Genomic DNA, 115,343 nt, shown 5'->3' on the forward strand with positions numbered 1-115,343 from the left:
TGCGCTGCCTGCAGCGGGCAGCCGTTTATTCCAGCCACACGTGTTAACCGAAGTGACCGACGAAATGCGCGTTGCTGACGAAGAAACCTTCGGCCCCTTGGCCGCACTGTTTCGTTTTAGCTCTGAGCAAGAAGTGATCGAGCGAGCCAATGCGACCGATTCGGGTTTGGCCGCTTATTGTTATACCCAATCTTTGCGCCGGGCATGGCACATGAGTGAAGCACTCGAAGCGGGGATTGTCGGCATCAACAAAGGGTTGATTTCCACCACGTTAGCGCCATTTGGTGGCATCAAAGAGTCGGGCCTTGGTAGAGAAGGGGCGAAACACGGCCTTGAAGAGTACCTTGAAGTCAAATATACCCTTATGGGTGGACTAGCTTAGGTTTCGGTGTTTCGTTGGTTTGCCCGTTCAGAGGTAACCATTTCAGCGGGCCATTGGTTTCAAAATCATTGGCGCGCTGACAAGAGAGATACACTTCACCGACTAAGATCACAGCACCTTCTGAATAAGCCTGATCTTGGTAATAGCAGACCCGTTTAGCAATATCATCGCCGATCACGATCGGTAGTTTCGCTGGCGTCGGTGCCGCATGCAACGCGACACTGTAACTTAATGTCACGACTACCCCAATCAAAGTACGCATTGAAAACTCTCCATCCTCTGGTTATACCCAAACTACCTGCAGCTTCAATTAGGAAGGGTATATTCGCTAAACTGCCGCTGATAACGCGGCAACATACTTTCATTTCCCAGTAAACCGCCTTGGTGTAGATAAAGCAAGTTTCGGTCTGGGTTCTCGGCACGCCAAGCTGACAATAAACGCCACATCAGCGGGTCGTATAACAGATCAAATTCAATATGAGTTTGTGCCAGTAACGCTTGCCATATCTGATAATCCTCTTGATAAAGATGACCGAAATAGTGCTTAGTCGTAGAGGTCAGAACCGTCGGGTGAGAGGTTTCACCGAGCATTAAAAACTGCTCACGTAAGTAGGATTCGTCACCCACACAAGGGCAGGTAATGACTTCAACACCGTATGGTTGCAAATATTTGTGTAAGTAGAGCGCCGTGGTTCCGGTGCCGGAAGGCAGGGCAACCACCCAATCTGGCTGGGCTTGGTGGCGGATCCATTCCAACATTTCCAGCGCCAACTGTTTGATCCCCGGCTCAGCAAAGGGGCTGCGCGCACCTTCCTCAATCACCAAGCAATCGGTATTGGGCATGCGTTGTTGCTGAATAAATTCTCGTGGATGCTTAGCCCCTAGTGAGCGCGTTTCAATAATGGTCGCTCCCAATTCCAGCGCACCACGGTAGTTACCGATTGGATAACTTTTCAGCCACGCGGGAATATGGTCAACGTAAAACTCCAAGCGCCAACCGCGCAGTTTAGCGAGGGCTGCAAAAGAGTAGAGCGAGTTAGCTTGTGCCGAACCGTAGCTGATTAAGGTGGTGATGCCGGGAAAATCCCCTTCAAGCAACGCTATCAATTTGCGGGCTTTGTTACCACTGAAATGTGGATGAAGCTTGTCATCCCGTTTGAGGTAAAAGGTTTGCCCTGCAAAACGGTGTTCAGTGATAGGTGATTGAGTGATCAGCATAAGAAAATCGAGCTCTGAATGGGGTCGCACATTATACGCAGTTCGATCGCCACGACTAGGGTTTGGATCAAACTCTCTCCGAGTGACCACCCTTATGACTGGCGGCCTAACCACTTATCGCCGTGCTCTAAGTCCTGAATTTTTGACTGAAAAGCCACCAATGAACCGACTTGAACAAAATAAATCAGATAAAAAAACGCCCAAAACAATCTGGTTTTGGGCGTACACAAGTATAGGAGTTAATAAAAAGGAAAAAGCAGCGTAATTGGTGACAGCGGGTCGAGAACCAAATTTGACGGCCAGTAAAACTCTCAAAGCTCTGTCAATCACGTCTATTCAGACTGGGCGTTTGGCAAAGAGTTCCAAAAGTTCGCAAATTATTTTTAAATTTTTTTGTGGAAGACTTTTCATCTTGTTGCAAGCACTTAGCTGCATCTGGTCAGACCATGGCGAGAAAATGTGATGTTAATCGCTTGTTAATCAAATGTGGCGAGAGTATATTTCAAACAGTTGTTTGATACGAGTGATTGAAATGGCATTACGCAGTAGTACTAAGGAAAAAATATTGGATGTAGCAGAAGGGCTGTTTGCGGAATACGGCTTCAATGATACCTCTTTGCGCACGATCACCAGTAAAGCAGGGGTGAACCTTGCGTCGGTCAACTACCATTTTGGTGATAAAAAAACCTTAGTTCGAGCGGTACTCAATCGTTATCTCGAAGCTTTCATGCCGGAGATGAAACAGTCGCTTGAGCGGCTTAACGAGCGGGACGATTACGATATGGCTGAAGTTTTTGAAGCGCTACGTGATCCCTTGCGTTCGTTAAGCGAATTGCGCCCCAATGGCACCAGCCGTTTTATGCTGCTGATTGGCCGGGGTTATACCGATGTGCAGGGCCATCTCCGTTGGTTTATTACCAATCGCTACAATGATGTGCTAACCCTATTTACCGATTCCGTGCTTAAGGCGAACCCCAACTTGACTCGCGAAACCTTGTTTTGGCGGTTGCATTTCACCTTAGGTACCTGCGTCTTTACCATGGCGTCGAGTCAAGCGTTGGCAGAGATTGCAGAAAATGATTTTGGAAGCAAAGTTGATCCTAAGTCTGTGGTCGATCAACTGATTCCATACCTCGCGGCCGGTGTGGCGGCGAAATAACTAACCGATTCATAACAAAAATAACAGTGTAACCAGTGAACAAAAGGATCTGAATATGAGCTCTCTACGCAGAAAATGGATCAGCGACCCCGCTTTCAAAATGTTTAAGAAAGTGCTTCCTCCTCTGTCACAAACCGAGAAAGAAGCGATGGAAGCGGGCAGTGTATGGTGGGATGGTGAACTGTTCTCTGGTAAGCCTGATTTCACCAAGCTGCACCATTATCCGAAACCGACCTTGTCAGTGGAGGAGCAATCTTTCATCGACAACGAGTTGGAAACTCTGCTCGCTATGTTGGATGACTACAAAATAGTCAAACAAGATCGCGATCTCCCCAAAGAGGTGTGGGACTACCTACGTAAAGAGCGTTTCTTCTCGCTGATTATTTCCAAAGAGTATGGTGGCCGTGAGTTCTCGGCTCTGGCGAACTCGACCATAGTGTCACGCATTGCTACGCGCAGCATCAGCACCGCGGTAACAGTCATGGTACCGAACTCATTGGGCCCTGGTGAGCTGTTGTCACACTACGGTACCCAAGAGCAGAAAGATTACTGGTTGCCACGTTTGGCCGATGGCACCGATATTCCTTGCTTTGCATTGACAGGGCCGGAAGCGGGTTCGGATGCGGGCAGCATTCCTGACCAAGGCGTGGTCTGCTACGGCAAGCATGAAGGCAAAGACGTGCTGGGCATCCGTTTAAGCTGGAATAAGCGTTACATCACGCTGGCACCGGTGGCGACTGTGCTGGGCCTTGCTTTCAAACTGAGTGACCCAGAGCATCTGCTTGGCGATAAAGAAGAGATTGGTATTACTTGTGCGCTGATCCCTGCCTCCCATGAAGGCGTAGAGATTGGCGAACGCCACGACCCACTAGGTTTGGCCTTTATGAACGGCCCAACCCGCGGTCAAGATGTGTTTATCCCAATGGATTGGCTGATTGGTGGGGCAGATTACGCAGGTAAAGGCTGGCGCATGTTGGTGGAATGTCTCTCGGCAGGACGTGGGATCTCCCTACCTGCATTGGGTACCGCGATTGGCCACCTCACCGCTCGTACCACAGGCGCATATGGTTATGTGCGTAAGCAGTTTGGGATGTCGATTGGTAAATTTGAAGGTGTGGCGGAAGCCATGGGACGTATCGGCGGTTTAACCTACTTGCTGGAAGCGACCCGTACTTTGACTACTACCTCTTTGGATCTCAAAGAGAAACCGGGAATTGTTACGGCAATTGCCAAATACCACATGACGGAAATCGCGCGCACCATTTTGAATGATGCGATGGATATCCATTCTGGTCGTGCTATCCAAGATGGACCAATGAACTATCTGGCGACGCACTATCTCGGCGTACCCGTGGCAATCACGGTTGAAGGGGCGAACATTTTGACGCGTAACCTGATGATCTTCGGTCAAGGTGCGACTCGTTGCCATCCTTATGTTCTCAAAGAGATGGAAGCGGCGGCCAACCCAGATCAACAAGAAGGGGCGAAAGCGTTTGATGAACTGCTGTTCAAGCACATTGCCCACGCGACCAAAAACAGCTTTGGTGCTCTGTTTGCCGCACTGACGGGTTCACGCTTTATTAAAGCGAACATGAGTGGCCCCACACAAGACTACTATAAGCAGATGACTCGCCTGAGCCGTGCTTTAGCGGTGAGTGCGGATGTGGCAATGCTCACCTTGGGTGGCGAGCTCAAACGTAAAGAGATGATTTCAGCACGCTTAGGCGATGCACTGAGCTATCTGTACATGGGCTCGGCGGTACTGAAAAAGTATGAAGATGAAGGCCGCCATCAAGCGGATTTAGACTACGTACACTATGCGATGCAGTACTGTTTGCATCACGCAGCGAAATCGCTTAACCAAGCGTATCGTAACTACCCTGTGACTGGGGTCGGAGCCATCTTGAAAGGGCTGCTGTTCCCGCTAGGCAACCACTTTGCACCACCGAGTGATGAGTTAGCGGTCAAACTCGCAGAAAGTCTGATGACCCCAGGAGCGCATCGTGATCGTTTAACCGCGTTGTGCTACATAGGTAAAGGTGAAGATGATAGCGTAGGCTTGATGGAAAAAGCGTTTTTGGCCATGTATAGCGTTAAAGGCTTAGAACGTAAACTGCAACAAGGGGTGAAAGAGGGCAAAGTGGCGCGCAAAGGACTACTGGTTGATCGCTTGGCACAAGCAGAGCAAGCGGGTGTGCTGAGCGCAGATGAAGTGGCTTCGATTCTGGCGGCAGAAAAACTGCGTAGCCGTGCGATTCAGGTCGATCATTTCAGCCATGATTTCTCGCAAATCCATACCCATCAGACCACCAAACCTAAGTTAAACAGTGTGGCGTAACAAATAAAATAGAGTATCGAGGGCTTCTCATCAGAAGCCCTCTTTATTTTTATTGATTGAGTTTTTTGTGAGCATAACGGGAAAAATACCCCAATGAGTGCTCCAACCACTGGCCATTTTCGGCGAAATTGAGAGAAATTAGATGCGGTTTGTGTCTGAACCTTTTATCCTAGCGACGATTTTTTAAGGAAGTTGAATATGATCATCAAACCTAAAATTCGTGGATTTATCTGTACAACAACGCACCCAGTGGGTTGTGAAGCGAACGTAAAAGAACAAATTGCCTACACAAAAGCACAAGGTCCGATCAAAAACGCACCTAAGCGCGTGTTGGTTGTCGGATCGTCTAGCGGCTATGGTCTGTCATCACGCATCGCTGCGGCGTTTGGCGGTGGTGCGGCGACGATCGGCGTATTTTTCGAAAAGCCGGGCACTGACAAAAAACCAGGTACTGCGGGTTTCTACAATGCAGCAGCGTTTGACAAGCTAGCGCACGAAGCGGGCTTGTACGCAAAAAGCCTGAACGGCGATGCGTTCTCGAACGAAGCGAAGCAAAAAGCGATTGAGCTGATTAAGCAAGACCTCGGCCAGATTGATTTGGTGGTTTACTCATTGGCTTCTCCAGTGCGTAAGATGCCAGACACGGGTGAGCTAGTGCGCTCTGCACTAAAACCGATCGGTGAAACGTACACCTCTACCGCGGTAGATACCAATAAAGATGTGATCATTGAAGCCAGTGTTGAACCTGCGACCGAGCAAGAAATCGCTGACACTGTCACCGTGATGGGCGGCCAAGATTGGGAACTGTGGATCCAAGCGCTGGAAGAGGCGGGTGTTCTTGCTGAAGGTTGCAAAACCGTGGCGTACAGCTACATCGGTACTGAATTGACTTGGCCAATCTACTGGGATGGCGCTCTAGGCCGTGCCAAGATGGACCTAGATCGCGCAGCGACAGCGCTGAACGAAAAGCTGGCAGCGAAAGGCGGTACCGCGAACGTTGCTGTTTTGAAATCTGTGGTGACTCAAGCAAGCTCTGCGATTCCTGTGATGCCGCTCTACATCGCAATGGTGTTCAAGAAGATGCGTGAACAGGGCGTGCATGAAGGCTGTATGGAGCAGATTTACCGCATGTTCAGTCAACGTCTGTACAAAGAAGATGGTTCAGCGCCGGAAGTGGATGCTCACAATCGTCTGCGTTTGGATGACTGGGAACTGCGTGATGACATTCAGCAGCACTGCCGTGATCTGTGGCCACAAATCACCACAGAGAACCTGCGTGAGCTGACCGATTACGACATGTACAAAGAAGAGTTCATCAAGCTGTTTGGCTTTGGCATTGAAGGCATTGATTACGATGCTGACGTCAATCCAGAAGTCGAATTTGATGTGATTGATATCGAGTAAGAGAATTAGCTCTTATCTTAAAAAGGCGCGTTATCGCGCCTTTTTTGTGTCCGTAGTACAGCATGAATACAGCAGATCGCTACAGTGATAAAGAGCAGCGGCGCTATAGTTGAGCTTGATTCTTTGTTATACCCAAATCACTTGAAGTGGCAGCCAACACCGCGACTGCTTTAAGTAGGAAGGGTATATGGATTCTTGGTTGAACGCCGTCGATATTTTGCTAACGCATTGATTGATAAGTGCTGTAGCAAAACAAAAAGCGGAGCATAAGCTCCGCTTTTTGTTGCGTTCGGAAATCAGAGATTAACGAGCACGGAAGACGATGCGACCTTTAGACAAATCGTAAGGAGTCATCTCTACAGTGACTTTGTCACCAGTCAGAATGCGGATGTAGTTTTTGCGCATTTTTCCAGAGATGTGAGCTGTCACTACGTGACCATTTTCAAGCTCTACACGGAACATTGTGTTAGGAAGAGTATCAAGGACAGTGCCTTGCATCTCAATTACGTCTTCTTTAGCCATTTAATCCTCTTTAGAAATTTGGCGATCTTTAACGGCGCAGGATTCTGCCATTAAACGTTCAATATGGGAAGTTGCGGCGTATTCTACCCTCGCCAACGTTGATTTACTAGCCTTTGATGTGGATTGAACCGGACTTTGTAGTTCATAGCTGGGCATTCATCGATTTGATATCCCAAATAAAGCCACTGCTTTTTGGTCTGTTGGCAGTAATTGAGCTGACAAAGTACCGCTAAGGTGCCTAAAGAGATCGAAATATCTGGGTCATAAAAGGTGTAAAACGCACTCGCACTGTTTGGGAGTAAATCGGTGACGGCAATCGCGACCAACTTTTCGCCCTGATAAAGATGTAAATATTGGGTATTAAGCCATTTTGCACGGGCAAATTTGGCAAATTCCATTTTATTGGGGGGGTACATGGAGCCGTGGCGATGACGAGCGAAAATATAACGCGCGTAAAGGGTGTACCAATCTTCATCCAGTTCTGGTTTCAACTGCCAATGAAACTCTTGGCTGAGCAGCTTGAGTAAACGTTTTTGGCTTTTGCTCGGCACAAAATCGGGCGCAGGAATTCGCAGAGCTTGGCAAGACTGGCAATGATCACAATGCGGTTTGTAGATGGTATCGCCGCTGCGCCGAAAACCATTTGCCATCAGCACTTCATAGGTTTCGGGGGTTTGCATCTGCGGATCAATCGCCACGGCGACGCGCTCCATCCGATCCGCTAAGTAGCTACAAGGATGGTTATTGGTTAAGCCAATACGAATTTGCTGAATATCTGAGCTCATGCATCAATCCTCAAAGGCACATGGCGAAGTGGGGGTGGCGAGCCACTGAGTTTCAAAACAGCCACTGAGCACCAGCTTCTCCTTAAAAGATAGCAACGATTGGATAAATTGTTCACGGCTCAAGGTCGTTGCACCTAAAGATTGCAAATGCGGATTCATCACTTGGCAATCAATCAACTGCCCTTGATGGCGAGAAAAATGGTCGCAAAAATACCAAAGCGCAATTTTCGAGGCATTGGTTGCGAGGCTAAACATGGATTCGCCACAAAACAGTTGGCCAACGGAAATGCCATAAAGCCCACCCACCAGTTGTTCGCCCTGCCACACCTCAACAGAATGGCAACGACCTTGTTTCGCCAACTCGCCATACGCATGGCGCATTGAGTCATTGAGCCAACGTTGATCCGCAGGGCGAGTGAGCGCGCACTGCTCAATCACTTGCGACGTCGCGTGATTGACGCTAACCCGATACTGATGTTTACGTTGGAACTTCTTCACGCTTTTGGCAGGTTGAAACCGAGTAGGGTCAAACACGGCACGTGGGGAAGGGCTCCACCACAAAATCGGGTCTTCAGGGCCATACCAAGGGAAAATGCCTTGTTGATAAGCCGCCCAAATTCGTTCAGGACGGAGATCGCCGCCAAATGCAAGCAGGCCGTTAGGGTCATCTAACGCAGTAAAAGGAGAGGGGAATGTCAACGTTTCCGGCGATAATTCAGTCAGATAAATAGCCATCGTATTGGTTTGCCTTAGAAGTCCCTGTGAGCCATTCCGAAAGTGAATGAGCCGCGATCTTAGTGATTTTGATGAAGTTTGCCAATCTTGATGCTTGGGAAATCCCAGGCTTGGTCGAGATTGCATAAACAGAAATAAAAATTCATTGCGAGCAAGATAAAGGCTAGCGCTAGCGCATGAATTTGGTTAGTCTGCGGATACGAAGAATTTTCGCCGCGACCCATTACCACAAGGACTTTCAGCGGCGCAAGGAAACACAACATCCAATGGAAAGCTTGACTCTACAACCGATTGAACTCATCTCTGGGGAAGTGAATCTTCCCGGTTCCAAAAGCGTTTCAAACCGTGCGCTCTTGCTGGCTGCGCTAGCCTCAGGCACGACTCGTCTTACTAACTTGCTCGATAGCGACGATATTCGCCATATGCTCAATGCTTTGACCAAGCTGGGCGTGAACTATCGCCTCTCGGCCGATAAAACCACCTGTGAAGTAGAAGGTTTGGGCAAAGCCTTTCACACGACTCAGCCATTAGAGCTGTTTTTAGGTAACGCAGGCACTGCAATGCGTCCGCTGGCGGCGGCGTTGTGTCTTGGACAAGGCGACTACGTACTGACTGGTGAACCGCGTATGAAAGAGCGCCCGATTGGCCACTTAGTGGATGCTCTTCGTCAAGCCGGCGCACAGATTGAGTATCTGGAGCAGGAAAACTTTCCGCCACTGCGTATTCAAGGGACGGGCTTACAAGCAGGAACGGTGACTATCGATGGTTCTATCTCTAGTCAGTTTTTGACCGCCTTTCTTATGTCGGCACCGTTGGCGCAGGGCAAAGTGACCATCAAGATCGTCGGTGAGCTGGTTTCTAAGCCTTACATCGACATTACACTGCACATCATGGAGCAGTTTGGTGTTCAGGTGATCAACCACGATTATCAAGAATTTGTGATCCCAGCGGGGCAATCTTATGTGTCTCCGGGGCAGTTCCTCGTTGAAGGTGATGCCTCTTCTGCTTCCTATTTCCTTGCTGCGGCTGCCATTAAAGGCGGTGAGGTAAAAGTGACCGGTATTGGTAAAAACAGCATCCAAGGGGATATTCAATTTGCGGATGCATTGGAAAAGATGGGCGCGCAAATTGAGTGGGGCGATGATTATGTGATTGCTCGCCGTGGTGAACTGAATGCGGTGGATCTCGATTTTAACCATATCCCAGATGCGGCGATGACGATTGCGACGACGGCACTTTTTGCCAAAGGTACCACGGCCATTCGTAACGTTTACAACTGGCGCGTAAAAGAGACGGATCGCTTGGCAGCAATGGCCACCGAACTGCGTAAAGTGGGTGCGACAGTCGAAGAGGGGGAAGATTTCATTGTGATTACGCCTCCAACTAAGCTCACCCATGCGGCAATCGATACCTATGACGATCACCGGATGGCGATGTGTTTTTCTCTGGTTGCGTTGAGCGATACGCCAGTGACGATCAATGATCCGAAATGCACGTCAAAAACGTTCCCCGATTACTTTGATAAGTTTGCGCAATTAAGCCGCTAAAGTGTCACTCTCTGCCCAAAACCGATGGCGATAAAATCGGTTTTGGAATAGATGTAAGTGATTGAAAAAAGCCTCATTACGAGGCTTTTATTATTTTTGTAGGGTAAATTCCGGTGAGAGATGATGAGCGAGATATTTAAACATATTAAATACCGCTGTGGTTTTCTCAGTAGGAAGGCCTTGTTCAGTGAGGAAATACTCACCTTTAAACACTAGCACGCCTTCTTTCTCTTCCACTTGAGTGGCACGCATGCCTTCGATGTAACACTCATGATCTTGAATTAACTGGTTAGCAATCAGTAAAAGTTCAAATTCAGTGATCGGTTTTTTATGGCTCATGGTGATAACTCCTTACCATTGGATGCAGGCATTATAAGTAGGTAACCGGTGACAACCTTGACAGAAAGCAGGAAAAGGGCGATTTGTTCTCTAGATGAATTTGTGAGTTATTGCATATTTCGTCGTTTTGGGGTCGCGGTATACCGCGCTTCACTTTAGTATGGGCGCGTTTTTGACAGCAGAACAACATTTCGTCGATTTGTCGAGCAAATAAAAAGCTTTTAGAAAAAACAAGTTGATCTTCTTGTTATCTGGCTCGATAGTAAAAAAGAATTACATTTTAGAACGTCATGCGATTTAAATCGCGCCAAATGATGAAGGACAATTGAGTCAATATGGGTAAATCACTCGTTATCGTCGAGTCGCCAGCCAAGGCTAAAACCATCAATAAGTACCTTGGTAAAGACTTTATCGTGAAATCCAGTGTGGGACACGTGCGTGATCTGCCTACAGCAGGGCAAACGGCCACACCGACCGGTAAAGCGGCGGCAGCATCGACTAAGAAAACATCTACTACTGATAAAGAGCAGCAGAAGCGTGAAAAAGAACGCGCAGCGCTGATCAAAAAGATGGGTGTCGATCCGTATCACGGCTGGCAAGCCAATTACCAAATTCTGCCCGGTAAAGAGAAAGTGGTGGCTGAGCTGCAAAAGCTCGCGAAAGACGCTGACAGCGTTTATCTCGCAACCGACTTGGACCGCGAGGGAGAAGCCATCGCTTGGCACCTTCGTGAGATCATCGGTGGCGATGAAAAGCGATATAAACGAGTGGTATTTAACGAAATCACCAAAAACGCCATTCAGCAGGCTTTTAAGCAGCCTGGTGAACTGAATATGGATGGCGTGAACGCTCAACAAGCACGCCGTTTCATGGACCGCGTGGTGGGCTTTATGGTATCGCCATTGCTGTGGAAAAAAGTGGCGCGTGGCCTTTCTGCTGGTCGCGTACAGTCTGTCGCCGTGAAACTTCTGGTTGAGCGTGAACGCGAAATCAAAGCATTTGTTCCGGAAGAATTTTGGGACATCAATGCCGATACCTTGACCGCAGACAAGCAAGATTTTCGCCTGTTGGTGGCCCAAAAAGACGGTTTAGCTTTCAAGCCCGTGAACGAAACGGAAGCCTTGGCGGCGGTTGCTGCGCTCAATAAAGCGCAGTACGAAGTGTGCAAACGCGAAGACAAACCGACCACCAGTAAACCGAGTGCACCTTTTATTACGTCAACCCTGCAGCAAGCCGCGAGTACTCGCCTTGGTTATGGGGTGAAAAAGACCATGATGCTCGCTCAGCGTTTGTATGAAGCGGGTTACATCACCTATATGCGTACCGACTCAACCAACTTGAGTGCGGAAGCGGTTGAGAATCTGCGTGGCTACATCACCAAGCATTACGGTGAGGCGTATTTGCCGAGCCAGCCAAATGTGTATGGCAGCAAGCAAAATGCCCAAGAGGCGCACGAAGCGATTCGTCCTTCGGATGTGACGGTCACCGCCGACGATCTGGAAGGAATGGAAGCGGATGCACACAAGCTGTATGCCCTGATTTGGAATCAGTTTGTGGCTTGTCAAATGACACCTGCGCAATACGATTCCACGACAGTCAGTGTAAAAGCGGCAGAGTACACCCTGAAAGCGAAAGGTCGTATCCTCAAGTTTGATGGTTGGACTCGCGTACAGCGCCCGTTGGGTAAAAACGAAGATCAGATCCTGCCTCCGGTGAAGGTCGGTGATAGCCTAAAGCTCGTCAGCCTAGATCCGAAACAGCACTTTACCAAACCGCCAGCGCGTTACACGGAAGCGGCATTGGTGAAAGAGTTAGAAAAGCGTGGTATTGGTCGCCCATCGACGTATGCATCGATCATTTCCACCATTCAAGACCGCGGTTATGTGAAAGTCGATCAGCGCCGTTTCTTCGCGGAAAAAATGGGCGAAATTGTCACCGATCGTCTTGATGAGAATTTTGATGACTTGATGAACTACGATTTTACCGCGCGTATGGAAGAGAAACTCGACCAAATCGCCGAAGGTGAAGTGAACTGGACAGCCGTACTGGATGAGTTCTTTGCTGATTTCAGTCGCGACCTCGAAACGGCGGAGCAAGATGAAAGCTTAGGTGGCATGAAGCCTAATCACATCGTGATGACCAACATTTTGTGTCCGACCTGTTCGCGTCCGATGGGGATCCGCACGGCATCGACAGGGGTGTTTTTAGGCTGTTCTGGTTATGCATTACCGCCGAAAGAGCGCTGCAAAACCACCATCAACTTAGGTGACGAAGAAGGGGTGATCAGCGTTCTCGAAGAGGATGTCGAAACCGCAGCACTGCGTGCTAAGAAGCGTTGCCCAATTTGTGAAACGGCGATGGATGCGTATCTGATTGACGATAAGCGTAAGCTGCATGTTTGTGGTAACAATCCGAACTGTGAAGGCTTTATCGTTGAAGAAGGCGAGTTCAAAGTCAAAGGCTATGAAGGCCCAACCGTCGAGTGTGATAAATGTGGCTCAGACATGGTGCTGAAAAATGGCCGCTTTGGTAAGTACATGGGTTGTACCAACGACGCTTGTAAAAATACGCGTAAGATCCTGAAAAATGGCGAAGTTGCGCCACCGAAAGAAGAGCCAGTGCATTTCCCTGAACTGCCCTGTGAAAATTCGGATGCGTATTTTGTGCTGCGTGATGGTGCATCTGGCTTGTTCTTTGCGGCGAGCAATTTCCCTAAATCGCGTGAAACGCGCGCGCCTTTGGTGGAAGAGTTGAAACGTTTTGCTGAGCGTTTGCCAGAAAAATACCAGTATCTGACTTCTGCACCCGTACATGACCCTGATGGCTTACCTGCTGTGGTGCGCTTCTCTCGTAAAGAGAAAGAGCATTATGTGCGTACCGAGACAGAGGGTAAACCTTCCGGTTGGATGGCGGTTTACCAAGAGGGTAAATGGTTGGTCACGGATAAACGCAAAAACGCGAAATAATCCGACTCATCCTTTGTTCAATCAAAATAAGACAAGGCAGTCTCGCTGCCTTGTCTTATTTTTGTATCAGGCTTTGCGAAGCAGTTCTGAGAAATACCAGATTGGTATTGATGCTTTTCATCATCAATTTGCCAGAGTGTGACTCACGAAAGAGTCTTACACTTTGATCCTGCCTACTATGAGATTAACCACTCAATCTGAGTCCTTTTAGCGAGTTCTGGCGTTACCTTCTCGCAAACTTTGCGCCCCAGAACCCAACGCTCTTTCTCAGTCCGATATTTATCCGCTACGTATTCTTTTCTATGTATTGAGCGATTTTCTTCGCTAAATCATCATTTTCATTATTTAGGAGGTGAGCTGACATTCAGGCAGTTAATGTGCCGTGATGGCTGAATATGAGGTTTATGTCATTGAACCACCAAAAGAGTGTGAGTTGGAATAAGTCTTTTCCATCTCGTCTTGTTTCACCACTGAGATTTTAAGAAATTGATTGGTATTCGGCCAAGGATTCGATAACGTATAGCCAACCGATTGCATTGTTTATTCAGCACATTTGTGCTGGCTGTCGTACTGATGTTGCTGTCGGTTAGCATGGAGCGCCGAGCCAGGACCCCCAAAGCAAAAATTTCGTGGTTCGGCAAATATTATAAAAGAATGGAGAACAACACATGGCTGGAGTATTAGGCATGATTTTGGCGGGAGGAGAAGGGTCACGTTTGAAGCCGTTGACTGAAACCCGTACCAAGCCGGCAGTTCCTTTTGGTGGAAGCTACCGTTTAATCGACTTTGCACTCAATAATTTCGTGAATGCCGATTTAATGCGGATTTATGTTCTGACGCAGTTCAAATCGCAATCGCTATACATTCATATGAAAAAGGGCTGGAATCTTTCCGGGATCACCGACCGTTTTATCGACATTATTCCTGCACAGATGCGTGATGGAAAACGTTGGTATGAAGGCACTGCCGATGCGATTTATCAAAACCTCCGTTTTGTTGAGATTGTCGCGCCAGATCAAGTCTGTATTTTTGGCTCAGACCATATCTACAAGATGGATATTCGCCAAATGCTCGATTTTCATCGCCGTATGGAAGCGGAATTGACCGTTTCTGCACTGCGTATGCCGATCAGCCAAGCCTCTCAGTTTGGGGTGATTGAAGTGGATGAAAACGGCAAAATGGTCGGTTTTGAAGAGAAACCGAGCAATCCCAAATCGATCCCCGGTGAGCCTGAGTGGGCACTGGTCTCGATGGGTAACTACATTTTCGAAGCGGAAACGCTCAGCAAAGAACTGCGTGAAGATGCTGAAAATAACCAGTCCAGCCATGACTTTGGCAAAGACATTATCCCGAAAATGTTCCCGCGCGGTAAAGTCTATGTGTATGACTTCACGACCAACAAAATTAAGGGAGAGAAGGAATCGACCTACTGGCGTGATGTCGGAACCATCGAATCGTACTGGTCGGCACATATGGACTTGCTCGACAAAGATCCAGAATTTTCGCTATACAACCGCAGCTGGCCGCTGCACACCTACTATCCTCCTTTGCCACCTGCGACGTTTGTGGATGTCAAAGACAAGAAAGTCAAAATTACAGATAGCTTGATCTCTGGGGGAAGTTATATCCAAGGATCAACCATTTATAAATCAGTTCTGGGTTTCCGTAGCAACATTGCTGCTGGCTCTTTTATCAGTGAATCTGTTATCTTGGGCGACGTAAAAATTGGAGCTGGCTGCACGATTAAGCGCGCCATTATCGATAAAGATGTCGAGATCGCCGCCGGTACCATCATTGGTGAAGATTTGGAACTGGACAGAAAGCGTTTCCACGTTTCCGATGAAGGGATTGTGGTGATTGCGAAAGGTAGTAAGGTAGGATTCTAGAATGGAACAATTCAACGTTTGGTTTACCGTTTCAGAAGTACAGGGGCTGGTAAAAAGTGGTGGCCTAGCCGATGTGGCAAAAGCGCTGCCACAAGCGTTGAAAGCGTTGCACCAGCAGGTAGCCATTGCGCTGCCTGCTTATCGTTCAGTACCGGGAAAGGAAGACGCAGAGTTAGTACTGGAAACAGAGCTGACACACTGGCCGCACACTCAGTATCGTGTTTTAAAACGCGAGCTAGACGGTGTGCCAATCTATCTAATTGATTGCCCTGCATATTTTGACCGCCCGGCGCTGTATGCTGAGAATAATCAAGCCTATGCCGATAATGGTGAACGGTTTGGTTTTTTCTCTGCAGCGTGTTTGGACGTACTGCCGAAACTCGGTATTCAGCCTGACATCATTCATGCGAATGATTGGCACACGGGTTTGGTGCCTTTTTTGCTGAAAACCCGTTATCGCTATGACAGCTTTTTTGAGCAAGTCAAAAGTGTGCTGACGGTGCACAACGCGATTTTTAAAGGGATCTTTTCCTACCATCAATTAGAAGTTATTCCTGAGCTCAATTTATCGGGTATGGAATTTCTGCAATACGGTCACGATCATGTGAGCATGCTGCGGGCGGGGATCGCTTTTGCGGATAAAGTGAATGCGGTGAGTCCTAATTATGCGGCTGAGCTTTTAACGCCTCTTGGGGCTCACGGGCTGGTGGATGATTTTGTGCGCCGAGCGCGCGATTTACACGGCATCGTCAACGGTTGTGATTACAGCGAGTGGAATCCAAGAACCGACCATTATCTGCCGGTAACCTACAGCGATGAGCCTGAGTCTATGCGCAACGGGAAAGCGCTGTGTAAAACGGCGCTGCAGGAAGAGTTACACCTGCCGGTTACCGATGTACCTCTGTTTGGTATGGTTTGCCGTTTAACGCATCAGAAAGGCTTTCATTACCTGTTGCCGATTTTAGAGCAGTTCCTGCGCAATAACGTTCAAGTGGTCATTGTGGGTACTGGTGAGCCGGAAGTTGCTGCGCGGCTGAATAAGATCGCTCATTATCATCGGGCCAAGTTTGCGTTTGTCGAGACCTACAGTGAGCGTTTAGCGCACTGGGTTGAAGCGGGATCGGATTTCTTCTTAATGCCTTCTGAATTTGAAGCCTGTGGGCTCAATCAGATTTACAGCATGGCTTACGGCACTCTGCCTATTGTTCGTGAAGTGGGTGGCTTGAAAGATACGGTGAACGATTACGATAAATTCCCGGAGCGCGCGACAGGCTTTGGTTACCAAGAGCCCACGCCAGAAGCTCTATTGATCACGATGCAGCGGGCACTCTTGTTTTATCTGCAGCAGCCAGAAGAGATGCTGAAGGTGCAACAACGTGCCATGCAGCAAAACTTCAGTTGGGAAGAGTCTGCCCAAGAGTATATGAAGATGTATCGGCTCGCGCGATTTGGCTAACGATATCACCGTCCGATTTGAAGCGGCTGCAGTGTTGGCTGCCACTCCAAGTCGTTTGGGTCTATGAAGCATCTCTCAGGCACCGCAAGGTGCCTTTTTTCTGTTTCACTCAACAGTTTCTTACAACTGGGGGGATTCTCTTGACTAAGATTATGGTAGTCTTGGCCTGCGTAATTAAGAGGTTTCAATGTCTTCCCCTATGACTGCCATTGCCGAAAAAGTGCTGTTTCACAAAACTTATCTTCACCCGACAAGTCAGGAGTGGGTGGTGTTCGTTCATGGTGCGGGGGGCAGCTCATCCATATGGTTCAAGCAGATCAAAGCGTATCGGCAGCATTTCAATTTATTGCTGATTGATTTGCGCGGCCACGGGAAATCCAATCAGTTACTGAGAGACTGGATTGCCAATCGCTATACGTTTAAGACTGTGACGCTGGATGTGCTGAAAGTGCTTGATCACTTGAAAATCCAGTCGGCGCATTTTGTGGGCATGTCGCTGGGTACCATCATAGTCCGTAACCTTGCTGAGCTTGCCACGCATCGGGTCAATTCTATGGTGCTTGGTGGCGCGGTTACACGGCTTAATGCGCGTTCGCAAGTGTTGGTTAAGCTAGGACACTTAAGTAAGCACCTCATCCCGTACATGTGGCTGTATCGCTTATTTGCTTACATAGTGATGCCGCAGCGTAGTCAAAAAGAGTCTCGCCATCTGTTTATTCGTGAAGCGCAAAAGCTCTGTCAGAAAGAATTTAAACGTTGGTTTACGTTAACCGCTGAGGTGAATCCGCTGATGCGTTATTTCCGCGACCGTGAATTGCCGATCCCAACCTTATATTTGATGGGAGAGAAGGACTACATGTTCATCCATCCTGTGAAAGAGATGGTGGCGCTCCACGCACAAAGTGAGCTGTATGAAATCCCAAACTGCGGTCATGTATGTAATGTCGAGCAGCCTGAGCTGTTTAATCAGCGTTCTATCGAGTTTATCCAGCGCCAAATCCGTTAATCCCTCACTGAGCGGTTTGGCTAAAACCACACTGCCAGCAGGCGGAAAATTGCCCTTCATGATGCTCCCCACACTCTGGGCATTGCCAGCATTCGGCGGGTGGGGGATTGAGAAATTCTCGGATGATTTGCTGCGCTGCGGTTTGTTGCTCCGGTTTCTTTAACCAAAGTGAAGGGGCGCTGCTGGAATCCATCGGGATCTCGCCGCGCAGCGCAAACAGCATTTCTCCACGCAACTCACACGCTATCCCTTGCTGATGCAAAAGCTGCATCAGCATGTGCGCTTCAAGCGGATGAGTGGCCGTGTAGATTTTCATTGTCCTTCCTAGCTTACTTTTACCAAGAGTGACTTACTTCACTGGCGATTGAGTGGCACGCTGCTGAAATTTACCCATGATCCATTTCACCACTATCGGAAATACGCCTAACAAAACGAATGAAGCGAGCACAGGGAGCGACACAATTTCGCCTAGGCTTGAGATTTCCGCCAGTTGAGTACCCGCATTGAGATACACCGCCGTACCCGGCAGCATACCAAGTTGGCTGACCCAGTAGTAACGCCAAGTGGAGATAGGCGTTAGCCCCATCACTAAGTTAATCAGGAAAAATGGAAAAATCGGGATCAGTCGCAGAGAGAGTAAATAAAACGCGCCATCTCGTTCAATACCTTGATTGATGGTTTGCAATTTATCAGCGAATTTAGCTTGCACCCAATCTCGCAATAAGAAGCGGCTACTGAGAAAGGCGAGAGTGGCACCAATGGTACTGGCAAAAGAAGCCAGCAGTAAGCTCAACCAAAAGCCAAATAGTGCCGCTCCCAACAAAGTCACGACCGTTGCGCCGGGGATTGAAAATGCGGTTAGGAGAACATACACCACAAAATAGATCAGTGCGGCTTGCAGCAAATGGGCATCAATATAATTCGCTAATTCGGCTTGTTTGGCTTTCGCAACATCAAGAGTGAGGTATTGGCTAAACTGCGTCACCAAGAGCGCGGCAATGGCAATCAAAACAAGGGCGATGATGAGTTTTTTATACATTCGAGTACCTAGTCATTACTTTATGGTTTGTGGGGCGTGATATTGCCCGTTTTACTTGGCTCTTCAGCGGTGTGGGCTACGATTCTTCACCCAACCATAGACTATCTCTGGTTTGATGTGGGTGCACACAGTGACCGCCGACTTGTCACTCCAAGTCATTAGAGTATCGCTCATTACTCAAGTATATCGTCTGTCACTGAATTTACTGGAGATACATAGAGAGCCTAAAAGTAAAGACAGGCCAAAGGCCGTTTTTCTTTCAAAAAAATAACGCGCCACTTTGGACGCGTTATGAAATATAGGGTGTGTAAAAACACAGGATGATTACAGGCGTTGATGAACTCAAAATGAAACTCAGAGATGCCTTAATAGCTCATCACGACGATTTTGTGGGATCACCGACCAATGTTTACCTTCGATTGCGCCTTCTAGAGCCCATAGCAACTCTAAACTCACCTCTGCCGTGTGAGTTCGTTGAACCGCTTTATAAGCTTCAACAGAACCAAGAGTCTGAAGAGACTCGACGGTGTCGATACCTGCTTTTTTGAGCATTCTTTCTGTTGCTAAACGCAAGTTAGGAAGATCTTTCAAACGATCAGGTTTCGCTTGTGCTTGAGTTTCACGTTCGGCCTTAGCGACCTCCAGTGCTGCACGCGCTTCATTGAGGATAGAGTCTGGATGACTCCAACAATCTTCAGGTAGAGCGTAGTACTTAGTTACAACGGGGAAGCCACGTTTTTTGTAAACATAAGGTTCATAACCTTGCTGTTTATACTTTTCGATTGTGGCGTCATCTGCACGGATGTGCAGCGTATCGTTAACCACAAGCGCAAACATAGTTTCGTCGACGAAAATACCAAAGCCACCAAACATTGAACGAGATTTAACACGTCCTAGCTGCTCAAAGAGCCGCATTGAATCTTTTAATACTGGTTTATCCATGCTGTTAGTCTCGGAGTATTGTTACATACGCCACCAAGTCAGGTCCGAGAAAATTAGCAAAAGCATGCATTCATAGTGTCAATGATGAGTCAACAAAGTGTATGCATTTTGCCATCGGTAACCCCGCTACCTACCACGTCTTCTGGTTTAGGCCGGAGGCTTTGCGTCCCACTCTTTCGAATGGTTTGCCCTGTGCGTGACATTTTTCCTGATAAAAATTAATCATTCTTGGGTCATTCTCACATACTGATATTTCAAATGTGAGAATGAGCCCTACTAATAATACTCGCACTACATATGTTTTGTCATATTTATGTGACAAGCTTTCAAATATAGGCGTTATGAATTGTCAAGAAAGTTAGGATTTTGTCAAGTCTTTCACCGTGTCGCGCTCTACGATCTCTGGGTGCATTTCGAAAATTCGGCGCTCGTGTTCTTTGTCTTTAATGCGTTCTAGCAAAATTTCAAACGCGTTCTTACCCACACGACGCTTAGGTTGGTGCACTGTGGTCAGTGGTGGAGAGAAGTATTCTGCTAACTCGATATTATCGTAACCGATGACAGACATATCTTCTGGAATACGTATGCCTTTCTGTTGCAAACGGCTCATCAAACCTAATGCCATCGTATCGTTGAAACAGAATACCGCCGTGGGGCGCTTGTCCATCGCAATGATTTTATCCGCCGCTAAAACGGCAGTATCACACTCAAAGTTACCTTCCAAGATCCAATCTTCATTGACGGTCAACTTGGCTTCCGCCATCGCGCGACGGAAACCTTGAATGCGCTCTTGGCATGCGGCTTTGACGAAGTGACCACTCAAACATGCAATCTCAGTGTGACCGCGGTCAGTGAGGTATTTGGTCGCGAGGTAGCCGCCTTCTTCGGAGTTATCGATGATTTTATCGGCGTGCGACGTTTCTGGACCCCAATCCATAACCACTTTTGGAATATCTTTGTGCGCATCCAACATATCTTGCAGCTCTTGGGTCAGGTCTGAACACATCACCAAAATGCCATCAACCCGTTTTTCGGCCAGCATGCGGATATAATCGCGTTGCTTTTCATAGATGCCGCCTGTGTTACATAGGATCAGCGTATAGCCTTGACGGTAACAGTAGCTTTCCACACCGTCGATAACTTCCGAGAAAAACAGGTTAGTAGATTGCGTCACTAACATACCAATCGTGCGAGTGGTATTGCACTTTAAGCTGCGTGCCACGGCACTTGGCGCGTAGTTCAGCTGCTTAACGGCTTCCATCACTTTCTCTTGGGTGGTTTCTGCCACAAAGCGAGTTTTATTGATGACGTGAGAAACGGTAGTGGTTGACACGCCCGCAAGGCGTGCCACATCTTTAATCGTAGCCATAGAGTGTTCCTGTCGATGACTGCTGCCAGCGAATAACATCGGTGGATTTAATCAGCAGAAGTAAGGCGAGACTGAGCGAATCTTCACACTCTGTGCGAGCACATGTCCAACACTATGCCGTACGTAAAGCGCTTCAATCACTATGCCTAAAGTAATAAACCTAAAGTAATAAAAAACAAAAACCGCCGAGAAACAGCGGTTGAAATTTTTACTCGTTTTTATCGTTTGCGGATGGATTTTAGACTGCAAATCTCTCCGTCGCAACGAAATTCATTCACCAAACTATAAGCCATTTCACAATTAATTCGTCTATCCCCTTCCTATTTGACCCTGCCGTGGTGTTGGCTACCACACGAAGCCGTTTGGGATAGATAAAATAGGCTGGCTTTCCGCTTTGCCTGTCTGGCTAATGGGTCTCTTGGATCAGCTCATCAAGACAGTGTTTATCTTGCTGAATAAAGGCTAACGCTAAACGAGCGGCGGCTGAGTACAATCCGAAAGCATCAAATTGAGTGCAACGTTCAGCAAAGGCAGGTAGCCAAGTGAGTAAGTGTTGACTTATGAAGTCGGACTGAGCTTGGAGCGCTAAACTCAGTTGTGCTGAGTGCTCAATTTGGTTAGCACTGATTGCTAGATGCGCTAAAAAATCGAGCTGGATGGCAAGATGATCCTCGGGCTCATTGAGATTTTGTTCAACCTTAACCCCATGTGCGCTGAGTAACTCACGCATTTGCTGCGCAGGCTTGCCATTGAGTAAACCTTGATCGGCATAGACAGAAGCATAGGGCAGGGCGGAATCACGGTCTGATTTCAAAAAGAGATCACAGAAATCTGCAGCGAGCTCCAGCTGTGCATCTTGGCGATCTTGCAAGCGATTGAGCGCCTCGACCAAGTGTTTAACTTCGCGGCTCAAGCTTTGCTCATCAGCGAGCCCGCTTAAAAAAGTACGAACTTCTGCTGAGTGATAGCGAGCAATATCTTGCTCGCTCAGTTCTTTAAAAAACAGGCTCGACAGCCACCAATAGATTTCAGCACGCTTTTCATTGAGGATTTTCAGTTCTTGCATCATCTCTGCACTCCCAATCGATGTGTGCTTAGTCTAAACCATAAAAATGAACAGCTATCACGGTGATTGTGACAGTTTGTGAAAAGAAAAGAATAGGTTGTTAATCTGTTAAAAGAAGTTTGCTTTGCATCAAGAAAAAGTGAGGTTTCTCACGATTTTTCTCGAGTTATTAACAAATATGAATAGAATAACCCTGCGATACATCCAGTTATTTAAAATGGTGCATTATGAGCTATCACGTACTTGTGGTTGAAGATGACCTCGTCACGCGAAGTAAGTTAAGTGGTTACTTTCAAAATGAAGGTTACCAAGTGACGGAAGCAGAAAGTGGCGCACAGATGAGAGAAGCGTTAGAGCTCAATGACATCGATCTGGTTTTGCTGGACATTAATTTGCACGGTGAAGACGGTCTGTTATTGACGCGAGAATTACGCAGCCAGTCGGAGATTGGCATTATTTTAGTGACAGGACGCACCGACAGTATCGACAAAATCGTTGGCCTCGAAATGGGCGCGGACGATTATGTCACCAAACCTGTTGACCTACGCGAGCTTCAGGTTCGTGTAAAAAACTTATTATGGCGAATTTCCCTCGCACAGCGAGAGAGAATTACCGACAAACACGATGACAAACTGGTGCATTTTGGTGAGTGGACGTTCGATGTTCAGCGCCGTGCATTAAGCCGTAACGGTGAGCCAGTCAAGCTCACTAAAGCGGAATACGAGTTGTTGGTTGCGCTTTCTTCTTATCCTAATCAAGTGCTGAGCCGTGAGCGGATTTTGAACATGATCAGTCACCGTGTGGATGCGCCAAACGACCGTACGATTGACGTATTGATCCGCCGTATGCGCGCCAAAATGGAAATGGATCCGAAAAACCCGCAAATCTTTGTGACGGTTCACGGCGAAGGGTACATGTTTGCTGGAGATTAAACTTCGAAAGTGTCCTTATTCTTTTCTGCATTGTAAAAATTAAAAAACTGGCTAAATGCCAGTTTTTTAATGCTACTTATGATCCCTAAAGCGGATGAGACTAAGGTGCGCTTGGTGCCTCTTCAACCACCGGTGGAGTAAGCACAGGCTCACCGCTATCCCCTGCCACAGTATCTCGCAGGGTTTGCCACATCAGTCCTAAAGTTTCATGCCAATACTGCTCAGTTTGCTCAAGATAGCGCGATCTTGGAATGTATTTATCCCAAGGCTGAATAATATTGAGGTGGCCTAAGTAATTGGTCGGGGCAGGAATGGGTGTTAAGCCCGCCGATTCAAATTCACGCATCGCACGCTTCATGTGGCTGGCTGAGGTGACGAGCACCATGCGTTTTTGTTGCACGAAAGCGGCCGCTTGGCGCGCTTCTTCCCAAGTATCTTTAGCGGTTTCCAGCAAAATAATATCCGATTTAGGCACGCCTAACGCCAAAGCGACACGCGCCATCATCCGAGCATGGCTAACTTCGCTGCCGCCAGCGTAACCGGAGAGGATAAGTTTCGAACCCGGATACATACGACTAATACGAATGCCTTCTGTTAAGCGCATGAGCGCAGCACGAGTAAGCTCGGAGGTGGGGGGAATATCATCATCAATGACATGGCCATTCCCGAGCACCATCACGTAGTCAAGAGTACCTTCTACGGGTAAAAATGCCGTGTAAGTACGTTCAAGTGGCATCAACAAACGAGTCGCCACGGGTTGAAAGGAAACCAGAAATAGCCCAGTGAGGGAGAATAACACCACTAGGCAGCCAGTTTTACGTTTTGCCGTGAACATGATCAACATCAGGCCCACGAAACCAATGATCAGCAGCGCTGGCAGAGGCATCAACAGTGAAGAAAATATTTTTTTCAGCTCAAACATAGAGAAAACAGTCCGAAAAAACAGCACTTGATTATAAAAAGAGTCGAAGCCTCTTTATTCCTGCCATTCGTATGACAGAATAGCAGGCACGGTTCGTTATCATAACTCAAGCTACTGTGACAGAAGATCGCAATTTCGACGATATTGCCCACAAATTTGCAAAAAATATATACGGTTCTGACAAAGGTGAGATCCGCCAAGTCATTGTTTGGGAAGATTTGGAGCAGCTTCTCAGTCAACTGGACACGCAAAAAGTTCCCTTGCACGTGCTCGATGCGGGTGGCGGCTTGGCGCAAGTATCGCAAAAAATCGCTCGCCTTGGGCATCGAGTGACACTCTGTGATCTTTCTTCGGAAATGTTGCAATTGGCCGAACAGGATATTGCAAACAATGGCCTGCTTGAGCAGTATCGCTTCGTCCATTCACCAGTGCAGACGATTCAAGCACACCTTGATGCGCCCGTGGATTTGGTGCTGTTTCATGCGGTGATGGAATGGTTAGCGGAACCCCAACCGGCGTTGCAAAATTTGCTGGCGCAAGTCAGACCGGGCGGCATGGTGTCGGTGATGTTTTACAACTATCACGGTTTGGTTTACAAAAACGCCGTGTGTGGCAACATTCCGCACGTGCTAGAGGATATGCCGCACCGCAAACGGTTTAAATTACAACCGCAGAAAGGCTTGCTCCCCGAAGAGGTCTACCAATGGATCGAAGAATCGGGTTTTGAGATCTGCGGGAAATCCGGTATTCGTTGTTTCAGTGATTACATCGGAAACATGAAAAACATGGGCGAATACCAGTATGAGGATTTGGTGGCACTGGAGCGCAAATTCTGCCGTCAGGAGCCTTACCTCTCATTGGGTCGATACATTCACGTATGGGCTAAGAAAAAACAATAACAGGACACACAATGAGTGAGTTTACTCAGGATACTGTGCAAAAGCCTATCGACGAACTCGTCACTTGGGTAAAACAGTATGACTTCTCATTGAATCTGCCTACTGAGCGGCTGGCATTTTTGCTCGCGATTGCTGTGCTCAGTAATGAAAGATTTGATGAAGAGCTCGGAGAAGGAGAACTTCACGATGCATTCGCGATAGTCACGCGCTTGTTTGCAGAATCGGGAGAAGCCTCAGCCTTTCGGGCTAACAATGCGATTAATGATCTGGTCAAGCAGCGCTTATTAAGCCGTTTTACCAGCGAAATGACGGAAGGTGCCAGCATCTACCGTTTGACGCCGTTGGCGATCGGCATTACCGATTACTACGTTCGTCATCGCGAATTTTCCAAACTCAAACTATCCATCCAACTCTCTATGGTGGCGGATGAGATGGCGAAAGCTGTGGAATCAGCGCAGCAGGGTGGCAGTGTCGCCCATTGGCGCAAAAACGTGTTTGGTGTACTCAAATATTCGGTGAGTGAAATCTTCGATCGCATCGACCTTAACCAGCGTGTGATGGATGAGCAGCAGCAATCGGTCAAAGAGCAGATTGCGGATCTGCTGAATAAAGATTGGCGCGATGCGATCAACAACTGTGAAGCCTTGCTGTCTGAGACTTCCGCCACACTGCGTGAGCTGCAAGATACCTTGCAAGCGGCAGGCGATGAGTTGCAAACGCAAATCCTCGATATTCAGGAGTGCGTGTATGGCGATCTGGAATTGGATTTCATCGAAGAGACGCTGTTTGCGCTGCAAATGAAGCTCGACCGCATCACGAGCTGGGGGCAGCAAGCGATCGATCTTTGGATTGGTTACGATCGCCATGTCCACAAGTTTATTCGTACCGCGATTGATATGGACCAGAACCGCGCGTTCAGCCAACGTCTGCGTCAGTCAATGAACGACTATTTTGAACAACCTTGGTATCTCACTTACGCCGATGCAGAACGTCTATCCGATCTGCGAGATGAAACCTTGACCCTGCGTGACGAAGAAGTTACCGGTCATGTGCCGATGGAAGTGGAATACGAAGAGCTGCAACAAGTGAACGATGAACTTGCGCAGCGGATTGGCGACATGCTGAAAGTGCATAAAGAGCAAGGCGCAGCGATTGATTTAGCCCTTGTGCTGCGTGATTACCTAGCTAGCCATCCACGAACCCATCATTTCGATTTAGCCCGAATGGTTGTCGACCAAGCGGTAAGGCTGGGTTACTCCGAGTCCGACTACCGCGCTATCCAGCCTGACTGGACGGCGATCAACGATTTTGGCGCAAAGGTACAAGCGAATGTCATCGACCGATATTAATGAATACATGCCAGAGAATCTGGCCAAAGCGATTGCGAACCCGCTGTTCCCAGCGTTAGACAGTTTGCTGCGAGCGGGGCGTCATGTCTCCAGTGACGATTTGGACAACCACGCCTTCCTGTCGGATTTTGAGCCGGATTTGGCGCTGTTTTATCAACGCTACCACACCGAGCTAGTACGCGCGCCGGAAGGCTTCTTCTATCTGCGTCCGCGTTCCACTTCTCTTATCAACCGCAGTGTGCTCTCTGAGCTGGATATGCTGGTGGGTAAAGTGCTCTGTTTCCTCTATTTGAGCCCTGAGCGTTTAGCGCATGAAGGCATCTTCACTAACCAAGAGCTGTACGATGAGCTGTTGACCTTGGTGGAAGAGAAGAAGCTGATGAAGCTAGTGACCAACCGTGCCAGCGGCTCGGATCTGGATCGCGAGAAGCTGTTTGAAAAAGTGCGAACCTCGCTGCGTCGGTTACGTCGCCTCGGAATGGTGATCACCATTGGTGATACGGGCAAATTCCGCATCACTGAAGCGGTATTTCGTTTTGGTGCGGATGTGCGTTTGGGCGGTGATTTGCGTGAAGCGCAGCTACGCCTAATCCGTGATGGTGAAGCCGTGGTGCATACCCCAGAACCAAGCCAGCAAAGCCTGTTGGAAAACCCAACAGCTGAGTACGACGAAGAGCAAACCGAGTGGGAAGATGAAGCATGATTGAACGAGGTAAATATCAATCGCTAACCATGATCAACTGGAACGGCTTCTTTGCGCGTACCTTTGACATTGATAATTTAGTGACCACTTTATCTGGTGGTAACGGTGCGGGTAAGTCTACCACCATGGCGGCGTTTATCACCGCTTTGATCCCAGACCAAAGCCTGCTCCATTTTCGTAACACCACCGAAGCGGGGAGCTCGCAAGCGTCACGCGATAAAGGTTTGTACGGTAAGCTGCAAGCGGGGGCGTGTTACGCGGCGCTGGATGTGGTGAACTCACGTAACCAACGTTTACTGTTTGCGGTGAAGCTGCAACAAGTGGCGGGACGCGATAAGAAAGTCGACATCAAACCTTTCTTGATCCAAGGTTTGCCAAGTCATGTTAAACCGACCGATGTGTTGGTCGAAACCGTGTCCGACAAACATGCGCGTGTTCGCCAAATCAATGAAGTGAAAGATGCCGTGGGTCAAATTGAAGGCGCGCATTTCAAATCTTTCCCGTCGATTGTCGACTACCACGCGCAGATGTTTGAATTTGGCGTGATCCCGAAAAAACTGCGTAACAGCTCAGACCGTTCAAAATTCTACCGTTTGATTGAAGCTTCGCTTTATGGCGGTATTTCCAGCGCGATCACCCGTTCACTGCGTGATTATCTGCTGCCACAAAATGGCGGAGTGAAAAAAGCCTTCCAAGATATGGAATCCGCGCTGCGTGAAAACCGCATGACGCTGGAAGCGATCAAGACCACGCAAGCGGATCGCGATCTGTTCAAACACCTGATCACCGAATCGACCAATTATGTGGCTGCGGACTACATGCGCCACGCCAATGATCGTCGTAACAAAGTGGGACAAACTTTGGTTCTGCGCGGTGAGCTATTCTCTTCTCGTGAAACCCTGATTGAGCAAAACAGCTTGCTGAACCGTGTTCACGAAGAGTTAGAACTGCTGGTTGAGCAAGAGTCGGCGCTGGAGCAAGATTACCAAGGCGCGTCTGACCACTTGCAATTGGTGCAAAACGCGCTGCGTCAGCAAGAAAAAATTGAACGCTATCAAGAAGATCTCGAAGAGCTGAATTTCCGCCTCGAAGAGCAGATGATGGTGGTCGAAGAAGCCAATGAACGAGTGATGCAGGCTGAAGAGCGTGCGATCATTAGCGAAGAGGAAGTCGATAGCCTCAAATCGCAATTGGCCGATTATCAGCAAGCCCTCGATGTGCAGCAAACCCGTGCTCTGCAATACCAACAAGCCGTGCAAGCGCTCGATAAAGCGCGCCGCTTACTGGATAAGCCAGAACTCACTGCGGAAAGTGCGCAAGCGTTAGCAACTCAACTGAAAGCGGAGCAGGAAACGCGCACCAGCGAACTGTTGGCACTTAAACACAAGCTGGATATGTCTTCGGCCGCGGCGCAGCAGTTCAACCATGCGTTTGAACTGGTGAAACGCGTACTGGGTGAGGTAGCGCGCAGTGAAGCTTCGAAGCAAGCGCAGCAAGTGATCCGTCAAGCGCGTGAAGCCCAAAATGTGGTGCAAAATGAAGCGCAGTGGCAAGCACAACAACGAGACCTTGAGCGTCAACTTGAGCAGCAACGCAGCGTGCGTGAGCTGGCAACCCAATACCACAAACAACATATGGTGGCCTTGGATGATGCCGCGACCGTCGAGTTAGAGCGTGAGCGCCACTCTGCACTGCTAGAAGAGCTGGAAACCGAGCAGGAAAACTGCCGTGAACAACGTGGTCAACTGCGCCATCAAGAGCAAGAGCTGCAAACGCAAATCGCCCGTTTTGAGTCGATTGCGCCAGCATGGATCAAAGCTAACGATGCGTTAGAAACGCTACGCGAGCAAAGTGGTGCAGAACTGGCCGATAGCCAATCTGTCATGGCGCACATGCAGCAAGTATTGGAGCTGGAAAAAGCCCAATCCATGGCGAAAGATAAGCTCGCCGAGCGCCGCGCGAAACTCGATAGCGAAATTGAGCGTTTAGCGTCTCCGGGGGGCTCTAACGATCCGCGTCTGAAAGGTCTGGCGGACACGCTCGGCGGTGTGCTGCTGTCGGAAATCTATGACGACATCACCATTGATGATGCGCCGTATTTCAGCGCGATGTACGGTCCTGCGCGTCACGCGATTGTGGTATCGGATCTCTCTGGCATCAAAGAAAAACTGGTTGAACTGGATGACTGTCCGGAAGATCTCTACCTCATCGAAGGCGATGTAGATGCGTTTGATGACAGCTCATTCAATGCCGAAGAGCTGGAAGGTGCGGTGTGCGTTCAGCTTAACCAGCGCCAAATGCGCTACTCGCGCTTCCCAGCCATTCCACTGTTTGGCCGCGCGGCGCGTGAGCAGCGTTTAGAGCTGCTGCGAGAAGAGCGTGATGACGTGGTTGAGCAACACGCCAAAGCTTCGTTCGATTCGCAAAAGCTGCAACGTCTGTACACCAGCTTCAACCAGTTTGTGGCGATGCATTTGCAAGTGGCGTTTGATGCCGACCCTGAACAAGCCTTAGCGAATGCGCGCGATAAGCGTAATCAACTGCTGCGCTCCATCAGCGAATTTGAAGCGCAAGAGCAGCAACTGCGTAGCCAGTTGCAAGCGAGCAAACAAGCCTTAGCTGCGCTAGACAAACTCGCGCCGCAAATGAGTCTACTTGACGAAGAGTCGCTCGAAGCGCGTTACCACGAGCTTGAAGAGAAGTTGCAACAGCTGAGTGAGGCCAAAGCCTTTATCGCTGCGCATGGCCGTACCATCAGCGAGCTGGAAAAAGTGGCGGCGGTACTCGATGCCGACCCAGAGCAGTTTGATGCGCTGGAGCAGCAATACCAGCAAGCGGACCAAGCACTGCAGCAACTCAAAGCGCAAATTTTTGCGCTGTCGGATCTGCTTGAACGCCGTCACCACTTTGCTTATTTCGACTCGGTAGATCTGCTTAACCAAAGCAGTGAGCTGAGTGAACAGCTCAAAGCAAAATTGGTGCAGGCGGAAAGTGAACGTACCCGCAGCCGTGAAGAGCTGAAACAGGCGCAAGCTCAGCTCAGCCAATACAATCAGCTATTGGCGTCACTGAAAAGTTCGCACCAAGCTAAGCTGGAAACGGTGCAAGAGTTCAAACAAGAGCTGCAAGAGTTTGGTGTGCATGCTGACGAAGGTGCGATTGAACGTGCTCAGCGTCGCCGCGATGAGCTGCAAGAGCGTCTACACACTTCGCGCAGCCGTAAGAGTGAATACGAACGCACCATCACCTCCACTGAGCTGGAAATGAAAGCGCTGGTCAAGCGAATGAAGAAAGTCGAGAAAGATTATCAAGATCTGCGCACTTTCGTGGTGAACGCGAAAGCGGGCTGGTGCTCGGTACTGCGTCTTGCGCGCCAAAATGATGTTGAACGTCGTCTGCACAAGCGTGAGCTGGCTTACCTGTCGGCCGATGAACTGCGTTCAATGTCGGATAAATCCTTGGGTGCGCTGCGTCTAGCGGTCGCCAACAATGAAGATCTGCGCGATGCACTGCGTCAGTCGGAAGACAACTCACGCCCTGAGCGTAAAGTGCTGTTCTACATTGCGGTGTATCAGCATCTGCGTGAGCGCATTCGTCAAGACATCATTCGCACCGACGATCCGGTCGAAGCGATTGAAGAGATGGAAGTGGAGCTGGCTCGTTTGACCGAAGAGTTGACCCAGCGTGAACAGCGTTTGGCGATCAGTTCAGATTCGGTAGCCAGCATCATCCGCAAAACCATTCAGCGTGAGCAAAACCGTATTCGCATGCTCAACCAAGGTTTGTCGAACATCGCCTTTGGTCAGGTGAACGGTGTGCGCCTAAATGTGAAAGTGCGTGAGAGCCATGAAATCCTGCTGGCAGGATTGTCTGAGCAGCAAGCGCAACATAAAGATCTGTTTGAAAGTGCGCGTTACACCTTCTCAGAAGCGATGGCCAAGCTGTTCCAACGTGTGAACCCACACATCGATATGGGTCAACGTTCAGCGCAAGTGCTGGGTGAGGAGCTGCTGGATTACCGTAACTACCTAGAGCTGAGTGTGGAAGTCAACCGTGGTTCGGATGGTTGGCTGCAAGCGGAATCGGGCGCATTGTCGACCGGTGAAGCGATCGGTACCGGTCAGTCAATCCTGCTGATGGTGGTGCAGAGCTGGGAAGAAGAGTCGCGTCGTCTGCGCAGTAAAGATATTGTGCCGTGTCGCCTGTTGTTCCTCGATGAAGCCGCGCGTCTGGATGCCAAATCCATCGCCACCTTGTTTGAGCTGTGTGAGCGTCTGGATATGCAGTTACTGATTGCTGCGCCAGAGAACATCAGCCCAGAGAAGGGCACCACTTACAAACTGGTACGTAAAGTGTTTAAAGATCACGAGCACGTACATGTGGTGGGGCTACGCGGTTTTGCGCAAACCGAAAAGCCCAAAACAGCGGAGCAGAAATTCGCCGAAGAATTGGCCGGTGAGTTGACGGAATAGTCGAGACCCATCAGGGCTTGATATGAAAACGCCTTCCATTTGGAAGGCGTTTTTTTGTAAGGGCTCCACTCTAGGCAGTGGAAAATGAGCGTAGCCCTTGAACCGGTGTCAGATTAATAACAGGCTTCGAGGATGTTGAGCACTTCTTCTTTGGTTAGCGTTTTATAACCGTTACCAAAAATAATCGTCGATTGTGCAATCTCAGGCAGCATAGCTTTGGTTGCTCCCAGCTCGGCTAATGACGTGACAATGCCACATTCCTGCGTGAAGTGTTCTAGCGCATCCAGTCCGGCCTGAGCGATTTGCTCTGGGCTTTTCCCTTCTGGTGAAATGCCCCAAACCTGAGTGGCAAAACGCACGAATTTTTCCAATCCATAGGGGTAAATTAAGCGATAGTAAGGCAACGAAATCGCCGCTAATCCCATGCCGTGTGCGCAATCTGTGTAAGCTCCGAGCTGATGTTCAATCATATGGACTTGCCAGTCCTGACTCTTGGAAAGCCCTGTGACTGTGTTGAGTGCTAACGTTGCATTCCACATCAAATTACTTCTCGCTTCGTAATCTTGCGGGTTCTGTAGTGCTAACCGTAAGTTATCGATCGATGATTTTAAAAGGCTTTCAATCACATAATCAGTGGTGTTGGCGCCTTGATCGGAGAAGTATTGTTCCATCAGGTGTGACATGGTATCGAACACACCGGATACCATTTGATATTGAGGTACGGTGAAGGTGTATTCTGGATTTAGAATCGAAAACTTTGGAAACACGTTGGCAGGAAATACGCGCCCCGCTTTGTATTTCATCGCTTCATGAGTGATCACCGAGCCGCCATTCATTTCTGAACCTGTTCCGACCATCGTCAGAATTGAGGCTACAGGAACGATCTCATGATCCACATTTTGAAACTCTACCCAGTATTTTTGGAATGGATCTTGGCCTTCACAATAGGCTGATACGGAAATGCCCTTTGCACAGTCAATCACTGAGCCACCACCGACAGCTAAAATCAGGGACACCTTATGTTCACGAACTTTGGCAACACCTTCCATCATTTTGGCGTAAGTTGGGTTCGGCATTACGCCGGATAATTCCACCACGTTTTTCCCCGCAGCGCTGAGCATGGCGAGCACTTGGTCATAAAGACCATTGGTTTTTATCGCATTGCGACCATACACCAGCATGACGGTTTCGCCATAGTGAGGGAGTTCATCTTGCAGTTTTTCAAGTGCGGTGCGACCAAAATGAATTTTGGTTGGGTTGTAGTAGGAAAAATCGAGTTGCATGGTCACTTCCTTCTCTAAGGTCGATGAGTTAAGCCTGCGGCTTGCCATTTTCAAACTGAGTTCGGGCAAGCATGGCTCTATTTGTGGTTCATCTTACGCAGTTAAGGGGAGTGACTGAATATCCAATCCTCTTTGATTCTTGCCTATTTTTCCTAATCGATGATTTGGCTTTTATCGCGCCATTCATTTTTTGTTATTGGATTTAATCTAATTTACTGTTTTATATAGTTTTATAAATCCAGTTGTCATCTTGCTAGTTGGATTGATTGCTTAATCCTCCATGTGTCCTATTTCTTGTTAGCGCTGCTGGACGAATGAAATGATCATCATGCATCTTGTATCTTGTATTCGAATTTAGAGCAGGTTTGCGGTACGCAGTGTTTTGATGTCTTTGACTGGTGGGGATCCAAAAAGTCGACTGTACTCTCGGCTAAACTGTGACGGGCTTTCGTAGCCAACCTTAAAGGTGGCAGTCATGGCATCGATATTTTCAGCGAGCATTAAACGGCGAGCTTCACTGAGGCGGAGCTTCTTTTGAAATTGCAGTGGAGTCATCGCCGTCATTGCGCGAAAGTGGGTGTAAAACGCGGATTTACTCATCCCACTTGAGTTGGCAAGCTGGCTGACATTCAAAGGTTTGACGAAATTGTGCTTGAGCCAATCAATGGCTTTGGAAATTTGATGACTATGACTGCCGGGAGCAACAATCTGGCTCAGCCGAGCACCTTGTTCAGTCTGCAATAGCCGATAGAAAATCTCGCGCTTGATGAGAGGCGCAAGAATGTTGATGTTGGCGGGTTCATCAAGTAAGGCGACTAGTCGGGTAAAGGCATCTAAGATCGGAAGGGATAGCTGACCTACAGCAATACTTTGTGACGGCGAATGATTGGGCTCAAAAGTAAATTGACTGTCCACAATCAACTGGGAAATTTCCTGCATATCTAACTCAAGAATGATCCCCAAGTAGGGGATCTCTTCACTGGCTTCCATGATGTTGGCAATCACGGGCAGATCGACTGAGGAAATCAAAAAATGGTTGGCATCATATACAAAGCACTCTTCACCGAGAAAAACACGCTTTTTCCCTTGTGCGATCAGGCAAAGACTGGATTTGTGCGTGTAGCTTACCGGTTGGGTTTCACTTGTCCAACGGCTGAGCCGCAGGCCGCTGATCGCAGTTTCCATCTGGTTGTTCTGACCTGTCCATTGCTCAATCTGTGAAGCGAGGAGACGAGTGGCTGCCGAGATGTTAGGAAGAGGTTGCATATGGGCTCTGTGGTATTTAGGTGCGAAAACTAGAGTATTTATAGCATCTCTCGTATGAATGTGAAGAGGATTAGATAAGCTTAAGATGACACATAATAAGTAGGTGTTTTGTGTTTTTTGTTTACATCTTACTGTTTATTAATGGGTATTTTCGTATTTTGTGTCTTTATCTGTGAGCTGTGACAAAGGGGAAAAATTCCATTTTGGATTTTTAGGCAATCATTCGCGAGAAATAGGTTAGCGTAATGAGCGGTTGAGGGCATAGCTTATGGAGGTGTTTTGACTAAATCTTAATTTCATCTCAGAGGTATTTTCATCATGAGTCATCATCCTGCCGATCGTCGATCCCAAGTGCTGTCTTCACTACAAGAATGGTCTTCAGTGAGCTGTTTTCCATTGGGTGAGATAAACCAAGCCTACGCTAATTACTTTTCTGGTGTCAGCTATTTAGCGTTGCTTAACCAGACTGATTTGCCGGTTTTTAATGTGACCTTTGAGCCGAGATGTCGCAATTTTTGGCACATTCATCATCAAGGTGGGCAAGTGTTGCTGGTGACGGCTGGGCGAGGTTGGTACCAAGAGGAGGGCTGCCCCGCACGGGAATTGCATCCTGGCGATACTGTTTATATCGCCCCAGGCACAAAGCACTGGCATGGTGCAGCGCGAGACAGCTGGTTTTCGCACATTGCGGTGGCGATCCCTGCGCAAGGGGCGAGTAACGAATGGCTAGAGAGTGTCTCTGAGCAAGAGTATCAATTGCTTCCTTAAACAGAGACGAGAGTGGATTCGTGCGTGATCAGCACGGTTACTGCCGCTCATCTTTTGGCGAATCCATCACCACCATGGTGGTAATGGATTTGACTACCGCACATTCGCCAAGCACATCGGCATGGAAGCGTTTATAAGCCACCAGATCTTTGGTTTCCACGCGCAGTAAGTATTCGTTCATGCCGGTGATGTTGTGGCATTCCACCACTTCTTTAGCAAAGCGTACATGCTGCTCAAAACTGAGCTGTGACTGCTTGGTATGGCTGTTTAAGCCAATCGCCACATACGCGATAAAACCGACCTCAAGCTGGTTTTTATCCAATACCGCACGATAGCCTTTGATGATTTTCTTACGCTCTAAATCTTGCACGCGACGCAGGGTGGCGGAGGGCGATAACCCTACGCGTTCTGCCAACTCTACATTCGAGACTCGGCCATCGAGTTGCAGCTCGTGCAATATTCTTTCGTCAAACCTGTCCATAATTCTCTTTTGTTGTGCATTCAGTGTTTTGTTCGCTCATATAAACACAAAATTGCGTCAGGGAGCGATTAATATTTTTGTATCTGACATTAATCGAGAACATCGTTATGGATTACACCTTATTCGGGCCGCTGTTGGCGTTTGCTTTTGTTTCTACTTTTTCGCCAGGCCCTAACAACATCATGCTAATGACTTCAGGAGCCAATGTTGGTTTTTGGCGCACCATCCCGCACATGCTGGGGATTACGTTTGGTTTTAGCATAATGGTGCTTCTGGTCGGCGTAGGCTTGACAGAACTGTTTCAGCGTTATCCGATCCTTCAACAAGGGCTACAGATTCTCTGCACTTTGTATTTGGTGTATCTGGCAGCCAAAATTGCGCTGAGCCGACCATCCAAAGAGGGGCAAGAGTATCAGCCAATGTCTTTTGTGGCGGCGGCGCTGTTTCAGTGGGTGAACCCGAAAGGTTGGTCAATGGCGCTCACGGCGGTGAGTGTATTTAACCCGAATGCGAGTTGGCTACAGCTCGGTTTGATTGCGTTGGTATTTGCGTTAGTGAATTTACCTTCAGTCAGTGTGTGGACTGCCGCTGGCAAACAACTGAGTTACTGGATGAATCATCCCAATTATGTGCGTTGGTTTAATGGCGCGATGGGAGGATTGTTACTGCTTTCGGTGCTACCGATGCTTTGAAAATACCCCCTCCCGACCTCCCCCTAAAAGGGGGAGGAGAGAAGAAGGACCTCCCATAGACATGGGGGGGGAGAAGGAACTCTCCCGAGAAGCGAGTGAAGAAGGCAACTAGGGTTTAACGTGCGCGTTGTGGCTGACGTTGAGTCTTACCACGGCTGGCCGGACGACCAGAGCCTTGTGGTTTACCGCCTGTCGCTGAACCACGTTGACCTTGCTGGCCACGGTTTTGTTCACCGCGAGCAGGTTGGTTATTCGTCGTTGGTTTACCGCCTGTCGGTTTGCTGCCGGCAGGTTTGCCCTGATTCGATTTATTGCCGCTGTTCGAACGACCTTGGCCGCCAGATTTGTTACCACGCAGCGCATCAAAGCCCGGTTGGCTATGAGTATGCTTGGTCGCAAAACGATTCGCGCCATGACGACCTGATTTGCGGCTTTGTGCTGGGGTGACTAGGTCTGAATCTTTTTCAGGGATCAGACACTCAGGGCGATCACCAATCAGATGACGTTTGCCCATCGCAATCAGTGCTTCACGAATCATCGGCCAGTTGGCAGGATCATGGTAGCGCAGCAGGGCTTTATGCAAGCGACGTTGCGCTTCACCTTTCGCCACTGGCACCTTTTCCGGTTTCTTGTATTTCACGCGTTTCAGCGGGTTCACTTCTGCGTGATACATCGCGGTCGCATTACACATTGGCGATGGATAGAAGTTCTGTACTTGGTCACAACGGTAGTTGTTGGATTTCAACCACAGTGCGAGGTTGACCATGTCTTCATCTTCAGTCCCCGGGTGAGCGGCAATGAAGTAAGGGATCAGATACTGTTTTTTACCTGCTTCAGCGCTGTATTTTTCAAACAGCTCTTTAAAGCGATCATACGTCCCCATGCCCGGTTTCATCATCATGCTCAGTGGGCCTTTTTCCGTATGCTCAGGAGCAATCTTCAAATAGCCGCCAACGTGGTGAGTCACCAGCTCACGCACGTACTCAGGCGATTCAATCGCCAAGTCGTAACGTACACCAGAAGCGATCACCACTTTCTTAATGCCCTCCACATCACGCGCTGCACGATACAGATCGATGGTGTGTTTGTGGTCGGTATTCAGCTTATGACAGATTCCTGGGAACACACAGCTTGGACGACGACAGTTCGCTTCTGCTTTTGGATCTGAACAGCCGAGGCGATACATGTTCGCGGTTGGGCCACCCAAATCGGAAATTACACCGGTGAAGCCCGGTACTTTGTCACGGATTTCTTTCAGTTCATTGATGATCGACTCTTGTGAACGGTTCTGGATGATGCGTCCTTCGTGCTCGGTGATAGAGCAGAATGAACAGCCACCAAAACAGCCGCGCATGATGTTGACCGAAGTCTTGATCATGTCGTACGCCGGAATTTTCGCGTCGCCATATTTAGGGTGCGGAACACGGGCGTAGTAAAGGCCAAACACGAAATCCATCTCTTCAGTGGTGAGCGGGATCGGTGCTTGGTTAACCCACAGTTCACGGTCACCATGACGCTGCACCAGCGCACGGCCTGAATAAGGGTTGGTTTCTAAATGCAACACACGGCTGGCGTGCGCGTACAAAATACGGTCATTCACTAGCTTTTCAAATGAAGGCAGACGCACCGCGGTGGTTTTCGCATCATGGCGTGATGGGCGAATGGTGATAGGTTGAGCTTCTTCTTTCTCATCACCTTTGGTCGCGCACTGGGTTTCCACTTCATACGGATTGCTGGGCACAAACGGTTTGTTTGGCTGATCAATGCGGGTGGAATCGATAATCTTAAAATGTTCAGGGACTTGAGCCAAATTGACAGCCGTACCGCGAATATCAACCATCTTATTAATTGATTCGCCATTGGCTAAGCGGTGTGCCACTTCAACCAGCGCGCGCTCGGCGTTACCGAATAGCAAAATATCGGCTTTCGCATCCAGCAGGATAGAGCGGCGAACTTTGTCTGACCAGTAATCGTAATGCGCGACACGACGCAAGCTGGCTTCAATACCACCAAGCACAATCGGCACATCTTTGTAGGCTTCACGACAACGTTGTGAGTAAACCAATGAACAGCGATCAGGACGCATGCCACCTTTATTGTTTGGGGTGTACGCATCGTCGTGACGAATTTTTTTATCCGCCGTGTAGCGGTTGATCATTGAGTCCATGTTACCGGCGGTCACACCGAAAAACAGGTTCGGTTTGCCAAGCGTCATAAAGGCGTCTTTAGTTTGCCATTCTGGCTGAGCAATGATCCCAACTCGGAAACCTTGTGCTTCAAGCAAGCGGCCGATGATCGCCATACCAAAGCTCGGGTGATCAACATAAGCATCGCCGGTCACGATAATCACATCACAGCTATCCCAGCCTAATTGATCCATTTCTTCACGACTGGTCGGTAAGAATGGCGCTGTGCCGAAACACTCGGCCCAGTATTTTTTGTAGTGGTGGATAGGGGTAACTTCGCTGTGCATATTTTGGCCTCAAGATTAAGAGGGCGGCATTATAGCGGCTTGCAAGGCCAGTATCTACCGTAACATTGCCCCGATTTTGCTAAGGGATTATTTCACTCTTACTTGCGAAATAATCCACGAAAGGAATCAAGGCCTAAAAGAAAAGTAGGCAAGTTAATGTTTAGTTACTAATACTTTAGTTAGGGATAAGTTAACGTTATGCGTCAGAGTTCATTGTATGGGGTGACAAGCTATTCTAAGGTGGTCACAGAATCAACATCATCAGTTTAGGGATACCGGATGAGTGTGAATGTATCAACCGTACAACCACAAAGTATCGGCTTACAAACTCGTTATGCACCACTCGATTGGTGTTACCAGTTAGCCAGTCAGCATATGGATTACGATGTTGTGATGTGGCAGTCACTGGTGGGAAATTCTCGCTCGATTACCAAGCCCGACGATTTTCTTGAGTACTTGCCTTTGACTCAGCGCGAGCATGCCGCGGGCTTTTTGGTGCAAGCAGATTCAGCGCCACAGAGTCTCAATACCTTATTGGTGAGCGCCGAAAAGCTGGTGGCCTTAGTCGAGTTTTCGGTTGACGAAGTGAGTAGCCAGTTTGTTCGAGGGACGATTACACCATTACTAATTTTCCATTCTGGTATGGAATCCGCCTTTGCCTTTGATGCTTTATTTGATAATGACCATCATGGGGTTGTGATTACCGATGATCAAACGCGAATTTTGGCGTGCAATCGTTATTTTGAGCAGCAAACGGGATATCAACAAAATGAGCTACTGGGGTTAAAAACCAGTATGTTCAATTCGGGCAAACATTCGCAGCATTTCTATGTGGATATGTGGCAGCAATTGCGTGAGCAAGGTGGCTGGAGCGGCACGATTTTATCTCAGCGCGCTTCTGGTGAAGTCTGGCCACAAGACCTATCCATTAAACGTTTAAGTCCTCAGAAAGGGCAGATCTTTTATATCGGCTTTACCACGGATCTGGCACCGCATTTGGATCGCGTACTGGATAAGCAAGCGGGCGATGTCGAATTACTGACACAATTACCGACGCTGTCTAAATTCAGTGATCAGTTGAAACAGCGTTTACCTAAGCAGCAAACCACCACTGGATTTGTGTTGGCGATACAGCCTAAATTCAGCAGCGATAAATACTATGCGCAGATCCGCCGGCTGGCTGCCAGTTTGGCTCAGAACCGGCAAGTGCAACTGTGTGGTTATCACGGTGAAGGGATTTTTCTGTGTCAGTTGGATGCGGAGAAAAACCTAGAAGCTCAGCCTTTGGTAGGGTTACAGCGCACTTTACGCCAGTTTTTTATTGAGTTACGACAACGAGGTGGGCAGGAAGCTCATCAAGCCGTTGCTAAGGGGCGTTTAGGGGTTTCGGTGTTAAATGTGGATACCGATAAAATAGAGCGCCTCGTTCCCCATGCCATCCAAGCCATGTTGGAGCACCACGCGGGGGAAACTCGACATATCAACTTTTATGATCGCGCAATCCATCAGCAGATTGAGCGTCGTAAAACACTGGAAAAATGGGTGCAGAAATGGATAGCAAATGGCGATGTCGAAGTGTTTTATCAGCCGATTGTGGATAGCCAGAGTTGGTCTGTGGTGAAGTTTGAGGCGCTGTGCCGTTTTCAAGCTCCTGAGATTTTACATGCATCAACGCAAGAGTTAATTTCGATAGCCGAAGAGCTGGGGCTGATCAATCAGTTGGATGAGTTGATTGGCGGTAAAGCCTTAAAGGATCTGCCTAAAATTCACGCTTTATTTGGTCACCATGTGGGAGTCAGCATCAATCGTTCGTTAAACAGCGACTTGAGTGCTGAGCAGATTTTACAAAGCGTGGTTGACATGCTCGCTGAAACGCCGACTTTGGCGAAAAATATCACGGTGGAGCTAACGGAAACGGCTTACTTTGACTCTCAATCACAGGGAGGCGAAGTGCTGCAGCATTTACGAAATCGTGGAGTCACTGTTGCGATTGATGATTTTGGAACGGGCTTTTCTTCGTTCTCTTACCTCACGGAGTGTCAGTTTGATTATTTGAAAATCGATCGAGAGTTTGTGACCAATATCGAAGTGGGGTCACGCCGCTATGCCATCGTAAAAATGATGACCGATCTTGCCCATACTTTGGGTGTTAAGGTTGTCGCCGAAGGGGTAGAGACTGAGCATGAAGTGTATGTCCTCAAGTCGCTGGGGGTAGATCTATTACAGGGATTCTTTTTCGCCAAGCCTTTGCCACTGAGTAACATTATTCATGCCTCGGATTATCGTAAACATCTTAAGCTGACCAACCGTGAAGCCGATAAGCAATCAAGCGAAATTACAACATTGCAAAGTTTAGCGTTTTTCACTCAATATCGGCTCGACCCCGGAGATCCACTCTCGTTGGCGGTGGAATACTTTAACGCGGTGCAGTCCGATGTTTTACCGGTCGTTACGGCTGGAGAATGTGTCGGCTTGGTGGATAGAGCCGCGCTGAATTTACACCTCACGCCGACGATGGGCACTGAATTGGAAACGGCACGTGAAGCCGCTATTTGGCGCAAACCCGTCAATCAAATCATGCGCACGCCGCAAGTCAAACTGGCTCATGATACAGACCTCAAGCTATTAGCCTCGTTGCTCAAAACCAATCCACCGCCACCTTGGGTTTTAGTCGAGGGTAATAAATACAAAGGGATTGTGACTGCGCCGCGTCTGCTCGCTTATTTAGCGAGTTGATACAGTCAGCAAGGCTGAGAGGAAATATCGGTTCCCCAAAACGCCACTCATAAAAAAGCCCGCTTGGCGGGCTTGGTTTAGGTTGAATAATGAGTGTTGTACGAATTATTGATTCGATGAGTGCGCTCAGCGCTTAGCCTTTAGGATTAGCCTTAGGTGTCATGATCAGCTCTTGTGACATAGTACCTTTGCCAAATAACGTTTGAGCACGTTGGTTGATGTCATCCAGAGTGATGGATTGCGTCAGTTCCTCAACCCTGTAGATGGTCTCAACGCCATAGTGATGAATCGCATAACGCAACATGAAGTAAGCTTGCTGCTCCGGTGATTTGTTGAGCGGTTTCATATCAATCAAGAACTTCTGTTTCACCACATCCAACTCTTGCTGTGTGACACCTTGAGCCAGCTCACGCGCGACCTCATGCATCACTTTGGCCACTTGTGGTTCACTTTTGGGGTCGACTAAAGCTGACAATACCCAATCATTGAGAATGTCTCCATCGACCACGTATGGGATCACCTGTGGCGTGTAGTCTAAACCTTGATGCTCGCGAACTTCAGCCAGTAAACGCTGAGTCGCAATACGCTGCAACATATCATCGATAAAGACGGTTTTTGCGGTACGCGGCTGCGTTTCAGATATCAGACGCAAGGAATACTGGGTCGAGTTTTCATTGTTAAGTGCTAACTCTAAGCGTGGCGCAACCGGTTTGATCAACTGGCTGGTCATAGGGGAAAGCGTTCCCTTGCTCAAAGGTATACTTGCTACGTACTGACGCAACATCGGGGTGATTTGAGAGCGCTCAATATCACCGACGATGACCAGCGTATTATTGCGTCCTTCACTGAAGAGACGTTGATGAACCTGCTCAATTTGCTGTGCCGTGACTTGAGCAATCTGCTCAGGGGTACGAATTCTGTAGGGACTTGTTTCGATAAAGCTTTGGTTGGTCACCGTACGGAAGAAAGCACCAATAGGGGAGTCAAAGTACGCACTACGATTTTGAGTAAATTCGGTTTTCACTGAATTGAGCTGATCAGAGCTGATTTTGACTTGAGTTGACAATAAATGGAGTATTTCCAACAGCTCAGGTAACTCTTGCGCTTTACTATTGGCTTCGAAACCATGACTGGTCGATGCAATATAGCTATAGAAACCAATGTCTTTCTGACGAAGGTAGCGATCAAACTGAGAGCCGTTCAACGTATCGAGGCCACTTCGTGTCTGTACTGCAGGAGCAATCTCGGCGGCAGGGAGTAGGTCTGCAGGTAACGCGAATTGGCCACCCGAACTGGCGTATTGAACAAAGACGCGATCTTTGGCTTCAATATTGCGCAGATAATAGGCATCAATACCGTTATCAAGCTGCCAATAAGTCACCTGTGGGTCGTCATTGATATCGAGTTGTTTCACCACTTCGCCCGCAGTAAATTGCTGGGTGAATGGGCTATCGATTTGTTGATCGATAGGCTGATTGCCAGGTTGCGCTAGGTCGTTACGCCATTGTGGCAAGGCTTTTTTCAATGCTTGCGCATCTTCAGTGGCCGCAACGCCAACAACCCAGACAGGGTTTTGGCTCAATTGCTGTTGGATATGACGATTGATCATTTCTGGTGTCGCGGAAGCAATAAACTCGCTCAAGCTCGCTTGGTAATCGAGCGTCGCTTGGATCGGTGTATCAAACACAATCGAGTAGACTTTTTGATTGGCATGGCTCGCTGGGGTCATGGCTTCGCGATCTTCTTGCAAAAAGGTTAAGTGCTCACGATAACCGCGCATAATGATATCCAACTCATTTTTGGTCACCCCGTAATCACGCATTGAAGAGAGGGTTTCCAGCAACAAGGCTTGCACTTTCTCTCGTTGTTCGGCCGCAAACCCGACGCTAATGAGAGTGTAACGTTGACCTTCAATTTCATAATGGGTTGCGTAAATGCCGGTTATGGCCTGCGCTGCATCATTGAATGCCGCTACTAGGCGTGTGTGCAGGAGTTGTTCGCCGACATCATCGCGCCAAAACTCTTGCTGGCTGGCATAGTCTTTAATCGCTGCTGAGCCTTGGGGGAAGATCAAGGTTAGGCTAGGGGATTCACCTGCAGTCACCGGAGCGACTAGGTCTTGGTTATTCAGGGCTTGGTGATAAATCGAAGCTGGCTTTTCGGTGGAGCCTTTCTTCCATGAGGAGAAATAGTTCTCAACCCACTGTTGGCCTTGTTCAAGGGTAAAGTTACCAGTAATAACCAGTTCCGCTAATTGAGGTTGATACCACTGTTGGTAGAAGGCTTTCAAACTGTCTGGAGTGGCGGCTTGCACCAACTCGCGTGAACCGAGGGGATCGCGATCCGCGTAGGAGGTTCCTTGGATCTGGTGCAGATAAAACTGCTGCTCTAAGCTCATGTTTTCTGTGCGTGAGGCGCGAAACTCTCCCAAAATCACCCCTTTCTCTTTTTCGACTTCATCAGCGTCAAACGCTAAACCGTCAGCAATATCAGCAAACCACAATAGCGCTTTATCGATATTTTGCGCATTAGGTAGGTCGAGCTGATAAACCGTGCGGTCGTAGCCGGTTAAAGCGTTAAAGTCCGCACCAAACTGGGCACCGCTTTGCTCAAACATACGAATCACATCGTTGTGCTGATAATGGCGGGTTCCGTTAAATGCCATATGTTCGATGAAGTGAGCGTAACCCGCTTGCTGCGCGGTTTCTTGCATTGAACCTGCGTGAACGTACAAACGAATAGAGACTTCTTGTTCACTGTCTGGGTAGAGATGGTAAGTAAGGCCATTGGGCAGTGTTTGAGTGACCCAGCGTTGGTCGGGTTGGAGTGCGCGGTTGGTTTGTTGTAAGGTGCAACCGGCGAACAGGATGCATAAAATGCTGACTAATAATCGAATTTTCATATCATTCTCTAGTTATAGTTGGACGGAAACTATAACGCATTGTGATGTTTTGTCGCTTCACTTTTGTTTGGCTTGCTGCACTTTTAGCCATTTTGCGATCTGGTCTGAGTAGTTCACACCACCGGAGTTTCATCCACAGAGGAAATTCGCGGCCGCTGCTTGGGGTTCTCGAAGGAGGTTTGCTATTATCTGCCACCTCGACAGCTCTCTGATTTGGCAAACTATGCTTTATTCTCTGATTTCCGTATTCGCACCTATGTTATTGGGCGCGCAAATCATTTTGACACTGGTGCTGGTCAAGGGGGAAATTTGCCCCGGACAGCGTGGTCGTATCCACAAAGTATTGCCTGCGTTAGCGGTGCTCTGGTTGGCCGTGGCGTCGATCAAAATTGAAGCGTTTCTGGTGGTGTTTGCTCTGTTTTACTTCTATTCGCAAGTGCAGACTAAAAAAACGCGTGAGGAAGGCCCGCTTTGGGTGATGTATTTAGCCAATGGTTTAGCACTGGCTTACGTCGGGATTTTGATCAGCGAAGCGCCAGCATGGCCCGCATCGCTCACTATCTTTGCGGCGATTTTCCTGCTGGGTGCGATGTTCGGACATTTGCTACTGACACTGGCTCGCTCACGCTTACAAGCCTTTCATCGAATCTTGCCTGTGGTAGGGATTGTATCTGCCATGCTCACTGCGTTATGCCTCTTGCCTTATGTTTCTGGTTTGAATGACGAGCAACTGCAAACACTATTGATGCCGATTGTGATGAGCTTTGGCTTATTGATTACGGGTATCGTGGCGTGGTGCTGGCATTTGATCTCTGGCAAAACCGTCAATAAATGGCAGTTATTGCTCGCCGGGCTTTTGGTGCTGGCATCCGCAACCGGATTCCACGGTTTGTATCAAATGCCGTTGTAGCGCAGTGGAGTGAAGTGCGTCGCACAGATCACTTTTCGTTACCCAAATAGCGACTATGCTTGATGAAGTTGGGGAGCGGAAACGCTGAGTGAAAACATTCAATCAGGAGTGATGTGATGGATCTGAGCAACGTACGAAACTTCGATAGCGTGATCTTGCTGGGCATCGTCAATGAAAAACTGCGTTTGGAATGTGACAGTCTGGATGAGTTGATCAGCACTTATGAAATGGATATTGAGCATCTGGTCGGTAAGTTAGACGTACTGGGTTATCAATACGATCCTCTTACCAACCAGTTCAAAGCTTATGCTCGGTAGTGATGCCTAAAGTGAAGCCATCTTGATCCCATCAAGGTGGCTTTTGCATTGTTGGCGTGCGGTAGCGAAAAAGGCTTGCAGGTAGCGTTTGTCTTTTTCGCTATGGCGAGTGGCGGCAAACAAGCGACGCCATAGCCCTTTACCTAACGGTTTACTGGTGATGAGCCCTTGGCGTGAAAACTCGCTGATTGCCCAATTGGGTAGTGCCGCAACACCTAATCCTGCCGACACCATTTGTACCAGCATCAACGTATTGTCGGCTTGCTTCCAGCGTGCGGGCTCAACGCCTGCGGGTTGCAAAAAGTGCTTCACCACATCCAATCTTTGCTTTTGCACCGGATAGGTGAGCATGGTTTGATCGGCTAAATCTTGGGGCTCAATACCGGCTTTGTCAGCCAATGGATGGTTGGTGGCGGTGATAAGGCGCATTTCAAAATCAAACAGTGGCTCATAATGCACTTCTGAGCGTGGCAAAATATCTGAGGTGATCACCAGATCCAATTCCCCCGCTAACAGCGCGGGTAGAGGTTCAAACCCAAAGCCGGACGAAAAATCCAGCGCCACATTTGGCCAGCTGACCTGATATTCGCGCAGGGCGGGCATTAGCCATTGAAAGCAGGAGTGGCACTCAATCGCCATGTGCAGGCGTCCATTCACATCTTCTTTAAGGCTTGCCAGTTCATTCTCGGCGCGTGACATCTTAGGCAAAATATCGTCCGCCAAACGCAGCAAAATTTCGCCTTCGGCGGTAAAACGCACTGGGCGTGTTTTACGCAAAAAAAGCTGCCCGCCAATTCGCGCTTCCAAGTCTTTAATCTGATGCGAGAGCGCAGACTGGGTGAGATGCAACGAGGTCGCGGTGGCGGTCAGTGAACCGGTATCGCGTAGCGAGATCAGCGTTTTCAAATGTTTCAGCTCTATCATGAACTCTCCTCACTTATCCCTAAGCCAACATGAATTTTTAGCTAAGTTACGCCGATTTTTCGGAGCTGTAAACATCTAGATGGCTATAATCTTCCTGCTTGAAGCCGCAGCGGTGTTGGCTACATTCGTTCACCCCAATCACATAGTGTGTCTATGCTCATGGGGATGAACTCACTTGCCGCCTACCTGCAACTCCAAGCAGTTTGGTTATAAATAGTAAAGGTAAATTGATAATCGCCAGTGCCAACATGAAAATTACTAATAAACAAGTTGAATAAATGAACCTTGTTCTCGAAGGCGTACAACGCGATAGTTTAGCCATCCAGACATCTTTCGATGTGCTGAGGCAGCTTAGAGCTTCTACGACCTATTAAGAACAGACAAAGGATTTTCACATGACAACGACACACATTCTTGGTTATCCCCGCATTGGCGAAAAACGCGAACTTAAATTTGCTCTTGAAAAATACTGGCGTGGTGAGATTGACCAAGCGGCTTTGAAACAGGTCGGCAGCCAAATTCGTCAACAAAACTGGGCATTGCAAAAAGAAGCCGGATTAGACTTTGTGACCGCGGGTGACTTTGCTTGGTACGACCATGTACTCACCACCACGCTGTTACTCGGCCATGTGCCTAAGCGCCATAACCACGGTTTTCCTGATTTAGATACGCTGTTTCGCGTAGGCCGTGGTCAGTCACAAAATGCCTGTGGCTGCGGAACGGGCAGTGCGGCTTCTGATATGACCAAGTGGTTCAACACTAACTATCACTACATCGTGCCGGAGTTCAGCTCTCACGACACTTTCAATGTGAGCTGGCCACAACTGTTTGAAGATGTGAATGAAGCGCTGCAAGCGGGTCACGATGTAAAACCTGTGCTGCTTGGCCCAATCAGTTACCTCTATTTAGGTAAAGAAGTGGAAGAGGGTTTTGATCGTTTAACGTTGTTGCCGCGTCTATTGACCGCTTACCAAGCGATTCTGAGCAAGCTGGCGAAGCAGGGTGTGCAATGGGTACAAATCGATGAGCCTATTTTGGCGTTAGAGCTGGAACCCCGTTGGCAAGAAGCATTTAAACTGGCTTATCAGGTGATCCGCGGTGACGTCAAACTGCTGCTGACCACTTACTTTGATTCAGTGTTAGACACGCTTGATAAGATAGTGGAACTGCCGGTTGATGGTCTGCATGTGGATATTTCGGCCGCTCCAGCGCAGCTCGAAACTATTGTGAACCGCTTGCCTTCCGATTGGGTGCTTTCTGCGGGGGTCATTAATGGCCGTAATGTTTGGCGTGCCGATTTGAGTGCCATTCTGGCTCGTCTACAACCTGTAAAAACCTTGCTGGGTGAGCGTTTGTGGGTCGCCAGTTCCTGTTCACTGCTGCACAGCCCAGTCGATCTGGATCTGGAAGGCGATCTGAGCGCAGAAACCCGCAGTTGGTTTGCGTTTGCTAAGCAGAAAGTGACTGAAGTTGCGTTGCTTGGGCGTGCATTGGAAGGGGATGCAGCGGCCATTTTGGCTTGTGATACCTATAGCCAACCAATTGTTGCGCGCAAATCTTCTCACACGGTGAACAAGGCTTCTGTGCAAGCGCGTATCAATAATATTACGGCGGCATTGGCAGAGCGGAGTGCGCCTTATATTGAGCGTGCTCATCACCAAGCAGAAGTATTGGGTCTGCCTTTCTTACCGACCACGACCATCGGCTCTTTCCCACAAACAGGAGAGATCCGTACTGAGCGTAGTGCGTATCGCCAAGGCAAGCTGAGCGAGCAAGAGTATGTGCAAGCACTGAAAGGCCATATTGCTGATGCAGTGAAACGCCAAGAAGCACTAGGGCTAGATGTGCTGGTACACGGTGAAGCGGAACGTAATGACATGGTGGAATACTTTGCTGAAAACCTCGCCGGTTTCCAAACCACGCAGTTTGGTTGGGTGCAGAGTTACGGTTCACGCTGTGTAAAACCAGCGATTGTGGTGGCGGATATTGAACGTGAAAAACCGATCACGGTAGAGTGGTCAACTTACGCGCAATCTCTCACGTCTAAGCAGATGAAAGGGATGCTGACGGGGCCTGTGACCATTCTGTGCTGGACCTTCCCACGTGAAGACATCAGTCGCCAAGAGATTGCTCAGCAATTGGCGTTGGCACTGCGTGATGAAGTGGCGGATTTGCAAGATGCAGGCATCAATATTATTCAAATTGATGAACCCGCGATTCGTGAAGGTTTACCACTGAAAAAACGCGATCATCAAACCTATTTAGATTGGGCAGTACAAGCGTTTAAGATTTCCGCAGGTAGCGCGCGTCCGGAAACGCAAATTCATACCCATATGTGTTACAGCGAATTCAACGAGATCATCGAATCGGTTGCGGCACTGGATGCTGACGTGATCACCATTGAAACATCGCGCTCCAACATGGAGCTGCTCAAAGCGTTTGAAGAGTTTAACTACCCGAACGAAATTGGCCCAGGCGTGTACGACATTCACTCACCGAACATTCCTGCACAAACATGGATTGAAGATCTGCTGCGCAAAGCAGCAGAAAAAATTCCAGCGCAGCGTTTGTGGGTCAACCCAGATTGCGGTCTAAAAACCCGCAACTGGCCAGAAGTGGAAGCGGCACTGACCAACATGGTCAACGCAGCGAAAGCACTGCGCGCGGAATGGCAAGGCTGATATACGCTTCCTACTTGAGGTTTACCTACAACGCCAAGTAGTTTGAGTAAACCGTTAGAAACCGCAAAGGCCTCTTATGAGGCCTTTGTTCTTTTCGTTTGTGTTGTTCAAGAGTCAATCTGGAATATCCCCTTGCTACTTGAAGCTGCAGCGGTGTTGGCTACGTTCGTTCATCCCAATCACATAATGTATCTATGCTCATGGGGATGAACTCACTTACCGCCTACCTGCAACTCCAAGTCGTTTGGGTATAGCTCGATGACTGCAAACTCGCTTAACCTTGCTTGCAGCTCTCTTTCGTGACCAACTGATCGGCCATTAATTGACCACGCGTGTTGCGCATTTGGATGCGGTAGCTGATCCCAACATCCAGATTCGAACGGATGTCTTTGTTAGCACAGAAGCTACTGACCGCGCTTTGTAGTACTTGCTCGGTCGGTTTGGCATTATTGGCATCCGTGTTGTACACCATCATTAGCTCAACAGTACTGCCTTTGGCGGTAGCACGGAGAACATTCAGTGGGCCAAACTCCAATGGTAACTCGGTCGAGAGTAAGCTGGCGCGGTTACCCGCCAATAGCTCAAGGTTACGCTGTTTTTCTGCTGAGCCAGAGCTGCAACCGACGAAAAGGAGAGTCGAGGCGATAACGCTGCTCAGGACGATTTTTTTCATATCAGAATACTTTTTTGAAAGGTTTAACAATGACGTTGGCATAAACACCCGCGGCGACATAAGGATCGGCATCCGCCCAAGCTTGTGCTTCAACTAAGGAGGCGAATTCCGCGATCACGGTTGAGCCAGTAAAGCCTGCCTGTCCCGGATTTTCGGAATCGATGGCTGGCATAGGGCCTGCAGTGAGCAGACGGCCTTCATCTTGCAGTTGTTGTAAACGCTCCAGATGTTTTGGGCGCACGCTCAGACGTTTTTCTAATGAGTTCTCGACATCCTGCGCAAAAATCACATACCACATAACACTTTAATCCTTATCAACTGACCAAAAGCAAAGTCAATACTCTACGCAACTCGCTTGTGAAACACAGCCTATCAAGATGATTTCTGTGATCCATTGCTGAGGCTTATTGCTCTGGGGCGGCCATTTGCATCAATCGCCACATAGTTAAAGGTGGCTTCACACACTTGAAAACGTTCGCCGACCCCCTCTTCTTTGACCGGCTTAACCCACACTTCGAGATTGATCGACATCGATGTGCGGCCAATCTTGGTGCATTCGCCGTAGCAACATACCACGTCACCGACTTTGACAGGTTTTTTAAAAGTGATACTGGAAACAGAAACAGTCACGATGCGTCCACAGGAGATCTCTTTAGCGAGAATACCGCCCGCTAAGTCGAGTTGAGACATGATCCAGCCGCCAAAAATATCGCCATTTGCATTCGTATCGGCAGGCATTGCGAGTGTGCGCAGCAGAAGCTGGCCTTTAGGTGAATTTACGGTTTGATTCATTTGGGGATCCACAGCAAACAAAACAGCGACCGAATACGGTCGCTGTGGATTAGGGGGCGGATTATAACCACAAATTCGTCACTGGATCATCCCTTTATACCCAGCCAATCTCCTTCCTGCTTGAAGTGCCAAATCGTTTGGGTATGCCATCAGGACAATTTATTGGTTTTTCTGTTTGGGTTCATGGGGAAGGTGTTTGTAGATGTAGCCCCCCGTGAGCAGAGTAAACACTAAGGTTGCCGCCAACAGACCAAATACCTTGAAATTAACCCAGACATCAAGCGGTAGGTGGTAGGCAACATAAAGATTGAGTGCAGCGCAGCCGCTGAAAAACATCACCCATGCCCAGTTAATGGTTGACCATACTGCATCCGGCAAGGTGAGCTCTTTACCGAGCATCCCTTTGATCGCAGGTTTACCCATGATTTGGCTGATGGTTAGACCGAGCGCAAAAACCACATACACAATCGTCACTTTCCATTTGATGAAGTTATCGTCATGCAGGGCTAAGGTCATGCCACCAAACAGAGCAACCATCACGAATGTGATGAGCTGCATTTTCTCCACTTTTTTGTACATAGCATAAGTGACAATCACTTGAACTGTCGTGGCGGCGATCAGCGCCCCTGTTGCTACGTAGATGTCATAAAACTTATATAAAGCGAAAAAAATGATCAGTGGAATAAAGTCGAGCAGTTGTTTCATTTTGGGTACGTCCAGTCAAATGAGTGGCGACAGTGTAGCGAAACTCTTTGGCAAGAAAAACTGTTAAGCGATGTTTGGATTCTCTACAGAGGCAAGCGCCGGTCGCTTAAGCCATGCTCAAGGCTGTAATGATTTGAAGTCAGGAGGGAGGCGGAGATAAACAAAGGATGGCTTTCGCCATCCTCATCTGTCACACATGACGAAGATAAGTGCACTTACCTGAGCCATCAGACTAGTTCGAAAAGTCATGTAATTCGTGAAGGTAGCCTTCGCTTCTTAGGGCTTCGAGGGTTGACGCTAATTCATCATCGGACATGGTTAAACAGCTGGATTTACCCGTCATGCCATACAAGGTCTGCTGATAATCAAGCGCAGAGTAATAGCCCATACGATCTTCCAACAATTCACGCATTCCTATGTGAATAAGGTCGTAGCAGTGGTGACGTTGTAATTCCATAATCAAACTCCTTGATTGCTGTTTGGAAAGTGGAGGCGACCCCAACGTTCATTTTTGCTCAAACAGGCACTTCTATCCAAAAAGTCACTTCCATTCCCAAAGTCACTTCTATTCAAAAAGTAGCATCTACCTAAAAAAGTCACTATCTAAAAAAGTAACCTATACCCCAAAATAGCTAAGCAAAACCGATGCCACAATCATGACATTTCAAGATTCACTTTTAATGGCAACAAGGCTTGATAGGCCTGCATCACTGGCTCTGGGATAGGTTGTGTGATTTGAAAACCCAGCGTTGGATAATCTCGGATGCGTTCAAAATCGCCCAGCATGGCATTGAGCACAAAATCACTGGTGAGCTCTGAAGTTAAATAGTCAAAAAAACTGCCTGCGGGTGAGGTAACCTGCACACTTTCGACCGATTCTGGCCACTGTTGCATAAATGTCGCATAAGCGCGACGTTCCATATAAGGTTTTTGCACCAGTAAGATGCGTTTGGCAGGCCGAGCTTGTTGCACCAATAGCTGATGGCTGAAATGTAGATTTTCGCCACTATTGGTCGACTGTGTCTCAAGCAAAATCGCGTGTTCAGGGACACCAGCATCTTTAGCGATCGCGGCAAAAGTCTCCGCCTCACTGTGGTTAAATACCCCTTGAGTAAAACGGCCAAAGCCACCAGAAAACAGTACATAAGGGGCAAGGCCTTGGTGGTAGAGTTTTGCCGCATGTTCTGCCACACGGACATCGTTACTGCCGAGCACCAAAATCAGATCCGCAACGTCGGGTTGTTGTTGCAACTGCAAGTAATCCCAAAGGGTTTCAATCTGTTGATACAAGCGTTTACTCATAACCGTGCACAGCCTCTAAGGTGTGAGAGAAATGAAAACGGTAACCAGCTGCCAATAATTTGTCGCACACAATCCGTTTCTCCTCTTTATCACACAGCGGTGGCAGAGGCAGGTCGCTTGCTACTGCGTCGAGTGCGGCCTGATAAAACTCCGCTTTACTGACCGTGTTGGGGGTTGTGGCGTTGATAATCGAGTAGGGGAGCTGCTCTAGTGAAAAATGAGCGATACCAATCGCGTCATACAGATGCAGCATATTGGCTGGCGCGAGTCGGCTGACTTGTGCCATTTTGCTGACAAAGCGTGATGGGTGGCGTTTAGGCCCTATCAGGCCACTGCAACGCAGAATGGTGTAATCCATACCTGAGGTGATCACATGCTGTTCTGCTTTGAGTAAGATGCGCGCTTTCGCATCAAAAGCGGAATTATCCAGTGCCAATGCCAAAGAGGCGTCTTGTTCATTCATCGCTTTGGCGATATCGGGATACACAGAGGTTGAACTGATCATCACCAGTTTTTGAATATTGGCCTGTTTGGCATGCTGCACCAAGTTTTGCCAATGTTTGGCATAGTGCTCGCCAGCGCCTTGACGAAAACCGGGAGGAAAGCAGCCAATGACGGTATCGCATTGCCGCTCAAGTAAAGCATCGCTTAAACCATCGGGTTGATCTAATTGGCAAACAAAACTCTCAATACCTTGATCTTCAAGAGTTTGAACAGCTTGTGGGGTAGTGCGTGTCGCATACACAATATGGCCTTGTTGCTTAAGCCATTGTGCCAGTGGCAAACCTAGCCATCCTGCACCTATCACGACAACTCTTTTCATCAGTTCATCCTTTATCTAAGACCGAATGAGGTGGCTACCGTAACACAGTTGGAATCAAGGGAGAAAGGTAATGAGCGCAGTAAAGCGCTCATTCAAAACAGGATTACGCGTTCAGTACACGCAGTACACGGTCAGCGTGTTCGGCAATCTCGATGCCTTCATCGGTGAGGTAACCACCATCAGGTTGAGTACATAAGCCTTTGTTATACAGACGAACCACCGCGGCTTGTACCGCTTCAGACGCATCGTGGTGCACTTTGATGCCGGTCGCTGCGCTGCTCAAATCAAATTGCAGCAGTAAATTAAGCTCATCGATGTGCTGTTGAGTGAATTTCATGGCTATTACCTTTTTAAGCTGTTGTTGCGGCAACAATAGGCTGCGCAGCATCAACACGCAATCTTGTGCTCGCAGAACTGTTAGCTTGACCCGATCTGGTGTTTTTTTCAGCGCAAGATGAGGAAAATGTTTTGAACAACAGCACAAAATTCACGGCGAGAGGAGTAAAGGTTAAGGTGACCACCGAACGCGAAAGTTGAGGTGAATAGACTGAGAAAACTGCGCTGTGACTCCAAGTAGGACGGGTATCTAAACATTTTTCGTGAACATGACAAATAGCCCTTGAACTCAAGGGGAAATAGAGCGATTATCCGCCACCTCTTCTGTTGTGTGTCAAAATGTAACAAGCTCATGGAACATAACCAATTCGATTCTCTTCTCCCACCCCAGATGGCAGAACGTGCCGCCATTACGGGTGAAGGTAAAGCTAAAAAAGCGGCGTACAAATCTTTCCTGTTGGCGATTTCTGCTGGCATCCAAATCGGTATTGCCTTTGTTTTTTATACCGTAGTCACTACTGGTGCTCACGATATGCCTTACGGGGTGACTAAGCTGCTCGGCGGCTTAGCTTTTAGCTTAGGTTTAATCCTAGTCGTCATTACTGGCGGTGAGCTGTTTACCAGTTCAGTGTTGATTTTGGTGGCGAAAGCGAGTGGTAAAATTTCGTGGAAAGAGCTGGTTCGCAACTGGACGGTGGTCTACTTCGGTAACTTATGTGGTTCGATTATCTTAGTGTTTATCATGCTCGCCACCCGTCAGTTTATGGAAGATGGTGGTCAGCTTGGCTTAAATGCGATGGCGATTTCCCAGCACAAATTGCATCACACCTTCTTGCAAGCTTTCGCGCTTGGATTGATGTGTAACATCCTAGTTTGTTTGGCGGTTTGGATGACCTTTAGTGCCCGCTCGTTAACTGATAAAGTGATGGTCTTGATCCTGCCGGTGGCCATGTTTGTCTCTTCCGGTTTTGAGCACTGTATTGCCAATATGTTCCAAGTACCGATGGCGATTGGGATTAAGTATTTTGCGCCAGAGAGTTTTTGGGCAATGACAGGAGCGAATATCGCTCAGTACGCAGATCTCAACTTTGTTAACTTCATCGTCAATAACCTCATTCCAGTGACCTTAGGCAATATTGTTGGTGGCGGTGTGTTTGTTGGCATGTGGTACTGGCTGATCTATCTAAAAGATTAATACTGACAACCATCAGCGCCTCCCCAATACCCCACAATCCCTGAGTGTTACTCGGGGATTTTTTTACCTGTTTTTCCTTGCACTCATGGGGTTATCGTCGTGGTGCAATCGCTTTTCGACACCAGTAGCCTTATCCACATTTTCTGTGGATAACTCAGAGCAAACGCCGTGTGTAACCTTATCGAATTGAATTCTGTGAGGAACGGTGCGCATTTCTTGTGCAAGCTGCCTACTTTTGGGGCGCAGCAATGCCAATATTTCCTTCTCACCCGAAACTGTAGCGGTGTTGGCTAGTGTCATTCACCCCAATCGTTCTTTATCGCCAATCTGCAACTCCAAGTAGTTTGGGTATAGATATTTACGGTTTGTCATTATTTGAATGGTGAAACGAAAAATATGCCTTGGCAAAATAGGCTGTTTGTTTTTATTTTGTTTTAAATTCACAAAATAAAAACAATATTAATTTGTCATAACTGTTCATAATTTTTCATCTCATTTTTTAATCAGACACAACTCCGTTCTAACTCAAAAAAGTGTTGATTAACAAGGGTTGGACGATGGTTTTAGATTGAACCCTATTAAATGTATGGTCTAACATTCGCCTTAATTAAACTTGATTTGTCGCCGCTTTGAAAAATAAGGGTGGCGGAAATTTCAGCAAATAAAGTAGGCAAATGTATGAGTGATGTTAATAAAGTCGAAAGCGGTGAAAAGCGCTCTCTGGAGTGGAAGTCATTCCTCTTCATCACTGTGGTTCTTTTTCCCATCTTAAGCGTGGCTTTTGTGGGTGGATATGGATTCATTGTGTGGATGCTGCAGATGTTCGTGTTTGGTCCTCCAGGTCTGCACGGCGGTTTCTAACCACCTCCATTTCTACTGTTGAATGACTTAGCTAAGAGAAGAAAGCATGAAATCGTTAATTTTAAAAATGTGGCGCACCATGACGCGTCCCGCGGTACACATTAGCTTGGGGGTATTGACTCTCGGTGGCTTTATTGCTGGCGTGATTTTCTGGGGTGGTTTTAATACGGCTTTGGAAGCGACCAACACGGAAGAGTTCTGTATCAGTTGTCACACCATGCGTGACAACGTGTACCAAGAGCTGCAAACCACAGTGCACTGGAAAAACCACTCTGGCGTACGTGCGACCTGTCCTGATTGTCACGTCCCGCATGAGTGGACGGCGAAAATCGCACGTAAGATGCAAGCTTCAAAAGAAGTATTCGCACAGATCTTTGGTGATTTAGATACACCAGAAAAGTTTGAAGAGCGCCGAATTGAACTGGCAAAACACGAATGGGATCGCTTTGCGGCGAACAAATCTCTGGAGTGTAAAAACTGCCATAACTACGAATCGATGGATTTTGATCAGATGTCCGCAACGGCGCGCATCCAAATGAAGCAAGCGGCTGAGCGCGATCAAAGCTGTATCGATTGCCACAAGGGGATTGCCCACAACTTGCCGAAAAACATGGAGAGCTCAAGCGGCTTGATTGGTGAGCTCGAAGGTATGGCATCCAACACCAAATACTCCAATGGCGAAACCTTAGTCAGCGTGCGTTTCCTCCCTGTGTATGAAGATGATCAAGCCAAAGTGGAAGCGGGGCTGCTTAATCCAGCTTCTGCAGTGAAAGTGCTGACTGAAAAAGGCGACATGATGCAAGTGGAGATCAACGGCTGGCGTAAATCGAAAGGCTTTGGCCGTGTGATCCAAGAAGATTTCGGTATGAACATCGCGGTGGCGTCGCTACTGAAAGAGGCCGCCATGTCGGATGCGATTGTGACCACGGGTGAGCAGAAAGTCGATGACATGACGGGTCTACCTTGGGAGCAAGTCAGCGCGAAAGTGTGGATGAAAAAAGAAGCCATGCTGAACGACATCAACCCAGTTTGGGAAAAAGCGCGTGAAGCTTACAAGACCAACTGTTCTGTCTGTCACACCCAACCGGATGAAGCGCACTTTGATGCCAACACTTGGCCTGGCATGTTCGACGGTATGTTGGCATTCGTCAACTTCGATACCGACAGTGAAGCGCTGGTACTGAAGTACCTGCAAAAACACTCTTCAGATTTCGCTGAAGGCCACCACTAAGCAACGTCATACGGAGTTATAACATGGCGATTACACGAAGAAGTTTTCTGAAAGGTGTCGCAACCACCAGTGCGGCGTCGATCATTGGCCCAAGCCTACTGACCTCAGTTTCTGCCCAAGCGGCAGAAACCACGGGAACTTGGAAAGTCTCTGGTTCTCACTGGGGCGCATTCCGCGCCCACATCTACGGTGGTAAGGTACAAGAGTTGAAAGCGTTGGAGTTGGATACCCACCCAACGGAAATGCTGAACGGCATTCAAGGCATTCTGTACAGCCCATCTCGCGTGCGTTATCCAATGGTGCGCCTCGATTGGCTGAAAAAACACAAATACAGCGCAGAAACCCGTGGTAACAACCGTTTTATCCGTGTGACTTGGGATGAAGCGATGGATCTGTTCTACCGTGAATTAGAACGTGTGCAGAAGCAATACGGCCCATGGGCACTGCACGCAGGCCAAACGGGTTGGAACCAAACCGGTGCTTTCCACAACTGTACCGCGATGATGCAACGCGCTGTGGGTATGCATGGTAACTACATCACCAAAGTCGGGGATTACTCGACCGGTGCTGGCCAAACCATCATGCCTTATGTACTGGGTTCAACCGAAGTTTACGCGCAAGGTACCTCTTGGAGCGAGATTTTAGATAACTCAGACAACATTATTCTGTGGGCAAACGATCCGGTGAAAAACCTGCAAGTGGGTTGGAACTGTGAGACGCACCAGTCTTTCGGCTATCTGGATCAACTGAAAGAGAAAGTCGCAAAAGGCGAGATCAACGTGGTTTCCGTTGACCCAGTGAAAAACAAAACGCAGCGTTTTTTACAAAACGATCACTTGTACATCAACCCACAAACTGACGTGGCGTTCATGTTGGCGGTAGCGCATGTGCTGTATACCGAAAACCTGTACGACAAGAAGTTCATTGAAACTTACTGCTTGGGCTTTGAAGAGTTCATTCCTTACGTGCTGGGTAAGAGCAAAGATAAAGTTGAGAAAACGCCTGAGTGGGCAGCGACAATCTGTGGCGTGAAACCCGATGCGATCCGCAATTTCGCCCGTATGTTGGTGAATGGTCGTACTCAGCTGCTGTTTGGTTGGTGTATCCAGCGTCAAGAACACGGTGAGCAGCCGTACTGGATGGGCGCGGTACTGGCGGCCATGATCGGTCAAATCGGTCTGCCGGGTGGCGGTATCTCTTATGGTCACCACTATTCAGGCATCGGCGTACCTTCAACGGGGTTTGCGGGTCCTGGCGGCTTCCCACGTAACCTTGACCAAGGTGCGAAGCCGAAGTGGGATAACAATGACTTCAACGGTTACAGCCGCACGATTCCGGTTGCTCGCTGGATTGATGCGATTCTTGAGCCGGGTAAGAAGATCAACCACAACGGAAATACAGTCACGCTGCCCGGTTTCAAGATGATGGTGATTTCGGGTTGTAACCCTTGGCACCACCATCAAGACCGCAACAAAATGAAGCGTGCGTTCCAGAAACTGGAGACTGTGGTGACGATTGATTTCAGTTGGACGGCAACCTGCCGCTTCTCTGACATCGTACTGCCTGCTTGTACCCAGTGGGAACGTAACGACATCGACTCTTACGGTTCCTACTCTGGTAAAGGCCTGATTGCGATGCATCGTTTGGTTGACCCGCTGTTCCAGTCACGTACTGACTTTGAAATCATGACCGAGCTGACTCGCCGTTTTGGCCGTGAAAAAGAGTACACCCGTGGCATGGATGAGATGGAGTGGGTACGTTCACTGTATGACGAGTGTAAGAAAACCAACGAAGGTAAATTTGCTATGCCAGAATTCGAAGAGTTCTGGGAAAAAGGCTTCCTTGATTTTGGTACAGGCACACCTTGGGTTCGTCATGCGGATTTCCGCAAAGATCCTGAAATCAATGCATTGGGTACGCCTTCTGGTTTTATCGAAATTACGTCACGTAAGATCGGTCGCTACGGTTATGAACACTGCCAAGAACACCCAATGTGGTTTGAGAAAACCGAACGTTCACACGGGGGGCCGGGCTCTGATAAATATCCGTTCTGGTTGCAATCATGCCACCCAGATAAGCGTCTGCACTCACAAATGTGTGAAGCCGAAGCATTCCGCGCGACTTACGCAGTGCAGGGGCGTGAGCCGGTGTACATCAACCCACTGGATGCGAAAGCCAAAGGCATTAAAGATGGCGATCTGGTGCGTGTATTCAACGACCGTGGTCAGCTATTGGCGGGAGCGGTGCTGAGTGACAGCTATCCACGTGGCGTGATCCGCATTGAAGAGGGGGCTTGGTATGGCCCGCTGACTGAGAAAGTTGGGGCGATCTGTACTTACGGCGATCCCAATACACTCACTCTGGATCTTGGTACGTCAGAGCTGGCGCAAGCCACTTCTGCCAATACCTGTATCGTTGATTTTGAGAAATTCCGTGGTGAAGTGCCTCCTGTAACCTCATTCGGTGGCCCAATCGAAGTCATCTAGTCATCTCTTTAACGTAAAATGCGCGTTATCCCTCAAGCCAGCGTTCAACGCTGGCTTTTTTCTTCTCTTTTATCCGTAAATCCGCTTAATCTGTCGCCAAATGAACCGTTGGATACGGTTGGAACACACAAAACGTGAACCAATTAACGTCATGCGTAAGCCATTGGTCAGACACTCAGAGCAAAAAGGAGAGAATCAATGAGCCATCTCAGATTAGCGAATGGGCGAGAAATCCTAGTGCAGCAAGCGGATATTGAGCTGGAGATCGCAGGCAATGAGCTTTTTGCTCGGTATATCGGGTTACACAATCGACCTTTTGAGCGCCGTTATCCACTGTTTAGCACTTTACTGGATGTCGAATCGGATGCCCGCTTAGTGGGGGATGGCTTTCAAATGCTGTCGCAAGCCTCAGGGACGCTAAGCCATATCCAAGAAGTTGGACGATGCCCAGATAACAATCTCAGTTACCGCATCTACCCGCATGATGCGCCAAAGCGTTTTTACAATACCTTGATGATAGAGGCCGCTGGCCGCTATCTGTTGTTTGGCTTTACTTCTTGCCAGCGTTTTGCGGGCTTTTTTGAAGTGCACCGTCACCCACAGCATTGGGTGTTAAGCGCGTTTATTGATGGGGAGGAAACCCGCCCACAAGACTGGATCACCAATCAATTGGAATCGGTGATTTGCTTAGAAGGCGAATCCATGTCGGAGCTTTACCAAGCCTATGCCGAGGCGATTTCTCGCCACCATCCGCCAAGGCCCCATCTCAAAGATCCCGCACCAATGGGCTGGTGTTCTTGGTACGCCTATTATGCAGAGGTGACCGAGCAAGATATCAAAGAGAATGTCGCGATATTAGCAGAGCGTCACCCTGAGCTGGAGTGGGTGCTGCTGGATGACGGTTATCAAGCCTTTATGGGCGATTGGCTTACGCCATCCCCAAAATTCCCCAGTGGTATTGAGCAAGTGATTGCCGATATTCGCGCCCAAGGTAAAAAGCCCGCTATCTGGCTTGCCCCTTTTATCGCGGAAGCGGATTCTGCGGTCTTTCGTCAGCACCCAGACTGGTTTGTGAAAAATGCCGCAGGTCAGCCACTCAAAGCCGAAGAGATCACTTATGGCGGTTGGCGTTGTACTCCTTGGTATGTGTTGGATTGCTCTCATCCTGACGTGCAAGAGCATTTGACCCAAGTGGTCAAAACCTTACGTGAAGAGTGGGGCGTTGAACTGTTTAAGCTGGATGCCAACTACTGGGGAACGCTACAAGGCCAGCGTTTTCAATCGGGTGTTACGGGTGTAGAAGCGTATCGAATGGGCATGCAAGCCATCGCGGAAGGCGCAGGCGATGGGTGGCTACTCGGTTGTAATGCGCCGATGTGGCCTTCACTGGGTTTGGTGGATGCAATGCGTGTGTCGGATGATGTAGAGCGCAATGCCGATCGCTTTTGCCAAATTGCGCGTGAAACCTTAATGCGCAGTTGGCAGCACCGGCAACTGTGGCAAATCGATCCGGATTGCTTAACGCTCACCTCGCTGCCCAATCAAAGTGCCGATCGCGCCAGCTACGAATTCCACCGTAATTTACTGCTCGCCAGCGGTGGTTTGCTATTGTCAGGTGACCCACTGCCGAAATTAACACCGTTTGCAAAACAGAGCCTGAAACGTTTACTCAAACGATTCCAATACAGTCAGAAGGCGGCCAAAATCACTTCCTTGAGTATGCGCCATGCCTTCTTACCGCTGACCGATAAGAATGATCTGCACTGCTTGTTTAACTTCAACGGTAAAGCTCAGGAGTTTACTTTGGTCGCCAATCATCCGGTGCAATGGTATGACTATTGGACAGGAGAGCAATTAAGCAGCGAACCTTCCAAACTGCTCATCGTTAACTTAGAGAAGGGGTTACAAAGCCGCGCCATTTTTACAGTGGGTTAGTTTCAAATAGGACGGGTATATATCAATTAAGACAGAGGGGCTAATGCCCCTCTGTCTTTCAATTACATTTCAAACAACCAAAAGTAACCGTAGCCCACTATCGCGGCGGGAATTGAGGAATAGAGCGTGGCCATTAACGCGGCTTTCGGTGCTAACGCAATGGCGGGGAATAGCGCATCACCATCGTTCGAAATCGCATTCGACAATTGAGCTGAAAATGGCAGTGCACCCGACAAGTACAGACTGGTGACGAGGATCTGCGGTCCGCAGCCGGGTAAGAGGCCAATCACAATGCCGAGTGCAGGCATCCATACGCCCCAATTCCCCCAATTTGCGCCAATTTCAAATCCCGTAAAGTGCAGGGTCAATTCGAAGGCAAGAAAGGCGATGATCACCCACGCACTTACGAAGTTGGTATCTTGCGCGGCTTTTTGCATCGGGTGTGAAGTGCGGATTTTATCGTCTTCACTCACGGTGGATTGATAATCTTCAATTTCTTGCGTGAGCGCCCACAGCAACATGCTGCTAACGGCCAGTAAAGCACCGATCCATTCGATACTCATTTCAGGCAGTGACAACACTTGGTTGATGTCGATTTGAAATGAAGAGGCAAACGCCACTAGGGATGCAGGGAGTAAAAGGTATTTCCAGAATAACCCTTGGAGATTGATCGCTTTAAAAGAGACGGCGCTAGTGGCGGAGCAGCAAGATGTCCGCAGTTTATTGCTCAGTTCAGTGAGCGCAGGACGCATAAAATCATCCCGATGCAGAGCATTGATCACTAGACCAGTGATACAACCCGTTACAACCCCAATCCCAATCACATAAAGCCCAGTCACTGGTTGGCTGGCGAGCAGCAAGAAAGCGGCATCGCCCATCGTGGCCGTTAATACCGCGACCAAAGCTCCAAAACCCACTTTGCCGCTGACAAATTGCGTAGTGACAACAATCGCCCCTCCGCAACCTGGCAAAGCACCCAGTAGAGCGGCAATCACCACTTGTAGGTTTCGCGAGCGGTGATAAGCGCTGACTAAAGCGTGTGCACCATCCAGCCAGCGAGACACCCAATGATAAATCGCTAAAGTAAAGGCCACATAAGTTGACACTGCCCAGAATGAATCCGCTAAGGTTTCGACTGTCACTGCGCGAGTATTCTCACTGACAAGCAAAGCAAAGAGAGCGATAGGCAGCAGCAGTCGCTTGTATCTGAGGTTAAACAGAGAGACAAGGACGCGATGATTTGCCATGTTTGGCCATTTTAGAGAGTTCATAGAATACCGCGCGCAATGAATGAGAATTATTATCGATAATATAGTTGAGAACTATTCGCAATTTCAAGCGAGTTGTAGGCAGAAAAAGGTTTTTTTGATTTAGCACCATGAAGAAATTATGAAATTGAGTAGAGTGCACCCTTTGTTTACGCCCGTTTGATGGCAAAGAGAAAATAGGTAACAGAATGATTTTAGTCGTTGGTCATAAAAACCCAGACAGTGACAGTATTTGTAGCGCATTAGTGGCGGCTGAGCTTTTAAAAGCGCGTGGCTTAGAAGCGAAGGCGGTACGCCAAGGTGAAATCAACCGTGAAACGCAACATATTCTGAATGTGGCAGGCGTTGAGCAACCAGAATTACGTACCAGTGTGGCGGGCGAACAAGTGTGGTTAGTGGATTACACCGATTTAGCGCAAGCACCGGATGATCTCAATCAAGCCGAAATTCTTGGGATTGTCGATCACCATCGTCTTGGTGATGTGATGACAGTGAATCCACTGGAAGCGTGGATTTGGCCTGTCGGTTGTACCAGCACTATTTTGTTCAATCTGTTCAAAATGGAAAATGCAGAAATCACACGCCCACTCGCGTTACTGATGATCTCTGCCATTTTGTCTGACACGGTCGGCTTTGCCTCACCAACCTGCACGCAAAAAGATCGTGATGCGGTGGCTGAGTTATCGGTATTAGCGGGCATTACCGATCTGGAAGGCTTTATCAAAGCGCTACTGATTGCGAAAACTGACATTGAAGGTTTAAGTGCGGCGCAGCTGGTCGAAAAAGATCTTAAAGCTTACCCATTCAATGGCCGTGAGTTGGTGGTTGGTCAGGTTGAACTGGCTACGCTAGAGCAAGTCGCGGATATGATTGATGCCTTGGAGGCAGATCTGCAACGTCGTTGTGATGAGGAATCATTGGCGCTTGCAGCACTGATGCTGACCGACATCACTACCGCGCAAACTCGTCTGCTGTTTAAAGGAGAATGGTCAGAAAAACTGGCTAAGCATGCAAAAGACGGCGTACTGATGATGGAAAACACCCTAAGTCGTAAGAAGCAAGGTTGGCCTTGGCTACAAACGGAACTGGCTTGATTGCCACTTCGCGGTTAACATTCTTGTTAAGCAACGCTCACGCTGTATGCCGTGGGCGTTTTTTTATCTCTGATTGTAGGCGGGAGCCTGCAATTTCATCGTTCAGTAGAATGGCAACATTAGGTGGGGAAAACATGTCCAATCCATTAACCGCAGAGCAAATGGCGCTCATCAACCAATATGACCAAGAGCAACGATTCAACTACTGCCTGAAAGAGATTGTGGCTAACCAGCAAGTGTGGATTTTAAAAGATGAGCACGGCTGCGTAATGCTTAATACGGAAGAGGAAGAGTGTGTTCCGGTATGGCCGCATCGTGAATTTGCGCAAGCGTGGGCAACTGGCGAATGGGCTGAGTGTGAGCCAGAATCGATTGGCTTGAACAAATGGTTTAGTCGCTGGACACAAGGGTTAGAGCAGGATGATTTATCTGTAGTGGTTTTTCCAAATGATAATGAAGAAGGGGTGATTTTGTTCCCTGATGAGTTCGATTTTGAACTGAAAAAGCTTGCTAACCGTCGCTAAGTTATTGTCGGCCATTTTTTGCTGGTGAAACTGAAACTAGCGCAACCACTCATACAGCGGTGAAGAACGCGCTTCTTGCACCGCATTCTCCAACACACCTTGCTGCTCGTACTGTTTGAGCTTTGCTTTGAGCAAACTTTGCAGTTGCGGTTGTCTCATGCCACTGCTTAATTCAGGTTCGTAGAGCAGCTTGAGTAAAATCACATCCAATGGGGACAGCAAATCTTCCGGCGTTTTATCGTTAAAGATCGAAGGGTAGGCGAGCTCTGAATCATTGGGTAATCCCATCACCTGAGTGATCTCCTCGACAATACACGCCAGCAGTTTGCCATGGTCACGAGCTTGATCGACCGGAATCACGACTGAAGCCGCAACAATCTCAGAGGCAGAATTGGTGGAATAATTGGCCTGACAGATTGCACCATGCATGGTTTGAGTGGCGGATTTACCCGCCAACTCTTCTAAGGCTTGTTGCCACTTTGATTGTTGGGTGAACACCCAAATTACGTTGGCCTCAGTGCGGCTGGTCACCACCTGAATCGAGTGCCCAGTGACTTGGGTGAGGTGTTGTACATGATCGCGTGCTAATTGCTCATGCAGGGCTTTATCAGGCACTTGGTGATCAAAATAGATGCGTAGAGGCTCACGCCATTTACTGAGTGGTTTTTCACCTGCGGAGTACTCGTTACGCAGTGCAACGTTGAGAAAAGCCCGTTCAATAAAGGCGGGATCGCGCCAATTCTCTTGACCAAAGGCACATTGGCTAATAAGGGTGAGAAGCCCGAGCGCAATCCCTCTTTTCATCATTCAATACTTAAAGGTGGGAGCCTTGGTAAAGTGGCTCTCAATCATGCGTTGGGTGATGGGATGCTGAGGATCCGCCAACACTTCGTGAGTTTCCCCCGCTTCGACTACGTCTCCTTCATGCATGACGATGATTTTGTCAGTGATGTGCTTGATCACTCCGATATGCTGGGATACATACACAAAGGAGACGCCCATCTCTTCTTGCAGTTCCAAAAACAGATTGAGGATTTGCGAGCGCATCGCCATATCCAGACCGTTCAACGCCTCATCGGCAATAATGATGGAAGGCTGTAAGATGAGCGCACGAGCCAAGCAGACACGCTGTTTTTGTCCAGTCGCCAGCATCTGCGGATAGAAGTAAGCATGCTCTGGCAGTAAACCGACACGTTGCAACGTATCTTTTACGCGGCGCATTCGCGCTTCAGGTGTCATGCTGGTATTTCGTTTCAGCGGCCCTTCTAGAATCGTCCCAATCTGTAAACGTGGATTGAGCGAGGTATTCGGGTCTTGGAAAATCATCCGGATCAATTTACAGCGCGTCGAGTAGTCTTTGTGTTCTAACAACTCCCCGTTGACGCGGATCTCGCCACCGGTCGGTGCAACCATCCCCGCTAACATGCGAGCGAGGGTAGATTTTCCTGAGCCATTTTGACCAATAAAACCTATGGTTTGTCCTGCTTCAAGAGTAAAGCTGACCGGCTTTACCGCATGTTGGATCTGTTTGCGTAAAAAGCCTGAGCGAGTGACAAAGTCTTTGTGCAGATTGGTGACTTCTAACAGCGCACTCATTGTGGCGACTCCATGTTGAGCGGGAAATGGCAAGAAAATTTATGGTTTTTTACCCAGCGCGAATGAGGGACTTCAACACACTGACGCTGAGCGTAAGGGCAACGTGGCCCTAAGCGGCAGCCAATCGGTAAGTGTTGCAGTGGCGGAATTGAGCCGGGAAGAGATTGTAATTTCTGTTTGTGCGGGATCCAGTCACTAAAATCTGGCATGGCTTTCAGCAGCGCTGCGGTGTAGGGGTGCTTTGGCTCTGCCACAATTTTTGCAGTTTCCGCCGATTCCACCGATTGCCCGCAATACATAACCGTAATGCGATCCGCCCACTGAGTAATGGTGGTTAAGTCATGGCCGATGAGCAGAATCGAGGTGTTATTGACCTGATTCATGCGACTCAGCAAACGCAAAATTTGCGATTGAGTGATGGGGTCCACGTCGTTGGTGGGTTCATCTGCGATCAGCAATTTCGGTTTAGCGGCAATGGCCATCGCAATCATCACTTTCTGACACTCGCCATCCGTCAGCTCATAAGGGTAGCTAGACATGATGTCTTTGTGATCTTTGATGCCGACTTTGTGCAGCAAAGCAATCGCCTGCTTTTTCCGCCATGTGAAACGCTCCCACCAGCGTCCTTCGAAGGTGCGAAATGGGATGGACTCAATCAGTTGTCGTCCAACCTCTTCAGATGGATCAAGACAGGTGGAAGGCTCTTGGAAAATCATTGCCACATCGCGTGCGATCACGCGTCGGCGTTCACGCGGGGTGAGCTGCAACAAATCAATATTGCCAAGACGCATACGGTCAGCCGTGACGCGCCAGTTTTCTTTACAGATACCAACAATCGCTTTCGCAACCAAGCTCTTACCTGAGCCTGATTCACCCACTAAGCCACGAATTTCCCCTTCATTCATGGTCAAGCTCATACGATCAACCGCTTTCACAAGACCTTGTGGAGTATCAATCTCAATCGTCAAGTGACGAATATCAAGTAACGGCATTATTCGACTCCCGCATTGAGGGCTTGGCGTGCACCATCGCCGACCAAGTTAATCACTACCACCGTAAACATAATGGCTAAGCCGGGGAGAGTCACTGTCCAAGGGGCAATATAGATGAGCTCGACTGAATCACCGAGCATCGCTCCCCACTCTGTACTGGGCGATTGAGCACCAAGCCCTAAAAATCCGAGCGCGGTGATATCCAGAATCGCAATCGAGAGTGCCATGGTAATTTCCGCTACGATAATGGGCAGAATATTAGGAAAAATGGAATGCCAGAGCAGATAAAATTCATTCGCTCCGTCTAATCGCGCTGCCATGACATAATCTTTTTCCACTTCATTGTGTACCGCAACATACACGGAGCGAATAAAGCGCGGGATCAGTGCCAGACCAATCGCCAGTAAAATGTTGAACTCACCGGCACCCAGAAAGGCCACAAAAATGATCGCCAATAGCAGTGAGGGGATAGACATCACCGTATCGAGAATATGGTTTAAGGTACTAGAAAGCAGTCCTTTGGTCATGCCAGCCAGTGCACCAATGGTTCCACCGACTAGGGTTGCAATCAGTGTAATCAGGACGGCAGCACCTATGCTAAACAGCGAACCATCAATCAGGCGAGACAAGATATCTCGCCCCAGATCATCGGTGCCAAGGAAATAATCAACGGTACCTTCGGGCTCCCAAGAAGGGGGCAGGAGCAATACGCTGGAGTGCATTTGCGGGTCGTAAGGTGCAATCCAAGGCGACAAAATGGTCACCAATGCAATAAAGAGCAAAGACCACAAGCCAAACATGGCGAGATTATTCGCGCGAAAGCTTCGCCAGAAACGCTCAAACTGGGTTGGAATATGTTCTTCTTGATAAATACTATCGCTTAACATACCACTCTTTCCTTACCAAGGGGTTAGCTGCTGCGCCAATCAAATCAGAGAGGATATTGGCCGTTAAGACCAGAGTACCGACAACGATAACGCCTGCTTGAATCGACATAAAATCACGGTTGGCTAATGCATCCAATAACCAACGGCCGATACCCGGCCAGTTAAAGATCGATTCAGTAATAATGGCTAAGGTCAGCATGCTGGAAAGTTGAACGCCAAATTTCGGGATCATCGGCGGAATCGCATTGCGTAAAACGTGCTGAGTGACGATTTGATAGTTAGACAAGCCTTTAATTTTGGCGGCACGGATATAGTTTTGGTTCATGACTTCGGCAACCGAAGCGCGCATTTGGCCGATGACTTGCGTGGTTGGCGCTAGCGCCAGCACTAAGCAGGGCAGAGTTAAATGCTCTATCACACTTTGCAGCGCTTGGCTGCGATAGGGGGACTGCGACAAAAAGGCATCAATCAGGGCAAAGCCGGTAACGTGATCAATTTGATACAGCAAGTCATAGCGTCCCGCCACAGGAAATACCGGGAAATGCAGTGAAAACGCCATGATCATCATCAGCGCCAGCCAGAAAATAGGGGCAGAATATCCCGACATCGAAATGAACGAGATAATAGTGTCTAACCATTTCCCTTGTCGCATTCCCGCCAGTGTTCCGATAGGAATTCCTACGAGCAAAGAGAGGATAAACGCGATGGTACACAGCTCAATGGTGGCCGGAAATACCACCAGTAACTCATGGATAATCGGTACCCCATATTTATTGAGGCCAAAGTTGAATTCCATCAGTTGCACCAAATAGCTTGACCATCCTTGCCAAAAGCCGATCAGCGTCCAAGGCGAGTGCGGGTCAAATCTGGCTAAGCTGTAGCCGACCATGGTCAAGATAAGCAAGGTGATGATAAATAAGTTAAATTTACGGACCGTATAGACGAACATTACTCGGCCACCCTCTCGACAGTATTAAACGGTTGGACATTAAATGGACTAATGCGAATGCCCGTTAATGATTTGCTATAAGCGGTAAACTGAATGCCGTGGGCGAGAGGAATCACCGGAAACTCCTGATTGAGGATATTTTGCGCCTGATGATACAGATTGAGGCGATAGCGCGGTTTATTGGCTTCTAGCGCCAAGTCCAACAGAAAATCAAAATCACTGTCGCACCACATGGAGACGTTGAGACCTGCACGGTTGGAATCACAAGAGAGTAAAGGGCGTAAGAAGTTATCTGGGTCACCCGTATCTCCCGTCCAGCCACTTAAGTACAGGTCAATATTGTTGCGTATACTCAGCTCTTGGCGCTCTGAACGATCTTCACTGATGAGGCGTAATGTCACCCCAATGTCGGCGAGATTCGCTTGGATCAGCTCTGCCGTTTTGCGCGGGCTAGGATTGTACGCTTTCGGCTCTACAGGCACTGACATGGTCAGCTCCAGACCCGTTGCAAATCCAGCCTCACGCAGCAAAGCTTGCGCGTAGTTGCGATCATAGCGAATCTGCGCCGTATCTTGCTGATAGGCCCAAGAGGTGGGGGGCAAGATGGTAAAAGCAATGCTTCCGGTGCCGTAATAGACAGAATCTAAGATATTTTGTCGATTAATCGCGAAATTGAGTGCTTTACGCACGCGATTGTCATTTAACGCAGGATGTTGAGTGTTCACCGCGATAAAGGCCACATTCATCGCAGGTGTGGTTTGCAGCACAATATCTGGGTTCTTTTCAATCGCGGGCAGCTGGCTGGAAATCGGTGCATTGAGCACATCACATTCATTGCGCAGCAATTTGGCCAGCATGCCAGTCCCACGTTGTGAAATATCAAACACCACTTGCTCGACTTTTGCCGCACCTTCCCAATATTGGGGGTGACGTTTCAAACGAATTAAATCGCGCGGATGGTATTCGGCAAGGTAAAAAGGCCCAGTACCCAGAGGAAGGTTATCCAGCTTCTCTTTTTCATCATCAATGATGAGCTGATTGGCGTATTCCAACGACAGAATCACCGCGTGGCTAGTGGCGATGTTGGATAAAAAACTGTTATCAGGCCGGCTAAGGACAAACTTTACGGTTAAGTCATCGAGCGCGCTGACATCAACCAATAGATTCTGAAAATCAATGCCTTTAAACCACGGATATTCGGTTTGGCCCATTTTGTGGTAAGGATTGGTCGGGTCAATAATGCGTCGAAAACTGAACACGACGTCATCGGCATTGAGTGGACGTGTCGGGCCAAACCAAGGAGTGGTTTGAAACGCGACATCGGGACGCAGCTTAAACACATACTCAAGTCCGGTGCTATTAACGGTCCAGCTACTGGCTAAACTGGCAACGGGTAAGTGTGTTTCGGGGTCTATCGTCAGCAAGGTGTTGTAGAGCTGCGGACCGAGTGCATCAGTGGTGATATCGTTATCCGCTAACTGCGGATTAAAGGTGCTCGGCGCACTTTCACCACAGTAGACAAAGCCGCTACTGCGGATCTTACTGTGGTCGATGTTTTCTCCGCAGCCTGCCAGCAGAGTCATGCTGCACAGCCCTAGCGTAAATCGTAATAATGCATTCATAGTGATCTGAGTCAGTCACGAGGCGTTGGCCAGAGTCTGGCAAGCCTCAAAATCCCGCTAATTTACCATTGTTTTTCGAACGAAACCAAGTGAAAAGGCGCATTTACCGCATATCACTCAACGTGAGGTGAGGCGTTTTCACTGTTCATTTGTGGGTACTTTCTCATCATGCCTCGAAATTGATGATAGCTGAGTCCCAGCAACTGCGCGGCGTGCTTTTGATTAAATTTCGCTTGCGTGAGTGCCGCTTGTAACAACTCAATATCACACTGTTGCTGCCATGCCTTGTAGTCAAGAGGCAAATGGAAGTCGGTACGAGTGGTATGGCGAACGTCCACCTGCTCAGATACGTCGGTGACAATGTCACTAGATTGGAACGGGTTAAAGACTAACTGATCAATTGGTTGGCTATTCAACCCATGTTGATACACCGCGCGCTCCACCACGTTTTTCAGCTCACGCACATTGCCCGGCCAAGAGTAGGCTTGCAGTTGGTGTAATGCATTGGGGCTAAAGCCAACAAAGAGTGGCACTTGTAGTTCACGGCACATGCGAATAGCAAAATGTTCGGCAAGCAGCGCAATATCTTCTGGTCGATGGCGAAGTGCGGGCAAATGAATCACGTCAAACGCCAGTCGGTCCAGTAAGTCTGCGCGAAATGTGCCTTGCTGAGCCATTTGCGGTAAATTCGCGTTGGTTGCACATACCAAGCGCACATTCGCGTTTAATACTTGGTTGCCACCGACACGTTCATATTGGCCGTATTCGATCACGCGTAGCAGTTTTTCTTGCACTGAGAGTGGTGCAGTGGCCAATTCATCTAAAAACAGCGTACCGCCTTCGGCACGTTCAAAACGTCCTTGATGGCGTCCTTTGGCTCCAGTAAACGAGCCTGATTCATGACCAAACAGCTCTGAATCGATCAGCCCTTCACTGAGCGTTGAGCAGTTTAGCGACACCAGCGGTTGTTCCCAACGTTTTGATAAATAGTGCAAGCGCTGGGCGATCAACTCTTTACCCGTTCCGCGCTCGCCAATGACCAGCACAGGACGATCGATCGGCGCCAAACGTGAGACTTTGTCTAACACCGCTAAAAACGCAGGTGACTCTCCGAGCAAGCTCTGTTGCATCCTCTATTTCCTCAAAGTGGTGAAATTGACCAACTGTTGGTGAATTTCATCATAGCATGCTGAGTGAAAAAGTCGGTATATTTGTAATTGTTTGAAAAGTATGGGTTTAAAAGTTGGCACGTAATTTGGATTTATCTTTGCAACCAACGCACAGCATGGGGCTGCAGCGGTAATCTCAGTGTTTGGCACTGAAGGATAGGAGAAACGTCATGGGTATTTTTTCTCGTTTTGCAGACATCGTAAATTCCAACATCAGCGCGCTACTGGATAAAGCAGAAGATCCAGAAAAAATGATCCGCCTGATTATTCAGGAGATGGAAGATACGTTAGTGGAAGTGCGTACCAATTCAGCCAAAGCAATGGCAGATAAAAAAGAGCTGGCGCGTAAAGTGGGGTCGATTGAACAGCAGTTAGAGGATTGGCAGAACAAAGCGACGCTGGCGCTGACTAAACAACGTGAAGATTTGGCGCGCGCGGCACTGATCGAGAAGCAGAAACTGCAACATGTACTGAAAGGCTTGCACACAGAGCAGACGCTTGTCGAAGAAACCATTGAAAAGCTGACAGGCGAAATTGGTAAGCTCGAAACCAAAATCACTGAAACCCGTGCGAAACAGCAAGCGTTAGCGATTCGTAGCCAAGCGGCGAGTCATCGTCGCGATGTGCAGCGTCATTTGCACGCGGGTCGTAGCGAAGAAGCGATGGCAAAGTTTGAACAGTTCTCGCGTAAAGTCGATGAGCTGGAAGCAGAAGCCGATCTTTATGCACAATCAGGCCAAGCGCGCTCTTTAGAGCAAGAATTTGCTGAGCTACAAGCACAAGATGAGATTGAAAAAGAGCTCAACAAGCTTAAAGCTCAGATGAAATCAGACCAATAATTGGGAGTAGACTATGTCCTCATTTTTTATCGCTGTGCCATTGATCGTTTTTTGTATCTTTGTTGCACCGCTGTGGCTGATCCTCCACTACCGGAGTAAACGCAAAACCGGGGATGGTCTATCGGATGAGGAGCTGCAACTTCTGCGCACCCTGTCGGATAAGGCAAATCGCTTGCAAGACCGCGTGGAAACCTTAGAGCGGATCTTGGACGATGAAACCCCAAACTGGAGAAATCGCTATGAGTAAACGCGAGCTGTACCGCGACCCATATAACGGCAAAATAGCGGGGGTTTGTGCAGGGTTAGCGAATTACTTCGGCCTAGAAGTTTGGCTGGTGCGAATTTTAGTGATCACCGCCGCCTTGCTGGGTGGGACGTTTTTAGTGCTGGTCGCTTATGTGGCCATGGCTCTGATGCTGGAGAAGCTACCGAAGCAGTACCGCGAAGATATTCGTAGTCAGCAAGCGCATACGCTGAAAAGCAAACCTTGGGCACAAGGGCAAGCACCAAAAGAGCTGTTGCACACGCTAGATCGCGATCTCAGCCAAGTCGAGACTCGAATTCGTGGTGTGGAGGCGTATGTCACCTCCGAAGCGTTTAAGGTCAACCGCGAGTTTCGCAAACTCTAGTCACCAGCGCCAATTACAAATCGTAGTGAATAGATAGGTGCGAGTTATTATTGAGCGGTATGAAATGCCGCTCTCACTTTCGCTAATATTTGGTTAAAAATCGATGGCGTGAGTGGAGTTAACGCACTGATTCACCTATGTTTGAGCTATGTCTAAGCATAGGTAATTGGTATGAACAAAACCCTTTTGGCCTTTTCTATCTGCTCCACTTTGCTGGTGGGGTGTGGAAAAGAGCTTCCTCCCGTGCCTGAGCCCGATTCGCGGCCAGCTAAATTGACGACTGTGTCCGTAGGTAACAACACCTTTTCTCGCCAATTTCCAGCCACTACGGCGGCTGGCGATCGCGCGGTGCTCGCTTTCCGTGTACCCGGACAACTACAAACCATTGATGTTTTAGCCGGACAAGAGGTGAAGAAAGGTGAGGTACTTGCCAGACTCAACCCTGACGAATATGCGTTGTTAGAACAGCAAGCCAACGCCAATTTTCAATTAGCCGATGTGCAATTTCAGCGGGCACAGCGATTACGACAAGACAAAGTCGTGTCCGAGCAGGATTTCGACCAAGCTCAAGCCAATCACAATTCCGCGAAAGCCACCTGGGAACAAGCCAAAGCCAATCTGCGTTATACCCAATTGATCGCCCCTTATGATGGCACCATTTCGCTGATCCCAGCAGAGCAGTATGAGTATGTCGCAGCCAAGCAAGGGGTGATGAATATTCAAACCAATCAACTGCTCAAAGTGCAGTTTCTCCTTCCCGATCATTTGCTTAATCGCTTTTCTCGTGAAGGTGTAGAAGCGCATATGGTGTTTGACTCGTTCCCTAACCGCCAATATCCGCTGCAATTTCAAGAGATAGATACCGAGGCCGATTCCAAAACCCGCTCCTATAAAGTGACTATGGTGATGGAAAGACCCAATGATGTCGGCATTTTGCCGGGTATGGCGGGACGTGTAAGCCTCATGGCTTCGAGTGGTAGCGTGACGGTGATCCCCACTTCTGCATTGTGTGCAGAGCAAGGGGGAAAATACGTATGGCGAGTCGATGAAGCGGGGCTGGTCAGTAAAGCTGCGGTCACTTTGAATGAACAACGCCAAGTGCTTACAGGCTTAAATGATGGCGACCGGATCATTATTTCCGGTGTCAGTGGCGTGACCGAGGGCATAAAAGTGCGTGAATGGGTCAAGGAGCGAGGACTGTAAGATGAAAATAATTCGTTACACCGCTTGGTTGGCTCACTTACTGTTGATCGCAGGATGCAGTGAACCCACGAAGCTTGAACGCGATACGTTACCGCGAGTAAAGGTGGCGCAGGCAGGAGAAAAAGTCAGTGATAAGCTCTTTTTTCCGGCGGTGGCCAATGCGGCTGAACGTTCTCATTTGAGTTTTCGAGTGGCAGGTGAAATCAGTAAGTTCCATGTCAAAGAGGGCGCTCGCGTTAAGCAAGGCGACATCTTGGCTGAAATTGAGCCGACCGATTACCGTTTGGCTGTCGATAATGCTCAAGCACGATTTTCCGTGATTGATAGTCAATATCGGCGTTCACAACCACTGGTCGAAAAGGGCTTATTAGCCAAATCACAGTTTGACGAAATTGCTGCGCAGCGCCAAATCGCTCGTGCTGAGCTTGAGTTGGCGAAACTTCGTCTCTCCTTCACCCAATTACGCGCACCAATCGATGGCATCATCTCGCGTGTCAGTGCCGAGCAGTTTGAAAGTGTTCAGGTTGGCCAACAAATCGTCAATATTCACAATATCGATAGCGTTGAAGTTTTGATTCAACTGCCTGATCGCCTGTATGCGACACAACCGACGGCCAGCGAGTTGGCGAAGATAGAAACCGTGGTGCGTGTCCCAAGTGGTCAAGTTTATCCCGCACGTATCAAAGAATTCACCACTGAGCCAGACCCTGCCACGGGGACATTTACTGTCACCCTTTCTCTGCTCATGCCAGAGCAAGAACTGATCTTGGATGGCATGGCTGTTGAAGTGAGTGCCAAAGGGCAACATGTCGGGCTAAACCCACTCAACACCATCAGTATTCCGATTGAGGCGATTTTTAATGCCGACGGTGATGAGTTAGACAAAACCGCTCAATATGTTTGGTTGCTCAACAACGACAATACGGTGAGCAAACGTCAGGTGCGGTTAGCGAAAGCGTCACGCAGCCATGTTCAAGTCAGTGAAGGAATTAACGCGGGAGATCGTTTAGTGGTCGCTGGCGTTGCAAGATTGAGAGATGGAATGAAAGTACAAATCCTTGAGGAGCGTGGCCATGAGTGAACAGAAGCTGACCCCGCCAGAGAATAATGAGAACCAAGGTGTTGCCGCTTACTTCATCAATAATCGCGTGATCAGTTGGATGGTTTCGCTGATTTTTTTGATTGGAGGGACGGCCGCATTTTTTAATTTAGGACGTTTGGAAGACCCCGCTTTTACCATTAAAGATGCCATGGTGGTGACCTCTTATCCGGGGGCAACGCCTCAGCAAGTGGAAGAGGAAGTGACTTATCCGCTGGAAAAAGCGATTCAGCAATTAACTTATGTCGATGAGGTGAATTCGATTTCGAGCCGTGGTTTATCCCAGATCACGGTGACAATGAAAAACAATTATGGCCCGGATGATTTGCCGCAAATCTGGGATGAGCTGCGGCGTAAAGTGAATGATTTAAAAGGCGCTTTACCGCCGGGTGTGAATCCGCCTTTGGTGATCGATGATTTCGGTGATGTGTATGGCATCTTGTTGGCGGTTACTGGCGAAGGTTACAGCTATAAAGAGCTACTTGATTATGTGGATTATCTGCGCCGTGAATTGGAGTTAATTGATGGCGTCAGTAAAGTCTCAGTGAGCGGGCAGCAGCAAGAGCAGGTTTTCATCGAGATCTCGATGAAACGGATCAGCACGCTAGGGATTTCGCCGCAAACCGTCTTCAATCTGCTCTCGACACAAAACTTAGTCTCGGATGCCGGAGCGATCCGGATCGGCTCTGAGTATATTCGCATTCATCCGACAGGTGAGTTTGACGATGTGGAGAAATTGGGCGACCTGATCCTGAGCGAAAGGGGCGCACAAGGGCTGATTTATCTACGCGATGTGGCCGAAGTTAAACGTGGCTACGTGGAAGTTCCAAGTAACGTTATCACCTTTAACGGTAAGCTCGCGCTTAACGTGGGGGTCTCGTTTGCTCAAGGCGTCAACGTGGTGGAAGTCGGGCAACGCTTCGATCGCCGTTTAGCCGAGCTCAAATATCAACAACCGATCGGGATTGATATTGCCGAAGTGTATAGCCAGCCCAAAGAAGTCGATAAATCGGTCAGTGGTTTTGTGGTGAGCCTTGGACAAGCGGTCGCCATCGTTATCATCGTATTATTGTTCTTTATGGGGCTGCGCTCGGGGCTGTTGATTGGTCTGATCCTGCTTTTGACTGTACTGGGCACCTTCATTTTCATGCAGTATTTCAAAATCGACCTACAGCGTATTTCATTGGGCGCGCTGGTTATCGCTTTAGGGATGTTGGTGGATAATGCGATTGTGGTGGTCGAGGGGATTTTGATTGGCACGCAGAAAGGCCGAACGCGCTTGCAAGCGGCAACGGACATTGTCACCCAAACCAAATGGCCACTGCTCGGAGCGACAGTGATTGCCGTGACTGCCTTTGCGCCCATTGGCCTGTCGGAAGATGCAACGGGTGAATACTGTGGAACCTTGTTCACGGTATTGCTTATTTCGCTGATGCTGAGTTGGTTTACAGCCATTTCGCTGACGCCATTTTTTGCCGATCTGTTCTTCCGTGGTCAGAAAGCGCCAGCCAGCGGTGAAGAAAGCGATCCCTACCAAGGTTTTATCTTTGTGGTCTATCGCCGATTCCTTGAGTTTTGTATGAAGCGCGCTTGGCTAACGATGGGCGTGTTGGTGCTCGGACTTGCAGCGAGTTTGTATGGCTTTACCAAAGTGAAACAAGCTTTCTTCCCATCATCGACCACCCCTATGTTTATGGTCGATGTTTGGATGCCTGAAGGGACGGACATTCGAGCGACGGATGCCATTTTATTAGAGCTGGAAAAATGGTTGTCGGCTCAAGAAAGTGTCGACAGCGTGACCACTACCGCAGGCAAAGGTCTACAACGCTTCATGCTGACTTACTCACCAGAGAAAAGTTATGCCGCTTACGGTGAGATCACCACACGGGTTACGGACTACCAACAGCTCGCTGCCTTGATGGCGCGTTTTCGGGCGCACTTAGACGCCCGCTATCCTCAGATTAACTACAAGCTGAAACAGATTGAGTTAGGGCCAGGTGGCGGAGCCAAAATTGAAGCGCGCATTGTAGGTTCAGACCCAACGGTACTGCGCAGTATCGCAGCGCAAATGATGGATGTGATGTACGCTGACCCCGGTGCCTACAACATCCGCCACGATTGGCGTGAACGCACCAAAGTGTTGGAGCCGCAGTTTAATGAAAGCCAAGCGCGTCGTTATGGGATCACCAAGGCGGATGTGGATGAGTTTTTAGCCATGTCATTCTCGGGTAAAACCATAGGGGTGTATCGTGATGGCACCACCTTGATGCCGATTGTGGCACGTTTGCCGGAAGAAGAGCGAGTGGACATTCGTAATATCGAAGGCATGAAAATCTGGAGCCCAGCACTGAGTGAGTATATTCCATTGCAGCAAGTGACTCTTGGTTACGAAATGCGTTGGGAAGATCCGCTGATTGTGCGTAAAAATCGTAAGCGCATGCTGACGGTGATGGCCGACCCAGATTTGTTAGGTGAAGAAACCGCGGCCACGTTACAACAGCGTTTGCAGCCACAGATTGAAGCCATTCCTTTACCACCGGGTTATTTCCTTGAATGGGGCGGTGAGTATGAGTCATCCGGTGATGCTAAAGCTTCTTTGTTTAAAACCATGCCATTGGGTTATTTGTTCATGTTCCTTATCACCGTATTCTTATTTAACTCGGTGAAGGAGTCGCTGATCGTTTGGCTGACAGTACCTTTGGCGGTGATCGGGGTGACGACAGGTTTGTTGGCGCTGAATACGCCGTTTGGGTTTATGGCCTTGCTCGGCTTCTTGAGTCTTTCGGGTATGTTACTCAAAAACGGCATTGTGTTACTGGATCAGATCGAAATTGAAATGCACTCCGGCAAAGATCCGTATTTGGCGGTTGTCGATGCGTCTTTGAGCCGTGTTCGCCCCGTCTGTATGGCGGCGGTCACCACCATACTCGGTATGATCCCATTGCTGCCGGATATTTTCTTCCGGCCTATGGCGGTAACCATCATGTTTGGTTTGGGCTTTGCGACCGTACTGACTCTGATTGTCGTGCCGGTACTGTATCGCTTATTCCATCATGTAAAAGTCCCACAATAGCGATAATGTCAGTGAACGCTGATTATAGACCTTAAAATACGTGGCTCTTTGGAGCCACGTTGCTCATTGAATGAAGAAGGATAAGCATGATGAATGCGGAACAGGGCGTATGTGCTTGGGCGATGAACCATCCCTTAGAGCGTGAATATCACGATAAAGAGTGGGGCAGAGCTGTGCATGATGATACCAAGCTATTCGAGTTTCTTACATTGGAAGGGGCGCAAGCGGGATTAAGCTGGCTCACGGTATTGAAAAAGCGCGAAGGGTATCGCCAAGCCTTTTTAGGTTATGATTTACAGCGCCTTGCACAGTGTGATGAAAGCCATGTTGAGCAGATCATTGCCGAGTATGATGTCGTAAAGCATCGCGGCAAAATTGCTTCTGTGTTCTCGAATGCGCGAGCCGCCTTGGCGTTACAACAGGAGTTCGGCTCTTTAGACGCCGCGTTGTGGCAATTTGTCGGTGGTCAACCCAAAATCAACCGCTGGGTAAGCATGAGCGATGTCCCCGCCTCAACGGAAGAATCAAAAGCCATGAGCAAATTTCTGAAAAAACGTGGCTTTAAGTTTGTAGGCGAAACAATTTGCTATGCCTTTATGCAAGCGTGTGGTTTGGTCAACGACCACTTAGTTGGCTGTCCCAATCACTCTAATGCAGACAAGCTCTGATTTACCAAGAGCTGGTTTGGGAAAATACGGAAAATCAAAGCAAATAGGGGCATGAAGCCCCTATTTTGATCATGGAACGAAAAACGGCTATGCATGCAGGATTTGGTTGTAGCGCGCAAAACCCGCTTCCAGATCGGCGATTAAATCTTCGACATCTTCTAACCCGATATGAACCCGGAGTAGAGTGCCGCAGAAGTGAGGATTCGCGACTGAGCGAAGAGAGGCAAAGGCTTTGGGTTCGTGGGCTAAGATCAAACTTTCAAATCCCCCCCAAGAAAAGCCCATGCTGAAGTGTTGCATGCCATCGAGAAGAGCGGTTGTGGCTTCTGGATGCGTCGTTTTCAACACAAAAGAGAACAAACCATTGCCACCAGTAAAATCACGTTCAAAAAACTCGTGCCCCGGACAGGTTGCTAACGCAGGGTGGCGAACATGATCGACCTCTGGGCGAGTTTGCAACCACTGGGCAATCTGTAAACTGTTTTGTTCATGCTGGCGTAAACGTACATCGAGGGTGCGCAATCCACGCATTGCCATGTACACATCGTCAGGTGAGGCATATTGTCCCATCAAATAGCTGTGTTCACGCAGTTGTGCCCAATACTTTTCATTGGCGACCGCAGTACCGAGCATCACATCAGAATGACCGACAATGTATTTGGTCGCGGCTTGAATGGAAATATCGACGCCATGTTCGAAAGGTGAGAACAGTACCCCAGCCGCCCAAGTGTTATCCAACATGACAACGATGTCGTGCTCGTGAGCGATGCGAGAGAGTGTCGGAATATCCTGCACTTCCATGGTCAGTGAGCCTGGTGATTCGGTAAACAGAACCTTGGTATTGGGTTGAATCAACTCGCGAATACCTTCGCCAAGCATAGGGTCATAATAGGTGGTTGATACACCGAGTTTTTTCAGGACTTTCTCACAAAAGTCACGGGTGGGTTCGTAACAGGTATCGACCATCAAGATATGGTCACCTTGCGCAACAAAAGAGAGAATCGCGTTGGTGATGGCCGCTGCACCACAAGGGTAGAGCACACAACCTGCGCCGCCTTCAATCTCAACCATTGCTTCTTGAAAAGCGAAGTGAGTTGTGGTGCCACGACGTCCGTAAAACAGGGTTTTGTTGGCGCGATTGATCGCCGCTTGGTTTTTTTGTGCGACCGTATCAAACACCACAGTAGAAGCGCGTTGTACTGGGGGGTTAACCACGCCAAGTGTCCATTTTTTGTTGCGTCCCGCGGTAACGAGGCGGGTCTTTTTACCTTCTGACATCTGCTGTCCTTGTCTGACTTTACAAAACGTTATTTAAGCCGTTATTTAAACCATTATTTAAACCATGGTGCCGTGCCGGATGGCAACCCCACTCAGTGAGAAAATCACAATAATGGGTTAAACAGATAAAATACGCGCTCCAAGAATCGGTTGTACCATGGGCGCTGCTCCCACTCGGCATAAACGACGGAATGAGACTGATCAATGTACTGCTGCTGCAGCCAATGCATCTGTTGAGTAAATTCCAGATCATCCACTGCGAGTGTAAGCTCAAAGTTAAGCCATAAGCTGCGCATATCCAGATTCACCGTCCCTACTAAGCAGAACTGCTGATCAATCACGACAGACTTGGTGTGCAACAAACCCCCATCAAACTCATGGATCTGTACGCCAGCTTCGAGCAATTCGCCGTAAAACGCTCTTGAAGCCCATTGCACCATGAGCGAGTCGTTCTTTTTCGGAATAATAATGTCGACTTTGATGCCACGTTGCGCCGTCATTTTTAATGTGGCCAGCAAATCTGCGCTTGGCACAAAATAAGGTGTAGTGATGCAGACTGAGCGATTGGCTTGGTTGATCGCTAACGTCAGCACTTGAGAAATTAAATTCTCAGGCATACCAGGGCCAGAAGGCACAACTTGGATTGGATGCTGAGGCTGATTTGGTTCGAGGCGGCATTCCGGATTTTTCGGCAACATGCGTGAGCCGGTTTCAAATTCCCAATCCCAACAATGAATGGCCGAGAGGACATTCACGGTCGGTCCTGTCACTCGAACCATAATATCGATCCACTGGCCCACGCCAGCATTTTGCTTGAAGTAGGCAGGGTCAACCATATTCATGGAGCCGGTGTAGGCGATTTCATCGTCAATCACAATGATTTTGCGATGTTGGCGCAGATCTAGCCGACGTAGGAAGATCCGCCAAGGGCTGACTTCTAACGCTTGTACTACCTCAATTCCGGCATCACGCATCATTTTTTCCCAAGGGCTACGGAAAAAACGTGGGCTGCCAGCAGAATCGAGCAACAGTTTGACGTTGACACCGCGTTTTGAGGCTTGAATCAAGGCCGAAGCAACGGCATCGGCCAAACCACCAGGATGCCAGATGTAGAACACCATACGAATTTGAAACTGGGCGCGTTCAATATCATCAATGATGGCGTGCAAGATTTCATTCGGAGAGTTGAGTAAAGATAAGGTATTGCCACTGAGTGCGGGTATGCCCATCCGGTTGTTACACAGCTCATCAATTCGTGAAATGTGTGCTCCCATCCCTTCTTGTACATGGGCTTGGCAATCATTGAGAGAGCGGAACCAGTGGCCGAAAGGCGTAAACATCTCTTTAGCGCGTTCGGCTCTTTTACGGCCGAGGTTGAGTTCCCCAAACAGGAAATAACAGAGCACCCCCACAAACGGGATGATGTATATCACCATCAACCAAGCTAAAGAAACGCTGACCGCACGTCTTTTCAAGACAACGCGAATCGTGACACCGGCGACCAAAAGCCAATAGATGCCGATACTGAGCAAAGTGAGGAAGTGATAAACCTTGTCCATGCCTATCCAATAACAAACTGATATTCAAAGGGGATAGTAAAGCGAAAGCATAAGAGAAGGAAGCGAACCGGCCAAATTAATACGATAGTTAGGCTTATTCAAGTCGTTTGGGTATAGGTAGGATGTTGTTGTTATTAATTTGTAAAAATGAGTGTAAGACGTCAAGCTTTGGATGAAAAACAAACAAACGCACCAGAAATATTACTGGTGAATAGCAAAATAGACCGTTCGGGCTTCCAATTTTATTCTTGAACTGATTTACTTGCCATACTTACAAAGTTAGTGATGATTCTGTCATGTGTAATTTTATTTTTACACCTACAATCATAAGCAAACAAACACAATTCATTGGTAGCAAATATGGCAAGTGGTTCTAGAGGTCAGTTCACCTCTCGATTTGGATTTATTATGGCCGCAGCGGGTTCTGCGGTGGGCCTTGGCAATGTGTGGGGCTTCCCAACTCAAGCTGCCAGTAATGGTGGTGCCGTTTTCCTTTTGGTTTATCTCTGTATGGTCTTTCTTCTCGCTTACCCGATGTTGGTGGCGGAGTTAACCATTGGGCGTTATGGTCAATCTAACCCGATACGTGCATTTCGCTCTGTTTGGCCGCAAGGCAAATGGGGTGCGATTCTGCTTGGTGTTATCGGCATGGTCGTGGTGTCACTCATCCTTAGCTTTTACGCCATCGTCGCAGGCTGGCTAGTGGGCTCCCTGTTTGGTAGTGGCTTAACACTGATTGGTGCCGACAGTGCAAGTCAGTGGCTCACCTCGTTCAGTACTGAGCGAAATCTCATTCTGATGGTGTCATTCATGGTATTGACCATGTTTGTGGTGCGTAACGGTGTCGCTAACGGGATTGAAAAATGGTCTACCCGTTTAATGCCACTGCTATTTGTTCTGTTTGGTTTACTGACGGTGTACATCTTCACTCAAGAGGGTGCTTTGGATGGACTCAAAATGTATCTGGTACCAGATTTGAGCCACTTTACGCCTGATGTTGTGGTTAGCGCGATGGGCCAAGCCTTCTTCTCGCTGTCACTGGGTGTATGCGTGATGACCACTTATGGCTCATACCTCAACAAAGAAGCAAATTTACCGAAAACCGCAGCACAAGTGGCTTTGATTGATACTGGTGTCGCCTTCATTGCTGGCTTGATGGTACTGCCTGCCATGTTTGTTGCGAAACACAACGGTGTGGAGATTTTCTCTCCATCCGGTGAGCTACTCAATTCTGATACCTTAGTCTTTACCGTGTTACCTGCGATGTTTGACACCATGGGGGCGGTAGGTGCTTTGATTGGTATTATCTTCTTCCTTTTGATGATCATTGCCGCATTGACTTCTTCCATTTCTATGTTGGAAGTGCCCGTCGCTTGCGCAGTGGAAGAGTTACAGCAGAAACGATCTAGTGCGGTGTTATGGATTGGCGGTTTGGTCACGATCATTTCAGGTGTGATTGTGCTGAATTTTTCCAGCTTGTTTGGTTTAGTGATTAATTTCACCACGGTTTACTCGCAACCGATCATCGCACTTTTGATTACCTTGATTGCGGGTTGGATTTGGAATCGTAACCAGATCCTATCGGAGCTGAAACAAGGCTGCCCTGACATTGAAAACAGCCTATTTTGGAAAATCTGGCCTTGGTATGTACGCCTCGTGTGTCCTGTACTGATGTTGATGGTATTTTTTGCTTAATCGAAATATCAGAGGGATAGGTTTTACAGTAAAGCGGCTTTTCAGCCGCTTTATCTTTTGGTTTTGGGTATATAATCACGCCGCAAAGTGAGGCGTATTTATGTTCGATATTCTATTTACCTATCCTGATTTTCTGCTTATCAATAAACACCCCAACGTATCGGTCCATAAAGATGATGGCGATACCATGTTGCTGCAAGAAGTGGCGACGCAAACAGGGGATGACCAGCTCTACTTGGTGCATCGGTTGGATAAGATGACGTCAGGGATTTTGTTGTTGGCAAGAAATGCCGCCGCGGCCAGTGAACTTTCGCAAGGCTTTGCTAAGCGCAAGGTTGAAAAATTCTATCTGGCGATTGGCAGTAAAAAGCCGAAGAAAAAACAAGGTTTGATTTGCGGAGATATGGAGCGCTCACGTCGCTCATCATGGAAGCTGGTGAACTCGCAAGAAAATCCGGCGATCACGCAATTTTTCTCTGCGACCGCGGCACCGGGGGAGCGCATGTTTTTGTGTAAGCCCCATACCGGAAAAACCCACCAAATTCGCGTAGCGTTAAAATCGATTGGTTCTTCGATTGTAGGGGATCCTATTTACAATACGGCGGATGAGTCTGATCGCGGTTATCTGCACGCTTTTGCCTTGCGTTTTACCTATCAAGGTGAGGTTTATCAATGGCTGTGCGATCCGCGCCAGTTTTCACACTTAGGTCAAAAATGGCACGAAGAAGCGGTGAATCAAGGGATTGAAAATTGGCTATCACCTTGGGATTTGCCCTGGCCAACGCTGAAAGTGGGGGTGAAAGAGTAGGCGAGCGTTCTCATTTTGCCCTCAACGTATCGATCAACTCACGTGAGGGCACGAACTTTACCCTTGTTCGACGTGTTGCAAGGTTTGAAAACCGTAATAGATGCGTGTTGCCGTAGTAAACCAACAGGCAGCACCAAACAGCCAAGCTAGGGTTGAAAAAGAGTGAGGCAATAAACACATCAAGATGAAGCAGGCGATGGTTTCTGTGCCCTCTGTCAGACCGCTCATGTAATACAAGGATTTGTGCTGATACACCGGATTGGTGATGTTACGTTTACTGGCCATGACTGCAAAAGCAAGAAAGCTACTACCCGTCCCGATAAAGGCAAAAATCAAGAAAGCGCCCGCTACCGCGTTATGTTCTGGGTTCGCGAGGACAAAGCCAAACGGCACTAAAGAGTAGAACAGAAAGTCGAGGCTAATATCGAGAAATCCTCCCGCATCTGTCAGCCCTTGGCGGCGCGCGAGGGCACCATCCAGTCCATCACAGATCCGATTAACCACAATCAATAACAAGGCGAGCCAGTATTGCTGCATCGCAAGCGCAGGTAATGCTAATGCCCCAATCACAAAGCCAAATACCGTGGTTTGATTAGCGGTGACGCCCGCTTCATCCAGCAATCCTGCGGCTTGATGAAGTGGCCAGCGAATGATTTTTATCGCGTAGCGATCAAGCATGGTTTACCTCTGTTTCTTGCTCAATGACGGGCCATTCAATGACACGACTGCCCACTGGCACATCCTCATGGTCATGAGTGACCATAAGTGTTGGGATCCCTGCGCTGGTCAGCTGATTGAAAACCCAATCTCGAAATTGGCTGCGTAAGGCTTTATCTAATTTACTGAAGGGTTCATCCAGCAGAACCAATTTAGGCTCGGCGAGCAGCATACGCATCAAACTGATCCGTGCCCGTTGGCCACCGGAAATCTGCTCGGGAAACGAGCAAGCGAGCTCAGTGAGGGCAATTTTCGTTAAAGCGGCATAAGCGTTTTTCTTACGTTGTTCGCCTTTAATCGAATTCGGCAACGCAAACGCTAAGTTTTCCCACACATTGAGGTGTGGAAAAAGCCAATCTTCTTGAAAAAGCATGCCTACTTGGCGTTGATGAGCCGGTAAGGTGTTGAGCTGCGTATCCCCAAGTTTCATCGAACCTTGAAACGTAAAATCCGGGGCGAGATGACCCGCAATCACGCTCAGTAAGGTGGATTTGCCGCAGCCACTAGGGCCCATTAGGCTCACAATCTCGCCTTCTGCGATAGTCAAATTAAAGTCTGCCAAAAGGCAGTGGCCACCTTGTTTATGGATGGCGAGGTTTTCGAGAGAAAATATCATGAAATACCGTTGTCAATTGTGCTGCTCGGTAGCGGTGAATTTGCATGCGTCCGAGTAGCAGAGCTATTGAAAAGAACACAAAAGGCAGGAGTGCTTGGCAGAGGGCGTAAATGGCTGTCACTCGACGATCGTAACCGCTAGAAAGGGCAACGGCCTCTGTTGTGATAGTGGTTAGGCGTCCGCCGCCGAGCATCAAGGTGGGGAGATACTGCGCCAGACTGACACTGATCCCGACGGCCCACGCATAAAGCAGGGCAGGAAACAGCAATGGCAATTTGATTTTCCAGAAAATTTGCCATTCGCTCTTACCCAAACTGCGTGCAATCTTTGAGAAATTCGAATTGTAGCTTTGCCAAGGGCCACTTAAGGCTAAGTAAACTAAGGGAAATGCAAAAAATGTGTGTGCCCATACCACCCACCAAGTATAGGCTTGAGAAGCCATCAGCAGAGTCAAAACTTGAATACCGAACAACAAGGAGAGTTGGGGCAGCAACATAGGTAATGCGATGATGTAAACCGGGATCGCCCGTTGAGTGTGCAGCCGATACTCTTGGGCAAGGATGCCCAACAATAACGCTAAGCTACCGGAACCAAGGGCAAGCAAAACGCTGGTTTCCATGTTGTGCAGGACATTCGGCCACTCGTCATACCAAAATTTTCCCGTCCATTGGGTTGGGAAGAGGTCAGGGAAGCGCCAGCGCTGTGCCAAACTCCAAATCAATGTGAGCGGAATCATGGCTCCTGAAATGGTGAACAAGAGCGTGAGTATGCTTTTGTGAGGCAAAGGAAAGTGAGAGCGACCGGAAGATTGCCACGCGCGATAGCCGCGAGTGAATAACCACTCAAGCGCAACAATCGCCACTAACACGATGCTTGCGAGAAGTAATAGTACTACCGCACCGGAGGCGGCTCTGGGGAGTAGGTTCAAATCGGGTTCATTAAACCACTGCCAAACTAGGACTGAAAACGTTGGGGGAGTAGTCGGCCCTAACACTAAGCTGAAATCGACCACGGAAATAGCGTATGCAGCGACGGCAAACAAGGTAAAGCGGATTTTGCGCAGCCACTGTGGGAAAACAATCTTCCACCACATTTGTGGCTCCGAATAACCCAGTGAAGCACTGAGCATTTTCATCTTGGTTAAATTCAGTTGCTGTAAAATGGGCAAGCTGATCAACAGAATAAATGGCACTTCCTTCAGCGCCAGAGCGATAGTAAGTCCGATGGCGTAAGGGTCGTGCACCAACCACGTCACCTCATGCGAGTTGTCACGGAGTTCGAAGCCATAATAGAGCAAACGAGCCAACCAACCGGTCGAGGCAAACAAAAAAGCAAAACCGATCGCGAAGGCTACATGGGGTAAGGCAAGCAGGATAGATAAACTGTTTTCTATGCGCTTCCAGCGAGGATGAAACCAAAATCGCTGCAAAATGGCGAAGCTCATCAAGAGGGCAAGATAAGTGCTGAATAGGGTCGAAGTAATAGAAAGGAGCAAGGCGTATTCAACGCCTTGCCATTGCCAAACTTGGCTAAAACCCTGCCAAGATACGTGGTGATGCCCAAGTACTGGCAGATAGCCTGAGGCTGAGATCAAGACTCCCGCCAACCCAGGTAGGATCGGCGCGACACAGAGCAAAATGAAACCCCAATAGGCGGTTCTAAGCATGGTCTGACAACCGTTACTTTAAGCTATTACCGTAGCGCTTTTGCCATTCTGCTTCGAGCGCGCTTTGCCAACTTGGGTGCGGCTCAGCAATCGCAGGGAATAGGATGGTATTTTTGGCACTGCCTGTCAGAAACTGAGGTTTCAATATGGAAGGATCGCCCCAAATAGACAAATCCCCTTTACGAGATTGTGCTTCGTCACTCAGGAGGAAATTAATCGCCACCAGCGCCCCTTCTTTTGCGTTAGCGTTCCAAGGAATTGCTAAGAAGTGGATATTGGTTAAAGCGCCCTTTTTCATCGCATAGCTTTGCGCTGTCGGTGCGAGCTTGCCAGTAGCTTGCGCTGAAAATACCGCATTCGGGTTAAAGGTGATCGCGAGGTCTAGTTGACCATCATCCAGCAGTTGCATCATCTGGGCAGAGCCAGCGGGAAACTGTTTGCCTTTGCGCCAAGCCACAGCATGCAATTCATCTAAGTATTGCCATAGTGGTTGGGTGAGCTGCTCAAATGTGGCAGGCTCTACGGCTTGATTGAGTTCTGGCGCATAGTGAGTCAGTTCGATCAGGGCTGCTTTCAAGAAGCTGGTACCATGAAATTCAGGGGGCTGTGGGTAGCTAATGCGGTTTGGAAAAGCCTGCGCATATCTGAGCAGCTCGGCAAATGAAGCCGGAGGATTGTTCACTTGCTGCTTATCATGAATAAACACCAATTGTCCGACGCCCCAAGGCGCTTCTAAGCCTTCAGTTGGCTCGGAAAAATCGCTGTCAACGGGTAAGCTTTTGTCGACTTTCGGCCAGTTAGGTAAATCTTCGACAAATGGCCCGTAGAGTAACTGGTTGTTTTTCATTGATTTGAAGTTTTCACCGTTAATCCAAACCAAATCGACACTGCCTTGCTCATTTTTTCCTGCCGCTTTCTCTGCGATCAAACGGGTAGTCGTTTCGGCGATATCCGTTACTTTCACATGCTGCAAGGTGACGCCATAGCGGGATTTGAGTAGGTCAGCAGACCAGCGCAAGTAGCTATTAATCTCTTGGCTGCCACCCCAAGCATGGAAATAAACCGTTTGTCCGCGGGCTTTCTCGGTAGTCTCTTCCCATGATTGCGCAGAAACGCCAAATGAGAGGGCGCAGGTCGTGAGAAAAGTCAGCATTTTTTTCATGAATTGTCCTTAAAATTTCGGCTTTACAGTATTTCTAGACCGGGTGAAAGATGCTTGTCTTTCATTATGAAGGAAAAAATTCAAAATGCTTGTTTTGCTTGCCTTAAGTGTGGCGAGGTCAGGATTAAAGAGGGTGAAATAAAAACGGCAGCGATGTGCGCTGCCGTTATCTTATGCCGACGTTAAACGACTGCTCTGGGAAAGGCGTTATTTAACCCAGTCACGCAGGGTAAAGGTTAGCGTGTGAACATCGTTCTTCAGCGTCAGCGTCTCTTTGGTCAAGGTGATCTGGCTCCAGTCGGTCAAGGTTTGTGACACGGCTTGCTCCGTATCCATGGCATCACCAATGCACATTTTCATGGTCATGCCCATTTTCTCAATGCGGAATTGGTTATCTTTGAGTTCAGCCTTACCAAAGAAGTTATTACAGCCGGCATTCCCGCTGGCCATCATCTGTTCACCGATCTCCAAACGTGGTGCTTGTTCGTGTTCGCTTTTCACCACATCTTTGCCATCAATTTGAGTCAGTTGCCAATTATGGTGTTGAAGATCTTGAGCGGTAATCTGCACGGCATCACCATTGCTTGCACAAGCGGTCATCAATACAGGAAGGGTGATTGCGGCAAGTAATGATTTTGAACTAAGCTTCATATTATTCACTCCGAATGTGGAAACCCGCACAGTATAGTGAATAAAACACTGTTTTTGTCAGCATAAGGTCATGGTTTATATGAAACTTTGAACCTAGTCGCCTTATAAGCCACTACGAAGCCAGTAGAAAAGGATGTGATTCACTTATGGAGCAATTGGAGTTTTTCAATATTGTCAGCCCTTGCATTGGGGTATGCAGTGTCGATGAGAAAGGCTATTGCAAAGGTTGTTTACGTAAGCGTGAGGAGCGTTTTGAGTGGCTGAGCATGACTCCTGCGCAGCAATTACATGTGATTAAACTCTGTCGGCAACGTTATCGCCGTAAACAGCTGGAGGCGCGTGGTCAGAGCAAAACGGAAAATCTGAGCGAGAGTACAGTACCGCCGACTGACGCTCAGCAGACTCTGTTTTGACCTGTCTATTCAGACCACAAATCACTGACCCAACCTCCTACTTGATCATCGAAATGGTTGCCCGCAAATTTACGCGGTTCATTAGCACTCGGATCTTTTACTTGGGTCATCATTTCATAAATGTAGCGAGCCATGGGATCGCTGCAGCTTTCTACTTGTTGCTTACGAGTGGCGACCTCTCTTATCAGTTTTAGACGATAACTCTTGCTATTGCGTTTCATTGGCAAACCTCCAATTGTTGAGCGACTGAGTTTAAAAGTTAGAACTCAGTCACACTATCGTCAATGGTCATTTGCCGTACATTTTCTAATGGTATTCTTGCGCTCTATTTCGCTATCTCGTTCATATTTTTCGGTGCTATCACTCTGTTTGCCCCAATAGAGGGCTAATCGAGCGATTTTTTAAAGCGCAGCGCAGCCAGCATCAATCCAAAGAGAGTAAAGAGCGCGAGCCAGAGCGTATCGCGCCACAAGTCAGCTAAATCTGCCCCACGTAATACAATGCCACGGATCAAACGCATAAAGTGAGTCGCGGGGAGCAGTTCAGAGAGCCATTGTGCCGCGGTAGGCATTCCTTCATACGGAAACATGAATCCGGAGAGGAGAATGGAAGGAAGTAGAATAAATACTGTCATCTGCATGGCTTGGAGCTGGGTGTTGGCGATGGTGGAAATGACTAAACCCAAGGTCAAACTGGCAGAAATGAAGAGTAAAGTGCCGAATAGAATTTGGCTTAACGCGCCATTAATCGGAACGGCAAAAATAAAATGCCCTAAACCAAGAATAATCGCCACTTGGATCAAACCAACAAAAATGTACGGGACGATTTTTCCTATCATCAACTCAATGGAATGGACAGGAGTGGTGATCAAAAGCTCCAAATTGCCTCGTTCGCGCTCACGCACAATTGCTGCACTGGTAAACAAGATCATGGTCATGGTTAAGATAACCCCGAGTAAGCCGGGAACGATATTCACCGCAGAACGGCGGCTGGGGTTGTAAAGTAAAGTGATTTCAAAAGTGGGCGTTAAAGGTTGGATGCCGAGGGTTGGAAGATCGGTAAGCGGCATATTTTTTAGCCCTAACAGCGCGCCTGCGATCATGGTATCTGAACCATCAATCAACCATTGCCCTAATTCACGTTGTTGTTGGCTGCGTGCGACCAGATCGTTCGGCAAGATCAGCGCTGCGCGAATATCACCACTGGCAATCGCTTTTTCCGCCTCATTAACCGTGAGATAGTGCTGCTTGACGCGGATCACTTGAGTGACTTTGACGGATTCCACAAGTAACCGACTGAATGAGGAGTCGCTTTGATCCACCACGCCAATCGGTATATTGCGCACATCGGTATTAATCGCAAAACCAAATAGTAAGAGTTGAATGAGTGGGATCATCACAACCATGCCAAAAGTAATGCGATCGCGTGATAACTGACGAAACTCCTTCACCAAGACCGCTTTAATGCGAAACAGGCTGTTCATTGTCGCCCCTTACCTGTGACGGTAACAAAGACATCTTCTAAGCTCGGCCGGGCAAGGGTTAATTCTGCAGCGGCCAATTGAGGAAAGGTATGGCGAAGCCATAGGATAGGGTCAATGACATCACGATGGACTAGTACGCGTAAGCGAATGCCGAGCTGTGCAGCTGAGCGAACTTGCGAAAAATTGAGCAACTGTTCTTTTAGACTCCGTAGTGCCGGAGCTTTTATTTCTACCACATTTACCCCCATCTGCTGCATCAATTTTTCAGGCTCATCGTCAGCGCGAATTTCCCCCGCTTCCATAATGGCCAAACGGTGACAGCGCTCAGCTTCATCCATATAGTGCGTGGTAACCAGAATCGTGGTGCCTTGCGCGGAAAGGTCAAACAATTGCTCCCAAAACTCACGGCGGTTCTCTGGATCAACCGCAGACGTAGGTTCATCAAGAAACAGTAACTCAGGGTTATGCATAGTTGCAGCGGCCAATGCCAAACGCTGTTTTTGTCCACCACTCATGCCTGAAACACGCTGCTTACGTCGTTCATCTAAACCATAAGTTTTGAGTTGCGCTTGGGTGCGCTGTTGTAATGTACTGCGATTCATACCGAAAATCTGGCCAATAAACTGCAAATTTTCTTGCACCGTAAGGTCGTCATACAGCGAGAATTTTTGCGTCATATAACCAATTTTCAAACGCAGCAGTTCGGATTGCTTGGGAATTGAGAGCCCAAGTACGTTGACCTGCCCAGCGGTAGGCTGCAGCAAACCAGTTAACACGCGAATCGTGGTCGATTTACCGCAGCCATTCGGCCCTAAAAAGCCGTAGATGCTGCCGCGTTCTACTTTTAAGTTAATGTTTTCTATAGCGGTAAAATGCCCAAATTGTTTGACGACATTTTCGGCATGGATGGCGTAATCGCTCATTGCGGCTCCTTACGGCAAATCGACTTGGGCGGGCAAACCCGATGGCAGAGCCATCGCACTCTCAGGCAGATCCACTTCGGCCAAATACATCAAACGTGAGCGCTCTTTTTCTGTTAACGCATAGTAAGGAGTAAAAGAAGGCTCATTCGCGACCCAGCGAATTTTGCCTTGATATTGATCTTTGATGCCGTCCACATGCACGGTCACCGTTTGGCCAACCACAAACGCTGCGCGGTGAGTTGCGGGCACATAAACCCGCGCGTACGGTAAGCGGTCGGCTTGCACAATCGCGACCACAGCATTGTTCGCTACGCGTTCACCAAGATGGTAAGGGAGACTATCGAGAATGCCATCGCGGGTGGCAAGGATAGTCAGTTCATCGAGTTTTTGTTGTTGCAAGGTGACATTGGCTTGGGCTACGGCCAGTTCGGCTTTGGCTTGTTCTATGTCTTCGATTCGAGCTCCAGCGGTCAATTTAGTGAATTCTTCATGTGCCGACGCCAGCTCTGCTTGCGCAGAATCACGCGCCGAGCGTGCAGCATCCACTTCCGATTGACTGATCAACCGTTTTGCCACCAACTCTGCTTTACGGTTTAGTGTCAATTCTGCTTCTTTGTGTTGAGCCCGTGCTTTCGCAACGCGAGCTTGGGCAACGGCGATATCTTCGGGGCGTTCGCCGTTCGTCAGTTTATTCAATGAGGCCTGAGCTTTGGCTTGTTGTGCCAATGCTTGAGTCAATAAGGTCGTTTGGATCTGGCTATCGAGCTTGACTAGCACATCACCGACTTTAACGTGCTCGCCTTCTGCGATGGGGAGTTCACGAATGATTTCGTTACTGGTTGCGCTGAAAGTGATGCGATCGCGCTCTAGGGTTCCTAATGCTTGAGGTGGGTTTTCTGCACTACAAGCACTGAGCAGCAACGCCAGTAGGCTTGCTATTGAGAGAGATTGAATCATGTGTCCACCGCCATTGTGCTCAATAACCTACATCTAAGTGTATGTTGTGATAAAGGATTGTTGCACTGATTATTGGCCAACTCTGTGACAGGTTGAACTGGATTTATTCATCAGAAATGAGGCAGTGTGGAATTTGGCTCCCAACCGGGAGCCAATCGCGCAGGAAATTTAGCGGAGTAAACTGTAGAGCAGAGCAGAAACGGCGAGCAATCCAACCAGTAACACGAAGAAAGTGCTGAAACGTTTTTGATGTTCACGCAGGGCGTGCACCTTAAAGACGGCAATCATCGGCATTATGAATAGAATCATTGCGATGACTGGGCCAGAAAGCGCTTCCATCATGCCCAAAATGCTTGGGTTGAGGATTGCAGCGATCCAGATGGTGACAAATAAAAAGCCGATGGTGAGACGTTCCGCCAAACGTAGTGATACCCCTAAGTTTTTGGTCAGTAGGCCAGATAAACTTTCGCGCGCCCCTAAGAAGTGGCCGAGGAAGGAAGAGGTGATGGCGATGAAGGCGACCAGAGGCCCGAGCGTCGCGATGAATGGGTTGTCAGTGACATTGGCCAGATAAGTCAGCACCGAAACGTTTTGCGCTTTGGCTTCTTGCAGTGCTTGTGGCGAAAGGGCAAGTACACAAGAGAAGACAAACAGCAACACAAACAAAATTAAGACCACACTAGTGTGGCGCAGAATCTGCTCAGACTTTTGATCGGCTTGTTCACCATAATGACGACGCTGGATATTGGCAAAACTTGAAATGGCGGCCGCATGGCTGAATGAGAACACCACTACCGGTACGGCCAGCCATACAGTGTGCAGAAAATCGCTGGTTTGCGGAAAATCAAATGAAGGCATTGACCAGTAAGGGATCAAATACAGCGAGAGTAGGGCAAGGATCGCCGCCAGCGGATAAACCATGATGGCAAAAGCGCGCAGCATGATTTTCTCGCCACTGAGCATGATAGCGATAAGCCCAAACACTAAAGCACCAGAAAGTAGTGCGCGTGGCGGCGATACCATGTCCGCTTGGTTAACCAAGAAACTATCGACTGTGTTGGTAAGGCCAACACCGTAGATAAGCAGAATAGGAAAAATCGATAAAAAATAGAGTAGGGAAATCAATCGGCCAGCATTTTGGCCAAAATGTTCTTCCACCACATCAGTAAAATCGGCATTTGGACGACGTGATGAAAGTACAAAACGCGCCAGTCCACGATGCGAAAGATAGGTCATAGGAAAGGCTAAGACTGCCATCAGCACCAGCGGCCAGAATCCGCCTAAACCAATATTGATCGGTAAAAATAAAATCCCTGCACCTACTGCTGTACCGAATAAGCTCAGTAACCAATAGGTATCATGTTGAGTCCATTTTGAGGAACGGGCAGCACTAAAATGGGTTACTTCCTGAGAGTCTTTCACTGAAATCTCACTTCTCTAAAAATAATAATGTGGCGAATCCTACTCCTATTAGTGGTTATGATCATTTTGCGACACTGGTCATAATCACTGAAATTTTCCGTATGTGCTTAGTTTGCAAACTATGAAAAATTGAAAAACTCAGGTTATTAATCTAAGTTTGTGGTTTTTATTTGAAATTAAATACTAAAATTTTATGTTTTTTAGTAAATTTGATTGTTCGCTCGATTTTTGCTCAATGATAGGTGAGTCGATGCCTAAAGGGAATCGACGCTGGTATGCGGCACGCTTTTCGCGCACAATCGCTGTCATAACTCTTCTTATCAATCTTATGAACCATGCGTACTCGTTTTCCTGCTGAATTGCTGCTTGTTGTGACCACCTTATTAGCTGCGGGAGGCTGGGTTTTCTCGAAGCAAGCGATTCAAGAATTGCCCCCGTTTGGCTTTATTGGCTTACGCTTTATCGCGGCCTCGCTTTGTTTGTTGCCATTTTGCTTGAATGCGTTGAAACAAGCCTCACGGCAAGCGTGTTTTCAATCGATGGGGGTCGGGGTTTTACTCGCCGCGTCACTTTTTTGTTGGATCCATGCCATTTCAATCAGTGATACCTTGGGTGAGGGCGCGTTTATCATGAGCCTCTCTATGTTGTTTGTACCGCTATTGGCATGGCCGATTTTCGGACAGCGACCGATTCGTGCCTTTTGGCTTTCACTGCCCGTGGCTGTTGTGGGGCTCTTCTTGTTGGCATGGAATGGCACTTGGCAATTTGCCGCGAATCAGTTGTGGTTTTTAGCGGCCTCATGTTGTTTGGCGCTGCACTTTAACTTCAATAGCCGTTTCTCAAGCCAGCTTCCGCCTATGTTATTGACTACCTTACAATTGTTTACTGCAGGCTGTTTGGGTATCACGTTATCTTGGTTAACTGAAAGTTGGCCTGCGACCATCAGTCTAGTGACCTGGAAGTGGTTTGCATTGAGTGTGTTATTGGCCACTAGCTTGCGTTATTTAATGCAAACCATGGGACAAAAGAGTGCCAATCCGACGAATGCGGCGCTACTGATGCTGTTGGAGCCGGTGTGGACGTTAGTGTTAAGTGTGGTGATTTACCAAGAAACCATGCCATTTAACAAAATGTTGGGCTGTGGATTTCTGTTAGCCTCTTTGCTGTTGTATCGAGTCAGCTTGCTGCGTTTGCGATAACTACGGAGCAAAGCAAAAGGCCTCATATAACACCGCCAGCATGACGCTGGCGGTGTTCGTTATCCATTCAATCTAATACGGATTAAGCCAATTCAGGCAAGATCAGTTTGGCGATTTCAAAGTAGATGATAAGGCCAGTACCATCGACTAAGGTTGCGATGAACGGTGCGGAGACTACCGCTGGGTCGACATTCATACGGCGCAGTACCATAGGAATGACCGATGATACCAGCGCGCTCCATAGCACTATCGCCAGAATCGTTAGCATCACCACCAAACCGATTTCAGGGCCGACACCCAGCGTCCAAGCACGGATCCACGCAGCCATTGCCATCGCCAGCGCAACCAGTGTGCTGGTTGACAATTCTTTGCGAAGTACGGTGCCAAGATTGCGTAAACTCACTTCACCGACAGCCATGGCGCGCACTATGGTGGTGGTAATTTGCGTACCACTATTACCACCGGTACCGATGAGTAGCGGAATAAAGAAGGCGAGGGCGATCGCCGCTTCCAACTGCTCCTCAAAAGAGCGTAAAACCGTGCCCGTGTAGGCTTCCGCCACAAACAGCACCAAAAGCCAGACAATGCGTTTTTTCCACAATTGCCAAGGTGACGTTTGTAGATAGCTCGCATCAAGTGGCATGGAGCCACCTTGCATTTCAGCATCTTCCGTGGTTTCTTTTTCTAAGATACTGACCGCTTCTTCCAGATGGAAAAAACCGACTAACTGCTGCTGATGTACGACGGGCAGCACCGATAAGTTATGCTCAAGCAGCAGACGCGCCGCTTGTTCTTGGTCAAGATCGGCATCGAGAGTCAGACATTGTGGCTCAATAAGGTCACTCAACGCCTGATCGGAATGCGCCATCAGCAGCGCTTTAGGATCAATCGCCCCAAGTAGCAAACCATGTTGATTGACGACGTAAAGACGATGGCGCGCTTGTGAATCGCCCCAAGATTCATACAGCACCTCTTTCGCTTCAACCACAGTTTGTGATTCAAGCAGAGCCAGACGCTGCGTATGCATATGTGCGGCAACGCTCTCTTCTCCCCAGCGCAGACGTTCACGATAACGCTCCGCATTGATCGGATTCATCATGTTGAAAACGCCATGCAGCTCATTTTCATTTAAGCTACGTAAGGCTTTTTCGACAACGCGAGGATTGGCGTAAGCCAAGCCAAGATTGAGGGCGTTGCTATCCATAACACACAATAAATGACCTGCACGGGGAGGAGATAGCAACAGGATCAGTTCAGCCAGTTGTTCACCAGTGAGCTGTTGTAAAACAAAATGAATTTCTGGTTCGGTGAGTTTGAACAGTTTTTCCACCCACTTATCGCGACGTGAAGAGTGCGCGAGTTTGCGAGCAAATTCATTGAGTTGTTTCAGTTGTGCTGCCGCAACAACAGAGTGGTTTGTTTTCATTACATTCATCACACATACCTCATGTGACTCAGGACAGACCTGAATTGTTTGAACTTTGATGCAAGAAAACAGCAGTAATTGGACGAGCGAAAAGGAAATGGTATGAAAAAGGCTTCATCCCCGAGTCCCAGCTTCAGCACTGCACAACGTATTCGCTCACGCGAAAGCCACTTGGGTTAACACCTTAATCCGATGAAAACTGTCCTGATCTTGGGCATCTCTGGATGTCGTGAGATCAGTGGCCTATGTTTGTACAGGAGCCTCGCCTAACGAGATGCTGTAATTACACAGTATATTTCCCTTTGACAAAAAATAGGCTTGAAGGCCATGACTCCCTCATCAAAAGGATTTTAATGCTCAACAGCTTGAGCGGCGGGGATTATAGGTGTGATAGTTTTGCCAGTGCAAGCCGAAATGTGGTGAAAAATGTAATAGTTACGTAAAGTTTTGGTCAGAATTATGCATTTGCATGATATTGCTTGGTGCTGAATAAAATAATATTCATCTCACTAATTTTCTTCTGTAGGAATTTTCTCTCAAAAAGATCACAACAACAGAATAGGAGGATTTATTTACGCTAAAGCTATTAATAACGTTGCCTATTTTATCTTTATTACATTATTATTTATCTATAAGTGTGATCTCTGCCATGGGTCTGTGACGATTGAAACGATATTTCTTTACATTACTGTTAAGTGTTTTTGCATTATTTGTGCGTGCTGCAGATTATTTGGCTCCGAATGAGCAAGCGTATCTAGAGCAAAAATCTACAGTCACCATTGCAGTATTAAAAGAAATCTGGATGCCTTACTGGGGGGGGACAGGTCAGGAGCCGATAGGTATTGAGCATGATTTTGCCTCAGGGATAGCCAAAGAGCTCGGGATCAACATTGAGTACAAAGGCTTTGATACCATTGAAGCTTTACTTAACGCCGTCAGCATGGGTAAAGCGGATATGGCGATAGGGTTTGGACAAACCCTTGCGCGTGAAGGAAAGTTCCTATTTTCTAAGCCTTTATATGAGAATGTACGCGTTATTTGGTTACGCGATAAAGCCATGGAAGAAAAACCCTTTGCCAGTTTAAAATGGGTCTGTATTCAAGGCACATCCTATTGTGAAATTCTCAAAGATCGTGGTTATCCCAATATTATTATGGCTCGTAACTACAGCAGCTCTGTGGAAATGATTCGTCAAGGGATTGCGGATGCGACGGTGACAAATTATGTGTCCTTAAATCACTACTTAAGCCAAAAGCGTTTAGCATTGGGTAAAGTGATTTTTGATCCAGACTTGGGCGTACAAACAAACCGTATATTGATCAATAACAATGAGCCTCTGTTATTGTCAGCAATCAATAAAGTTATTGACGCTGACAAACAGGGACTGACGGAGAATAAATTAAATTCGGCAGATGTTTATTTCCTAAATGATCAAGCGAATTTAAATATTTTACGAAATGAAAATGTTAATCCAGTCGTTCGCTATACAATTCAAGACGATTTATTTCCGATGTCATATTGGGATGAAAAAGAGAAAAAATACAAAGGTTATGTACATGATTTATTAGAGAGAATCAGTACTAAGAGTATTCTTAAATTCGAGTTTGTTCCTGCCTACGGCCGAGATGTAGAAGATATGCTGCGTCATGGCAAAGTGGATCTTATCCCTAGCTTTAATATGACTTATGTCGATGACCGATATTTCATCCATACAGGCAGATACACGGATATCCAATTTGGCTATATAGAAACAACTCGGCCTTATACCACCCCAATTACTGGCATTCTTGATCGCACAGGCAAGTTTAACGCTTATATTGCGGTACAAAAGAATTTATCTGATGTGAAAGTATACCGCAGCATGTATGACCTTGAGCAAGCGTTAGAAAAGGGGGATATTACGCATGGGCTTCTTAATAAAGTACTGATTAATCAGATGTTGTTGGATGGTCATCAAGACGCTTTCAAACTCTCCCCATTGACTGAGGGGCAAGATCTTCGAGCCGATATGACGATGCTTGTACGTAAAGATGCCCGAGGTTTACAAAACATGCTGCAAAAGGTGTTAGCCACCTTCAGCCAACAAGAGATTGATGAAATCAAAGGTGCCTATGACCGCGTCACAGTCTATTTTGGCTATGACAAACAGAAAGTCCTGATATATGCCTTAATCATATTGTGTGGTTTATTAAGTATCGGACTTATCCTCACCTTATCGCTCAGTCGTTTACGCGGTAAATTACGCAGCTCCGAACAAGTTGCCAAGTTATCTACTGAGCAGCTACGTTGGTTGACGGAATTACTGGACGCCATTCCGAGCATGATATTTATTTCGGATGCAAAAGGTGAGGTTGTTTTAACCAATGCGGCTTATCGGAAAATTTATCACACCTGCTGTGAAAAAGGGTGTGTTCAACCGCAGCCTGAGTGTTCATTTCTTGCGCTTCCAGACCAACATGAAGCGGAATTCTCGATCATTATTCAAGCTCCAAAATCTAATTGCTCTATCGGCGAACACTATTTTCATGTGACACGCCGTGCCATTTCTCACCCGATTAATCAACGTAAGTACTATTTAACGCTGTTCAACGATATTACGGAATTAAAAGAAACTGAGCAGGCTTTGCGTCAATCTAATGAGCAAGCGTTACAGGCGGTAGAAGCGCGAAATCATTTCTTGGCAGTCGTCAGTCATGAGTTACGTACACCGATTGCGGCGATGCTGGGACTGATGGAGATTTTGGCTTCACGTTTAAAAAGCAGCGAAAGCCAACTGCTGTTGACCAATGCGATAAGCTCGGCAGAGCGTTTGAAATTACACGTTAACGATATTTTGGATTTCTCAAAGATAGAGGCGCAGCAGTTGCAGCTGGATATTGGGCTGTACAATTTAGCCGATGAACTTGGGCCGTTATTGCGTGGGTTTGAAGCCAGTGCACAGCTCAAAGAGATTGAGTTTGATGTGATTTGGTCGCCGAATTCGTTACTGCTTGCGAACTTCGATTCCTTGCGTTTTAACCAGATCGTGACCAATCTTCTTTCTAATGCGATCAAATTTACTGACCAAGGACGAGTGGTTTTTAAAATCGACGTTGCCCCTGAGATGTTAACTATTGTGGTCGAAGATACCGGTTGCGGAATGACTCAAACGCAAATCGAGTCGCTGTTTGTTCCTTTTGCACAAGCTGACAGCACAATCACTCGTCGCTTTGGTGGAACAGGCTTAGGTATGTCGATTGTCGCCAACCTGATTGAACTGATGAATGGCAAGATTGAGGTGAAGAGTAAGTTTGAGCAAGGGACGCAAATCCAAGTGAACTTGCCTCTTGTGACGCAAACTTGTGATGAGTTTCGTGGGCAAGTCGTTGCTATGTCTTATCGCTCCCCTTATATGCTGTGGGCAAAAGCGCTGGGAATGCGAGTGGAAGAGAATGAAGAGTGGGTCGAGCAGAGTGGCCACAATATTTATCCAGATTTGCTGCTCAATAGGCTCAGAGAGGTCTCCAATCTGACTCAGGCTCAAGCTGAGCCTGCCCATTCTCGTTTGCTACAAGGTCACGTATTAGTGGCCGATGATGATGCGATTAACCGTTTATTGATCAAAAAACAGCTCAGTGAACTTGGTTTGAGTGCCACCTTGGTGAGTGATGGATTGCAAGCTTTCGAAAAGCTCTCGCAACATCCTAAGCAGTATGATTTGTTGATTACTGACTGCCATATGCCACATCTTGATGGGTTTGCTTTAACGCGAAAAGTGAAGCAAGAGATATCCCTATTTAAAGGTGCAGTTGTGGGTTGTACTGCAGAAGATTCGCGCCTAGCTGCAGAACAAGCTCTGCAAGCGGGTATGGATAAGGTGATTTACAAACCTTATACCTTAGCCAATTTGCGCAAAGTACTCAGTCGTTATCTCACAACTCAATGGGTCGCACTGCCTGAACAATCTTGGCTTGACGCTTACCAAGAAGAGGAGCGCGAGGAGATGGCAATGGTAGTGGCTGAGTCACTTGCTCAAGATATCGCTTTACTCAATCAGCCAGACTGTGATGTCAAAGCACTGGCACATCGAATCAAAGGGGCAGCCGGCTCCCTTCAATTGCAGCGGTTAGCCGATTTGGCTAAAACCGTTGAGAAACAAAACGATCCACAACAACTTGTGGCCGATAAGCAGCAACTGATCAATGCCATGCATGAAGTGGTCGAGCAGGCACAACAGTGGCTTCATCAGCATCAGAGCGAATAACGTTATGAAAATAATGATAGTAGAAGATGATCGAATTCAGGCGACGAGCCTGAAGCTCAAGCTAAGACAGCTTGGGTTGGATGACGTCATCTTGGCTGAAAACGGATTTGCTGCCTTAGAACTGTGTAACAAAGTGGGTATCGATTTGATGTTTTGCGATATTCGAATGCCGCAGATGGATGGGATCAGTTTGTTATCACAACTGAGTTTACAGGCACCTAAGCTAGGTGTGGTGATACTCAGCGCGGTGGAAGATACGATTCTTGAGTTAACACACAACATGTGTAGTTTGGCTGGATTTGCTTATGTTGATCGCCTACCTAAGCCCTACGAAGTGGAGGATTTACAGCGTGTTGTCGAGGGGTTTCAAAAGCAAACGGAGCCTAAAACCAGTCACAAACCTGCAATCACGCTAACCTGTGACGAGATTGAACAAGCTTTTCTGCACGACCATATTTTTAATTACTATCAACCACAGTTTGATTTTCGCAGTGGGGCGATGGTCGGCGTTGAAGCGCTAGTACGTTACGAGCACCCAACTCATGGCATGTTAAGCCCTGCGGTGTTTCTGCCTTTAATTGAGCAGTGTGGCTTGCATGAGAAACTCTTCCTTACCGTATTAGAAAAGTCGGTCTCTGCACTGGCCAGTATTGGTGCTGACTTGCAGCTTTCCGTCAACATCAGCCAGCGCAACTTGCAACACTCAATCTGTGATCCCATTCTCGCCATCTGTGAGCGGTATGGCTTTCCCGCAAGCAAACTGACTCTAGAGATGACAGAACATGAAGTATACAACGGAACCCCGACCTCATTGGCTAACCTTGCTCGCTTGCGAATGTATGGTGTTGGCTTATCGATTGATGATTTTGGTACGGGTTACGCGTCATTAGGTCAATTGGCTCAACTGCCATTTACGGAACTCAAGATTGATCGCAGCTTTGTGCATGACTTGGCAACCAACTACAAACACCAACAATTGACCAATATGTGTTTGTTGCTGGCTCAATCTTTGGGGTTGCACTGCGTCGTCGAAGGGGTAGAGAACGAAGAGACATGGCAATACTTACGTCAACTTGGGGTAGATACTTGCCAAGGTTACTACGCGGCTAAGCCCATGCCGATTGCTCAGTTGAGCGAGCTTTACACTAAAAATCGTCGTCAGTGTTTAGGTTGTCAAAGCATGGATGATGGCTGGCAAATCTTGCTGGTGGATAACCATATGCTCAGCGCCACGGCATTACAAAAAGTACTCAATAAAGAAGAGAACGTCAGCAAGGTGTTTGTGGCACAAGATATTGAGCAGACGCTGCACAAACTGCGCGATTTACCGATCAACCTGCTGGTCGTCGAAAGTCGGTTTTTATCGACAATCAGTCCTGCGGCATTTCACGAGTTGCTTGAGCCTTACTATCGAGGGGCTGTCTTGGTGCTGCATGATGGATTAACCGCTGAAATTCAACAGGATGATTCCAAAGCCATCGTCGTCAAAGCGAATACTTTGATGGAAACCAGTTCTCGGATCTTACAGCAAGCGCAGCAGAGCAATGTGCATCCACAGGCGCAACAAGAAGAGCTTGCTCAGCTTTCTGAGCGAGAGTTGACGGTTGCGAAAATGTTAGTGGAAGGGCTAACAAATAAGGAAATCGCCCTACAACTCGATATCAATCAAAAAACCGTAAGCACTTACAAGACTAGGATTATGACTAAGTTAGGGATTAAATCGGCCATGGAATTGGTGCGTTTTGTAACATTAAAATAGTACCGAGAGTTATGGCTGTTCCTACTTTTGCTGAATTAAAAGTTTTAATCATCGACGATGCGCCGATAGTGATTGCCAGTTTGCGTAGTATGTTGCTCAAACTGGGTTTTGCTGAACCCAATATTGTGTGGAGCAAAAGCCCACGAGCCGCGGTATTCATGGCCGGAAGGCAGAGATTTGATATTTTTATTTGCGATTACAACTTCGGTAAGGGGTTGAATGGTAAGCAAGTTTTTGAGGAGCTAAAACACTATAAACTCATCAAGCAAGATGCGGTATTTGTATTAGTTACAGGTGAGAATTCGGCGTATGTCGTGCATTCGATTCTGGAGCTCAAACCGGATGAGTATATCCTAAAACCCTTCAATATCATGACCTTGCAGGAGCGTTTGACTAACGCTATCTCACGCAAACATGCGCTCAAAGCCCTCTATCAAGCAGAACGCGATGGCGATGCCGAATTAGGTCTGAGTTTGTGTGATGAGCTGGAGCCTTTTTACGGCGATTACTATTTCGTGATCCAAAAATTTCGTGGGGAATTTTTAACTCAGTTGCGCCGTTTCGATCACGCGCGCGAAGTCTACCTCGAAACGTTAGAGCATAAAGACTTTGATTGGGCAAAAATTGGTCTTGCGAATGCCCTCAAGCAGACCGGGCGTCAAGTCGAAGCCACACAAGTGATACAAGAACTGCTGGCGAGTGCTCCCAATAATGTGCGAGCTCGGGTGGAAGCGGCGAGCATCAGTCTATGCAATAACTCAATTCCTGAAGCCATTCACCATTTACAGGTTGCCAACCAAATTGTCCCCGGACATTCAGAGCGTGAATGGGTACTGGCGAATCTGTGCTTATCGGTTGGGGATGGGGCCTCTGCTCTCGAGCGCTATCGCTTGTATGTGGAAATTAACAAAGAGACTTATCGTAACAATCATCAGATGCACCTCAATTTTATTCGTACTTTGCTTTATGCCGCCCGACAAGCGGAATCGGAACAGCGTGACCTTTGGGTGCAAGAGGCGAAATCCATTCTGAAAGGGCTTTACGATAAAGGCCAGCATGAAGACCTGCTTGCCCAACTCGAATTAGTGGCTGCGCATTTAGCGATGGAAGAGGGTGAATTTGGGGTTTCAGTGGAAATTTTAAACAAGATTTATCGCGCTAAACCGTTCGAATTGTTTGAAGACCGCTACCATTTTACGTGGCTACTCAATGTGATGGGTTTTGACTCTGAATTTGCCAAATGCATCAGTTGGTGTAATGAAACCCTGTTAAATCAAGAAACAGACATCGTTTTAGAAAGTAAAGTGGCCTTAGCTAAGGCATTAAAAGAAGCGAATGAAGAGAAGCTGCAATGGCTTGAACAACGCTATCACGCACTTTGTAATAAACAGCAGACCATTGACTCGCTGCTTGCGATTTACATCGAAATTTTAGAGAAGTGCCCGACATTGCGTACTGTATGCATGAAAGTGGTGACGATATTTTCTCGCTACTGGCCGACGGCATTAACGGAATCGGAAGCAGAACGCTGGCTGAAAAGTTGTCATCGCACCATCCGACAACTGATGAATGAAGAAGAGTTACAGCAAGCTCAATATGCGGAGTTGTATCGAAAAGCACTCACTTTTCGTAGTCGCTATCGTTTACAGCGAACCGAACCAGTTGAAGCGTAACCGCCCTCTACAGAGGGCGATTACGCCGTATCATCAGTCGAAATAGGCCACCATTTCGACCGTGTCGCCGAGTTGTTGTGCGTTTAACGAAAAGTGTACATAGCCTTCTTGTTTCACAGGAATACGCAAATACTCATGACTGCCCGCACCAGTTGAGGCGTGCTCAAACTGCTCTCGAGTTGGCCAATACGCTTTTGCTGCAAACAGGTCGACATTGCCTCGGTTTTGTTCTGAAGCGGTGAGCCATACTTGTACTTCACTGACGCCTTTTGGCACGTAGATGGCGACGTAACGTTGTCGATGCACGGTAAGGCTTTGACTGTTACCCGCTTCTAAAAGCACAGGAGCAAGATCATCTTTGATAGTCGGTTGCTCATTAGGCTGTTCAGTGACTAGGTGTGTGTTGAGGATGACTGCTGAGTAATCCGCACGTCCTGTCACACTTAAATAGTAGCGTCCGGGTTTGATGTAACCATTCTGCTCAGGTTTGAAGGTAATTTGCTCGTTGCTGCCATAGGTAAATTCCGTTACCTGATAATCATAGTAATGGGCAACCTGCTGGTAGCTCATGTACAGATCGGCATCTCCCTCCCCGGAGATCTGAACGTGGAACTCTCGGCTGTACTCTGGCACATCCACATAGAACAGATGCTCGCTGTACGCCTTTCCTGTCAGTGTTAAGGACGAATTGGCCGCTAACTGAGTGACCGCATTCGGTTCTGGGGTAGGCTGTTCTGGATTATCTGGATTATCTGGATTATCGCGTTGCAATGTATCCAGCCACGCCGAAAACTCGGTGTTATAGCGTTCACCCAGTAATTTGACACTCTGTGCCCACTGATCAAACTGCCCAGTACGAGAGAGTGCCAGCAAGCTTTCCACGTCTTGTGGATGCTTTTCCAACATAAAGCGTACCGCTAAGTAGCCCCAGCGATAAATGCGGTTCGTATCATTCGAGTAGGTGGTGGCAAACACATCAGAAAGGCTCAATTTACCTTGAGAAATCAGCTTAACCGCCGCTTGGTAGCCCTGCTTATAATGCATATATTCCGCGAAACCTTCTAACCACCACACAATATGACCATGGGCTAAGTTATCACTGAACGAACCATACTGGTTGAAGCGCGCGTCCAGATAATGAGTGTACTCATGCTCTAAATTGAGAATCGACAAATCCGCATCATTGGCATAACGATAGGCGACAAAACGGGCTTGATTGTTTTGATCCGCAGGGTTGCCTTCTAAATACTGCCCGCCATTGTCGGTGGTATTGCCAAATAAAAACGAGGAGTAATTGACATAGCTGCTGTTATTGGCAAACACCACCACCTCAACACGAGTGTTGTAATCATCGGCGACCGGTGCCAATCCCGTATTTACCACTTGGTGAAAATCTTGCTCTTTTTTATCCAATACGTCACAGGCTTGCGCGGCTTGCGCATCGGAAAGATCTTGCGAGCGAATAATGGCAGGGCCTTGGCATTCAAAGCGGTTTGGTAAAATGCGCGCGGCTAAATCGCGCTTCGCTGCATCAAGATCGATACCGAGCTGTTGCAGCACCTCAGGTGCGTAATAGTGCAACATCTCAACGGCAGCTAACCACAATTTGTCGTGTTTACTCCCTAAAGGATAGCGAGCAATCACTTGTCGCATCACATGACGAGCCTTTTGCTTGGTAATGGCATCTGGGCTAATCAATAAGCGGCCAGTTTCACGCAGAGCGTTGTAAACCAAAAACTCAGCGTCGGTTTCTAATGCCCACTCATTGTCCAGAGCGAATCGATACAAGGTATCAATATGTTGGGTGTTGGCGGCTAAGTAGCGGTAAAACTCCGAGTTACCCACATGGCCAGACATCGCACGGAATAAGTTATTTAAACCATCGACCCATTGTGTATCTTGCGCCGTTTCTCGAGTGAAGCGGTGCAGAGCTAAGATCATCGCATCCATAGTGAGCGGTAACTGTTTAACGTTATCCACCATTAAACTTAGGCTCTTCATTGCGCCCACCTGTTCACGGCCTTGGTCAAAAGCATGCGGATGACGTAAAAAGCGGTCGATCGATTGAGCAAAGCGTTGACTGAGTGCTTGAGAATAAGGTTCACGCCCAGCGTTATAACGCACGTAATACGCTGCGCGAATGAACTCACCATAGTTTTCCAAGCGACGAGCTTGCTGCGCTTCACCAGTATAGCGAGCAATTTCAGCATCGAGCACAGTTTGTAAATGCGCTAGAGAAGCTTCGCTATAGAGGTTATCCAAGGTTGCCGTTGGTGCGTAAAACCATGAGCTGTAACAAGCTTGTGTAGCCGCGGCAATTTGCGCAGGAAGATCGCGCGCGGGCTGTAAATCTTGTATCTCACAAGCTGCTTGTGAATAGGAGGAGTAAGAAAGACCTGCGATGACGCACGCCAAAGCAATGGGGTGATGTTGGATACGTTGTTGAAAAGACACTGCAAAACCTATTTATGATGAATATATTTGGGCTGTGGTTTATAAGGTCTTTCTTGGTTTCAATAAAATCTGATGCGTATGAATTATGAGGCTTATTCAATAAATGGAGTTTTTATTCTAATTTAATGAATTGAGGTCACTTTTTATACATTTTTCTGTTGGATGGTTTAGTGATAAATCACTAATAATTCGAGGATATTTAGTGTGAAATCCGTTCATACTCTGCAATAGATAGAAATGTTCTATTCACATTGCTTTACATTTTATTTTTCCATGATATGGTACCGTTCCCATCAATAGTCTGGGTGGGAGTTATCAGAGGTATCTATGAACAAAACATTTTTATCAGGAGTGGTTGGAACACTTCTTTTTACATCTTTTCAGTTCAGTGCTTCTGGAACGGAATCCGGAGTCTCTAGCCGTATTATTGGTGGAGAACAAGCGACTGCAGGCGAATGGCCTTATATGGTTGCGCTAACCGCTCGAAATAGTAGCCACGTTTTTTGTGGTGGTAGTTATCTTGGTGGTCGTTATGTTTTGACTGCTGCGCACTGTGTGGATAAAGAAGATCCTGCTAAGGGGGATGTACTGCTCGGTGCTTTTGACATGAATGATGCTAATACTGCAGAGAGAATTCATGTCAGACAAATTTATGTGCATAATAGCTATATCGATGCTTCAATGGGCAATGATATTGCTGTTCTTGAATTGGAACGGGATCCCTTACCTCGAAGATCTGTGCAAATTTCAGATTCATCGGATTTCAATGAGTTGACAAAAGATTCGCCAATGACGGTGATCGGTTTTGGTAAGCGTAAAGAAGTCGATGGTGAGAAATCCGATCCTGCAACCATATTACACCAAGTACAGGTCCCCTTTGTTCCACTCCCAGAATGTAAAACAAAAGGAAGTGATGAGGACGCTAAAGATGATTACTCCAAACTAACCAATAACGCGTTTTGTGCCGGTTCGTTTGGCAAAGACGCTTGTTCCGGTGACAGCGGTGGCCCTATCTTTTTTGATTCCAACAATGGTCGAAAGCAGATGGGCGTTGTTAGCTGGGGGGATGGCTGTGGTCGAGCCAATAGTCCTGGTGTTTATACTAACCTCAGCGTTTTTAATGATTGGTTAGATGATCAGCAACTAGGTCTATCCTATCGCCAAAAACGAGACTTAGGAGTAGTAAGACCAGGTTCGTATACTCATAATTTAACTTTTACGAATAACGGTAATGCTGACATCAACTTGGGCAATACCTTTGTTTTTGTTGTTGGCATTTCTAGAACAGACGCTGCTGCGATTGTGAATAATAGCTGTACAGGAGTGTTAGCTTCAGGAGCGAGTTGTGACGTTGAGTTTAGCTATAATATTACTGAACATAAACAGAGTTATGTGAAATTGATAATAGGATCAAGTACTTATAAGACGGGTGCTGTTCATGCCTACCTCTATTTTGATGCTTTGGACGCTGCGCCTTCAGAAACAGTAAGCTTTTTAGCGAATTTACCTGTCCATAATACCCACGTGAATGATCACCCTTGGACGGTTGTCGGTAATGGTCTGCAGACTTCAGCTTTACCAGCTGGAGAAGAGTCTGTAATTTTGTTGGAAAACCTACCTCAAGGTAGACTCAAATTCCACTATAAACTGTCGTCAAGTGAAGTTCTCGATCAGCTATTTGTCTACGTGAATGATAAGTTTAAGGGTAAATACTTTAACAACACGGAAAATCTAGCCACACTTGATATGTATGGTACGAGTAACAAGGTTCGATTTGTATACAGAAGACATAGCGGTAGTACTGATGACCAAAGTCGAGCCATATTGAGCCAAATAAGCTACGATCCAAAATTCTTTGATCTACCTCCACCGCTTGATATTCGTATCGGTGATAGTGGCGGCGGTAGCCTAGGTGGGGCTGCCTTAGCTCTCCTCTTTGGTTGTGGCTGGTTACGTCGCCGTCAACGCGTCTGATCTATCGATTACCAATTTTGTTTACTCAAAGCCAACCGTGATAGGTTGGCTTTGTCGTTTTTGGCAAATCGTTGGGAGAGCTAGTCCGCCGACCACACATTGCGAATATCTGGCCAACCCCAGTTGGTGAGCGCAACATCATGTAATACACCGTGGAAACGCAAGGTTTGTCTATGGTGGAAAAGAGGCGCCAGCCAAGATTCACTGACCAGAAGTGAAGCAATCGGCTCCAGTTGATCGAGATATTGAGGTAATTGCGCTTGCTCACGTACGGCATTTAATTGCTGCATCAGCCATATCACCTCATCTTGGCTGGCGCACGCATGCAGAATCGGGTTGCTGAATAACATAGCAAAAGCGGAAGCGTGGCAGTTGTCATCCAAATTAATGTTGGTCAGTACCAAGGTTTCATCCAGCTCGTCCTTGAGCGCACGTTGATTCAATTCCCGATAAGTGTAAGTGTGAATGCTTAATGTAATGCCTTGAGCTGCAAGCAATCTGGCAATCGCTTGGGCACAGGTCTGTAATGCGGTGTAGTTGTACAAGGCCAAGGTCAACTGCGTGGGAAGCGCAACTTTCGGAGCTGGAGATTTCAACACAGCGCGCCAGCTTGGCAGCAAGTTGTGCGCGGGTTCGACGCCAAACATCACTCCGTGACAGCGAATATCTTGCTCAATCGTGTTTGGATTGAGTAGCTCGCTGAGTCGGTGTGCTTGAGCTTGATCCAACGGTTGCTTGGCTCTCTGGTTAAACAGCACCATTAAACACCCATCTTCGACGCGGCTTTGCTGTTGGGCGGCAGAGGTTAAATGAGGCGAGTCTGATAGTGAGACTTGATGATGGCTGGTCGTATTGGCTTCCGGCTGATTAGTTTCAATGAGTGGGCGACTTAAACGCTCCTCATCGACTTGCCAAATGGTCACACGATCGGTCAAGGCTCGACAGCCGTAGAATTGACTGAATGCTTTGAGCTTGAGTTTATTGCGGGTGTGTTCCTGAACTTCAAAAGGGCCACAACCGATCACAGGAACAATTTGTCCTTCATGAAATTGGCTGTAATTCAATTGACTGACCGGTTGAATGGCGTATTTCACGCCAGAAATCATCCCTGCAAATCCCGGATCTGGGCGCTCTAAGTTGAAGACCACTTGAAAAGGGGTTGGCGCTTTAATATCGCTAATATGTGCCAGCTCTGCACGGTGTGTTTCTAGGCTAGAGAGTTTAGCAAACAGACTGACAATGGTATTGGCATCCAGCGGCGCACCATTATGAAAGGTTAATTCGGGTCGCAGATAAAACGTCCATTGCCAAGTGTGCGGATCATAATGCCAATGATGCGCCAGTTCGGGGTGTACATGGCCATTAGCATCAGAGCTGACCAAACAACTGTAGATCTGACGGATCAAAAAACGCTCGCTACTTCGCTGAGGAAGATGGGGCAGCAGCGGTTCAAACGGACGCTTATAAGTGAGCTGAATATGCAGTCGTCCTTCTTGTACCGTAGCACCAGACGTTTTCTTTAACAGTTTGGCAAAAGCGACCTCATCGTTATCTAAAATCGCTAATGCTCGTTCGTATTTACCGATCTGTACTCGTTTGGCCGCCAGTTGCTCCTTGAGTGGCTCAAGTTCTCTGTGCAGCAATAATGAAGAGCGGTGATGTCGTCCTGCCTTCGGTGTCCAAGTTAACCAACCCAATTGATTCAAACGCACCAGCAAATTTCTTGCGTGACGAGGACTCGTAAACAGTCGCTCCGCCAGTTCAGGCAAAGTGGTTTTAATATCGTGACCCACACCTAAGGGAGTCAGCCTAGCGTAATAGCGCAATAAATTGAGATCAGACATGGTTACCTCAACGCTTAGCTCATCTGCGGCTATTGTAGTGAAAAAAGGTGGAGTTAATGGTGAAAACCTACGGGTTGTTTGTTCCTCATTTCTCGACCACTCAGTGCGAAATCCCCAATTTTCTGCGTAAAACGGTGTAATGCGGAGCAAAGTGATTTAAATCGCTCACTTTTTTGTTTCCTTAATCAGGATGACAATAAAAGCATCAACACAACAAGGAGTGCAGAGTATGTTCATATCACCCCTTAACGAACAGACGATGGCCGCCTACTATCAACAACGGCTGCAGCAAACTCATAGTGTGATTGAGCGAATGGCGTTGGTTGCGTTATTTGAGTTGCTCTTTACTCAAACGCCCCCTGAGCCAGAACAGCCCAAATCATCAACCCCATAACGAGATAAAACCCGCAGCACTTGCACTATTGCTCCTGACGCTTCCCCCAAGCTGATACGCAAGTGCTGCTTCTTTACTACCTGCGTAGGGTGACTTTGTGAGCACATAGCCAATAATGTACAGCTGAGTTCGCTAAACTCTTTCCCTCACTCAATGAATAGGAGAGGGTGATGGCAATCCGTAATGTGGTATTTGATGTTGGTAATGTGATTGTAAAATGGGCACCGCAAGACATTGCCCAACTGACGTTTGGTGAGGGAGAAGAGAGTGCCTTCATGGCAACGGCTGTATTTAAAAGTGAGTTCTGGCGCGATTTGAATAAAGGAAAATACACTGAAGCGGAAGTGAAACGCGCACTCCATCAGCAATTAGGACTTTCCTCTGACACTCTAGAACAACTCTTTTTCCATATTAAAAATACCCAAGTTTTGCTGCCCGGAACCTTGCAATTAATGGATGATCTCCTCAAAGCAGGTTATCGCCTCTACGCGTTGACCGACAATGTGAACGAGATTGTCGCTTACTTAAAAAAACAATATGGCTTTTGGCCCAAATTTACTGGCGCAGTAGTGTCGAGTGAGTGTGGTTTGCTTAAACCTGATCCGGCGATTTACCAGCATCTGGCAGACTCCGAGCGCATTCTCCCGCAAGAAAGTGTCTTTATGGATGATATGCCAGCCAATGTCGAGGGGACGCGCCAACAAGGATTTCATGCCATTCAATTTGTTGATGCGCACCAAGCAAGAGTACAGCTAGCGCAAATGGGGCTGCACTTTTAAAGGTCAGCACTTTGGCTAAAAAGATGAATACTTGATGTGGTAACGTCAAGCCGTTTGGTTAGCGCAATGAATAGGGCAGGTGAAAAACCTGCCCTATGTGTTTGTTTGTCTTGTGGCTATTTCGTCGAATAAATCGTCAAAGGCTCAAATGTTGCCGTTGCATTGCCGTTGGCTCCCGGATGATCGGTGTATTGTGTGTCTTGCATTAGGGTATAAAACACATCAACGAAGTCGTCATCATTTACAAGGACACCATCGGGAATGGCCTCGATAATTTTTCCCGTGATCTGCGCAATAATCGCGTAGCCTTGCACTTCAGGATCAGGGATAAGTTTGAGTACCTCTTCCGCCACTTTCACCAGTTGTTTCGCTAGCTCTTTATAATCCGTGCCATCATCTTGCTCCATGAGGATCATGTCCGCAGCACCCCAGCGATAGCGAGTCCAGTGAATGACTACCTGATTCGGGAAATAATCTTGCTTATCGTAATCCAGATAAGGCATATCAATCAGATCAATGGTTGGTTTATCGCGGCTTGGATCAACTCCAGTGACTAGCGCATAAATTTCGGCACGGCCTGAAATCCAAGGTTCTTTGTCATCTTGCAGACGAATTTTCTTTAAAACAGTGGTGGAAATGGGCGCTGTATCGGCGGATGCAGAGCGACTCAAAGAACGTGTCGATGCTTCAATTGAGCTACTCTCTTGCGTAGACAATTGTGGACTTTGCCCTAAGCGCTGCATTTCCGCACGCATGGCTTGCAGACCCGCTTTGAGTTCGACGGCGCTGTCGTTATCAACCACAAAGACGGGAACATCTGGTAATTGGTAGACATCGAGTTGGTGGATTTGGCCATACACATCATAAGCTTCAATGTATTGCCAGCTATCATCGTTACCACTCGGCTCAAAAGCAAACAGCGGACTTTGTCCTTCTTGCCACTCTTTGAGCATCGAAGCATCGGCCAAACGCAGTTGCAGAAGTTGCTCTGTAAACTGGTCAATACCTTTTAAGGTGCGCACATTCTTATCTGCAGAGCGTAATTGTTGGCTCATCTCAGTATTTGGCGCGGATTCCACCAGTTCAGAGACTGAAATGCTCAAATTATCTGCACTGATTTGTGTTTTGAGTGTGTGCGCGTAAGCGGCATAGTTTTGGCTGAAGGATTCCGCCAATTGACGCTTTTGTGCAACGACGGCATCCGCCTTCGCTTGCGCTGTTAGTCCGGTGTTGCTTTGTGTTTCTTCTGATTGGCAGCCAACCAGTGCAACAGTCAGAAGCACTGCTATGGAGAGTGGTTTATGCATAGGTGAACCCTTTTTCTTGTTGTAGTGAATAGAGCCATAGCTCTATTGGGCTCAAACTACCACGCTTTGCACGTTACACAGAGAGAAACTATTCAGCAGATTTATCTTTGTGGCTCAAGATCAAATTCTGCAACATAAGGGTGAGATCGCAGCATAAAGTGCTACTGTGCTCGGGTGAATGATTTTTAGAGTTGTCAAAGTTTGGTTAAACGTCGAATTATCTTCTGTTTCAAGCAATTAGCATCACGTAAACCTATTTAAGGCATTTCTCCCCACTTGAAGCAGCAGTGTTCGCACGTTCGCTCACCCTAATCACATCGTTTGAGATGTTGATGAGGATAAACTCGTTTTTCGTTTCGCTGCCACTCCAAGTCGTTTTGGGATATGTCAGGCATTGTAACGCGCGACTTCCTGTTGCATGCTCTCGGCGAGTCTTGCCAACTCCAAGGTTGCTTCAGAGCTTTGTTGTGCTCCCAACGCGGTTTGGTTGGAGATTTCGCTGATGGTGATGATGTTTTTATTGATCTCCTCAGTCACCGCACTTTGCTCCTCTGACGCCGTCGCAATTTGCGTGTTCATGGTCGAGATACGATCGACGTTAGCCGTAATTTGAGACAGCGCCGTCCCTGCCAAACGTGCTTTTTCAACGGCTTTTGATGCTCCAGAAACCCCTTGTTCAATTAAATTCGCCGAATCTCGACTGCTCTGCTGTAAGCGCTGCACTGTCTGTAGGATTTGTTTCGTCGATTCTTGGGTGCGGCTTGCTAAGGTTCTGACCTCATCGGCGACGACTGCAAATCCGCGTCCTTGTTCACCCGCACGAGCGGCTTCGATCGCAGCATTCAGCGCCAATAAATTGGTTTGCTCTGAAATACTCTGAATCACATCCACAACACTGCCGATGTCTTCTGAATCTTTGGCCAGTAACTGCATGGCGGCAAGCATCTTTTGTAAATCGTTGGATAGCCCTTCAATCATCGCTATATTTTCCTCAACGACCTTGCGTCCCTGCATCGCGGCTTGTTCTGCTTCTTCAGAGGCTTCTGCAGCAAGGCCTGCACTTTGCGCGACTTCGTGTACGGTGGCGGTGAACTGATGGATTGCGGCAGCAATTTGCTGTGTTTGCGACTGCTGTTCGACGATATTTTGCTTCGTTTGCATCGCAACGGCCGCGTTTTCCTCGGCAGCCGTCGCTAAAGCAGAGACTGAGTGGCGATTACTGCTAATGACTTCTTGAAAGCTCGTTACAATTCGGTTGACGTATTTAGCAATATCCGAAAATTCATCGTTCCCAGTGACGGGGATGCGTTGAGTGAGATCGCCAGCGGCAATATGGGTGGCAGAACTTGCTAAGTGATGCACTGCATTATTGACTCGCTTAGCAATCAGTAGTGCTAAGCTGGTAGTCACTATCAAGGCAAAAACACCCAGTAAGCTGACCATCCAGATAAATTGGTTAATCTCGTGTTGAGAGGCAGAAAAGTTATTTTTTCCTTCTTGGGTTTGAATGTCGAGAAAGGCTTCCGCCGCTTTTTTGATCTCGTTATAAAGAGGGTTAATGACTTGGAGCAGAATTAAGTTAGCCGCATCGTATTTTTCAGCCTTGAGCTGTTGGAGAGCGGGTTCAAATCCTTGACGAGTGACTTGATCCAGCTTTTCTTTCAAAGTTTGGATCACGGTTTTTTCTTGAGTATCCAATACGGTAGCTAATATTTCGTTATCCACAATACGGTGCAAATTGGTCAGCGATGTTTGGATACCTTCGACGTGCATTGTGATCGGATGATCATGCATCAACGCGTATTTGGAGGATGGGTCATGTTGGAAAGCTAATAGCAGTTGGCTGCGCGCGCTGCCTAATTCATCCAATATGCGTCCAGCACGAATCGTATGTTGCATTCCTTTTGTATAAAGCGATTCAATCGAATCTGAAGCACTTTGCATGCCTGTCAAGCCTTTGAAACCCAAGAAAAGAATGGAAACCACGATCAGCACCACGATCAGTTTTAAGCGTAGGCCAACGCTATGCAGTGAGTTTGTAGTGCCCGCTATTATTGTACGATGAGAATTGTTATGTTGATTGGATACCATCATCCATCCCCCGACAAAAAGTAAAAAGTT

The 115,343-nt window shown here is 47.9% G+C and carries 95 protein-coding genes and 2 riboswitches (1 of these 97 cut by a window edge); of the genes, 44 read left to right on the plus strand and 51 right to left on the minus strand.

The window, feature by feature from the left end:
* On the plus strand, window positions 1–382 hold the end of the coding sequence (locus tag F0316_RS05590; protein ID WP_172625965.1) for an NAD-dependent succinate-semialdehyde dehydrogenase. It extends 1,070 nt beyond the left edge of the window; 382 of the gene's 1,452 nt are visible here — the last part of the coding sequence; its start codon lies off the left edge, out of view; it ends in the stop codon at window positions 380–382.
* Here the strand turns inward: F0316_RS05590 and F0316_RS05595 are convergent.
* Window positions 363–644, minus strand: coding sequence for a YnjH family protein (locus F0316_RS05595; RefSeq protein WP_149560280.1), 282 nt, complete (start codon window positions 642–644; stop codon window positions 363–365). The two genes, F0316_RS05590 and F0316_RS05595, sit on opposite strands and share 20 nt — an antisense overlap.
* 44 nt (window positions 645–688) lie before the next feature.
* The gene (locus tag F0316_RS05600) at window positions 689–1,600 is read right to left on the minus strand and encodes a 1-aminocyclopropane-1-carboxylate deaminase/D-cysteine desulfhydrase (protein ID WP_149560281.1); all 912 of its coding nucleotides are present in this window, start codon (window positions 1,598–1,600) and stop codon (window positions 689–691) included.
* Between the two features lie 532 nt (window positions 1,601–2,132).
* Between F0316_RS05600 and F0316_RS05605 the strand changes: the two genes are divergently transcribed.
* From F0316_RS05605 to fabV, 3 genes are all read left to right on the plus strand, one after another.
* Window positions 2,133–2,759 (plus strand): TetR/AcrR family transcriptional regulator, encoded by a 627-nt coding sequence (locus F0316_RS05605; RefSeq protein WP_001932491.1) that lies wholly within the window; start codon window positions 2,133–2,135, stop codon window positions 2,757–2,759.
* Between the two features lie 55 nt (window positions 2,760–2,814).
* Window positions 2,815–5,097, plus strand: a complete 2,283-nt coding sequence (locus tag F0316_RS05610) for an acyl-CoA dehydrogenase (protein ID WP_002044129.1) — start codon at window positions 2,815–2,817, stop codon at window positions 5,095–5,097.
* A 198-nt stretch (window positions 5,098–5,295) separates the two neighbouring features.
* On the plus strand, window positions 5,296–6,501 hold the full coding sequence (fabV, locus tag F0316_RS05615; protein WP_095471051.1) for an enoyl-ACP reductase FabV: 1,206 nt from the start codon (window positions 5,296–5,298) through the stop codon (window positions 6,499–6,501).
* 303 nt (window positions 6,502–6,804) lie between these two features.
* Here fabV and infA read toward each other — a convergent pair whose 3' ends face one another.
* The 3 genes from infA to aat all read right to left on the minus strand — a co-directional run bounded on the left by infA (window position 6,805) and on the right by aat (window position 8,543).
* Entirely contained in the window at window positions 6,805–7,023 is a 219-nt protein-coding gene (gene infA, locus F0316_RS05620; RefSeq protein ID WP_001040192.1) for a translation initiation factor IF-1, read from the minus strand.
* Between the two features lie 83 nt (window positions 7,024–7,106).
* Complete coding sequence (locus F0316_RS05625; protein WP_000093315.1) at window positions 7,107–7,808, minus strand: arginyltransferase; 702 nt, start codon at window positions 7,806–7,808, stop codon at window positions 7,107–7,109.
* Window positions 7,809–7,811: 3 nt separating this feature from the next.
* Window positions 7,812–8,543 carry a leucyl/phenylalanyl-tRNA--protein transferase gene (gene aat, locus F0316_RS05630; protein WP_149560282.1) on the minus strand — a complete coding sequence of 244 codons (732 nt, stop codon included), beginning with the start codon at window positions 8,541–8,543 and terminating at the stop codon, window positions 7,812–7,814.
* Window positions 8,544–8,809: 266 nt separating this feature from the next.
* Between aat and aroA the strand changes: the two genes are divergently transcribed.
* On the plus strand, window positions 8,810–10,090 hold the full coding sequence (gene aroA, locus F0316_RS05640; protein ID WP_002044125.1) for a 3-phosphoshikimate 1-carboxyvinyltransferase: 1,281 nt from the start codon (window positions 8,810–8,812) through the stop codon (window positions 10,088–10,090).
* Between the two features lie 90 nt (window positions 10,091–10,180).
* Here the strand turns inward: aroA and F0316_RS05645 are convergent, their stop codons facing one another.
* On the minus strand, window positions 10,181–10,429 hold the full coding sequence (locus tag F0316_RS05645; RefSeq protein WP_000018503.1) for a YciN family protein: 249 nt from the start codon (window positions 10,427–10,429) through the stop codon (window positions 10,181–10,183).
* Between the two features lie 335 nt (window positions 10,430–10,764).
* On the opposite strand from F0316_RS05645, the gene topA reads away from it, so the two are divergent.
* From topA to F0316_RS05665, 4 genes are all read left to right on the plus strand, one after another.
* Complete coding sequence (topA, locus tag F0316_RS05650) at window positions 10,765–13,395, plus strand: type I DNA topoisomerase (protein ID WP_149560283.1); 2,631 nt, start codon at window positions 10,765–10,767, stop codon at window positions 13,393–13,395.
* Between the two features lie 668 nt (window positions 13,396–14,063).
* Window positions 14,064–15,281 carry a glucose-1-phosphate adenylyltransferase gene (glgC, locus tag F0316_RS05655; protein ID WP_000929347.1) on the plus strand — a complete coding sequence of 406 codons (1,218 nt, stop codon included), beginning with the start codon at window positions 14,064–14,066 and terminating at the stop codon, window positions 15,279–15,281.
* Window position 15,282: 1 nt separating this feature from the next.
* Complete coding sequence (gene glgA, locus F0316_RS05660) at window positions 15,283–16,737, plus strand: glycogen synthase GlgA (RefSeq protein WP_085603579.1); 1,455 nt, start codon at window positions 15,283–15,285, stop codon at window positions 16,735–16,737.
* Between the two features lie 187 nt (window positions 16,738–16,924).
* On the plus strand, window positions 16,925–17,743 hold the full coding sequence (locus F0316_RS05665) for an alpha/beta fold hydrolase (protein ID WP_000097999.1): 819 nt from the start codon (window positions 16,925–16,927) through the stop codon (window positions 17,741–17,743).
* A gap of 4 nt (window positions 17,744–17,747) precedes the next feature.
* Here the strand turns inward: F0316_RS05665 and F0316_RS05670 are convergent, their stop codons facing one another.
* The 5 genes from F0316_RS05670 to torD form a co-directional block, all read right to left on the minus strand.
* Window positions 17,748–18,059, minus strand: a complete 312-nt coding sequence (locus tag F0316_RS05670) for a putative signal transducing protein (protein ID WP_057563699.1) — start codon at window positions 18,057–18,059, stop codon at window positions 17,748–17,750.
* Between the two features lie 33 nt (window positions 18,060–18,092).
* Window positions 18,093–18,782, minus strand: coding sequence for a TVP38/TMEM64 family protein (locus F0316_RS05675; protein ID WP_000277076.1), 690 nt, complete (start codon window positions 18,780–18,782; stop codon window positions 18,093–18,095).
* Between the two features lie 354 nt (window positions 18,783–19,136).
* Window positions 19,137–19,724: a TfoX/Sxy family DNA transformation protein gene (locus tag F0316_RS05680; RefSeq protein ID WP_000360586.1), complete on the minus strand. Its 588-nt coding sequence runs from the start codon at window positions 19,722–19,724 to the stop codon at window positions 19,137–19,139.
* Between the two features lie 113 nt (window positions 19,725–19,837).
* A riboswitch (cyclic di-GMP riboswitch) is annotated at window positions 19,838–19,924 on the minus strand.
* A 158-nt stretch (window positions 19,925–20,082) separates the two neighbouring features.
* Window positions 20,083–21,093 carry an HTH-type transcriptional repressor PurR gene (gene purR / locus F0316_RS05685; RefSeq protein WP_000201014.1) on the minus strand — a complete coding sequence of 337 codons (1,011 nt, stop codon included), beginning with the start codon at window positions 21,091–21,093 and terminating at the stop codon, window positions 20,083–20,085.
* Window positions 21,094–21,499: 406 nt separating this feature from the next.
* Window positions 21,500–22,162 (minus strand): molecular chaperone TorD, encoded by a 663-nt coding sequence (gene torD, locus F0316_RS05695; RefSeq protein ID WP_000983167.1) that lies wholly within the window; start codon window positions 22,160–22,162, stop codon window positions 21,500–21,502.
* 224 nt (window positions 22,163–22,386) lie between these two features.
* Here torD and torR point away from each other — a divergent pair, with 224 nt between their 5' ends.
* Window positions 22,387–23,091, plus strand: coding sequence for a two-component system response regulator TorR (gene torR, locus F0316_RS05700; RefSeq protein ID WP_149560284.1), 705 nt, complete (start codon window positions 22,387–22,389; stop codon window positions 23,089–23,091).
* A gap of 100 nt (window positions 23,092–23,191) precedes the next feature.
* On the opposite strand, the gene elyC is transcribed toward torR, so the two are convergent.
* Window positions 23,192–24,013 carry an envelope biogenesis factor ElyC gene (gene elyC / locus F0316_RS05705; RefSeq protein WP_000462426.1) on the minus strand — a complete coding sequence of 274 codons (822 nt, stop codon included), beginning with the start codon at window positions 24,011–24,013 and terminating at the stop codon, window positions 23,192–23,194.
* 116 nt (window positions 24,014–24,129) lie between these two features.
* Between elyC and cmoM the strand changes: the two genes are divergently transcribed.
* The 4 genes from cmoM to mukB are packed head-to-tail and all read left to right on the plus strand — an operon-like array spanning window position 24,130 to window position 31,436.
* Window positions 24,130–24,912 (plus strand): tRNA uridine 5-oxyacetic acid(34) methyltransferase CmoM, encoded by a 783-nt coding sequence (gene cmoM, locus F0316_RS05710; RefSeq protein ID WP_000133901.1) that lies wholly within the window; start codon window positions 24,130–24,132, stop codon window positions 24,910–24,912.
* A gap of 11 nt (window positions 24,913–24,923) precedes the next feature.
* Entirely contained in the window at window positions 24,924–26,261 is a 1,338-nt protein-coding gene (mukF, locus tag F0316_RS05715) for a chromosome partition protein MukF (RefSeq protein WP_001288878.1), read from the plus strand.
* Complete coding sequence (mukE, locus tag F0316_RS05720) at window positions 26,242–26,964, plus strand: chromosome partition protein MukE (protein ID WP_000099365.1); 723 nt, start codon at window positions 26,242–26,244, stop codon at window positions 26,962–26,964. Before mukF ends, mukE begins: the two co-directional genes overlap by 20 nt.
* A complete protein-coding gene (mukB, locus tag F0316_RS05725) occupies window positions 26,961–31,436 on the plus strand; it encodes a chromosome partition protein MukB (protein WP_149560285.1) in 4,476 nt (1,491 codons plus the stop codon). Before mukE ends, mukB begins: the two co-directional genes overlap by 4 nt.
* Before the next feature lie 113 nt (window positions 31,437–31,549).
* Here mukB and F0316_RS05730 read toward each other — a convergent pair whose 3' ends face one another.
* Window positions 31,550–32,719, minus strand: coding sequence for an iron-containing alcohol dehydrogenase (locus F0316_RS05730; RefSeq protein ID WP_001175467.1), 1,170 nt, complete (start codon window positions 32,717–32,719; stop codon window positions 31,550–31,552).
* A gap of 354 nt (window positions 32,720–33,073) precedes the next feature.
* Window positions 33,074–33,985, minus strand: coding sequence for an AraC family transcriptional regulator (locus F0316_RS05735; RefSeq protein WP_001182769.1), 912 nt, complete (start codon window positions 33,983–33,985; stop codon window positions 33,074–33,076).
* A 318-nt stretch (window positions 33,986–34,303) separates the two neighbouring features.
* On the opposite strand from F0316_RS05735, the gene F0316_RS05740 reads away from it, so the two are divergent.
* A complete protein-coding gene (locus F0316_RS05740) occupies window positions 34,304–34,753 on the plus strand; it encodes a cupin domain-containing protein (RefSeq protein WP_000018070.1) in 450 nt (149 codons plus the stop codon).
* Between the two features lie 37 nt (window positions 34,754–34,790).
* Here the strand turns inward: F0316_RS05740 and F0316_RS05745 are convergent, their stop codons facing one another.
* A complete protein-coding gene (locus F0316_RS05745) occupies window positions 34,791–35,234 on the minus strand; it encodes an Lrp/AsnC family transcriptional regulator (protein WP_000373557.1) in 444 nt (147 codons plus the stop codon).
* A gap of 107 nt (window positions 35,235–35,341) precedes the next feature.
* Between F0316_RS05745 and F0316_RS05750 the strand changes: the two genes are divergently transcribed.
* On the plus strand, window positions 35,342–35,926 hold the full coding sequence (locus F0316_RS05750; protein WP_000386724.1) for a LysE family translocator: 585 nt from the start codon (window positions 35,342–35,344) through the stop codon (window positions 35,924–35,926).
* A gap of 115 nt (window positions 35,927–36,041) precedes the next feature.
* On the opposite strand, the gene F0316_RS05755 is transcribed toward F0316_RS05750, so the two are convergent.
* On the minus strand, window positions 36,042–38,399 hold the full coding sequence (locus F0316_RS05755) for a YgiQ family radical SAM protein (protein WP_033935828.1): 2,358 nt from the start codon (window positions 38,397–38,399) through the stop codon (window positions 36,042–36,044).
* Between the two features lie 279 nt (window positions 38,400–38,678).
* Between F0316_RS05755 and F0316_RS05760 the strand changes: the two genes are divergently transcribed.
* Window positions 38,679–41,135, plus strand: a complete 2,457-nt coding sequence (locus F0316_RS05760) for an EAL domain-containing protein (protein WP_000115827.1) — start codon at window positions 38,679–38,681, stop codon at window positions 41,133–41,135.
* Window positions 41,136–41,268: 133 nt separating this feature from the next.
* Here the strand turns inward: F0316_RS05760 and F0316_RS05765 are convergent, their stop codons facing one another.
* The gene (locus tag F0316_RS05765) at window positions 41,269–44,037 is read right to left on the minus strand and encodes a M16 family metallopeptidase (protein ID WP_149560286.1); all 2,769 of its coding nucleotides are present in this window, start codon (window positions 44,035–44,037) and stop codon (window positions 41,269–41,271) included.
* 223 nt (window positions 44,038–44,260) lie between these two features.
* Between F0316_RS05765 and F0316_RS05770 the strand changes: the two genes are divergently transcribed.
* Together F0316_RS05770 and F0316_RS05775 are read left to right on the plus strand one after the other, a co-directional pair.
* Window positions 44,261–44,947 carry a hypothetical protein gene (locus F0316_RS05770; RefSeq protein WP_000967007.1) on the plus strand — a complete coding sequence of 229 codons (687 nt, stop codon included), beginning with the start codon at window positions 44,261–44,263 and terminating at the stop codon, window positions 44,945–44,947.
* A 116-nt stretch (window positions 44,948–45,063) separates the two neighbouring features.
* The gene (locus F0316_RS05775; protein WP_000366101.1) at window positions 45,064–45,264 is read left to right on the plus strand and encodes a DUF4250 domain-containing protein; all 201 of its coding nucleotides are present in this window, start codon (window positions 45,064–45,066) and stop codon (window positions 45,262–45,264) included.
* A 6-nt stretch (window positions 45,265–45,270) separates the two neighbouring features.
* On the opposite strand, the gene metR is transcribed toward F0316_RS05775, so the two are convergent.
* Complete coding sequence (gene metR, locus F0316_RS05780; RefSeq protein ID WP_000571234.1) at window positions 45,271–46,188, minus strand: HTH-type transcriptional regulator MetR; 918 nt, start codon at window positions 46,186–46,188, stop codon at window positions 45,271–45,273.
* Between the two features lie 395 nt (window positions 46,189–46,583).
* On the opposite strand from metR, the gene metE reads away from it, so the two are divergent.
* Entirely contained in the window at window positions 46,584–48,869 is a 2,286-nt protein-coding gene (gene metE / locus F0316_RS05785; RefSeq protein WP_149560287.1) for a 5-methyltetrahydropteroyltriglutamate--homocysteine S-methyltransferase, read from the plus strand.
* 274 nt (window positions 48,870–49,143) lie between these two features.
* Here metE and F0316_RS05790 read toward each other — a convergent pair whose 3' ends face one another.
* From F0316_RS05790 to F0316_RS05825, 8 genes are all read right to left on the minus strand, one after another.
* Window positions 49,144–49,542, minus strand: a complete 399-nt coding sequence (locus tag F0316_RS05790) for a GspS/AspS pilotin family protein (RefSeq protein WP_172625966.1) — start codon at window positions 49,540–49,542, stop codon at window positions 49,144–49,146.
* A gap of 1 nt (window position 49,543) precedes the next feature.
* Window positions 49,544–49,840, minus strand: a complete 297-nt coding sequence (locus F0316_RS05795; protein ID WP_000270410.1) for a YciI family protein — start codon at window positions 49,838–49,840, stop codon at window positions 49,544–49,546.
* A 74-nt stretch (window positions 49,841–49,914) separates the two neighbouring features.
* The gene (yciA, locus tag F0316_RS05800) at window positions 49,915–50,334 is read right to left on the minus strand and encodes an acyl-CoA thioester hydrolase YciA (protein WP_001077272.1); all 420 of its coding nucleotides are present in this window, start codon (window positions 50,332–50,334) and stop codon (window positions 49,915–49,917) included.
* A 159-nt stretch (window positions 50,335–50,493) separates the two neighbouring features.
* On the minus strand, window positions 50,494–51,039 hold the full coding sequence (locus F0316_RS05805) for a septation protein A (protein WP_000811598.1): 546 nt from the start codon (window positions 51,037–51,039) through the stop codon (window positions 50,494–50,496).
* 232 nt (window positions 51,040–51,271) lie between these two features.
* Window positions 51,272–51,496, minus strand: a complete 225-nt coding sequence (locus tag F0316_RS05810) for a hypothetical protein (protein ID WP_000422989.1) — start codon at window positions 51,494–51,496, stop codon at window positions 51,272–51,274.
* Window positions 51,497–51,693: 197 nt separating this feature from the next.
* Complete coding sequence (locus F0316_RS05815; RefSeq protein ID WP_149560289.1) at window positions 51,694–52,341, minus strand: YdcF family protein; 648 nt, start codon at window positions 52,339–52,341, stop codon at window positions 51,694–51,696.
* A complete protein-coding gene (locus F0316_RS05820) occupies window positions 52,334–53,164 on the minus strand; it encodes an NAD(P)H-binding protein (RefSeq protein WP_000832736.1) in 831 nt (276 codons plus the stop codon). The genes F0316_RS05815 and F0316_RS05820 overlap by 8 nt, the downstream gene beginning before the upstream one ends.
* Before the next feature lie 103 nt (window positions 53,165–53,267).
* The gene (locus F0316_RS05825) at window positions 53,268–53,501 is read right to left on the minus strand and encodes a TIGR02647 family protein (protein ID WP_000673327.1); all 234 of its coding nucleotides are present in this window, start codon (window positions 53,499–53,501) and stop codon (window positions 53,268–53,270) included.
* Between the two features lie 351 nt (window positions 53,502–53,852).
* On the opposite strand from F0316_RS05825, the gene focA reads away from it, so the two are divergent.
* The 5 genes from focA (at window position 53,853) to F0316_RS05860 (ending at window position 61,208) form a co-directional block, all read left to right on the plus strand.
* Entirely contained in the window at window positions 53,853–54,695 is an 843-nt protein-coding gene (gene focA / locus F0316_RS05835; RefSeq protein WP_000400843.1) for a formate transporter FocA, read from the plus strand.
* Between the two features lie 678 nt (window positions 54,696–55,373).
* Window positions 55,374–55,556, plus strand: a complete 183-nt coding sequence (torE, locus tag F0316_RS05845; protein ID WP_001286267.1) for a trimethylamine N-oxide reductase system protein TorE — start codon at window positions 55,374–55,376, stop codon at window positions 55,554–55,556.
* Between the two features lie 46 nt (window positions 55,557–55,602).
* Complete coding sequence (gene torC / locus F0316_RS05850; protein WP_033928598.1) at window positions 55,603–56,787, plus strand: pentaheme c-type cytochrome TorC; 1,185 nt, start codon at window positions 55,603–55,605, stop codon at window positions 56,785–56,787.
* Window positions 56,788–56,810: 23 nt separating this feature from the next.
* Window positions 56,811–59,273: a trimethylamine-N-oxide reductase TorA gene (torA, locus tag F0316_RS05855; protein ID WP_149560290.1), complete on the plus strand. Its 2,463-nt coding sequence runs from the start codon at window positions 56,811–56,813 to the stop codon at window positions 59,271–59,273.
* 198 nt (window positions 59,274–59,471) lie between these two features.
* The gene (locus F0316_RS05860; RefSeq protein WP_149560291.1) at window positions 59,472–61,208 is read left to right on the plus strand and encodes a glycoside hydrolase family 36 protein; all 1,737 of its coding nucleotides are present in this window, start codon (window positions 59,472–59,474) and stop codon (window positions 61,206–61,208) included.
* 62 nt (window positions 61,209–61,270) lie between these two features.
* Here the strand turns inward: F0316_RS05860 and F0316_RS05865 are convergent, their stop codons facing one another.
* Window positions 61,271–62,479 (minus strand): putative manganese transporter, encoded by a 1,209-nt coding sequence (locus F0316_RS05865; protein ID WP_001086717.1) that lies wholly within the window; start codon window positions 62,477–62,479, stop codon window positions 61,271–61,273.
* Between the two features lie 185 nt (window positions 62,480–62,664).
* Here F0316_RS05865 and F0316_RS05870 point away from each other — a divergent pair, with 185 nt between their 5' ends.
* Together F0316_RS05870 and F0316_RS05875 are read left to right on the plus strand one after the other, a co-directional pair.
* Window positions 62,665–63,570 carry a manganese-dependent inorganic pyrophosphatase gene (locus tag F0316_RS05870; protein ID WP_108257452.1) on the plus strand — a complete coding sequence of 302 codons (906 nt, stop codon included), beginning with the start codon at window positions 62,665–62,667 and terminating at the stop codon, window positions 63,568–63,570.
* A 134-nt stretch (window positions 63,571–63,704) separates the two neighbouring features.
* Window positions 63,705–64,094, plus strand: coding sequence for a DUF2750 domain-containing protein (locus F0316_RS05875; protein WP_000070233.1), 390 nt, complete (start codon window positions 63,705–63,707; stop codon window positions 64,092–64,094).
* Window positions 64,095–64,130: 36 nt separating this feature from the next.
* Here the strand turns inward: F0316_RS05875 and F0316_RS05880 are convergent, their stop codons facing one another.
* From F0316_RS05880 to pspF, 7 genes are all read right to left on the minus strand, one after another.
* Window positions 64,131–64,901 (minus strand): DUF2927 domain-containing protein, encoded by a 771-nt coding sequence (locus tag F0316_RS05880; RefSeq protein WP_000977701.1) that lies wholly within the window; start codon window positions 64,899–64,901, stop codon window positions 64,131–64,133.
* The gene (locus F0316_RS05885; RefSeq protein WP_001275032.1) at window positions 64,902–65,690 is read right to left on the minus strand and encodes a peptide ABC transporter ATP-binding protein; all 789 of its coding nucleotides are present in this window, start codon (window positions 65,688–65,690) and stop codon (window positions 64,902–64,904) included.
* Window positions 65,687–66,682 carry a peptide ABC transporter ATP-binding protein gene (locus F0316_RS05890; protein ID WP_001128845.1) on the minus strand — a complete coding sequence of 332 codons (996 nt, stop codon included), beginning with the start codon at window positions 66,680–66,682 and terminating at the stop codon, window positions 65,687–65,689. Before F0316_RS05890 ends, F0316_RS05885 begins: the two co-directional genes overlap by 4 nt.
* Window positions 66,682–67,569 (minus strand): putrescine export ABC transporter permease SapC, encoded by an 888-nt coding sequence (gene sapC, locus F0316_RS05895; protein ID WP_000947601.1) that lies wholly within the window; start codon window positions 67,567–67,569, stop codon window positions 66,682–66,684. The genes F0316_RS05890 and sapC overlap by 1 nt, the downstream gene beginning before the upstream one ends.
* Window positions 67,556–68,518: an ABC transporter permease gene (locus tag F0316_RS05900; RefSeq protein ID WP_095487940.1), complete on the minus strand. Its 963-nt coding sequence runs from the start codon at window positions 68,516–68,518 to the stop codon at window positions 67,556–67,558. The genes sapC and F0316_RS05900 overlap by 14 nt, the downstream gene beginning before the upstream one ends.
* On the minus strand, window positions 68,518–70,101 hold the full coding sequence (locus F0316_RS05905; protein WP_000173173.1) for an ABC transporter substrate-binding protein: 1,584 nt from the start codon (window positions 70,099–70,101) through the stop codon (window positions 68,518–68,520). Before F0316_RS05905 ends, F0316_RS05900 begins: the two co-directional genes overlap by 1 nt.
* Window positions 70,102–70,253: 152 nt before the next feature.
* Window positions 70,254–71,270: a phage shock protein operon transcriptional activator gene (pspF, locus tag F0316_RS05910; RefSeq protein WP_001187705.1), complete on the minus strand. Its 1,017-nt coding sequence runs from the start codon at window positions 71,268–71,270 to the stop codon at window positions 70,254–70,256.
* 209 nt (window positions 71,271–71,479) lie between these two features.
* On the opposite strand from pspF, the gene pspA reads away from it, so the two are divergent.
* From pspA to F0316_RS05945, 7 genes are all read left to right on the plus strand, one after another.
* Entirely contained in the window at window positions 71,480–72,148 is a 669-nt protein-coding gene (pspA, locus tag F0316_RS05915) for a phage shock protein PspA (RefSeq protein ID WP_095471029.1), read from the plus strand.
* Between the two features lie 13 nt (window positions 72,149–72,161).
* A complete protein-coding gene (pspB, locus tag F0316_RS05920) occupies window positions 72,162–72,395 on the plus strand; it encodes an envelope stress response membrane protein PspB (protein WP_000093876.1) in 234 nt (77 codons plus the stop codon).
* Window positions 72,388–72,777 carry an envelope stress response membrane protein PspC gene (gene pspC, locus F0316_RS05925; protein WP_000043977.1) on the plus strand — a complete coding sequence of 130 codons (390 nt, stop codon included), beginning with the start codon at window positions 72,388–72,390 and terminating at the stop codon, window positions 72,775–72,777. The genes pspB and pspC overlap by 8 nt, the downstream gene beginning before the upstream one ends.
* A gap of 171 nt (window positions 72,778–72,948) precedes the next feature.
* Complete coding sequence (locus tag F0316_RS05930; RefSeq protein WP_149560292.1) at window positions 72,949–73,980, plus strand: efflux RND transporter periplasmic adaptor subunit; 1,032 nt, start codon at window positions 72,949–72,951, stop codon at window positions 73,978–73,980.
* 1 nt (window position 73,981) lies between these two features.
* Window positions 73,982–75,061 carry an efflux RND transporter periplasmic adaptor subunit gene (locus tag F0316_RS05935; protein WP_172625967.1) on the plus strand — a complete coding sequence of 360 codons (1,080 nt, stop codon included), beginning with the start codon at window positions 73,982–73,984 and terminating at the stop codon, window positions 75,059–75,061.
* A complete protein-coding gene (gene vexK / locus F0316_RS05940; RefSeq protein WP_172625968.1) occupies window positions 75,054–78,152 on the plus strand; it encodes an efflux RND transporter permease subunit VexK in 3,099 nt (1,032 codons plus the stop codon). The genes F0316_RS05935 and vexK overlap by 8 nt, the downstream gene beginning before the upstream one ends.
* 86 nt (window positions 78,153–78,238) lie before the next feature.
* Window positions 78,239–78,820: a DNA-3-methyladenine glycosylase I gene (locus tag F0316_RS05945; RefSeq protein ID WP_001881458.1), complete on the plus strand. Its 582-nt coding sequence runs from the start codon at window positions 78,239–78,241 to the stop codon at window positions 78,818–78,820.
* Window positions 78,821–78,907: 87 nt separating this feature from the next.
* On the opposite strand, the gene F0316_RS05950 is transcribed toward F0316_RS05945, so the two are convergent.
* Together F0316_RS05950 and cls are read right to left on the minus strand one after the other, a co-directional pair.
* Window positions 78,908–80,098 carry a cystathionine beta-lyase gene (locus F0316_RS05950; protein ID WP_001960890.1) on the minus strand — a complete coding sequence of 397 codons (1,191 nt, stop codon included), beginning with the start codon at window positions 80,096–80,098 and terminating at the stop codon, window positions 78,908–78,910.
* A gap of 104 nt (window positions 80,099–80,202) precedes the next feature.
* Window positions 80,203–81,657: a cardiolipin synthase gene (gene cls, locus F0316_RS05955; RefSeq protein ID WP_000362108.1), complete on the minus strand. Its 1,455-nt coding sequence runs from the start codon at window positions 81,655–81,657 to the stop codon at window positions 80,203–80,205.
* Between the two features lie 360 nt (window positions 81,658–82,017).
* Here cls and F0316_RS05960 point away from each other — a divergent pair, with 360 nt between their 5' ends.
* Window positions 82,018–83,352, plus strand: a complete 1,335-nt coding sequence (locus F0316_RS05960; protein ID WP_059260479.1) for a sodium-dependent transporter — start codon at window positions 82,018–82,020, stop codon at window positions 83,350–83,352.
* A gap of 100 nt (window positions 83,353–83,452) precedes the next feature.
* On the plus strand, window positions 83,453–84,160 hold the full coding sequence (locus F0316_RS05965; protein ID WP_000459692.1) for a TIGR01621 family pseudouridine synthase: 708 nt from the start codon (window positions 83,453–83,455) through the stop codon (window positions 84,158–84,160).
* Window positions 84,161–84,217: 57 nt separating this feature from the next.
* Here F0316_RS05965 and F0316_RS05970 read toward each other — a convergent pair whose 3' ends face one another.
* From F0316_RS05970 to F0316_RS05990, 5 genes are all read right to left on the minus strand, one after another.
* Window positions 84,218–84,838 carry a CDP-alcohol phosphatidyltransferase family protein gene (locus F0316_RS05970; protein WP_000887113.1) on the minus strand — a complete coding sequence of 207 codons (621 nt, stop codon included), beginning with the start codon at window positions 84,836–84,838 and terminating at the stop codon, window positions 84,218–84,220.
* The gene (locus tag F0316_RS05975; protein ID WP_000577788.1) at window positions 84,831–85,493 is read right to left on the minus strand and encodes an ATP-binding cassette domain-containing protein; all 663 of its coding nucleotides are present in this window, start codon (window positions 85,491–85,493) and stop codon (window positions 84,831–84,833) included. The genes F0316_RS05970 and F0316_RS05975 overlap by 8 nt, the downstream gene beginning before the upstream one ends.
* Window positions 85,459–87,159 (minus strand): ABC transporter permease, encoded by a 1,701-nt coding sequence (locus tag F0316_RS05980; protein ID WP_000946503.1) that lies wholly within the window; start codon window positions 87,157–87,159, stop codon window positions 85,459–85,461. The genes F0316_RS05975 and F0316_RS05980 overlap by 35 nt, the downstream gene beginning before the upstream one ends.
* Window positions 87,160–87,172: 13 nt before the next feature.
* A complete protein-coding gene (locus tag F0316_RS05985; RefSeq protein ID WP_149560295.1) occupies window positions 87,173–88,321 on the minus strand; it encodes an ABC transporter substrate-binding protein in 1,149 nt (382 codons plus the stop codon).
* Window positions 88,322–88,528: 207 nt separating this feature from the next.
* Window positions 88,529–88,972, minus strand: coding sequence for an META domain-containing protein (locus tag F0316_RS05990; RefSeq protein WP_000778133.1), 444 nt, complete (start codon window positions 88,970–88,972; stop codon window positions 88,529–88,531).
* Between the two features lie 146 nt (window positions 88,973–89,118).
* Between F0316_RS05990 and F0316_RS05995 the strand changes: the two genes are divergently transcribed.
* Window positions 89,119–89,385 carry a DUF1289 domain-containing protein gene (locus tag F0316_RS05995; RefSeq protein ID WP_000436139.1) on the plus strand — a complete coding sequence of 89 codons (267 nt, stop codon included), beginning with the start codon at window positions 89,119–89,121 and terminating at the stop codon, window positions 89,383–89,385.
* 5 nt (window positions 89,386–89,390) lie between these two features.
* Here the strand turns inward: F0316_RS05995 and F0316_RS06000 are convergent, their stop codons facing one another.
* From F0316_RS06000 to F0316_RS06020, 5 genes are all read right to left on the minus strand, one after another.
* On the minus strand, window positions 89,391–89,606 hold the full coding sequence (locus tag F0316_RS06000) for a hypothetical protein (RefSeq protein ID WP_000828213.1): 216 nt from the start codon (window positions 89,604–89,606) through the stop codon (window positions 89,391–89,393).
* Window positions 89,607–89,770: 164 nt separating this feature from the next.
* Entirely contained in the window at window positions 89,771–90,868 is a 1,098-nt protein-coding gene (locus F0316_RS06005) for an ABC transporter permease (RefSeq protein WP_002044059.1), read from the minus strand.
* Window positions 90,865–91,791: an ABC transporter ATP-binding protein gene (locus tag F0316_RS06010; protein WP_001286641.1), complete on the minus strand. Its 927-nt coding sequence runs from the start codon at window positions 91,789–91,791 to the stop codon at window positions 90,865–90,867. The genes F0316_RS06005 and F0316_RS06010 overlap by 4 nt, the downstream gene beginning before the upstream one ends.
* A gap of 9 nt (window positions 91,792–91,800) precedes the next feature.
* A complete protein-coding gene (locus F0316_RS06015) occupies window positions 91,801–92,748 on the minus strand; it encodes an HlyD family secretion protein (protein WP_002044058.1) in 948 nt (315 codons plus the stop codon).
* 168 nt (window positions 92,749–92,916) lie between these two features.
* The gene (locus F0316_RS06020; protein ID WP_002044057.1) at window positions 92,917–94,170 is read right to left on the minus strand and encodes an aromatic amino acid transport family protein; all 1,254 of its coding nucleotides are present in this window, start codon (window positions 94,168–94,170) and stop codon (window positions 92,917–92,919) included.
* A gap of 335 nt (window positions 94,171–94,505) precedes the next feature.
* Between F0316_RS06020 and F0316_RS06025 the strand changes: the two genes are divergently transcribed.
* Window positions 94,506–95,369: a DMT family transporter gene (locus F0316_RS06025; RefSeq protein ID WP_001260363.1), complete on the plus strand. Its 864-nt coding sequence runs from the start codon at window positions 94,506–94,508 to the stop codon at window positions 95,367–95,369.
* Between the two features lie 82 nt (window positions 95,370–95,451).
* On the opposite strand, the gene mgtE is transcribed toward F0316_RS06025, so the two are convergent.
* Complete coding sequence (gene mgtE / locus F0316_RS06030) at window positions 95,452–96,804, minus strand: magnesium transporter (protein WP_001927913.1); 1,353 nt, start codon at window positions 96,802–96,804, stop codon at window positions 95,452–95,454.
* Between the two features lie 102 nt (window positions 96,805–96,906).
* A riboswitch (M-box (ykoK) riboswitch) is annotated at window positions 96,907–97,076 on the minus strand.
* A gap of 521 nt (window positions 97,077–97,597) precedes the next feature.
* Between mgtE and F0316_RS06035 the strand changes: the two genes are divergently transcribed.
* Genes F0316_RS06035 through F0316_RS06045 form a run of 3 tightly spaced genes read left to right on the plus strand, consistent with a single transcriptional unit; the run spans window position 97,598 to window position 104,470 of the window.
* The gene (locus F0316_RS06035) at window positions 97,598–101,038 is read left to right on the plus strand and encodes an ATP-binding protein (RefSeq protein WP_172626040.1); all 3,441 of its coding nucleotides are present in this window, start codon (window positions 97,598–97,600) and stop codon (window positions 101,036–101,038) included.
* A gap of 4 nt (window positions 101,039–101,042) precedes the next feature.
* Window positions 101,043–102,797: a two-component system response regulator VieA gene (gene vieA, locus F0316_RS06040; RefSeq protein WP_149560297.1), complete on the plus strand. Its 1,755-nt coding sequence runs from the start codon at window positions 101,043–101,045 to the stop codon at window positions 102,795–102,797.
* 11 nt (window positions 102,798–102,808) lie between these two features.
* Complete coding sequence (locus F0316_RS06045) at window positions 102,809–104,470, plus strand: response regulator (protein ID WP_149560298.1); 1,662 nt, start codon at window positions 102,809–102,811, stop codon at window positions 104,468–104,470.
* A gap of 33 nt (window positions 104,471–104,503) precedes the next feature.
* Here the strand turns inward: F0316_RS06045 and F0316_RS06050 are convergent, their stop codons facing one another.
* Window positions 104,504–106,924, minus strand: coding sequence for a M9 family metallopeptidase (locus F0316_RS06050; RefSeq protein ID WP_149560299.1), 2,421 nt, complete (start codon window positions 106,922–106,924; stop codon window positions 104,504–104,506).
* Between the two features lie 327 nt (window positions 106,925–107,251).
* On the opposite strand from F0316_RS06050, the gene vesC reads away from it, so the two are divergent.
* Window positions 107,252–108,898, plus strand: coding sequence for a GlyGly-anchored extracellular serine protease VesC (gene vesC / locus F0316_RS06055; RefSeq protein ID WP_149560300.1), 1,647 nt, complete (start codon window positions 107,252–107,254; stop codon window positions 108,896–108,898).
* An 80-nt stretch (window positions 108,899–108,978) separates the two neighbouring features.
* Here vesC and F0316_RS06060 read toward each other — a convergent pair whose 3' ends face one another.
* A complete protein-coding gene (locus tag F0316_RS06060) occupies window positions 108,979–110,742 on the minus strand; it encodes an SgrR family transcriptional regulator (protein ID WP_057567727.1) in 1,764 nt (587 codons plus the stop codon).
* Between the two features lie 229 nt (window positions 110,743–110,971).
* On the opposite strand from F0316_RS06060, the gene F0316_RS06065 reads away from it, so the two are divergent.
* Both F0316_RS06065 and F0316_RS06070 read left to right on the plus strand, forming a co-directional pair.
* A complete protein-coding gene (locus F0316_RS06065; protein ID WP_057567726.1) occupies window positions 110,972–111,136 on the plus strand; it encodes a hypothetical protein in 165 nt (54 codons plus the stop codon).
* A gap of 170 nt (window positions 111,137–111,306) precedes the next feature.
* Window positions 111,307–111,915, plus strand: a complete 609-nt coding sequence (locus F0316_RS06070) for an HAD family hydrolase (RefSeq protein ID WP_149560301.1) — start codon at window positions 111,307–111,309, stop codon at window positions 111,913–111,915.
* Window positions 111,916–112,031: 116 nt separating this feature from the next.
* On the opposite strand, the gene F0316_RS06075 is transcribed toward F0316_RS06070, so the two are convergent.
* The gene (locus F0316_RS06075; protein ID WP_149560302.1) at window positions 112,032–113,222 is read right to left on the minus strand and encodes a DUF3103 domain-containing protein; all 1,191 of its coding nucleotides are present in this window, start codon (window positions 113,220–113,222) and stop codon (window positions 112,032–112,034) included.
* 387 nt (window positions 113,223–113,609) lie between these two features.
* Window positions 113,610–115,316 carry a methyl-accepting chemotaxis protein gene (locus F0316_RS06080; RefSeq protein ID WP_033837520.1) on the minus strand — a complete coding sequence of 569 codons (1,707 nt, stop codon included), beginning with the start codon at window positions 115,314–115,316 and terminating at the stop codon, window positions 113,610–113,612.
* Window positions 115,317–115,343 lie beyond the last annotated feature (27 nt).

The sequence above is a fragment of the Vibrio cholerae genome (genome assembly GCF_008369605.1).
In the GTDB taxonomy this organism is placed as follows: domain Bacteria; phylum Pseudomonadota; class Gammaproteobacteria; order Enterobacterales; family Vibrionaceae; genus Vibrio; species Vibrio cholerae.

Bases quoted from the DNA above. Each gene is read 5' to 3' on its own strand.
- focA (WP_000400843.1), top strand. From the start codon at position 53,853: ATGGAACATAACCAATTCGATTCTCTTCTCCCACCCCAGATGGCAGAA.
- F0316_RS05890 (WP_001128845.1), bottom strand. From the start codon at position 66,682: ATGCCGTTACTTGATATTCGTCACTTGACGATTGAGATTGATACTCCA.
- cls (WP_000362108.1), bottom strand. From the start codon at position 81,657: ATGGACAAGGTTTATCACTTCCTCACTTTGCTCAGTATCGGCATCTAT.
- mukF (WP_001288878.1), top strand. From the start codon at position 24,924: ATGAGTGAGTTTACTCAGGATACTGTGCAAAAGCCTATCGACGAACTC.
- F0316_RS06070 (WP_149560301.1), top strand. From the start codon at position 111,307: ATGGCAATCCGTAATGTGGTATTTGATGTTGGTAATGTGATTGTAAAA.
- F0316_RS05990 (WP_000778133.1), bottom strand. From the start codon at position 88,972: ATGAAGCTTAGTTCAAAATCATTACTTGCCGCAATCACCCTTCCTGTA.
- mukE (WP_000099365.1), top strand. From the start codon at position 26,242: ATGTCATCGACCGATATTAATGAATACATGCCAGAGAATCTGGCCAAA.
- pspA (WP_095471029.1), top strand. From the start codon at position 71,480: ATGGGTATTTTTTCTCGTTTTGCAGACATCGTAAATTCCAACATCAGC.
- F0316_RS05900 (WP_095487940.1), bottom strand. From the start codon at position 68,518: ATGTTCGTCTATACGGTCCGTAAATTTAACTTATTTATCATCACCTTG.
- metE (WP_149560287.1), top strand. From the start codon at position 46,584: ATGACAACGACACACATTCTTGGTTATCCCCGCATTGGCGAAAAACGC.
- F0316_RS05740 (WP_000018070.1), top strand. From the start codon at position 34,304: ATGAGTCATCATCCTGCCGATCGTCGATCCCAAGTGCTGTCTTCACTA.
- F0316_RS05820 (WP_000832736.1), bottom strand. From the start codon at position 53,164: ATGAAAAGAGTTGTCGTGATAGGTGCAGGATGGCTAGGTTTGCCACTG.
- F0316_RS06015 (WP_002044058.1), bottom strand. From the start codon at position 92,748: ATGATTCAATCTCTCTCAATAGCAAGCCTACTGGCGTTGCTGCTCAGT.
- F0316_RS05965 (WP_000459692.1), top strand. From the start codon at position 83,453: ATGTTCGATATTCTATTTACCTATCCTGATTTTCTGCTTATCAATAAA.
- torC (WP_033928598.1), top strand. From the start codon at position 55,603: ATGAAATCGTTAATTTTAAAAATGTGGCGCACCATGACGCGTCCCGCG.
- F0316_RS06075 (WP_149560302.1), bottom strand. From the start codon at position 113,222: ATGCATAAACCACTCTCCATAGCAGTGCTTCTGACTGTTGCACTGGTT.
- F0316_RS05735 (WP_001182769.1), bottom strand. From the start codon at position 33,985: ATGCAACCTCTTCCTAACATCTCGGCAGCCACTCGTCTCCTCGCTTCA.
- metR (WP_000571234.1), bottom strand. From the start codon at position 46,188: ATGATAGAGCTGAAACATTTGAAAACGCTGATCTCGCTACGCGATACC.
- F0316_RS06035 (WP_172626040.1), top strand. From the start codon at position 97,598: ATGCCTTACTGGGGGGGGACAGGTCAGGAGCCGATAGGTATTGAGCAT.
- F0316_RS05680 (WP_000360586.1), bottom strand. From the start codon at position 19,724: ATGGATAAACCAGTATTAAAAGATTCAATGCGGCTCTTTGAGCAGCTA.
- F0316_RS05605 (WP_001932491.1), top strand. From the start codon at position 2,133: ATGGCATTACGCAGTAGTACTAAGGAAAAAATATTGGATGTAGCAGAA.
- F0316_RS05765 (WP_149560286.1), bottom strand. From the start codon at position 44,037: ATGAAAATTCGATTATTAGTCAGCATTTTATGCATCCTGTTCGCCGGT.
- aat (WP_149560282.1), bottom strand. From the start codon at position 8,543: ATGGCTATTTATCTGACTGAATTATCGCCGGAAACGTTGACATTCCCC.
- F0316_RS05875 (WP_000070233.1), top strand. From the start codon at position 63,705: ATGTCCAATCCATTAACCGCAGAGCAAATGGCGCTCATCAACCAATAT.
- vexK (WP_172625968.1), top strand. From the start codon at position 75,054: ATGAGTGAACAGAAGCTGACCCCGCCAGAGAATAATGAGAACCAAGGT.
- F0316_RS05885 (WP_001275032.1), bottom strand. From the start codon at position 65,690: ATGAGTGCGCTGTTAGAAGTCACCAATCTGCACAAAGACTTTGTCACT.
- F0316_RS05815 (WP_149560289.1), bottom strand. From the start codon at position 52,341: ATGAGTAAACGCTTGTATCAACAGATTGAAACCCTTTGGGATTACTTG.
- F0316_RS06045 (WP_149560298.1), top strand. From the start codon at position 102,809: ATGGCTGTTCCTACTTTTGCTGAATTAAAAGTTTTAATCATCGACGAT.
- F0316_RS05935 (WP_172625967.1), top strand. From the start codon at position 73,982: ATGAAAATAATTCGTTACACCGCTTGGTTGGCTCACTTACTGTTGATC.
- F0316_RS05760 (WP_000115827.1), top strand. From the start codon at position 38,679: ATGAGTGTGAATGTATCAACCGTACAACCACAAAGTATCGGCTTACAA.
- F0316_RS05970 (WP_000887113.1), bottom strand. From the start codon at position 84,838: ATGCTTGATCGCTACGCGATAAAAATCATTCGCTGGCCACTTCATCAA.
- F0316_RS05985 (WP_149560295.1), bottom strand. From the start codon at position 88,321: ATGAAAAAAATGCTGACTTTTCTCACGACCTGCGCCCTCTCATTTGGC.
- vesC (WP_149560300.1), top strand. From the start codon at position 107,252: ATGAACAAAACATTTTTATCAGGAGTGGTTGGAACACTTCTTTTTACA.
- F0316_RS05770 (WP_000967007.1), top strand. From the start codon at position 44,261: ATGCTTTATTCTCTGATTTCCGTATTCGCACCTATGTTATTGGGCGCG.
- F0316_RS05975 (WP_000577788.1), bottom strand. From the start codon at position 85,493: ATGATATTTTCTCTCGAAAACCTCGCCATCCATAAACAAGGTGGCCAC.
- F0316_RS06060 (WP_057567727.1), bottom strand. From the start codon at position 110,742: ATGTCTGATCTCAATTTATTGCGCTATTACGCTAGGCTGACTCCCTTA.
- yciA (WP_001077272.1), bottom strand. From the start codon at position 50,334: ATGAATCAAACCGTAAATTCACCTAAAGGCCAGCTTCTGCTGCGCACA.
- F0316_RS05610 (WP_002044129.1), top strand. From the start codon at position 2,815: ATGAGCTCTCTACGCAGAAAATGGATCAGCGACCCCGCTTTCAAAATG.
- F0316_RS05905 (WP_000173173.1), bottom strand. From the start codon at position 70,101: ATGACTCTGCTGGCAGGCTGCGGAGAAAACATCGACCACAGTAAGATC.
- F0316_RS05775 (WP_000366101.1), top strand. From the start codon at position 45,064: ATGGATCTGAGCAACGTACGAAACTTCGATAGCGTGATCTTGCTGGGC.
- F0316_RS06065 (WP_057567726.1), top strand. From the start codon at position 110,972: ATGTTCATATCACCCCTTAACGAACAGACGATGGCCGCCTACTATCAA.
- elyC (WP_000462426.1), bottom strand. From the start codon at position 24,013: ATGTTTGAGCTGAAAAAAATATTTTCTTCACTGTTGATGCCTCTGCCA.
- F0316_RS05880 (WP_000977701.1), bottom strand. From the start codon at position 64,901: ATGATGAAAAGAGGGATTGCGCTCGGGCTTCTCACCCTTATTAGCCAA.
- pspB (WP_000093876.1), top strand. From the start codon at position 72,162: ATGTCCTCATTTTTTATCGCTGTGCCATTGATCGTTTTTTGTATCTTT.
- sapC (WP_000947601.1), bottom strand. From the start codon at position 67,569: ATGTTAAGCGATAGTATTTATCAAGAAGAACATATTCCAACCCAGTTT.
- pspF (WP_001187705.1), bottom strand. From the start codon at position 71,270: ATGCAACAGAGCTTGCTCGGAGAGTCACCTGCGTTTTTAGCGGTGTTA.
- F0316_RS06025 (WP_001260363.1), top strand. From the start codon at position 94,506: ATGCGTACTCGTTTTCCTGCTGAATTGCTGCTTGTTGTGACCACCTTA.
- F0316_RS05960 (WP_059260479.1), top strand. From the start codon at position 82,018: ATGGCAAGTGGTTCTAGAGGTCAGTTCACCTCTCGATTTGGATTTATT.
- F0316_RS05645 (WP_000018503.1), bottom strand. From the start codon at position 10,429: ATGAGCCATAAAAAACCGATCACTGAATTTGAACTTTTACTGATTGCT.
- F0316_RS06000 (WP_000828213.1), bottom strand. From the start codon at position 89,606: ATGAAACGCAATAGCAAGAGTTATCGTCTAAAACTGATAAGAGAGGTC.
- F0316_RS05625 (WP_000093315.1), bottom strand. From the start codon at position 7,808: ATGAGCTCAGATATTCAGCAAATTCGTATTGGCTTAACCAATAACCAT.
- torA (WP_149560290.1), top strand. From the start codon at position 56,811: ATGGCGATTACACGAAGAAGTTTTCTGAAAGGTGTCGCAACCACCAGT.
- glgA (WP_085603579.1), top strand. From the start codon at position 15,283: ATGGAACAATTCAACGTTTGGTTTACCGTTTCAGAAGTACAGGGGCTG.
- torR (WP_149560284.1), top strand. From the start codon at position 22,387: ATGAGCTATCACGTACTTGTGGTTGAAGATGACCTCGTCACGCGAAGT.
- F0316_RS06080 (WP_033837520.1), bottom strand. From the start codon at position 115,316: ATGATGGTATCCAATCAACATAACAATTCTCATCGTACAATAATAGCG.
- F0316_RS05675 (WP_000277076.1), bottom strand. From the start codon at position 18,782: ATGTATAAAAAACTCATCATCGCCCTTGTTTTGATTGCCATTGCCGCG.
- fabV (WP_095471051.1), top strand. From the start codon at position 5,296: ATGATCATCAAACCTAAAATTCGTGGATTTATCTGTACAACAACGCAC.
- F0316_RS06010 (WP_001286641.1), bottom strand. From the start codon at position 91,791: ATGAGCGATTACGCCATCCATGCCGAAAATGTCGTCAAACAATTTGGG.
- mgtE (WP_001927913.1), bottom strand. From the start codon at position 96,804: ATGAATGTAATGAAAACAAACCACTCTGTTGTTGCGGCAGCACAACTG.
- F0316_RS05600 (WP_149560281.1), bottom strand. From the start codon at position 1,600: ATGCTGATCACTCAATCACCTATCACTGAACACCGTTTTGCAGGGCAA.
- torD (WP_000983167.1), bottom strand. From the start codon at position 22,162: ATGATGCAAGAACTGAAAATCCTCAATGAAAAGCGTGCTGAAATCTAT.
- F0316_RS05810 (WP_000422989.1), bottom strand. From the start codon at position 51,496: ATGGAATTACAACGTCACCACTGCTACGACCTTATTCACATAGGAATG.
- F0316_RS05995 (WP_000436139.1), top strand. From the start codon at position 89,119: ATGGAGCAATTGGAGTTTTTCAATATTGTCAGCCCTTGCATTGGGGTA.
- pspC (WP_000043977.1), top strand. From the start codon at position 72,388: ATGAGTAAACGCGAGCTGTACCGCGACCCATATAACGGCAAAATAGCG.
- F0316_RS05825 (WP_000673327.1), bottom strand. From the start codon at position 53,501: ATGAAATTCACTCAACAGCACATCGATGAGCTTAATTTACTGCTGCAA.
- F0316_RS05950 (WP_001960890.1), bottom strand. From the start codon at position 80,098: ATGTCAGAAGGTAAAAAGACCCGCCTCGTTACCGCGGGACGCAACAAA.
- F0316_RS05980 (WP_000946503.1), bottom strand. From the start codon at position 87,159: ATGCTTAGAACCGCCTATTGGGGTTTCATTTTGCTCTGTGTCGCGCCG.
- purR (WP_000201014.1), bottom strand. From the start codon at position 21,093: ATGGCTACGATTAAAGATGTGGCACGCCTTGCGGGCGTGTCAACCACT.
- glgC (WP_000929347.1), top strand. From the start codon at position 14,064: ATGGCTGGAGTATTAGGCATGATTTTGGCGGGAGGAGAAGGGTCACGT.
- vieA (WP_149560297.1), top strand. From the start codon at position 101,043: ATGAAAATAATGATAGTAGAAGATGATCGAATTCAGGCGACGAGCCTG.
- F0316_RS05790 (WP_172625966.1), bottom strand. From the start codon at position 49,542: ATGAAAAAAATCGTCCTGAGCAGCGTTATCGCCTCGACTCTCCTTTTC.
- F0316_RS05745 (WP_000373557.1), bottom strand. From the start codon at position 35,234: ATGGACAGGTTTGACGAAAGAATATTGCACGAGCTGCAACTCGATGGC.
- F0316_RS05730 (WP_001175467.1), bottom strand. From the start codon at position 32,719: ATGCAACTCGATTTTTCCTACTACAACCCAACCAAAATTCATTTTGGT.
- infA (WP_001040192.1), bottom strand. From the start codon at position 7,023: ATGGCTAAAGAAGACGTAATTGAGATGCAAGGCACTGTCCTTGATACT.
- F0316_RS05805 (WP_000811598.1), bottom strand. From the start codon at position 51,039: ATGAAACAACTGCTCGACTTTATTCCACTGATCATTTTTTTCGCTTTA.
- F0316_RS05865 (WP_001086717.1), bottom strand. From the start codon at position 62,479: ATGAACTCTCTAAAATGGCCAAACATGGCAAATCATCGCGTCCTTGTC.
- torE (WP_001286267.1), top strand. From the start codon at position 55,374: ATGAGTGATGTTAATAAAGTCGAAAGCGGTGAAAAGCGCTCTCTGGAG.
- F0316_RS05595 (WP_149560280.1), bottom strand. From the start codon at position 644: ATGCGTACTTTGATTGGGGTAGTCGTGACATTAAGTTACAGTGTCGCG.
- F0316_RS05930 (WP_149560292.1), top strand. From the start codon at position 72,949: ATGAACAAAACCCTTTTGGCCTTTTCTATCTGCTCCACTTTGCTGGTG.
- mukB (WP_149560285.1), top strand. From the start codon at position 26,961: ATGATTGAACGAGGTAAATATCAATCGCTAACCATGATCAACTGGAAC.
- F0316_RS05945 (WP_001881458.1), top strand. From the start codon at position 78,239: ATGATGAATGCGGAACAGGGCGTATGTGCTTGGGCGATGAACCATCCC.
- F0316_RS06005 (WP_002044059.1), bottom strand. From the start codon at position 90,868: ATGAACAGCCTGTTTCGCATTAAAGCGGTCTTGGTGAAGGAGTTTCGT.
- topA (WP_149560283.1), top strand. From the start codon at position 10,765: ATGGGTAAATCACTCGTTATCGTCGAGTCGCCAGCCAAGGCTAAAACC.
- F0316_RS05755 (WP_033935828.1), bottom strand. From the start codon at position 38,399: ATGCACAGCGAAGTTACCCCTATCCACCACTACAAAAAATACTGGGCC.
- F0316_RS05665 (WP_000097999.1), top strand. From the start codon at position 16,925: ATGTCTTCCCCTATGACTGCCATTGCCGAAAAAGTGCTGTTTCACAAA.
- F0316_RS05860 (WP_149560291.1), top strand. From the start codon at position 59,472: ATGAGCCATCTCAGATTAGCGAATGGGCGAGAAATCCTAGTGCAGCAA.
- F0316_RS05870 (WP_108257452.1), top strand. From the start codon at position 62,665: ATGATTTTAGTCGTTGGTCATAAAAACCCAGACAGTGACAGTATTTGT.
- F0316_RS05750 (WP_000386724.1), top strand. From the start codon at position 35,342: ATGGATTACACCTTATTCGGGCCGCTGTTGGCGTTTGCTTTTGTTTCT.
- F0316_RS05795 (WP_000270410.1), bottom strand. From the start codon at position 49,840: ATGTGGTATGTGATTTTTGCGCAGGATGTCGAGAACTCATTAGAAAAA.
- aroA (WP_002044125.1), top strand. From the start codon at position 8,810: ATGGAAAGCTTGACTCTACAACCGATTGAACTCATCTCTGGGGAAGTG.
- F0316_RS05670 (WP_057563699.1), bottom strand. From the start codon at position 18,059: ATGAAAATCTACACGGCCACTCATCCGCTTGAAGCGCACATGCTGATG.